This is a genomic window from Pseudomonas reactans (genome assembly GCF_013387025.1).
GTDB classification, from domain to species: Bacteria; Pseudomonadota; Gammaproteobacteria; order Pseudomonadales; family Pseudomonadaceae; genus Aquipseudomonas; species Aquipseudomonas reactans.
This window is the reverse complement of record NZ_JACAQP010000001.1, coordinates 1-114705: the sequence shown is the minus strand read 5'-3', so window position 1 is coordinate 114705 and position 114705 is coordinate 1. Positions and strand designations below refer to the sequence as shown.

Annotated in this window: 102 protein-coding genes and 5 pseudogenes (1 of these 107 only partly in view); 55 read left to right on the top strand and 52 right to left on the bottom strand. The window is 60.6% G+C overall.

The genetic code is table 11. The features are described 5' to 3' along the window. The 4 genes from HX793_RS00525 to HX793_RS00510 form a co-directional block, all read right to left on the bottom strand. A protein-coding gene (locus tag HX793_RS00525; RefSeq protein ID WP_177095417.1) for a serine hydrolase domain-containing protein crosses the window boundary here: on the bottom strand, positions 1 to 128 show its beginning. It extends 1030 nt beyond the left edge of the window; the window shows 128 of its 1158 coding nt (coding positions 1-128); its start codon is at positions 126 to 128; its stop codon lies beyond the left edge, outside the window. A gap of 110 nt (positions 129 to 238) precedes the next feature. Continuing rightward, positions 239 to 685 carry a GNAT family N-acetyltransferase gene (locus HX793_RS00520; RefSeq protein WP_177061228.1) on the bottom strand — a complete coding sequence of 149 codons (447 nt, stop codon included), beginning with the start codon at positions 683 to 685 and terminating at the stop codon, positions 239 to 241. Positions 686 to 695: 10 nt separating this feature from the next. After that, positions 696 to 1064 carry a BrnA antitoxin family protein gene (locus tag HX793_RS00515; protein ID WP_016978378.1) on the bottom strand — a complete coding sequence of 123 codons (369 nt, stop codon included), beginning with the start codon at positions 1062 to 1064 and terminating at the stop codon, positions 696 to 698. Between the two features lie 3 nt (positions 1065 to 1067). Then, positions 1068 to 1349: a BrnT family toxin gene (locus HX793_RS00510; protein WP_177061230.1), complete on the bottom strand. Its 282-nt coding sequence runs from the start codon at positions 1347 to 1349 to the stop codon at positions 1068 to 1070. 352 nt (positions 1350 to 1701) lie between these two features. On the opposite strand from HX793_RS00510, the gene gabP reads away from it, so the two are divergent. Beyond that, complete coding sequence (gene gabP / locus HX793_RS00505) at positions 1702 to 3111, top strand: GABA permease (protein WP_177095416.1); 1410 nt, start codon at positions 1702 to 1704, stop codon at positions 3109 to 3111. After that, on the top strand, positions 3108 to 4184 hold the full coding sequence (gene gbdR / locus HX793_RS00500) for a choline metabolism transcriptional regulator GbdR (protein WP_016978374.1): 1077 nt from the start codon (positions 3108 to 3110) through the stop codon (positions 4182 to 4184). The genes gabP and gbdR overlap by 4 nt, the downstream gene beginning before the upstream one ends. Positions 4185 to 4186: 2 nt before the next feature. Here gbdR and HX793_RS00495 read toward each other — a convergent pair whose 3' ends face one another. The 11 genes from HX793_RS00495 to HX793_RS00445 form a co-directional block, all read right to left on the bottom strand. Beyond that, on the bottom strand, positions 4187 to 5530 hold the full coding sequence (locus tag HX793_RS00495; protein ID WP_177095414.1) for a c-type cytochrome: 1344 nt from the start codon (positions 5528 to 5530) through the stop codon (positions 4187 to 4189). 16 nt (positions 5531 to 5546) lie between these two features. Then, positions 5547 to 7766: a xanthine dehydrogenase family protein molybdopterin-binding subunit gene (locus HX793_RS00490; RefSeq protein ID WP_177095412.1), complete on the bottom strand. Its 2220-nt coding sequence runs from the start codon at positions 7764 to 7766 to the stop codon at positions 5547 to 5549. Further along, positions 7766 to 8221, bottom strand: coding sequence for a (2Fe-2S)-binding protein (locus HX793_RS00485; protein ID WP_033903091.1), 456 nt, complete (start codon positions 8219 to 8221; stop codon positions 7766 to 7768). The genes HX793_RS00490 and HX793_RS00485 overlap by 1 nt, the downstream gene beginning before the upstream one ends. Before the next feature lie 331 nt (positions 8222 to 8552). Continuing rightward, positions 8553 to 8849, bottom strand: coding sequence for a DUF6124 family protein (locus HX793_RS00480; RefSeq protein ID WP_016978361.1), 297 nt, complete (start codon positions 8847 to 8849; stop codon positions 8553 to 8555). A 338-nt stretch (positions 8850 to 9187) separates the two neighbouring features. Continuing rightward, a complete protein-coding gene (locus HX793_RS00475; RefSeq protein ID WP_177095410.1) occupies positions 9188 to 9943 on the bottom strand; it encodes an ABC transporter ATP-binding protein in 756 nt (251 codons plus the stop codon). Beyond that, positions 9937 to 10965: a FecCD family ABC transporter permease gene (locus HX793_RS00470; protein ID WP_016978358.1), complete on the bottom strand. Its 1029-nt coding sequence runs from the start codon at positions 10963 to 10965 to the stop codon at positions 9937 to 9939. The genes HX793_RS00475 and HX793_RS00470 overlap by 7 nt, the downstream gene beginning before the upstream one ends. Then, positions 10962 to 12095, bottom strand: a complete 1134-nt coding sequence (locus HX793_RS00465; protein ID WP_177095438.1) for an ABC transporter substrate-binding protein — start codon at positions 12093 to 12095, stop codon at positions 10962 to 10964. The genes HX793_RS00470 and HX793_RS00465 overlap by 4 nt, the downstream gene beginning before the upstream one ends. 20 nt (positions 12096 to 12115) lie before the next feature. Continuing rightward, positions 12116 to 14470, bottom strand: coding sequence for a TonB-dependent receptor (locus HX793_RS00460; RefSeq protein ID WP_177050610.1), 2355 nt, complete (start codon positions 14468 to 14470; stop codon positions 12116 to 12118). Between the two features lie 102 nt (positions 14471 to 14572). After that, positions 14573 to 15541 carry a FecR domain-containing protein gene (locus HX793_RS00455; RefSeq protein WP_177050608.1) on the bottom strand — a complete coding sequence of 323 codons (969 nt, stop codon included), beginning with the start codon at positions 15539 to 15541 and terminating at the stop codon, positions 14573 to 14575. Continuing rightward, positions 15542 to 16057 carry a sigma-70 family RNA polymerase sigma factor gene (locus HX793_RS00450; protein WP_016978354.1) on the bottom strand — a complete coding sequence of 172 codons (516 nt, stop codon included), beginning with the start codon at positions 16055 to 16057 and terminating at the stop codon, positions 15542 to 15544. It lies immediately after the preceding gene. A gap of 36 nt (positions 16058 to 16093) precedes the next feature. Continuing rightward, positions 16094 to 17266 (bottom strand): MFS transporter, encoded by a 1173-nt coding sequence (locus tag HX793_RS00445; protein WP_177050606.1) that lies wholly within the window; start codon positions 17264 to 17266, stop codon positions 16094 to 16096. Between the two features lie 104 nt (positions 17267 to 17370). Between HX793_RS00445 and HX793_RS00440 the strand changes: the two genes are divergently transcribed. Then, positions 17371 to 19536 (top strand): TonB-dependent receptor, encoded by a 2166-nt coding sequence (locus HX793_RS00440; RefSeq protein ID WP_177050604.1) that lies wholly within the window; start codon positions 17371 to 17373, stop codon positions 19534 to 19536. Positions 19537 to 19540: 4 nt separating this feature from the next. Here HX793_RS00440 and HX793_RS00435 read toward each other — a convergent pair whose 3' ends face one another. Next, entirely contained in the window at positions 19541 to 21223 is a 1683-nt protein-coding gene (locus tag HX793_RS00435) for an AMP-binding protein (protein ID WP_177095408.1), read from the bottom strand. A 261-nt stretch (positions 21224 to 21484) separates the two neighbouring features. Here HX793_RS00435 and HX793_RS00430 point away from each other — a divergent pair. The 3 genes and pseudogenes from HX793_RS00430 to HX793_RS00420 all read left to right on the top strand — a co-directional run. Continuing rightward, a pseudogene (locus HX793_RS00430) lies at positions 21485 to 21805 on the top strand (transporter substrate-binding domain-containing protein); the annotation flags it as partial. Between the two features lie 215 nt (positions 21806 to 22020). Further along, positions 22021 to 23313, top strand: coding sequence for a tyrosine-type recombinase/integrase (locus HX793_RS00425; protein WP_177095406.1), 1293 nt, complete (start codon positions 22021 to 22023; stop codon positions 23311 to 23313). A gap of 51 nt (positions 23314 to 23364) precedes the next feature. After that, entirely contained in the window at positions 23365 to 24324 is a 960-nt protein-coding gene (locus HX793_RS00420) for a hypothetical protein (protein ID WP_256354443.1), read from the top strand. A 92-nt stretch (positions 24325 to 24416) separates the two neighbouring features. On the opposite strand, the gene HX793_RS00415 is transcribed toward HX793_RS00420, so the two are convergent. Further along, positions 24417 to 24650: a DNA-binding protein gene (locus HX793_RS00415; protein WP_177095404.1), complete on the bottom strand. Its 234-nt coding sequence runs from the start codon at positions 24648 to 24650 to the stop codon at positions 24417 to 24419. 661 nt (positions 24651 to 25311) lie between these two features. Here HX793_RS00415 and HX793_RS00410 point away from each other — a divergent pair. Next, complete coding sequence (locus tag HX793_RS00410; RefSeq protein ID WP_177095402.1) at positions 25312 to 28002, top strand: DNA-directed RNA polymerase; 2691 nt, start codon at positions 25312 to 25314, stop codon at positions 28000 to 28002. Between the two features lie 60 nt (positions 28003 to 28062). Here HX793_RS00410 and HX793_RS00405 read toward each other — a convergent pair whose 3' ends face one another. Further along, a complete protein-coding gene (locus HX793_RS00405; protein WP_177095400.1) occupies positions 28063 to 29385 on the bottom strand; it encodes a HEPN domain-containing protein in 1323 nt (440 codons plus the stop codon). 274 nt (positions 29386 to 29659) lie between these two features. Here HX793_RS00405 and HX793_RS00400 point away from each other — a divergent pair, with 274 nt between their 5' ends. From HX793_RS00400 to HX793_RS00365, 9 genes and pseudogenes are all read left to right on the top strand, one after another. Beyond that, entirely contained in the window at positions 29660 to 30430 is a 771-nt protein-coding gene (locus HX793_RS00400; protein WP_177095398.1) for a BRO-N domain-containing protein, read from the top strand. 84 nt (positions 30431 to 30514) lie between these two features. Next, positions 30515 to 31033: an HNH endonuclease gene (locus HX793_RS00395; RefSeq protein WP_177095397.1), complete on the top strand. Its 519-nt coding sequence runs from the start codon at positions 30515 to 30517 to the stop codon at positions 31031 to 31033. Between the two features lie 133 nt (positions 31034 to 31166). Continuing rightward, positions 31167 to 31490, top strand: coding sequence for a hypothetical protein (locus tag HX793_RS00390; RefSeq protein ID WP_177095395.1), 324 nt, complete (start codon positions 31167 to 31169; stop codon positions 31488 to 31490). Between the two features lie 96 nt (positions 31491 to 31586). After that, entirely contained in the window at positions 31587 to 32198 is a 612-nt protein-coding gene (locus HX793_RS00385) for a virion core protein, T7 gp14 family (protein WP_177095393.1), read from the top strand. After that, positions 32198 to 34420, top strand: coding sequence for a hypothetical protein (locus tag HX793_RS00380; RefSeq protein WP_177095391.1), 2223 nt, complete (start codon positions 32198 to 32200; stop codon positions 34418 to 34420). The genes HX793_RS00385 and HX793_RS00380 overlap by 1 nt, the downstream gene beginning before the upstream one ends. Before the next feature lie 46 nt (positions 34421 to 34466). After that, positions 34467 to 38369, top strand: coding sequence for a transglycosylase SLT domain-containing protein (locus HX793_RS00375; RefSeq protein WP_177095389.1), 3903 nt, complete (start codon positions 34467 to 34469; stop codon positions 38367 to 38369). Further along, on the top strand, positions 38345 to 38758 hold the full coding sequence (locus HX793_RS31605) for a gp19.5 family protein (RefSeq protein WP_368855620.1): 414 nt from the start codon (positions 38345 to 38347) through the stop codon (positions 38756 to 38758). The genes HX793_RS00375 and HX793_RS31605 overlap by 25 nt, the downstream gene beginning before the upstream one ends. 85 nt (positions 38759 to 38843) lie before the next feature. After that, positions 38844 to 40067, top strand: coding sequence for a lysozyme inhibitor LprI family protein (locus tag HX793_RS00370; protein ID WP_177095386.1), 1224 nt, complete (start codon positions 38844 to 38846; stop codon positions 40065 to 40067). 244 nt (positions 40068 to 40311) lie between these two features. After that, a pseudogene (locus HX793_RS00365) lies at positions 40312 to 40779 on the top strand (transporter substrate-binding domain-containing protein); the annotation flags it as partial. A gap of 150 nt (positions 40780 to 40929) precedes the next feature. On the opposite strand, the gene HX793_RS00360 reads toward HX793_RS00365, so the two are convergent. From HX793_RS00360 to HX793_RS00340, 5 genes are all read right to left on the bottom strand, one after another. Further along, complete coding sequence (locus HX793_RS00360; protein WP_016978348.1) at positions 40930 to 41556, bottom strand: helix-turn-helix transcriptional regulator; 627 nt, start codon at positions 41554 to 41556, stop codon at positions 40930 to 40932. Beyond that, entirely contained in the window at positions 41556 to 42689 is a 1134-nt protein-coding gene (locus HX793_RS00355; protein ID WP_016978347.1) for an NAD(P)/FAD-dependent oxidoreductase, read from the bottom strand. Before HX793_RS00355 ends, HX793_RS00360 begins: the two co-directional genes overlap by 1 nt. Beyond that, entirely contained in the window at positions 42686 to 43630 is a 945-nt protein-coding gene (locus tag HX793_RS00350) for an ornithine cyclodeaminase family protein (RefSeq protein WP_177050596.1), read from the bottom strand. Before HX793_RS00350 ends, HX793_RS00355 begins: the two co-directional genes overlap by 4 nt. 84 nt (positions 43631 to 43714) lie before the next feature. After that, positions 43715 to 43978 (bottom strand): hypothetical protein, encoded by a 264-nt coding sequence (locus tag HX793_RS00345; protein ID WP_100215714.1) that lies wholly within the window; start codon positions 43976 to 43978, stop codon positions 43715 to 43717. Between the two features lie 127 nt (positions 43979 to 44105). Continuing rightward, positions 44106 to 45047 (bottom strand): LysR family transcriptional regulator, encoded by a 942-nt coding sequence (locus HX793_RS00340; protein ID WP_177050594.1) that lies wholly within the window; start codon positions 45045 to 45047, stop codon positions 44106 to 44108. A 109-nt stretch (positions 45048 to 45156) separates the two neighbouring features. Here HX793_RS00340 and HX793_RS00335 point away from each other — a divergent pair, with 109 nt between their 5' ends. Together HX793_RS00335 and HX793_RS00330 are read left to right on the top strand one after the other, a co-directional pair. Beyond that, positions 45157 to 46656 carry a CoA-acylating methylmalonate-semialdehyde dehydrogenase gene (locus HX793_RS00335; protein ID WP_025999885.1) on the top strand — a complete coding sequence of 500 codons (1500 nt, stop codon included), beginning with the start codon at positions 45157 to 45159 and terminating at the stop codon, positions 46654 to 46656. A gap of 344 nt (positions 46657 to 47000) precedes the next feature. Continuing rightward, positions 47001 to 47333, top strand: coding sequence for a hypothetical protein (locus tag HX793_RS00330; RefSeq protein WP_256348258.1), 333 nt, complete (start codon positions 47001 to 47003; stop codon positions 47331 to 47333). A gap of 44 nt (positions 47334 to 47377) precedes the next feature. On the opposite strand, the gene HX793_RS00325 is transcribed toward HX793_RS00330, so the two are convergent. The 4 genes from HX793_RS00325 to xylA all read right to left on the bottom strand — a co-directional run bounded on the left by HX793_RS00325 (position 47378) and on the right by xylA (position 52657). Continuing rightward, entirely contained in the window at positions 47378 to 48514 is a 1137-nt protein-coding gene (locus HX793_RS00325) for a sugar ABC transporter permease (RefSeq protein ID WP_177050588.1), read from the bottom strand. Continuing rightward, positions 48515 to 50062 carry a D-xylose ABC transporter ATP-binding protein gene (gene xylG, locus HX793_RS00320; RefSeq protein ID WP_177095381.1) on the bottom strand — a complete coding sequence of 516 codons (1548 nt, stop codon included), beginning with the start codon at positions 50060 to 50062 and terminating at the stop codon, positions 48515 to 48517. It abuts the gene before it with no gap. A 129-nt stretch (positions 50063 to 50191) separates the two neighbouring features. Continuing rightward, positions 50192 to 51190 (bottom strand): D-xylose ABC transporter substrate-binding protein, encoded by a 999-nt coding sequence (gene xylF, locus HX793_RS00315; RefSeq protein ID WP_177095379.1) that lies wholly within the window; start codon positions 51188 to 51190, stop codon positions 50192 to 50194. Positions 51191 to 51340: 150 nt separating this feature from the next. Continuing rightward, positions 51341 to 52657, bottom strand: coding sequence for a xylose isomerase (gene xylA, locus HX793_RS00310; RefSeq protein WP_177095377.1), 1317 nt, complete (start codon positions 52655 to 52657; stop codon positions 51341 to 51343). A gap of 138 nt (positions 52658 to 52795) precedes the next feature. Here xylA and HX793_RS00305 point away from each other — a divergent pair, with 138 nt between their 5' ends. Beyond that, positions 52796 to 53971, top strand: coding sequence for a XylR family transcriptional regulator (locus HX793_RS00305; RefSeq protein ID WP_177061279.1), 1176 nt, complete (start codon positions 52796 to 52798; stop codon positions 53969 to 53971). On the opposite strand, the gene HX793_RS00300 is transcribed toward HX793_RS00305, so the two are convergent. From HX793_RS00300 to HX793_RS00285, 5 genes and pseudogenes are all read right to left on the bottom strand, one after another. Further along, a complete protein-coding gene (locus HX793_RS00300; protein WP_177095375.1) occupies positions 53968 to 55233 on the bottom strand; it encodes a carbohydrate porin in 1266 nt (421 codons plus the stop codon). The genes HX793_RS00305 and HX793_RS00300 overlap by 4 nt on opposite strands. 56 nt (positions 55234 to 55289) lie before the next feature. Beyond that, positions 55290 to 57698 carry a glucose/quinate/shikimate family membrane-bound PQQ-dependent dehydrogenase gene (locus HX793_RS00295; RefSeq protein WP_177050581.1) on the bottom strand — a complete coding sequence of 803 codons (2409 nt, stop codon included), beginning with the start codon at positions 57696 to 57698 and terminating at the stop codon, positions 55290 to 55292. A gap of 263 nt (positions 57699 to 57961) precedes the next feature. After that, positions 57962 to 58498, bottom strand: a pseudogene (locus HX793_RS31895) (methyl-accepting chemotaxis protein); the annotation flags it as partial. 327 nt (positions 58499 to 58825) lie between these two features. Then, positions 58826 to 59905 (bottom strand): annotated as a pseudogene (locus HX793_RS31890) (cache domain-containing protein); the annotation flags it as partial. Between the two features lie 146 nt (positions 59906 to 60051). Further along, positions 60052 to 60942: a bestrophin family protein gene (locus tag HX793_RS00285; protein WP_016978827.1), complete on the bottom strand. Its 891-nt coding sequence runs from the start codon at positions 60940 to 60942 to the stop codon at positions 60052 to 60054. Positions 60943 to 61104: 162 nt separating this feature from the next. On the opposite strand from HX793_RS00285, the gene HX793_RS00280 reads away from it, so the two are divergent. Beyond that, the gene (locus HX793_RS00280; protein ID WP_095017623.1) at positions 61105 to 61368 is read left to right on the top strand and encodes a hypothetical protein; all 264 of its coding nucleotides are present in this window, start codon (positions 61105 to 61107) and stop codon (positions 61366 to 61368) included. Continuing rightward, a pseudogene (locus HX793_RS00275) lies at positions 61365 to 62121 on the top strand (Fic/DOC family protein). Before HX793_RS00280 ends, HX793_RS00275 begins: the two are co-directional and overlap by 4 nt. 43 nt (positions 62122 to 62164) lie before the next feature. Here the strand turns inward: HX793_RS00275 and HX793_RS00270 are convergent. Beyond that, positions 62165 to 62464, bottom strand: coding sequence for an ArsR/SmtB family transcription factor (locus HX793_RS00270; RefSeq protein WP_095017622.1), 300 nt, complete (start codon positions 62462 to 62464; stop codon positions 62165 to 62167). 90 nt (positions 62465 to 62554) lie between these two features. On the opposite strand from HX793_RS00270, the gene HX793_RS00265 reads away from it, so the two are divergent. Continuing rightward, entirely contained in the window at positions 62555 to 63646 is a 1092-nt protein-coding gene (locus tag HX793_RS00265) for an NADH:flavin oxidoreductase/NADH oxidase (protein WP_177050578.1), read from the top strand. Between the two features lie 322 nt (positions 63647 to 63968). Here the strand turns inward: HX793_RS00265 and HX793_RS00260 are convergent, their stop codons facing one another. Beyond that, positions 63969 to 64691 (bottom strand): FadR/GntR family transcriptional regulator, encoded by a 723-nt coding sequence (locus HX793_RS00260; RefSeq protein WP_010211221.1) that lies wholly within the window; start codon positions 64689 to 64691, stop codon positions 63969 to 63971. 48 nt (positions 64692 to 64739) lie between these two features. Beyond that, on the bottom strand, positions 64740 to 66476 hold the full coding sequence (locus HX793_RS00255) for an IlvD/Edd family dehydratase (protein ID WP_033903150.1): 1737 nt from the start codon (positions 66474 to 66476) through the stop codon (positions 64740 to 64742). A 192-nt stretch (positions 66477 to 66668) separates the two neighbouring features. Between HX793_RS00255 and HX793_RS00250 the strand changes: the two genes are divergently transcribed. The 7 genes from HX793_RS00250 to araH all read left to right on the top strand — a co-directional run bounded on the left by HX793_RS00250 (position 66669) and on the right by araH (position 75122). Continuing rightward, entirely contained in the window at positions 66669 to 67991 is a 1323-nt protein-coding gene (locus tag HX793_RS00250) for an MFS transporter (protein WP_177095370.1), read from the top strand. Positions 67992 to 68006: 15 nt separating this feature from the next. Further along, a complete protein-coding gene (araD1, locus tag HX793_RS00245) occupies positions 68007 to 68996 on the top strand; it encodes an AraD1 family protein (protein WP_177095368.1) in 990 nt (329 codons plus the stop codon). 10 nt (positions 68997 to 69006) lie between these two features. Further along, positions 69007 to 70587, top strand: coding sequence for an aldehyde dehydrogenase (NADP(+)) (locus HX793_RS00240; RefSeq protein WP_177060839.1), 1581 nt, complete (start codon positions 69007 to 69009; stop codon positions 70585 to 70587). A 36-nt stretch (positions 70588 to 70623) separates the two neighbouring features. After that, positions 70624 to 71487 (top strand): SMP-30/gluconolactonase/LRE family protein, encoded by an 864-nt coding sequence (locus HX793_RS00235; RefSeq protein WP_177095367.1) that lies wholly within the window; start codon positions 70624 to 70626, stop codon positions 71485 to 71487. 153 nt (positions 71488 to 71640) lie between these two features. Beyond that, on the top strand, positions 71641 to 72645 hold the full coding sequence (locus tag HX793_RS00230) for a substrate-binding domain-containing protein (RefSeq protein ID WP_016976497.1): 1005 nt from the start codon (positions 71641 to 71643) through the stop codon (positions 72643 to 72645). Beyond that, positions 72642 to 74144, top strand: a complete 1503-nt coding sequence (araG, locus tag HX793_RS00225; RefSeq protein WP_177095365.1) for an L-arabinose ABC transporter ATP-binding protein AraG — start codon at positions 72642 to 72644, stop codon at positions 74142 to 74144. The genes HX793_RS00230 and araG overlap by 4 nt, the downstream gene beginning before the upstream one ends. Before the next feature lie 9 nt (positions 74145 to 74153). After that, positions 74154 to 75122, top strand: coding sequence for an L-arabinose ABC transporter permease AraH (gene araH / locus HX793_RS00220; RefSeq protein WP_177095363.1), 969 nt, complete (start codon positions 74154 to 74156; stop codon positions 75120 to 75122). A 116-nt stretch (positions 75123 to 75238) separates the two neighbouring features. Here araH and HX793_RS00215 read toward each other — a convergent pair whose 3' ends face one another. Beyond that, a complete protein-coding gene (locus HX793_RS00215) occupies positions 75239 to 76387 on the bottom strand; it encodes an aldose epimerase family protein (RefSeq protein ID WP_177095361.1) in 1149 nt (382 codons plus the stop codon). Positions 76388 to 76524: 137 nt separating this feature from the next. Between HX793_RS00215 and HX793_RS00210 the strand changes: the two genes are divergently transcribed. After that, positions 76525 to 77292: an SDR family NAD(P)-dependent oxidoreductase gene (locus HX793_RS00210; RefSeq protein ID WP_177095359.1), complete on the top strand. Its 768-nt coding sequence runs from the start codon at positions 76525 to 76527 to the stop codon at positions 77290 to 77292. A 6-nt stretch (positions 77293 to 77298) separates the two neighbouring features. Here HX793_RS00210 and HX793_RS00205 read toward each other — a convergent pair whose 3' ends face one another. From HX793_RS00205 to HX793_RS00195, 3 genes are read right to left on the bottom strand one after another with little or no spacing between them, the layout of a single operon-like run. Further along, a complete protein-coding gene (locus tag HX793_RS00205) occupies positions 77299 to 77895 on the bottom strand; it encodes a glutathione S-transferase (protein ID WP_016980149.1) in 597 nt (198 codons plus the stop codon). A 30-nt stretch (positions 77896 to 77925) separates the two neighbouring features. Continuing rightward, entirely contained in the window at positions 77926 to 78459 is a 534-nt protein-coding gene (mug, locus tag HX793_RS00200; protein ID WP_177095358.1) for a G/U mismatch-specific DNA glycosylase, read from the bottom strand. Next, positions 78456 to 79322 (bottom strand): LysR substrate-binding domain-containing protein, encoded by an 867-nt coding sequence (locus HX793_RS00195; RefSeq protein WP_177095357.1) that lies wholly within the window; start codon positions 79320 to 79322, stop codon positions 78456 to 78458. Before HX793_RS00195 ends, mug begins: the two co-directional genes overlap by 4 nt. 134 nt (positions 79323 to 79456) lie before the next feature. Between HX793_RS00195 and HX793_RS00190 the strand changes: the two genes are divergently transcribed. From HX793_RS00190 to yghU, 5 genes are read left to right on the top strand one after another with little or no spacing between them, the layout of a single operon-like run. Further along, positions 79457 to 80506, top strand: coding sequence for an agmatine deiminase family protein (locus tag HX793_RS00190; RefSeq protein ID WP_177095354.1), 1050 nt, complete (start codon positions 79457 to 79459; stop codon positions 80504 to 80506). Beyond that, a complete protein-coding gene (aguB, locus tag HX793_RS00185; RefSeq protein ID WP_177095352.1) occupies positions 80503 to 81384 on the top strand; it encodes an N-carbamoylputrescine amidase in 882 nt (293 codons plus the stop codon). The genes HX793_RS00190 and aguB overlap by 4 nt, the downstream gene beginning before the upstream one ends. Further along, positions 81381 to 82463, top strand: coding sequence for an extracellular solute-binding protein (locus HX793_RS00180; protein ID WP_177095350.1), 1083 nt, complete (start codon positions 81381 to 81383; stop codon positions 82461 to 82463). The genes aguB and HX793_RS00180 overlap by 4 nt, the downstream gene beginning before the upstream one ends. A gap of 7 nt (positions 82464 to 82470) precedes the next feature. Further along, positions 82471 to 83571 carry an agmatine deiminase family protein gene (locus tag HX793_RS00175; RefSeq protein ID WP_177095348.1) on the top strand — a complete coding sequence of 367 codons (1101 nt, stop codon included), beginning with the start codon at positions 82471 to 82473 and terminating at the stop codon, positions 83569 to 83571. A 33-nt stretch (positions 83572 to 83604) separates the two neighbouring features. Continuing rightward, complete coding sequence (gene yghU, locus HX793_RS00170; RefSeq protein ID WP_177050541.1) at positions 83605 to 84438, top strand: glutathione-dependent disulfide-bond oxidoreductase; 834 nt, start codon at positions 83605 to 83607, stop codon at positions 84436 to 84438. Between the two features lie 113 nt (positions 84439 to 84551). Here the strand turns inward: yghU and HX793_RS00165 are convergent, their stop codons facing one another. From HX793_RS00165 to HX793_RS00155, 3 genes are read right to left on the bottom strand one after another with little or no spacing between them, the layout of a single operon-like run. Then, complete coding sequence (locus HX793_RS00165; RefSeq protein WP_177060860.1) at positions 84552 to 85478, bottom strand: sugar ABC transporter substrate-binding protein; 927 nt, start codon at positions 85476 to 85478, stop codon at positions 84552 to 84554. A 19-nt stretch (positions 85479 to 85497) separates the two neighbouring features. Then, positions 85498 to 86277: a TIM barrel protein gene (locus HX793_RS00160; RefSeq protein WP_177095346.1), complete on the bottom strand. Its 780-nt coding sequence runs from the start codon at positions 86275 to 86277 to the stop codon at positions 85498 to 85500. Beyond that, positions 86274 to 87278 carry a Gfo/Idh/MocA family oxidoreductase gene (locus HX793_RS00155; RefSeq protein WP_177095344.1) on the bottom strand — a complete coding sequence of 335 codons (1005 nt, stop codon included), beginning with the start codon at positions 87276 to 87278 and terminating at the stop codon, positions 86274 to 86276. Before HX793_RS00155 ends, HX793_RS00160 begins: the two co-directional genes overlap by 4 nt. 184 nt (positions 87279 to 87462) lie before the next feature. Between HX793_RS00155 and HX793_RS00150 the strand changes: the two genes are divergently transcribed. Further along, the gene (locus HX793_RS00150; RefSeq protein WP_177050538.1) at positions 87463 to 89424 is read left to right on the top strand and encodes a sigma-54 interaction domain-containing protein; all 1962 of its coding nucleotides are present in this window, start codon (positions 87463 to 87465) and stop codon (positions 89422 to 89424) included. Between the two features lie 183 nt (positions 89425 to 89607). Here the strand turns inward: HX793_RS00150 and HX793_RS00145 are convergent, their stop codons facing one another. Further along, the gene (locus tag HX793_RS00145; RefSeq protein WP_177060867.1) at positions 89608 to 90657 is read right to left on the bottom strand and encodes a LacI family DNA-binding transcriptional regulator; all 1050 of its coding nucleotides are present in this window, start codon (positions 90655 to 90657) and stop codon (positions 89608 to 89610) included. Positions 90658 to 90820: 163 nt separating this feature from the next. On the opposite strand from HX793_RS00145, the gene HX793_RS00140 reads away from it, so the two are divergent. From HX793_RS00140 to HX793_RS00120, 5 genes are read left to right on the top strand one after another with little or no spacing between them, the layout of a single operon-like run. Then, entirely contained in the window at positions 90821 to 91915 is a 1095-nt protein-coding gene (locus HX793_RS00140) for a fatty acid desaturase family protein (protein ID WP_177095342.1), read from the top strand. Between the two features lie 28 nt (positions 91916 to 91943). Further along, positions 91944 to 92264 carry a MocE family 2Fe-2S type ferredoxin gene (locus HX793_RS00135; protein ID WP_177050535.1) on the top strand — a complete coding sequence of 107 codons (321 nt, stop codon included), beginning with the start codon at positions 91944 to 91946 and terminating at the stop codon, positions 92262 to 92264. Positions 92265 to 92266: 2 nt separating this feature from the next. Continuing rightward, complete coding sequence (locus HX793_RS00130; RefSeq protein WP_177095340.1) at positions 92267 to 93466, top strand: NAD(P)/FAD-dependent oxidoreductase; 1200 nt, start codon at positions 92267 to 92269, stop codon at positions 93464 to 93466. A gap of 1 nt (position 93467) precedes the next feature. After that, entirely contained in the window at positions 93468 to 94286 is an 819-nt protein-coding gene (locus HX793_RS00125) for a sugar phosphate isomerase/epimerase family protein (RefSeq protein WP_177095338.1), read from the top strand. A gap of 50 nt (positions 94287 to 94336) precedes the next feature. Further along, complete coding sequence (locus HX793_RS00120; protein ID WP_177095336.1) at positions 94337 to 95293, top strand: Dyp-type peroxidase; 957 nt, start codon at positions 94337 to 94339, stop codon at positions 95291 to 95293. Between the two features lie 90 nt (positions 95294 to 95383). Here the strand turns inward: HX793_RS00120 and HX793_RS00115 are convergent, their stop codons facing one another. Then, positions 95384 to 96253 carry an undecaprenyl-diphosphate phosphatase gene (locus HX793_RS00115; RefSeq protein WP_177050520.1) on the bottom strand — a complete coding sequence of 290 codons (870 nt, stop codon included), beginning with the start codon at positions 96251 to 96253 and terminating at the stop codon, positions 95384 to 95386. 179 nt (positions 96254 to 96432) lie between these two features. On the opposite strand from HX793_RS00115, the gene HX793_RS00110 reads away from it, so the two are divergent. Beyond that, complete coding sequence (locus HX793_RS00110; protein ID WP_016980128.1) at positions 96433 to 96939, top strand: GNAT family N-acetyltransferase; 507 nt, start codon at positions 96433 to 96435, stop codon at positions 96937 to 96939. Here HX793_RS00110 and HX793_RS00105 read toward each other — a convergent pair. Beyond that, the gene (locus HX793_RS00105) at positions 96917 to 97861 is read right to left on the bottom strand and encodes a GlxA family transcriptional regulator (protein WP_016980127.1); all 945 of its coding nucleotides are present in this window, start codon (positions 97859 to 97861) and stop codon (positions 96917 to 96919) included. The two genes, HX793_RS00110 and HX793_RS00105, sit on opposite strands and share 23 nt — an antisense overlap. A gap of 160 nt (positions 97862 to 98021) precedes the next feature. On the opposite strand from HX793_RS00105, the gene HX793_RS00100 reads away from it, so the two are divergent. The 3 genes from HX793_RS00100 (at position 98022) to HX793_RS00090 (ending at position 100529) form a co-directional block, all read left to right on the top strand. Then, positions 98022 to 98651 (top strand): TetR/AcrR family transcriptional regulator, encoded by a 630-nt coding sequence (locus tag HX793_RS00100; RefSeq protein WP_177095334.1) that lies wholly within the window; start codon positions 98022 to 98024, stop codon positions 98649 to 98651. Further along, positions 98648 to 99325: a type 1 glutamine amidotransferase domain-containing protein gene (locus tag HX793_RS00095; protein ID WP_177095333.1), complete on the top strand. Its 678-nt coding sequence runs from the start codon at positions 98648 to 98650 to the stop codon at positions 99323 to 99325. Before HX793_RS00100 ends, HX793_RS00095 begins: the two co-directional genes overlap by 4 nt. A 79-nt stretch (positions 99326 to 99404) precedes the next feature. Beyond that, on the top strand, positions 99405 to 100529 hold the full coding sequence (locus HX793_RS00090; protein WP_177095331.1) for an alkene reductase: 1125 nt from the start codon (positions 99405 to 99407) through the stop codon (positions 100527 to 100529). Here the strand turns inward: HX793_RS00090 and HX793_RS00085 are convergent, their stop codons facing one another. Then, the gene (locus HX793_RS00085) at positions 100530 to 101516 is read right to left on the bottom strand and encodes an NAD(P)H-quinone oxidoreductase (protein ID WP_177050506.1); all 987 of its coding nucleotides are present in this window, start codon (positions 101514 to 101516) and stop codon (positions 100530 to 100532) included. Between the two features lie 111 nt (positions 101517 to 101627). Continuing rightward, on the bottom strand, positions 101628 to 102446 hold the full coding sequence (locus tag HX793_RS00080; protein WP_095016658.1) for an alpha/beta fold hydrolase: 819 nt from the start codon (positions 102444 to 102446) through the stop codon (positions 101628 to 101630). Positions 102447 to 102593: 147 nt separating this feature from the next. Here HX793_RS00080 and HX793_RS00075 point away from each other — a divergent pair, with 147 nt between their 5' ends. Beyond that, positions 102594 to 103664, top strand: a complete 1071-nt coding sequence (locus HX793_RS00075) for an NAD(P)-dependent alcohol dehydrogenase (RefSeq protein ID WP_177050504.1) — start codon at positions 102594 to 102596, stop codon at positions 103662 to 103664. A gap of 125 nt (positions 103665 to 103789) precedes the next feature. On the opposite strand, the gene mntP is transcribed toward HX793_RS00075, so the two are convergent. After that, positions 103790 to 104353, bottom strand: coding sequence for a manganese efflux pump MntP (gene mntP, locus HX793_RS00070; protein WP_177050502.1), 564 nt, complete (start codon positions 104351 to 104353; stop codon positions 103790 to 103792). Between the two features lie 221 nt (positions 104354 to 104574). Next, the gene (locus tag HX793_RS00065) at positions 104575 to 104886 is read right to left on the bottom strand and encodes a hypothetical protein (RefSeq protein WP_016980119.1); all 312 of its coding nucleotides are present in this window, start codon (positions 104884 to 104886) and stop codon (positions 104575 to 104577) included. Positions 104887 to 105087: 201 nt separating this feature from the next. Here HX793_RS00065 and HX793_RS00060 point away from each other — a divergent pair, with 201 nt between their 5' ends. From HX793_RS00060 to HX793_RS00050, 3 genes are read left to right on the top strand one after another with little or no spacing between them, the layout of a single operon-like run. Continuing rightward, positions 105088 to 105747 (top strand): TonB family protein, encoded by a 660-nt coding sequence (locus HX793_RS00060; RefSeq protein WP_016980118.1) that lies wholly within the window; start codon positions 105088 to 105090, stop codon positions 105745 to 105747. Further along, a complete protein-coding gene (locus HX793_RS00055) occupies positions 105744 to 106289 on the top strand; it encodes an RNA polymerase sigma factor (RefSeq protein ID WP_016980117.1) in 546 nt (181 codons plus the stop codon). The genes HX793_RS00060 and HX793_RS00055 overlap by 4 nt, the downstream gene beginning before the upstream one ends. A gap of 37 nt (positions 106290 to 106326) precedes the next feature. After that, entirely contained in the window at positions 106327 to 107253 is a 927-nt protein-coding gene (locus HX793_RS00050) for a FecR family protein (RefSeq protein WP_177050498.1), read from the top strand. Here HX793_RS00050 and HX793_RS00045 read toward each other — a convergent pair. Further along, entirely contained in the window at positions 107250 to 107870 is a 621-nt protein-coding gene (locus HX793_RS00045; protein ID WP_177095329.1) for a type II secretion system protein GspJ, read from the bottom strand. The two genes, HX793_RS00050 and HX793_RS00045, sit on opposite strands and share 4 nt — an antisense overlap. Continuing rightward, positions 107867 to 108319, bottom strand: coding sequence for a type II secretion system minor pseudopilin GspH (gene gspH, locus HX793_RS00040; protein WP_016980114.1), 453 nt, complete (start codon positions 108317 to 108319; stop codon positions 107867 to 107869). Before gspH ends, HX793_RS00045 begins: the two co-directional genes overlap by 4 nt. Positions 108320 to 108412: 93 nt before the next feature. On the opposite strand from gspH, the gene HX793_RS00035 reads away from it, so the two are divergent. Beyond that, the gene (locus HX793_RS00035; protein WP_177050492.1) at positions 108413 to 108844 is read left to right on the top strand and encodes a type II secretion system protein N; all 432 of its coding nucleotides are present in this window, start codon (positions 108413 to 108415) and stop codon (positions 108842 to 108844) included. Here HX793_RS00035 and gspI read toward each other — a convergent pair. After that, a complete protein-coding gene (gene gspI / locus HX793_RS00030; RefSeq protein ID WP_177050491.1) occupies positions 108831 to 109196 on the bottom strand; it encodes a type II secretion system minor pseudopilin GspI in 366 nt (121 codons plus the stop codon). The two genes, HX793_RS00035 and gspI, sit on opposite strands and share 14 nt — an antisense overlap. A 148-nt stretch (positions 109197 to 109344) precedes the next feature. Here gspI and gspG point away from each other — a divergent pair, with 148 nt between their 5' ends. Genes gspG through gspD form a run of 5 tightly spaced genes read left to right on the top strand, consistent with a single transcriptional unit; the run spans position 109345 to position 114502 of the window. Beyond that, positions 109345 to 109794: a type II secretion system major pseudopilin GspG gene (gene gspG / locus HX793_RS00025; protein WP_177095327.1), complete on the top strand. Its 450-nt coding sequence runs from the start codon at positions 109345 to 109347 to the stop codon at positions 109792 to 109794. Positions 109795 to 109802: 8 nt separating this feature from the next. Continuing rightward, complete coding sequence (gene gspK / locus HX793_RS00020; RefSeq protein WP_177060881.1) at positions 109803 to 110672, top strand: type II secretion system minor pseudopilin GspK; 870 nt, start codon at positions 109803 to 109805, stop codon at positions 110670 to 110672. Beyond that, positions 110669 to 111727 carry a type II secretion system protein GspL gene (gene gspL / locus HX793_RS00015; protein ID WP_177060883.1) on the top strand — a complete coding sequence of 353 codons (1059 nt, stop codon included), beginning with the start codon at positions 110669 to 110671 and terminating at the stop codon, positions 111725 to 111727. Before gspK ends, gspL begins: the two co-directional genes overlap by 4 nt. Next, positions 111720 to 112232, top strand: a complete 513-nt coding sequence (locus tag HX793_RS00010) for a type II secretion system protein M (protein WP_177050488.1) — start codon at positions 111720 to 111722, stop codon at positions 112230 to 112232. The genes gspL and HX793_RS00010 overlap by 8 nt, the downstream gene beginning before the upstream one ends. After that, positions 112229 to 114502 carry a type II secretion system secretin GspD gene (gene gspD / locus HX793_RS00005; protein WP_177095325.1) on the top strand — a complete coding sequence of 758 codons (2274 nt, stop codon included), beginning with the start codon at positions 112229 to 112231 and terminating at the stop codon, positions 114500 to 114502. The genes HX793_RS00010 and gspD overlap by 4 nt, the downstream gene beginning before the upstream one ends. Positions 114503 to 114705: the final 203 nt, after the last annotated feature.

Here is a 114705-nt window from a genome sequence, read left to right as displayed (position 1 = left end):
AACTGCTGGCGGGTCATTTGCGAGGTGACATAACGGTCGATGGCCGAGAGCTGTTCGGCCGTGAGCGGCGTTGCAATCGCCAGGGGCGCCGACATCAACAGGAGGCTGGTCGCAAGAGTTCGGAGCATGGAGACCTCTAAAACGTTGTCGATGTTTTGGGAGGCGCCAGTGTGCACAAGGGGGGTGGAGTTTTACGGGAGGTTCGATGGAGGGGGCGTGGAGCCGATGGGGAACGCAATCACAGGGAGTGGACGAATTTCACATACACCTGCTCAGGGTCGTGGTCGTCCAGGTTGTCAATCTGCCCGCTCGGCACGAATCCAGCCTTTGCAAACAACGCCTGGGCTGCGGTGTTTGACGCATTGGTCGAAGCAAACAGCTTGGGCGTCTTGCATGCCGCCTGCGCCGCTGCCAGCAACCGCAGCGCCACACCTTGACGCTGATGCGCCGGCGACACGACGACCAGCGCCACAAAGCCATGATCGAAAAAGTCATGGGTCAGCACCAGGTAACCGGCGCATCGGCCGGCGATGTCGACGGCAACCAGACATTGTTGGCGAACCACTGCGTCATGGATGAACACGCGGCGATGGGTGTGGGCGGTTGCGTAGGCGTCCAGTTGGATCAGGGCACGCACGTCGTCGGGTGTGGCTTGGCGGATAATGTTTATCGAGCATGTAGGCACAGGAATACCTTCACTGATTGGGTTTGGCTTTTGATTTGGTCAGTTTGGGTGTGCCAAGCACTCGATTCAACTCGCCAGCGAGCGCTATCAACTGCTGCTCCAGTGCTTCGACCTCGCCAGGCCCAATGCCATCGTTAATTATTTGTAGGGTTTTGGTCTTTTTCGTCGATGTAGGCGTGAGGTTATGCGTGCCTTGGGGGAGCAGCGCCTGGCGCAACAGATTATTGATCACTGTTTGATAGCCCGTACCGGCATTTTCCGCACGCTCGCGGGCGGCTTCAATTACTGCATCATCTAACATGATCGTGATGCGGGTCTTGCCCTTGGTACTGGCAACCGCGCCGCGTTTGCCGGTACTGAAATTGTATTCGTCTTGCATGGTTCAAGCCTCCACATACTGGTGTCTTTCATTTTTGGATGCGAGCCTGGCACTGATAATGCGCACAAAGTTTGGGTCACGGTAGGTGTAGACCACTACTAAGACCCTTCCTTTTGTACCAGTACCCATGATTACCCATCGCTCCTCGTTGTGATCATTGTCTTGAATGGTCAGAGCCGCTTCGTCGTAGAACACCGATTCCGCGTCGGCAAGGCTGACGCCTTTGTGCTTCTGCTGATTTGCAATGCTTTTTGCCTTGTCATATTGAATCCTGAAAGTTTTCATTATGCATACTTTATATGTATATAAAAGCGATTGGCGAAAGTGACAGTAAGGGCGGAGGTTTAACTCATAAGGGTTCTTATTTGGATGCACAGTGCCCTCATCTATCCGTGAGGGTTCGATTGTGCTGAGGCTTCGCAGGTATGTCCGTGCGTAACCGGTGATCTGTTAAGTAGCCAGGTTCTGATTCCGCCGTCAGATGAGGTCCCATGTCGATATCAGACCAATCCCCGCCGCTCCCAGGCTATTTTTGATGAACTCAGGCCGCGTAAGGTGACCCATCATTAGGAAATGATGATCGCCTGACTCTTCAGTCAGTACACCTTGACGTCGATCACCGAGAACAACAAAAACAATGAATAGCCTGAATTCCAACGATACCAACGGCCAGTTGGCGCAAGGCTTCAAGCCGCGTCATGTGACCATGCTTTCCATTGCGGGCATTATCGGGGCGGGGTTGTTTGTCGGTTCCGGGCATGCGATTGCGGCGGCGGGGCCGGCGGTGCTGCTGGCTTATCTGTTCTCCGGCACGCTGGTGGTGCTGGTGATGCGCATGCTCGGGGAGATGGCGGTGGCCAACCCCGATACCGGGTCTTTCTCGACCTATGCCGACCAGGCCATCGGGCGCTGGGCCGGGTTTACCATCGGTTGGCTGTACTGGTGGTTCTGGGTGCTGGTGATCCCCATCGAGGCCCTGGCCGCCGGGCATATCCTCAGCCAATGGTTCCCACAGATCGACGCTTGGCTGTTTGCCTTGTTGTCGATCTTTTTGTTGGTGGTCACCAATTTGTTCAGCGTGTCCAAGTACGGCGAGTTCGAGTTCTGGTTCGCCATGGCCAAGGTGATCGCGATCATTGGGTTTATCGGCTTGGGCTTTGCGGTGCTGATGGGCTGGATTCCCGAGCGCGAGGTCAGTGGGTTGAGCCGCTTGATGGAAGAACACGGCGGTTTCGCGCCCAACGGGCTGTCGGCGGTAGTCGGTGCTTTCATCACCATCATGTTCAGTTTTATCGGCACTGAGGCGGTCACCATCGCGGCGGCCGAGTCCAGCAACCCGGCGCAGAACATCGCCCGGGCCACGCGCTCGGTGATGTGGCGCATCGGGGTGTTCTACCTGTTGTCGATCTTCGTGGTGATTTCCGTGGTGCCGTGGAACGACCCGTTGCTCGCCTCGGTAGGCTCTTATCAGCGCGCCCTGGAGCTGATGAACATTCCGCACGCCAAGCTGCTGGTTGACGTAGTGGTGTTGATCGCCGTGGCCAGTTGCATGAATTCCTCCATCTACATCGCCTCGCGCATGCTGTTTTCCCTGGGCAAGCGCGGGGATGCTCCCACGTTGATGAAAAAGACCTCGGCGGCGAGCGTGCCGAGGGCGGCGGTGATTGCCAGCACCATTCTGGGCGCAGGCGTGACCCTGTTCAGTTACTTCGCGCCGGCCGGGTTGTTCCAGTTCCTGCTGGCCAGTTCGGGCGCCATCGCCTTGCTGGTTTACCTGGTGATTGCCGTGTCGCAGTTGCGCATGCGCAAGATCCTGCGACAGCGCAACGTCACGCTCACCTTCCAGATGTGGCTGTTTCCCTGGCTGACCTGGCTGGTCATCGCGTTCATCTGTGCCGCATTGACGGTGATGCTGGTCACGCCTGAACACCGTTTTGAAGTGTCATCCACCATCGGCCTGGCCCTGATGATTTCCCTGGTCGGCTTGCTCACCGCGCGGCAGCCCGAACGTTCACAAAAAACCGTGGCCGCAGCCTCACCGCCATGAGTGGCCGCCCCGTAAGCAGCATCGTGTTCCTGCTGCTGGACCAGTTCACCTTGATGTCACTGGCCTCGGCGGTCGAGCCCCTGCGCATGGCCAACCAGCTCTCGGGCCAGGAACTCTACAAGTGGCACACCGCGAGCCCGGACGGCAATCCCGTGTGGGCCAGTGACGGCGTGCCCATCACGCCGGACGGTTCGATACTCAGCGTGCCGTCCGCCGACATTGTGATTGTCTGCGGCGGCATCGGCATCCAGGGCACCGTGACCGGTGAGCTGGTCAAGTGGCTGCGCAGCCAGGCGCGTTACGCCAAGCGACTGGGCGGTATCTGTACCGGTAGCTTTGTGTTGGCGCGGGCCGGTTTGCTGGATGGCTATGAATGCAGCGTGCACTGGGAATGGTTGGCGGCCATGCAGGAGGCGTTTCCACGGGTGACCGTCAGTTCCAGCCTGTTCAGCCTCGACCGCGACCGTCTCACCAGCTCGGGCGGCACGGCGCCCCTGGACATGATGCTGCACCTGATCGGCCGTGATCACGGGCATGAGCTGTCGGCGGCCATCTCCGATATGTTTGTGTACGAGCGCATCCGCAACGAGCAGGACCACCAGCGCGTGCCCCTCAAGCACATGCTCGGCACCCAGCAGCCCAAGCTGCAGGAAATCGTCGCGTTGATGGAGGCCAACCTGGAGGAACCGATCAACCTGGATGAGCTGGCGGCGTATGTCGCGTTGTCCCGCCGTCAGCTTGAGCGCATGTTCCAGAAGTACCTGCACTGTTCGCCGTCGCGCTACTACCTGCGGCTGCGGCTGATCCGGGCGCGGCAGTTGCTCAAGCAGACGCCCATTTCCATCGTGGAGCTGGCTGTGCTTTGCGGCTTTGTGTCCACGCCGCACTTCTCCAAGTGCTACCGCGAATACTTCGGTGTGCCGCCCAGCGACGAGCGCTCCGTCACCGACAGCGAGCGCTCCATCGTGCTCAAGCCGGTGATGCATGCGTTGCCTACGCCCGCGCCCATGAACGTGTTGGAGCAGGCGCGGGGCGAGGCAACGTTTGCCAGCGTGAAAAACCTGAAGCCCTGACCTCAGCGCATGTGCAGGATGATCGGGCTGCTGCTCGCCGGGTCGGTATGCCCGCGCAACTTGCCCACTGCTTTGGCGTCAACCGCGCCACCGTTGTTGCCCCAGGTGCCGCGCACGTAGCTGAGTACCTCGGCGATTTCCGCGTCGGACAATTGCTCACGAAACGCTGGCATGCGGTATGCATCCGGCACGCCGGCCGCGACTACGCGTTGCGAGCCGTTGAGGGTGATGTTGATCGCCGACGCGCTTTCTTTCGCCAATGCTGACGTGGCGCCGGCCAGGGGCGGCATCCACTCGGGCTGGCCCTTGCCGTCCAGACCATGGCAAGAGGCGCAGCGGGTGGCGTAGGTGTGGGCGCCGGGGGCGTCTTGAACCGCCGCCACCGCCTGATACTGCCAGGGTGCGCCGTCGCGCTGCGGGTCGCCAGGCAATGACTTGAGGTAGCGGGCGATGGCCGCCAGGTCGTCGTCCTGCATGAACTGCGTGGAATTGTTGAAAGCCTCGGTCATCGAACCGTAGACCACCGCATGGGCGTTGCGCCCGGTCTTGAGGAACTGCACGATCTGCGGCTCCGTCCAGCGGCCCAGCCCAGTGTTGGGGTCCTGGCGCAGGCTCGGCGCATACCAGCCGTCGAGCAAGGCGCCGGCGAGGAACGGCGCGCCGGATTCATCCAGGGCTTTTTCATTGAAGGCCAGGCCACGCGGCGTGTGGCAACTGCCGCAGTGGCCGGGGCCTTGGACGATGTAAGCGCCACGGTTCCACAGTGCGTCCTGGTTGGGCTTGGCTGCATAAGTCGCGGTGGGCGCGAACACGCCGTTCCACAGGGCGATGGGCCAGCGCATATTCAGCGGCCACGGAATATCACTGGGGATATTCGGTTGGTTGGCCGGTTGTATGCCCTGCATGAAAAACGCGTACAGCGCTTTGATGTCGTCATCGCTGAGTTTCACGTAGGACGGGTAGGGCATGGCCGGGTACAGCCGACGGCCGCCCGGTGCTACGCCATGGCGCACTGCACGGTCGAAATCGGCCAGGCTGTAAGTGCCGATGCCGGTCTGCTTGTCCGGTGTGATGTTGGTGGCGTGGATCGCCCCCAGCGGCGTAGCCATTTCCAGGCCCCCGGCAAACGGCGCCTTGCCCGCCAGGCTGTGGCAGGCCACGCAATCGCTGAGGCGGGCGACATACTCGCCACGGCTGACCAGGGCGGGGTCGAAGGTGGCTTTCGCCTGTTCCTGTTCGAACGGCGTAGCCGGTTCACGGGTGACGTACCAGGCCAGCAGGCCTGCGGCGACCAGGCAGGGCAGCGCCAGCCAGCCTGCGGTTCTTGCGAATCGACGGTTGTTCATGGGCATTTCCTGAAGGTCAGCTGAAAGTGTGTCGGCTCAAAGGCAGGCTGCGCACGCGCTGGCCGGTCAACTGCGCCACCGCATTGGCCACGGCCGGAGCCACGGCAGGCAACGGCGGCTCGCCGATACCGCCCATTTTTTCGCCACTCTCGACTATCCGTACATGCACCCGTGCCATCTGCGCGGGCGCCAGGATCGGATACAGGTCGTAGTTGCGCGCCCGTGGCTTGCCGTCCACGTACACCGCTTCTTCCAGCAAGGTCTGGGACAAGCCCAACGCCACGGCGCCATTGACCTGTGCCTCGACAATCGCCGGGTTGACGATGCTGCCGGGGTCGATGGCCTGCCAGATATCGTGCACCCTGACCTTGCCGTTCTCGATGGACACCTCAGCGATCGCCGCCGTGTGGGAACCGAATGGCGAGGCCATGGCCACGCCGCGAGCGCGTCGAGTGCCGTCCTCGGCGGTGAAGGGGCCGCGCTTCCAGCCACCGGACAGTTCACCCGCCGCTGTCAGCAAGGTGGTCAGCCGTGGGTTGTCGCGCAGCAGATGCAGGCGCAGCTCATAGGGATCATGCCCGCCCTTGTCCGCCAGCTCATCAAGGAACGACTCGTAGAAAAAATCGTTAAGCGAATTGCCCACCGAGCGCCAGTAACCGAGCAAGGGCGCGCCTTTGACGTAGATCTGCGCGATGCGTTTGTTGGGGATGGCGTAGGACTTGCCCGACAACCCTTCAACCGCCGTAGGGTCGATTTTATCGCCCTGTTTGCCGGCGAGGGCTTCGGTCGGGCCTTCGGTCGCACTGACGGCTTCAATGGCGACCGGCAGGCCTTTGTCATCCAGCGCGGCGCGGAACTTGACCACTGCCACCGGGCGCAGCACATCGCGCAAGAACTCTTCTTCACGACTCCAGATCAGCTTGACCGGACGGCCCACCGCCTTGGCCAATGCAATGGCCTGCGGATAAGGGTTGGCCGAGTCATACAGGAAGTGCCGGCCGAAAAATCCACCGAGTAACGGCGAGTGCAGGTTGATTTGCGCAGGGTCGAGGCCGGTGCGCTTGGCGATGTCGGCGCGGAACATGTCCGGGGCCTGGTTGGGCAGCCAGATGTCCAGCGTGCCATCCGGGTTGAAGCGCGCCAACGCAGAAGGCGGCTCCAGTTGGCCGTGGTTGAGGTATTGGTTGTGATACGTCGCTTCGAGCTGGGTCTTGCCACCTTTCAGCGCGGCGGCGACGTCACCTTCGTTCTCGTCGTCACGGGCCGGGCCTTGCTGGGCCGCGAGGAACTCGAAGTGCTTGTCGCTGGAGAAGTCCGCCGGCATGACGCGCAACGTCGAGTCGGCGGCGGCTTCCTGCCAGTCGACCTGGATCGCTTCTACCGCACGCTTGGCGTGCCACCAACGTTCAGCCACCACCGCCACCGCGCCGGGCAGCACGTGCACCGAATGCACACCTTTCATGCCTTCGACCTGAGGCTGGTTGCGCAGGCTGCCGACGGTCATGCCCAGGCGTGGCGCGTGCTGGACGGCGGCGTGAAGCATGCCGTCGACTTTCAGGTCGATGCTGTAGAGCGCCTTGCCGGTGGATTTGTCGTAGGCGTCCAGGCGTTTGACCGGCTTGCCGATCCAGCGGAATTGGCTCGGGTCGCGCAGGGTGATGCTGGCTGGATCGGGCACGGGCATGTCGAGGGCGCTGCTGGCCAGCTCGCCATACCCCAATGAACGACCGGACGCTGCGTGCACCACGCGACCAGGCTGGGTGGTCAGTTCGCCCACCGGCACGCCCAATTGTTTAGCGCCAGCTTGCAGCAACATCGCGCGGGCCAGGGCACCAAGGCGGCGCATGGTCGGGTAGCTCATGCGCACCGACATGCTGCCGCCGGTAATGCGCAGGCCGTTTTCCATCACCACATAGGCTTCGCCGGGCGGGGCGGCTTCGACGATAAAGGTGGCGGGATCGGCATCCAACTCTTCGCCGACGATCTGCGCCATGGCGGTGTGGGTGCCTTGTCCGCCTTCCATGAACGGGCTGAGCAGGCGCACCGTACCGTCCGGGCGAATCTCCAGGAACGCCGGCACCTGGGTGCCGCGTTCAGCGGTGGTGGCGGCTTGCACCCGGCCCGAGCCCAGGGGCAGGCCAAAACCAATCACCAGTGCGCCCACCGCCGTACTCGCCAGAAAACGGCGACGCGACAGGTTGACCGGTGCATCAAGCAGTTCGTCGAGGATACTCATCAAGCGCCCTCCTGCTTGGCCAGGGCGTCGACCGCCGCGTGGATGGCGTTATAGGTGCCGCAGCGGCACAGGTTGATCATCGCCGCGTCGATCTGCGCCTTGCTCGGCGCGGGGGTGTGCTTGAGCAGCGCAGTGGCCGCCATCACCTGCCCGGACTGGCAATACCCGCATTGCGCCACCTGATGCTCGACCCAGGTCGCGACCACACGCTTGCCCACTTCATCGGTTTCAATCGCCTCGATGGTGGTGATCTCACGCCCGACCAAGGCGGCCACCGGCGTGACGCAGGAGCGCACCACATTGCCGTCCACCAGCACCGAACAGGCGCCGCACTGGGCCAGGCCGCAGCCGTACTTGGTGCCGGTCAGGCCCAGGTCATCGCGGATCACCCACAACAAGGGCGTGTCTGCGTCGGCATCGACCTGATAGGCCTTTTGGTTGATTCGTAATTCCATGGCTCACCTGCTGATCAACGGTAGGTGCGGCCTTTTTAGTGATGAACGCAGTGGCCGCTTATTGTCGAACTCTAGACCAGAGTGCAAGGGGGCAGATACCCGGTGGTCGACAAATCGGAGGATCGGGCAAGGATTCAACAGGATCGGGTGAAAGCGCTGTAGACAAGGCTATACGGCGGTTTTGCATCAGGCGGAGCTTGCTCCCGTTGGACTGCGCAGCAGTCCCATTTTTGGGGCCGCTTCGCGACCCAACGGGAGCAAGTTCCCTCGCCACAGGTAAAGTGTTCGCCTTTAACTGACTGGCATTAGGGCTGGCCCGCTCCCATCTGTTTTAGTTGTGTTTCAGGCATTCGATAGAGCGGTCCACCGTGGTCTTGGCGATTTCCAGCAGATGCCACACCGCCAGGATCTTCGCCCGCTCAGGGCTTGCCAATTGCTCACCACAATCGAGTGCGGTGGCCGACGCGCTGTCGAGCAGGCTGGCGGTGTAGAGCAGGGCGTCTTCGAAGCTGAGGTCTTCGTTGACCGAGTGGAAACCTTGGGTGGGCAGGTAATGGTCGATGGCGCGGTTGAAGGCGGCGCGGTCTTTTGCGGGGTCGATGGGGGGATCGGGTAGGACTTTATTCATGGTGTAGTTCCTCGTGTAAATAGGAGCCAACACCTGTCGCGACTAAACGATGGGTGGCGGCTGTACGCAGGTTAGTCGACCGGCCACAAGGAAATCCGGCGCACCCGAAGGTGCCCTGCGCACAGCCACCATAAAACTACATGTGACCGTGCGCCTTGTGTCATTCCGGGCGACTAAACCCGATCACTGAATAGGCAGTGACGGACCGCAGACTAGCCACCGATTCCAGCAGGCACAAGGCGGCAGGGATTGTCTAGGAAACGTCCTGCAATTAAAAGCGATGCGCCTTGCTGGCCCTTTACAAACCATGACAAAACGCCACCCTACGGACTCAAGCCTTACACAATATCGTCGATCAAAATATGCGGCTGCCCGCGACTGCACCGCTCGATCCGCGCCTCGACCTTGTACACCTCGCGCAGCATTGCCTCATTGATCACCTCATGGCTCGGCCCGCTGCCCTGGGCGGTGCCGTCGGCGATCACCAGCACCTGGTCGGCAAAACGCAGCGCCTGGTTCAGGTCGTGCAGGGCGATGAACACAATCACCTCCCGTTTGCGTGCCAGGGCCTGCATGAAGTTCAGCACCTGCACCTGGCGATGCATGTCGAGGGCGCTGGTGGGTTCGTCCATCAGCAACACGTCGGGTTCGCGCACCAAGGTCTGGGCGATGGACACCAGTTGTTGCTGGCCTCCGCTGAGTTCACCGAGGTTGCGAAAGGACAGCTCGGTGATGCCCAGGGCGGTGAGGATTTCATCGACCAACTTCAGCTCGTCATCATGCACCGTCCAGCCGGGTGCTAGCTGCTTGCGTGCCAGCAAGACGGATTCATACACCGTCAAGCGGGCGCTAGCGTTCAGGCCCTGGGGCATGTAGCTGATGCCTTGGAGGCCTTTTGCCGAATCCTGCAGGATCACCTGGCCCGGTCCGTCGATCAGCCCGGCCATGCGCTTGAACAAGGTGGATTTGCCGGCCGCGTTGGGCCCGACCACCGCCACCACTTGGCCGCCGACAAAACGGGCGGTGGTCACGCCGCGGATGATGCTGCGTTGCCCGTAGGTGGCGCCGAGGTCCTGCAACTGAATGCTTACCATGGGTTTTTCTTCCCGCTCAGGATCAGGGAGATAAAGAACGGCACGCCGATCAGTGAGGTGACCACACCAATCGGGAAAATCGCACCAGGGATCAGGGTTTTGCTGACCACCGAACTGGCCGACAGAATCAACGCGCCGGTGAGCAGTGAAGCGGGCAGGAAGAAGCGTTGGTCTTCGCCAATCAGCATGCGGGCGATGTGCGGACCGACCAAGCCGATAAAGCCGATGGTGCCGACAAACGCCACCGGGAACGAGGCGAGCAGGCTGACCATGATCAGCGTCTGGAAGCGCAGGCTGCGCACGTTGATGCCGAAACTGGCGGCCTTGTCGTCGCCCAGGCGCAGGGCGGTCAGGGCCCAGGCGCGTTTGGCGAAGATCGGCAGGGTGATCAGGATCACCAGGCAGATCACGCCAAGCTTGGGCCAGGTGGCCTTGGTCAGGCTGCCCATGGTCCAGAACACCACGGCCGCCACGGCTTGCTCGGTGGCGAAAAACTGCACCAGCGCCAACAGCGCATTGAAGGTGAAGACCAGGGCAATGCCGAGCAGCACGATGGTTTCGGCGGTGACGCCACGGCGCAGGCTCAGGAAGTGGATCAGCAGTGCGCACAGCATCGCCATGATGAACGCGTTGACCGGCACCATGTACTGCGCCGCCAACGGAAACAGTGCCACGCCGAACGCCAGTCCCATGGCCGCGCCAAAGCTGGCGGCGGCGGAAAGCCCGAGGGTGAACGGGCTGGCCAGCGGGTTGTTGAGGATCGTCTGCATCTGCGCCCCGGCCAGGGATAACGCCGCGCCGACCGCCACCGCCATCAGCGCGACCGGCAGGCGGATATCCCACATCACCACACGCACCTGGGGCGCCGCGCTGTCCGGCGACAACAGCGCGCCGAGCACTTCACTGAGGCTGTAGCGCGCCGGGCCGAGGGCCAGATCCAGTAACACACTGCACAGTAACAGCAGGGTCAGGATGACCAGGATCAGGCGTTTGCGCAGCACCAATTGACGGTAGGCAGTCATGGCTTGAGGCTCACGAAGTAGCCAGGCGCGTAGGGCACCGGCAGGAATCGTTCATGCAACTCGCGAAATGCGGCTTGCGGGTCGAGGTCGGCAAACAGCGTCGGATGAAACCATTTGGCCAATTGCTGGATCGCCACGAACTGATACGGGCTGTTGTAGAACTGATGCCAGATCGCGTGGAAGGCCTGGGTCTGCTGGGCCTTGATCCCGGCGTAGGCCGGGCGTTGGGTGTACCACGCCAGCTTGTGCCGGGCTTGGTCCATGTCTGCGCCAGGGCCGACGCCCACCCAATGGCCGCCCGGCGCGAAAGCCTCCCAGTTGGCGCTGGTGACGACCACCTGGTCCGGGTTGGCCACGATCACCTGCTCGGGATTCAGTTGGCCAAAGGTGCTGGGGATGATGCCTTTGGCAACGTTGTTGCCCCCGGCCATCTCGACAAAAAGCCCGAAGTTCTCATCGCCGAAACTCAGGCAACAATCGTCGGTGTAGCCGCCGATGCGCTCGATGAACACGGCGGGGCGCTTGGGTTGCTGCGCGGCAATCACCTCGGTCACGCGGCGGATCTGCTGGTTGCGGAACGCGATAAACGCCTCGGCCCGGTCTTCCTTGCCGAACAACTGGCCGAACAGGCGCATGGTCGGCTCGGTGTTAGTCATGGGCTGGTTGCGAAAATCCACGTACACCACCGGAATGCCCAGGGCGTCGAGCTTCTCGATGTAGCGCGCGTCCTCGGTGGCGTGTTGCGCCTCGATATTGAGGATGATCACGTCGGGCCGCTGGGAAATCGCTTGTTCGATGTCGAAGGTGCCGTCTTCAAAACCGCCGAAGGTGGGGATGTTGGCGATTTCGGGGAATTGACGCAGGTAGGCGTTGTAGGTGTCCGGGTCGGACTGGATCAGGTCCTTGCGCCAGCCGACGATGCGCTCGATGGGGTTTTGCGTATCCAGCGCGGCCACCAGGTACAGCTGGCGGCCTTCACCCAGAATCACCCGCTGCACCGGCAGGTTGACCTTGACCTGGCGCCCGAGCAAATCAGTGACGGTGGTGGGCGCCGCCAGCGCAGGCATGCCCAGCAACCCGGTGAACAACAGTGCCGCCAGAACGTGGCCGCATCGAACAATCGAACGCATCATGTGAGCCCTTGCAGGTATCAGAAGTCGACCGTGGCCGACAGGAGGAGGGTGCGTGGCGAACCCTGGGAAAACGCGCCATAGGAGGCCACGCCGGACCAATATTCGCGGTCGAACAGGTTCTGCACGGTGGCGCGGAAGGTGGTCGGACGCTCGACGATGCGCGTGCTGTAGCGCGCGCCGACATCGAAGCGAGTCCAGGCGTCCAGCTGTTGGGTGTTGGCCTGGTTGACGTACTGGCTGGCGGTATAGATCGCGCCGCTGGTCAACGTCAGCCCTTCGACCCACGGGGTGTCCCATTCGGCCCAGAGGTTGGCTTGCACTTCGGGCACGCCCACCGGGGTGTTGCCCTGGTTGGCGGCGATGCTGGTTTTGGTGAGCTGTGCATCCAGCAGAGTCACGCCGCCAAGCAGGCGCGTGCCTGGGGCGACTTCGCCAAACAGGCTCAGTTCCAGGCCGCGATTGCGTTGTTCGCCTTGCACCGAGAAGCGTCCCAGGGCCAGTTCACCCGTGGGTTTCTGGATCTGGAACAGCGCCAGCGTCGACATGAAGGTGCCGTAATCGAGCTTCACCCCGACTTCATGCTGCCTGGAAACATAGGGCGCGAAGATCTCCCCGGCGTTGGCCGCATTGGACGGCGCCACATCGCCCTTGCTCAGGCCTTCGAGGTAGTTGTAGTAGAACGCCACATGCTCCCAGGGTTTGACCACCGCGCCGAACAGCGGCGTGGTCTTGCTCGCGTCGTAGGCCGTGGTCACCGCGCCGGCGGCGTTGTAGTTGTGGGACTGGATGTTCTGTTTGCGCAAGCCCACCGTGACCTGCACGCGCTGGTCGAGTATCGACAGGGTGTCGGCAATGGCCACGCCGGATAACTCGGTGGCGGAGACTTTCGGCGCGTCCGGCTTGGCGATGGAGGGTTTGGGGCGCTCGACCGGGTGGTAGATATTCGACAGCACCGGCGCGCCGGAGATAATCCCCCGCGACAGCTCATCGCGATAGCGGGTGACTTGCAGGGTACTGCTGTGGCTGATCGGCCCCGTGTCGAAGCGCAGGCGCGCACCGGCATCCACCGTGTAACGCTGCACTTCGAAGCGGTAGTAACCGGGGATCGATGAAGTGTCGCCGGCCGTGTTGACAATGCTTGGGGTCTGGTCGGACAGGCGCGCCACTGCCGATTTGCCGCCACCGGCATGGGCGAACACCGTCAGGTTGTCAGTGAGGTCGTACTCGCCGCTGAGCAGGGCGGATTTGTCCCGGGTGCGCGACCAGCCCCAGTCCTGGCTGACGTTGGTACGGCCATTGGCGGCATCGGGAATCTTTACGCCGGAGGCGATCAGGAAGGGGCGGGAGGCGGCGTCGAAGGTTTCTTCCTGGGAAATCAGATCCAGGCTGGTCCGCAGGTGCTCGCCTTGATAATCCAGGGACAGCGCACCGATGCCGACGTCACGGGATTGCTTGTCGATCACCGTGTCGCCTTGTTGCACGCCGCCGTTGAGCCGCATACCGAAGCGGCGTTCTTCGCCAAAACGCCGGCTGATATCGATCCGGTTACCGACGTGGGCATCCTGGGCATAGCTGGCGGTGTAGCGGGTCAGGTCTTCCTCCAGCGAGCGCTTGGGCACCACGTTGATCACTCCGCCCACCGCGCTGTTGGGCGACATGCCGTAGAGCAGCGCGCCGGGGCCTTTCACCACTTCGATACGTTCGGCGTATTCGGTGAACACCCGGTAGTTGGAGGCCACGCCGTACACGCCATCGAACGCCAACTCGCCGAGGTTGCCTTCGCCCACCGGAAACCCACGGATGAAAAACGAGTCGACAATGCCGCCGGTCTGCCCGGTGGAGCGCACCGAGGAATCGCGCTCCAGCAGGTCTCCGACGGTGGTGGCTTGCTGGTCCTTGATCAACGAGGCGGTGTAGGTGCTGACGCTGAACGGTGCGTCCATCACATCCGTATTACCGAGCATGCCCAGTCGCCCACCGACGGCCACCTGGCCGCCCGAATACACCGGTGGCAGGCTGTCGGCGCGTTGCTCGACGCCACTGACCGTGGTGTCCGAGAGGGTGACTTGGCGCTGCACCAGCGTGTAGGTGCCGTCGCTGCGCAACACCATGTCCAGGCCACTGCCGGCCAACAGGCGGGTGACGGCTTCCTGGGTTGAGTAAGTACCGGACAGCCCAGGGCTGGTCAGGCCTTCGGTGAGGGCCGGGACAAACGACAGGGCGATGCCCGCGTCCACGGCAAAGCTGGACAGCGTGGCGCCGAGCGGGCCTGGCGCGATCTGGTAGGCACGGACCGCGACCGCATCCAACTGCGCGGCCATGGCGGCGCTGGCCAGGGCCAGGCTGAGCAGCGCGCTGCGAATCACAAGCATCAAAGGGAGCCCTGTGGACGAGAGGAAAAGGGGTGTTCCTGTGTGTGCCAGTCGAGATCGGAAAAAGTATCACCCGAGCGGTGTTTTATTTTTCGCGCCCGCTCAGGCGGGCGACAGGGTGACCCAATAGCCGTTCAAGTGGTCGCTGACGAGCACCGGGTAGGTCTGCACCAGCATGTTCAAGGTGCGCTGGGTATCGCTGATGGGGAAGGCGCCGGAAATGCGCAGGTCGGCAATCGCCGGGTCATAGCGCACGAAGCCCCGGCGATAGCGGGTCAGCTCGGCGACGAAATCCGCCAGGCGCATCTTGTCGGCCATCAGCATGCCTTGGGCCCAGGCGCCGACATTGCGGTCGGTGGGGGTGAGTGAGCCAAAGGTCTGTGCGGAAAAGTCTGTGCGTTGCCCGGCGTTGACCACCAACGGCGCGACCTGGCGGTTGTCGGCCAGCATCACTTTGACGGCGCCTTCGAGCACGGCCAGGTGGGTGCGCGTGTTCCATTCGCGCACGGTAAAACGCGTGCCCAGGGCTTGCATGCGGCCCTGGCCGGTACTGACCAGGAACGGGCGGGACGCATCCTGGGCGGTCTGCACCAGGATTTCACCTTCGCGCAAGTGTACGAGGCGTTGCTGGCTGTCGAACAGCACGTCGATGGCGGAGTCGGTATTGAGGGTGATGCGCGAGCCGTCGGCCAGGACCCATTCGCGCCGCTCGCCCACGCGGGTGCGGTAGTCGGCGGTCCACTGCTGGGTGTGCGCCAGTTTCCAACTGCCCCAGCCGACCGGCATCACCGCCAGCAGCAGGGCCAGCTTGCCCAAGGCTGCACGGCGTTCCGGGTGGCTTGGCCGATCCAGTGCCGACATGGCCAGGGCCGGCGGCAGGCCGCCCAACTTGCTTTGCAGCAACTGCGCACGGGCCCAGGCGCGATCACGCTCGGGGCTGCTGACTTTCCAGCGCTCCCATTCTGCGCGTTCGTGGTCGCTGAGGCCGCCTTCGCTCAAGCGCATCAGCCACTCGGCAGCTTCTTCGAGGACTTCGGGGGCTAACGGGGGTTGCTTGCGCAGGCTGAGCACTTATTCCACCAGCATCAGGCACTGCACAAAAGCCTGTTTCATGTAGCGTTTGACGGTGATCAGCGACACGCCCAGTTGCTCGGCGATGTCCTGGTATTTGAGGCCGTTGAGCTGCGACAGCAGGAAGGCACGCTTGACCAGTGGCGGCAGGGCGTCGAGCATCGCATCGATCTCATGCAGGGTCTCCAGCACCACGAAATGCGCTTCCGGCGAAGGCACTTCATGGGGCGGCACGCTGGCGAGCGCCTCCAGGTAAGCGCGTTCCAACGCCTTGCGCTGATACCAGTTGACCAGGATGCCCTTGGCCACACAGCTCAGGTACGCCCGCGGTTGGTCAATCACCGTGACCTGGGACGCGAGGATGCGCGTGAAGGTGTCCTGGGCCAGGTCGGCCGCATCCATGGCGTTGCCGAGTTTGCGCTTGAGCGTGGCGTACAGCCAACCGTGATGGCCGCTGTACAGAGCCTCGATCACGCGCAGGTGCTGCTGGTTATCGGCGGTAAGGATTTCGCTCATGGCGCGGATCCGTGCAATTGAGAAGTATTCCCAATGCTAAGGGACAACCCTGCGGTAACGCAACGCGAGAATCGCAACCCAGGCCACCGCGTACGCCAGGCACACGAACAGGTAGGTATGCGCCAGGTCATACACCTGGCTGAGCAACCCGCCGAGGCAGATGCCGGCAATCGAGGCGAACTGCGCGGTGCCTTGGGCGATCCCCAGCACATGCCCCTGACGGGAGCTATCGACGGTCTTGGAGATCAGCGCCGTCAGCACCGGGGTGGTCGCGCCCAACAGCACGCCCCAGATGAAGTAGGTGCACACAAACACTACCGGTTCGCGGGTGACGCCGGCCAGGCCGGTGAGGACGATACAGCCGAGCACCACGTAACCGATGCGCCGCAGCGTGTCGGCTTGCGTACGCCCCTCGAAGTGCCGCGACCAGGCCGTGGCCGACAGGATAAACCCCAGCGCCAACAAGCCGTAGCACAGGCCGACCACCGCGTTGCTCACGTTGAAGGTGGCGCTCACATACAGCGAGAACGAGGTTTGCGGCAGCATCCGCGCGAGCAGCAGAATGCCCATCACACTCAGCAGCGGTAACAGTGCGGACCCTTGCCACACACCGTTCTTGGCAGCAGACGCGGTTTTTATGACCGGCGCAACATCCGGCAGGGTCACCGCCGCCACCAGCGTGCACACCGCGCAGAGTGCGGCGGCGCTGAGGTTGATCCAGAAGAACGTGGCATGGTCGAGGATCAAGCCGCCCACCACCGCCCCCAGCAATGAGCCGACATTGGTGGAAATCTGCAAGAGCGCAAACAAACGCGCGCGCCGCGAAGGCGCCTCGATGCTCACCCCATACGCCTGCGCCGGGGCGATATACCCGGCGCAGGCGCCCTGCAGGAAGCGCAGGACCAGGATCGTCCAAAGGTCGCTGAACAGCGCCAGCCCCAATTGGGTCAGGGTCAGCCCGACCAGCGCACGGATCATCATCCATTTGTGGCCGTAGCGATCACCGATACGGCCCCAGAACGCGCTGGTCAGCAAAATGCCAAGCATCGGCCCCACGTACACCGCGATGCTGGCGAAGCTGAACAGCGTGTCGGAATCGGTCAGCCCGCGCAGGTGCAAGGGCCAGAATGGGCCGCTCATTTCCATGGCACCCATCGACACAAGTTGGATCGTGAACAGCAGGTAAATCAGGACACGGGTGGTTGGCATGAATCGGTCTCGGTAAAAAAACGCGCGGGACGCTGATACTTTTTCCCGCGTCGGCTGGCATCAGGAGTAATGCTCATTTCTCACGATGAAAGGACCCTGATGCCATGCCCGTTGCCAGCCGGTTAACCCTCGCTGTCCGTACTGCCCTGATACTTGCTGCCGCCAGCACCAACACCTGGGCTGCCACCCAGGCGTCGACCGACGACAGCGCGCAAAGCCTGACCCTTGACGCGACGAACGTCAACGCCGTTTACCACGGCCCCACCGACTTGCCGGAGGTGCTCGCCGGCGGCCAGGTCGCCCGTGGCGCGCGTTTGGGCATGCTGGGCAACAAGGACGTGATGGACACGCCGTTCAGCGTCACCAGCTACACCGCCAAGACCCTGGCCGACCTGCAAACGGTGACCGTGGCCGATGCGTTGGAGCGGGATCCTTCGGTGCGCTCAACCGGCCAGACTGGCGGTATCGTCGACTCGTTTTTCATCCGGGGCTTCGCCATCGGCGAGGGCAACCTGGGCGAGTTGGCCTACGACGGCGTGTACGGCGTGGCACCCAACTACCGGGCGTTTACCGAGTACGCTGAGCGCGTCGAAGTGCTCAAGGGACCGGGCGCGTTGATGTACGGGATTTCACCGAACAGCGGCGTCGGCGGGGTGATCAACATCGTGCCCAAACGCCCGCTGGACCAGGATCTGACACGCTTCACCGGCAGCTACGCTTCGGACACACAAGTGGGCGGTCACCTGGATATCAGCCGACGTTTCGGTGACGAAAACCAGTTTGGCGTGCGCTTCAACGGCAGCCTGCAGGGCGGCGATACCGCCGTGGACAACCAGAACCGCGACGTCGGCATCGGCGCGATTGCCCTGGATTATCGCGGTGAGCGCCTGCGCCTGAACCTCGACTACATCCGCCAGAAGGAAAGCTGGGAGGGCGCCTCGCGGCCCTTCACCATTGCGCCAGGAGTAGAAGTGCCGTCCGCGCCGAATGGCCGCACCAGCCTCCCGCAGAAATGGGGTTGGTCCGACACCAAGGAGCAATCTGCGTTGCTCGGCGGTGAATACGACCTCAACGACAACCTGACCGTATTCGCCCATGCCGGTGGCGGCAAGTCGGATGTGAAGCGCATGTCCGACCAGGTGCCGCGCATCCTCAACGCGGCCGGCGATACCAGCAATATTCCGGGGTACTACAAATTCAACGTCGACCGCTCGACCGCCGACGTGGGCCTGCGCGGGCTGTTCGCCACGGGGCCAGTGACCCATACCACCACATTGATGGCGACCCGTTACCAAGATGAACTCTCACGGGGTATCACCAACGGCACGGAGATCCGCTCCAATATCTACCACCCGGTGGACACACCCAAGCAATCGATCAACACGCCGAAGGTGCTGCGCATCTCCGAATCGGAACTGTCCGGCGTAGCGCTGACCGACACCTTGGGGATTCTGGATGACCGTATCCAACTGACGTTGGGCGTGCGCCGCCAGGACATCGAGTCGCGCAACTACAGCGCCACCGGTGTGGTCAGCTCGCGCTACAAAGACAACGCCACCACGCCGTTGGTGGGGGTGGTGGTCAAGCCCTGGGAGGATGTGTCGCTCTACTACAACTATGTTGAAGGCCTAAGCAAAGGTGATATCGCCCCCGGTACCGCGGCCAATGCCGGCGAGACGTTTGCACCTTACGAGTCCAAGCAGCACGAACTTGGCGTGAAGTACGAACACGGCACCTTCATGACCACCGTGGCGCTGTTCCAGATCGAAAAGCCCAGCGGCGAACTGGGTGCCAACGGCGTGTATTCAGTACAGGCCGAACAGCGTAACCGTGGCCTCGAATTGAGCATGTTCGGCGAAGTGGCGCCCGGCACTCGCTTGATGGGCGGCGTGACCTTCCTCGATGGCGAGCTGACCCGGTCCGCGACCGCCGCCAACCGTGGTAACAAACCGGTGGGCGTGCCGGATATCCAGGCTAACCTCTGGGCCGAGTGGGACACGCCGTGGCTGGAAGGCTTTACCCTCACCGGCGGTGCGATCTACACCGACAGCCAGTACGTCAACCAGGCCAACACCCAGGAACTGGATTCGTGGACGCGCATCGATGCCGGCGCGCGTTATGCGACCAAGATCGAAGGCCGGCCAACCACCTTCCGCGCGACCGTGCAGAACGTGTTTGACCGTGAGTACTGGTCGGGCGTGGCCTCGTATGGCGCGTTTTCGCCGGGCTATCCGCGCACCTTGCAGCTGTCGGCCACGGTGGACTTCTGACCGGTCAGGCAAAATCCTCTTCGAAATACTCCTGTTCACCCCGCGTGTCGCTTTGGCGCCGCACCACCTCCATCTGCCGCAGCTCCACGCGGCGGATTTTCCCGGAGATGGTCTTGGGCAGTTCGCTGACAAACTCGATGCGTCGCACCCGCTTGTAAGGGGCGAGATTTTCGCGGGCGAAGGTGAGGATGTGCCGGGCCAGTTCCTGGCTGCCCGGTGCGTCGTGGGCCAGGATCAGGAATGCCTTGGGCACCGCCAGGCGCAACGGGTCGGGGCTCGGCACCACGGCCACTTCCATGACCGCCGGGTGTTCGATCAAGGCGCTTTCCAGTTCGAATGGGCTGATGCGGTAGTCGGAGGCCTTGAATACATCGTCGGCGCGACCGACGAAGGTGATGTAGCCGTCGGCGTCGATCTGCGCGGTGTCGCCGGTGCGGTAGTAGCCGTCACGCATGACCTCGGCGGTTTTTTCCGGGCTGTCTTCATAGCAGAGCATCAGGCCGAGCGGACGCACGTCGAGGGGCAGGGCGACTTCGCCTTCGTTGCCGGGAATGCCGTCCGGGTCAAGCAGCGCAACCTGATAACCCGGCAACGGGCGACCCATCGAACCGGGCTTGAGCAACTGGCCGGGGGTGTTGCCGACCAGCGCGGTGGTTTCCGATTGGCCGAAGCCATCACGCAACGGCAGGCCCCAGGCATGCTGGATCTGTTCGATGATTTCCGGGTTCAGCGGCTCGCCGGCGCCGACCAATTCGCGCAGGTTCAGGCGCGATTTGTAGCTGGCGAGGTCTTCCTGGATCAGCATGCGCCATACGGTGGGCGGGGCGCACAGGCTGGTCACGCCGTAGCGTTCCAAGGCACTGAGCAGGGCCGGCGCGCTGAAGCGCGCGATGTTATGGATAAAAATGCACGCGCCGGCATTCCACGGGGCGAACAGGCAACTCCAGGCATGTTTGGCCCAGCCCGGTGACGAGATATTCAGGTGCAGGTCGCCCGGTTGCAGGCCGATCCAGTACATGGTCGACAGGTGCCCGACGGGGTAGCTCTGGTGGCTGTGCAGCACCATCTTTGGCTTGGACGTGGTGCCGGAGGTGAAGTACAGCAACATCGGGTCGGTGGCCAGGGTGCGGCCTTCGGCCTCGAACTGCTCGGGGTGTTCAAACGCGGCGTTGTGCGCGACCCAGCCGGCAGGCGCAGACCCCACGCAGACGCGGCTGCAACCGTCCGCCAGCCCGGCGAACTTGTGCACATGCGCCTCACCCACCACCAGGTGACGAACCTGCCCGCGCTCGATGCGGTCGCGCAGGTCATCGGGGTTCAGCAACGCTGTGGCGGGGATAACCACGGCGCCGAGCTTGAACGCGGCGAGCATGGTGTCCCACAACGCCACGTCATTGCCGAGCATCAGCAGCACGCGATCACCCCGACGCACCCCAAGGGCGCGCAGGTGGTTGGCCACCTGATTGGAGCGCGAAGCCAGTTGCTGGAAGCTGTAGCGTTGCTCGCTGCCGTCTTCCTCGACGATCCACAGCGCATCCGCCGAGTTGCCCTCGGCCATCGTGTCGAAATAGTCCAGGGCCCAGTTGAATTCGCCCAGTTGCGGCCAGCGGAAATCCCGTACGGCGGTGGCGTAGTCGGTGCGGTGAGCGAGCAGAAAATCCCGAGCGGCCAGGAAGGGCTGTGTCATGGTGGCTGTCCTTAATTATTGTTGTGGGACTTTCCCCCGGCTGAACCGAGAGGCTGGACCGAGTATAGGCACGCAGAAATCAGAGCAGAACGCTCAAAAACACCGGTGCGTTGTGCAAAAAAGTCATGGGTGTTGCACCGTCATGCAGCGTGATTGACGATTAAGACGTAAAAGTCCAATATGGAATTATAAGTACAAATAACTGGCTTCATCTCTTTCTTCAGGCTTGCCAAACCAACAACAACTTGCGAGAACACCCCCATGAAGAAGCGCTCCCTCATTACCGCACTGGCCTTGGGCTTGCTTGCATCCAGTCATTTGATGGCTGCCGAGAAAACCCTGCGCATCGGCATCGAGGCGGCTTACCCGCCATTCGCGTCCAAGACGCAAGAGGGCAAGATCGTCGGCTTCGACTACGACATCGGCAACGCGTTATGCGCGCAGATGAAGGTCAAGTGTGTGTGGGTAGAAGGTGAGTTTGACGGTCTGATTCCTTCCCTCAAGGTGAAGAAAATCGACATGGCCCTGTCGTCCATGACCATCAACGAAGACCGCAAGAAGTCAGTGGATTTCACCCACAAGTAACCTACGATGCCGCCCAACACCAGTAAACATAAGGGTTGTGGGCTATGTCTCTCAGGGACGAACAGGCATCAAGTCAGAAACGTGTCATAAAAACACCACTCGCCAATCCCTGGCACTACAGGCGTAAGGGGACATATTATCTGCGCATACGCCCAGCAGGCTCTACGAAGAGCTGTAGCGTGTCTCTACGATCTACTGACAAGGCAACTGCAATGTTTGCTTCAACTGAGCTTCAGGACGCCATACGTAACTTTCAATTGGATGACCCTGAAGCGTCCTGGCCGGACATCGCTGAGTACATTCAGGACATGGCTGCAAGACTGCTCAAGGAGCGTGTAGAGCCTTACGACTTACGGGGTCGTTACGACATGGCGCAACATGACGCCGATAAGCTCACTCACATTGCAGCTACGCACCCGTTGGACCCAGTTAACACCAAGACCTTACAGGCTTCCTTACAGCTCTACAGAGCCCTACAGAGCCGCCTGCACGGTGATCCTGTTGCCCTCTCCAAGTTGGCTCAAGGTGATTTTAGTGACATCTTTGGGGCTACTGACGTGCCACAATATGCCAGTCTGTCCCTATCTGTACAGGCTCCCGAAAGTACTCAAGCTGTGGCCTTCCAGACCCTTGCAGATGCCTACTTAGCCGAACACACGCCGAACATTAAGCCCAACACCATTAAGAACCTCAAAGGGGTCTTCAAGAACCTCGCAGCAGCGTTCACAGAGGCCGGTGTAGTCGATGTGTCGCAGCACACAAGGGCTGACTTGGTGAAGGTTAAGAATCATCTGAGCGAGACCCGTGTAGTCAGTACGGTAAACATACATCTCACAGGTCTCTCTACGGTCCTCACCTGGGCGGTAGATAACGGTCTGATTAGGGTTAACTACTCAAGTCGCTTGAAGACCACCAAGGGCGCCGAGAGCGCACGTAAAGGCTTCAGCTTGGGCCAAGTGGAGACGGTGTTGCGTATAGCAGCTGAACACTCTGAGAGGGCCTTGTGGGCCTGTGCGCTGGCAGCTATTACAGGGGCTCGACTGCAAGAGGTTCTGCACCTGCGCAAAGGTGACATCAAGAATCTGAAAGACCCTCAGCGTTTGGCTATGAGTATCAATGAGGCTGACGCCGGAAAGTCCGTAAAGAACAAAAGGTCCATCCGCACAATTCCTCTCGTAGATACCTGCAAGTGGTTCGACAGAGAGGCCTTTGTGGTTTTCGTTGATGCGATGGCTTCAGATGATGAGCGACTGTTTCCTATGCGCTCGTACCCGTTGGTACTGGGGGACATCATCAGGAACGCTGTAGGGGATGATAAGACCCTTGTGTTCCACTCATTCCGTCACACCATCTCGGGCCTCTTACAGACCAACGAGGTAGTAGGGCAGACATCGGCGGCTATCCTGGGGCACACCACGGGCTTGATCACGTTTGAGACCTACGGCACCAACATGGCACAACAGACGCTTAGAGATGCCTTAGAGAAGGTTCTACCGGTGCGTTAGTTCTCGCTGGCGAGTAATCAATATTAGAACTTTCATATGAAGGAGTGGTGATTGGCTGAGCTTGAAACCGTTCTGGCTGTCCCGTATTACTATGAACGTAAAGGTGTGTGCTATCTGCGCCTGCGGGTATTGGGTTCCAAATCCGACTGCCTCACTATTTCTCTCCGTACCTCAAATGCTGTTCTCGCAACGAGCATCGCCAGGGATATCTTGAAACGGCTGTCTGAGTTCCACTTCAGGAATCGCGGGGTTTCTTGGCAACAGCTTAGGGCCCAGGCAGTGAGTATTTCACGGCGGCGCCTGTCTCTGATCCAAGGCGATGCATCTACGTCGGCATATGGTTTCGTTCACGGCAACGCTTATCTCAAAAATAAAGAATTGCCGAGGGGGCCTCGAAAGGACTTTTACATCACGCCTTGTGGGATAGCTGAGTCCGGCTGTGCGATTCAGATGCCTGACTTCGGACGCCCAGAAAAGGGGTTCGGTAATCCGCGCGGTGTGTGGAGAGTTAACCTCACTGTCCCTGCTGATGATGCGCGGCCCCTGGTCGAAGAGATTTTTCAGGCGCATGAAGCCAACTTCAGGAGCCTCCTCGCGGACAACTTAAAGAACCCGCCCGTGGTCCCGGTCGGCAAGAAGCCTTTGTTGCCATTCGCAGGAGACATGCCCTTTGTAGTTAACGTTGATGGTTCCGTGACCTTCAAAATCAGACGGTATGCCTCATACATCGACAGGCATACGCAGGAAATAATATCACTTCCCCTGGAGGTGGTTGACTCGAAGGGCAGGCATATCACTAAGGTTCCTTCCATCAATAGCGGTGCGATGTTAAAGGTAAGGTTCTCTATTTTTCCGTATGGCTGGACGGTTGTGGCGGGTGCGTCCGTCCTCTTGCATCTCGACAGTGTCATGCTCATCAAGTTGGCTGAGTTTGACGCCGGGGGATTAGATGACGTTTGGGCCAATGAAGTCGTTGACGGGGGATATGAAACTGAGGAAAGAGCGCTGTGATGATAGCCAGTTCTCTTTCTTTCTGAGTTACGGGAAGGTTTGAATTGCAGCGTTCGAACCTCCTTCCCCGCCTAACTCTCTGAGAGTAGCCCTTAGATACCAATAGGGTTTTCAAAAGGGCCTTTCGGCTTGCCATCCTCCCCAGTTAGCAACCACCAACGATACGATGGAAACACGCGCCCCAAAATTTCTATCTCTTCCAGCCCCATTCTTGCCCGACCGCGCTTCACATTCTGCCAGCGTACATACGGCACATCCCCAGCGCCCGCAAGGTCGCTCAATTGCGCTCGGCCCAGTAGCAGTGCGGCGCGCTCAGCAATATCCATAAATTCCCTTCAGAAAGCAGTTGGTTTGTGTAAATAGTACATGTACTCTGTACATATTGCGATTGAAAAAGCTTTCATTACGCATGCTATCACAGCCTCGGAGATCCCACGTAAAGGCTGCTCGCTCCCCATCTGAAGGACGCTTAGTCATGACACACCAAACAACCACCCCCTTTCTTACGACTTTAGAAATGGGCGCCGATGAAGCAAACGGCCTATCAGTCCCTGTGTGCGGGGGAGCTTCGGAATTCAAGCGCTCACGTGAAGGGAATTACGAGCGCTTTTGTGCGATGAAAATATCTAATGGATTGAATGCCCGAGTCAGAGACTTGATCTTCGTAGGACACAGCGAGCGACTTGGGCGAATCTACAAATACAACGTATCCTCCCATTATCCAAGTAAATCGCACCACATAGGTCACATATCTATCACTGACAGTGGTTCGGTGGCAATAGTGGAGGGCTGGTAATGTCTTTGCACTGCGCTGACATTTAAAACACCCACTGTAAGCGGGTAACTCAAATTTTCTTATCTATGAGCCTTTAACTTAGAGACTTCTTTAAGTCCCCTCTAAGGACCCTTTACGCCCTCAATTTAGTAAATCTTCTAACTAACCCTTCCTAACTTATTGGAGGCCCAAGTGGCCTCTAAGGGATTCTTGTGTCCGCAGAAAGCCAAATCAAACTAACTAAGCACGACTTCAGTGAAATTAGCGACAAATCATCTTGGGCCTTTGAGACCCTTTCTGATATGTACGGTCCTGACCTTGCAGCTATCCAATTGCAACTTGAGCATGAGGCTCATACGCTCGGTGAAGAGCGCTTTAAGAAGACCCTTGAACGTTCTGTAGAGCGTGGGGAATTCGCTGATAACGCGACCGCTAAGCCTGTGCTTTCGGCTCTTGTGCCAATGATGGCTAAGGCCTTCGATAGCTGGATTGAAAATCAAGTAACTAAAGTTCGTCGTAAACATGTCAGCTTGCAGTATTTCCAAAAGGTTAACTCGGAGAATATCGCGGCTATCACCGTAAAGACGGTGTTAAACATTATTGCCAAGAAGGGTCCGCAGACTATCCAGTCAATAGGCGTTTCCCTGGGCCAAGCCCTGGAAGAGGAAGCGCGCTTCGGGCGCATTCGGGAACAGGAGGCCGAACACTTCAATAAACGCATCCGTCCAGCACTGGGTAAGCGCAACGGGCACACCTACAAGGTGAAGTTCCTTGAGCGTGTAGAAGCCCACATGCAAGACGCCAACGAGCTTACCTCTACGTGGGAATCATGGGATGCCCTGGACAACGACCTGACCTTCCACATCGGTATCCGTATGTTGGAAATACTCGTGGAGTCCACTCAGTTAGTCGAAGTGAAGCGGGAGCATGCAGGGAATTCAAAGTTAGACGGCCAGTACGTCCACCTAACCCCAGCGTGGGCAGAGAAGCTATGCAACCGTGCATTTTCGCTTGCTGAGATTACGCCCCGCTATCAACCAATGATCGTACCGCCCCGAGAGTGGACCGGGATGATTGGTGGCGGTTACTGGGCGAAGGGCCGTAAGCCTGTACCGTTGATTCGGGTTCGCTCGAAGAAGGGCCTACAGCGCTACAGAGACGTTTCGATGCCCGAGGTCTACAAGGCCGTGAACATCGCCCAGGCGTCCGCTTGGAAGGTGAACGCAAAGGTTCTCGAAGTCGCCAAAGAGGTGATGACCTGGAAACATGTCCCTATCGACAAGTTTCCTACTGCTGACAAAGAGGCCTTGCCGGTCAAGCCCGCGAACATCGACGAAGACCCCGAGGTCCTTAAGGCCTGGAAGAAAGCCGCGTCCACGGTTTACCGCAAAGACCGAGCCCGAGTGAGCCGCCGTTTGTCCTATGAGTTCATCGTAGAACAGGCCGAAAAGTTCGCTGAGTACGAGGCCATTTACTTCCCGTACAACCTCGACTGGCGGGGCCGTGTTTACGCCATTCCATCGTTCAATCCTCAGGGCAACGATCTTACCAAGGGCCTCTTAATGGCGTCCATTGCGGAGCCTGTAGGGAAAGACGGTATTGAATGGCTGAAGATTCACGGGGCCAACTGTGCAGGGGTCGATAAGGTCGACTTTAGCCAGCGCAAGCAATGGGTAGAGGACAACCAAGAGCTGATCCTTGAGATTGCACGGGACCCATTGAGCCAATCCGAGTGGACCAAGATGGACAGCCCTTTCTGCTTCCTGGCGTTCTGCTTTGAGTGGGCCGGTGTGGTTGAACACGGGGAGCTGTGGGAGTCGGCGCTACCTATCGCATTCGATGGGTCCTGTTCGGGTATTCAGCACTTCTCAGCGATGCTCAGAGACGAGCGGGGCGGGCGTGCAGTCAACCTTCTGCCATCTGATGAGGTGCAGGACATTTACCGCCTTGTGGCTGAGGAAGTCATTGAGGCCGTTAAGCGCCACCTTAAAGAGGGCTCTGACGACACAACCGAAATCATCACCAACGAGAAGACCGGTGAGATTACCGAACGTCGCATCTTGGGCACTCGCTCTATGGCCGCTGGCTGGATGGGTTACGGGATCAGCCGAAAGGTGACTAAGCGTTCCGTAATGACCCTGGCCTACGGCTCAAAGGCCTTCGGGTTCACCGATCAGGTACGTGAAGACATCCTCCAGCCCGCTTTGGATTCTGGTGATGGTGAACAGTGGTTCCCTGATGCACAGCAATGTGCCCGGTACATGGCGAACCTCATTTGGGACTCTGTGAGCCTGGTAGTCGTGAAGGCCGTTGAGGCCATGTTGTGGCTTCAGCAGGCGGCAAAGCTCCTGGCTACCGAAGTGACCGCGACCAAGCGGACCAAGAAGAACCCGGAACCGGAAGTCTTGAAGCCGTGCATGCCTGTGTACTGGGTGACGCCTGACGGGTTCCCTGTGTGGCAGGAATACATGAAGCCTATTCAGCGCCGTGTGGACCTGATGTTCCTGGGCACGGTTCGCCTACAGGCCACCATCAACGTTCGGGACTCCAACAGCATCGACGGAGCCAAACAGGAATCGGGAATCTCTCCGAACTTCGTACACAGTCAGGATGGGTCTCACCTTCGCAAGACAGTCGTTAAGGCTTCTGAGTGCTACGGCGTGGAGTTCTTCGCGCTGATTCATGACAGCTTCGGGACCATCCCCGCGAAGGCCGGTGAGATGTTCAAGGCCGTCCGCGAAACGATGGTTGAGACGTACACAGAGAACGATGTCTTGGAAGACTTCCGTGAACAGTTCATGGACCAGCTCCATACAAGCCAGCTTGAGAAAATGCCACCGATTCCCGAGAAGGGGACCTTGGACATCACGAAGATTCTTGAGAGCCAGTTTGCTTTCGCGTAAAGCAGTCTCCATTAAGTGTAAATAGAGATGTACCTTACGCTCTTCGTCGCTGATTAAATATCAGAAGGCCGTATAGCTATTGTTCTCATTAATGAAGCCGCTGTATATTTCAAAGTTAATAGAGAACTCAGGCAAGTTCTGCTTTATTATCTTCGTGACGTTTTCGTTGAAGTGTTCGGATCCATCGCCGCGTATTATGCATACCAGGTGAATGCCAAGGCGATCATTATGAGGGATTTTGCTCATAATGCTTTCTATACGAGTTAATGTTCTAAGGACGGTAATAAATGCAGTCGTCACAGGGACTGATTTGACTACAACGCTGACTGTCTCCCCGTCTTTAGTTGCGAAGAAATCAAAGCTTTGATCCCTGTTTGTATCCAAGGTTTGTGTGATTTCATAACCATTGTTTACATAGTATTCTGATACGGCTTTTTCCGCTAAGTACCCCATCATCATCGTAGGGGCGTCTTTACGATAAGAGTGCTTTATTAGTTCTCGATCTTCTTCGTTTATATCGATCTCTCCGAGTTTTTCAGTGGCTTTTCTAATTATCTCTTTTATGCTCGTGGCAAGGCCATTAATTTTTTCGAACTCTGCCTTTTTAACGCTTCGGTTATGCGCTACTTTGTTTCTCAGCTTGTAAAGTATCTCCCACTTTGCTTCAAGGCCGTGACCTTTATCCTCAACCAGAGCTGAGAAATATTTTTCCCAGTTAGAACGAGGGATATACTTGAGTATTCTTTCTTTATCTTCTTCGTCAAACTTTGTTTTCAATAGCGTCCTGTCAAGTTCGTCGAGTGAAATGTCTCGTTTCTTTTCGAATAATACTTGGCTTAGGTGAATGAAGTCTAATTTGTGTAAGTCGTTAAGGTATGGGTCGTTCTCTTCAAATTTCTCGATTTTTTTTGATAGTTCTGAGTTTATAGCGTCGCGAGACCAGTGCATGCCAACTGTGATAAGCATAAATTTGGCGATTAGGCGCCGCATTAAGTTTTCAACTTCGTTGATTATGGGGTATGCTTTTTCTGCATATATCCTCCCAACGCCATCCCAGAGCATGTTAACCACGGTTGAGCCGGGTGATATGCGTTCGGCTATTGTTTTTAATCTGTCCGACAGTTCGGAGAACTCGTCTATGTGGTTTTGTTCGTCGCATTCAATAATTAAGAGGAAATATCTTTCGTTGTTGGATTTTACTTTGTCCGTTTCTATACGGAACTTGGCTGATACTTGGTCCCTCCCTTTAGGGGTTCTCCTAAAGGTTATCGTGTTTCCGGTGATTGATACTAAAGAATCAATTTTAAGGAAGTCTACAAAAGCTTTTTTGCTATTGCAAAATGATTCGTCGTCCGGCACAAGTATAAGAAATTCGGTTTTCAAAGTACTTCCTTTCGCTAACGCATTTCCTGGCGGGTTTCGTGTTAATCTATTTAAGCGCTTTCAAGTTGTTAGTTCTTGAGTCGCTCAATATTACATTCTGAGCTTATGATAGCAGATGCTGGGTGGCTGTTGGCTATCATCAATGGAGTTGACCTGAGCTGCGCGGCCATAACCAAATCAGGTTGCCCGTGCGACTGGCTTGAAAAACCGAGTGCATCCATTGGCGCCTTCCATGGAACCGAGGTGGGACAGCGCCTGAAAATCGAGGCATTGGATGCCCTACAACATTCTTATAGGGATGGCCGCGCCCTTCCACGCACAACTTGGCTATTCGATGTGCCACATGGCCATTATGCAATTCGAAAAGCGCAACTTTATGGGGATCGAACTGGACGTACTGACCGGACACCCCGACCACGATTTGTTGTTCGTGGCGACGCAGATAGCCCGTGCGGCTGGCTTGAAGCATCCCGGCGCAGTAATTCAAAACTTTCAGCGGAGCAGCGAAGGTTTTAGGTCCCAGGTGAAGGATGTCGGGTCCATAGAGAAATCCTCTATAGACGGGCACATGGTCAAAGCTAATTCATGGCTTTTCAGCGAATCCCGTGTGTACGCAATGCTCCTTCGCGGCCATGCGCCAGCCTCAGAGCCGTTCCGTAAGTGGGTCTCTGAGGAAGTCCTACCGACCATCCGTAAGACCGGTAAGTACAGCGCTGAGGACTCCACGAACCCCATTGCCCAAGGCGTCATGGATGAACTGAAGACCCTCAGAGGCGAAGTCGGGGAGCTGAAGAACCTCATTGAAATCCTGATGGCTCGCCCAGCTATCACCAGCGCTGAAAGCAATCCAAACCCTGTAAGCACATACCTATGCCCTGAAGTCCACACCGAGTTCGTATGGCGCCACTTCGACCGCAAGCTACTGATCAAACTGTGTGATCTGAAAAACCTCAGCGTTCCTGTAGCGGACAAGCTGAAGCCCGCCGTCATGGTGAAGCTGGAAGTAGCCCTGCTGGATCTTTGGAACGCTACTACCCGTATGTAGTGCCTGTGGGCGTAGTAACCCACTACATATAGACCCTCACTATAAGGCTATGACATCCCGTCAAGACACCAGTGAGGAGACCTTATGAACCACACGGCGACACAACAACATTTACCGATGCCTGAACTAAGCAAGCTTCGTGAAAACTTCGTGATTGACCCTGAGAGCCTTTCGGGCCTTTCGAGACTGAAGGCATCGCGGGGACGAAACGGACGACCTGGGCCAGTCCTCAGTACGGACAGGGAAGGTTACTACCGGCTGAAGTTCAAAAACGTCCACTACCGAACCCACCGAGTTGTCTATTTCATGCACACGGGTAAGGACCCCGGTCCGCTCATCGTGGATCATGTGGACGGCGACATTACGAACAACAACGTTTGCAACCTACGCTGTTGCACTAATACCGAAAACCTACAGAACGCACGAAAGCGGGGAAAGGGCGACCTTCCCAAGGGTATTAGCAGATTACCGAATGGCATGTATCAAACTCAGGTGACGATTGATGGGATTGTCCAGCGGGCTGTCCTTGCGTCCCTGCATGCCGCGAGGCGCTATCTCGATCAATTACGTAAGCGTTTTCACGGCGAGTTTGCCCGGAACTGACCTCGACATTACTTCGTTTGCTGCGACAACAGGCCTCAAGAGAAATCGTGAGGCTCCCGTACGTTTTCAGTACGAAGCACAAAACTCCTCACTATAAGGAAGACACTCTCACACATTACCTTGGAGAACCTTTATGAACGCGAATACCGTTACAACGCTCAACATGTCTGCGCTAACCAATCGCCCACGACGCTTCATTCACCGTGACTTAGTGACCCTTCTTGACAAGCTCGTAGATGCGGGTCTTGTCGGTAAGGAAGCCGGTGATATGGGACTGTTACGCTGGTTCAATAGAAAAGCCAACTGTTTGTCTTACTGGGTAGCTGGCGAGTACCACTATGTTGACGCACGCAACCGCAAGCAGACTGCGTTGTATTTATCTAAGGACTTCTTGCTGATCGTGATCGGTCGTATTGATTGTGACGTTGCACGTAGACTTTATGTGTCAATGGTCTAAAGCCATCACAGGTGAATTTGTCAAATGGAGGGGCTTTTATATGGGGATAACAATCGACCTGAATTGCTACAAAGCAGGCTCGCGGGGAAATAGCTAATGTGCGAGCCCGTCAGCATTGGTATGGCCGTTGTTGCTGTCGCAGGGTCTGCAATGAGTGCATCTGAATCCGCCAAAGCTAAAGGCCAGATGACAGACAGCGAACGAAAGCAACAAAACGAAATCGTGAAGCAAGCCAACTTCGCGGAGAACGATCAGAAACTCGCAATAGTAGATAAGCACGATGAGGCCCGCCGTCAGCTCACAGAAGTGAACCTACAGGCCATTCGAAACCAGGGAATTATCAACGCGGCCATTGGTGAGTCTGGAATGACTGGCAATTCTATGGACCGCCTCAAAAATTCTGTTGGCAACGATGCGTCGGCTCAAAAGATGAATGTTCTCGAAAACTATGAGCGGGACTATCAGGCCATCTTTGCGAATCGCGTGGGCAGCTCTGAGAATGCTAAGGCCGCTGTGCGGGGTCTGGGCGGTAACAATCGCAAAGTGAACAACATCGCCAACGCCCTGAATATCGTTTCGGCTGGTGGCAGTGCCTATGTAGGGTCTGGCGGTAAGTTCGGGACAGGTAGTAAGACTCCCGCACCAACGCAGTTAACGCCTCCTACTACTAATAACAGCGCGAGCGTCAACAATGGAGGGACCCGCTAATGCCTATGAATCAAATTGCACAAGCACTCAACCAATCATCTCAGTCTACTTCGGGTCGCCAAGCCTTCCGTGCTGGGTCCGGGGCGGGTTATCAAGCTGCACGAATAGCGAAACCTGACGGCCCTGATTATGCGCTCGCCGATTCCTTGAGGAATTTCGTAAAGGCTGGTGGTGATGTCTACGATGCATACGATGCGGCTCAGCAGAACCAAGGGAAGGAGCGGGCTAACGAGATTATCCGCAAGATGGCTCCTGAGGATCGTAAGGCCGCACGGGAGCAAGGCGTATTGCTATATCAGGACGATCCTTACGCCATGCGCCAGCTTAATGAGCTTACCGGCAGAAATGCGGCCATCGAGTTGGATCAGGAAGTCCATGGGATGGTGACGCGGGGTGAACTCAAGACCCGTGAGGAACTGGATGAATACCGGGCGACCCGATTACAGGAGGGCGCCCAGTCCTTTGCGAGTATGAGCGGGATTGATCCTGCCGATGGTGATTATCAGCGTGGTTTCAACGACAGCATCACGCAACGCAACGCCGCTGTAGTCGATCAATTCGGACGCCGTAAGTCTGAAGAGTTTCAGGTCAATGCGGTCATCCAGTCGCGTAGTGATCTCGGGTCGCTTCTATCTGATCCAACTTTCTTGCGTACCCCCGAGGCCGCTACGGTCATGGCCGGGTACATCAACAATGGTATGCAAACCGGGATCATTCCTACGACCGCATCAGCTGTGGAGCTTCTTAAAGGCGCCCTTCAGGACGCGACAGCTCGTGACGGTGGGGTCGCACTCTTGGGCAATATCGGAGGCCAACAAGTAAACATCGGAGGCCAAATGGCCTACATCACTGACGTGGTTGGTGCAGATGCCATGGAGAACTTCAAGGCCAAAGCGGCGCACTACGAGCAGTCCACAAAGGCCGACCGAGCCGAGCAGTTCCACGGGAAGCTCTCGGGGATCATGGCGGGTACTGACACCGTTGGGGCTCTTTCAGCTCTCGATAAGCTTCGCGCTCAGACTGTCGGGGCAACCCCTACGGATGTGATGACCCCGGAACGTCAGGCCATCATGAACAGCCGTGAACAGTTGCTACAGCGGCAGCGCGCCGAGACCGCAAGGTATCAAGTTGAGTCTGTGAAGCTCGAGCAGAAACAGAACCGCCTGTCCGTGCTTGATGGTGCGTGGAGCAGGAAGCTCAACGGGGAGATGGTCTCTGTTGATTCGAAGCTACTGCCCACCAATGAGTTGACCGGGAATTTCACACCTGAGGACGAGGCGAACTACGCGAACCTCAAGATGAATCAGATTGCGTCCTGGGATCTTCCTGAAAACCAGAAGACGAACTTGATGCTTCAGTACGTCAAGGCTGACCGTAAGGACGGCCCCTTCAGAAAGATCATGGGTGAGTTTGTAGATGGTGCCAGTGCTGAGTGGGAGGGTGCTGTAGTCAGCGGCGCCACCCAGCAGAACTATCCGAAGCTCGACCGTCTGCGAGAACTCTCAAAGGCTGACCCTGTATCGGTCGCCATGCTCTACCCGGAGAAAGCTGACCTCGTGGCGAAGCTCAACGCAATGGATCGTTACGGGATCGACATGTCTGTAGCGGTGGGGGCTGAAAAGGCCCAGAACAAGCTGACCCGTGAGGAGCGTAATCAGCAAGCAAAGGACTTCACGGCGATGATTCGGAAGTCTGGTTCAGCAGCACAATACATGCCCGCCGAGATGAACGAGATGGCCCGTACGATCTACGAGGCCCATGTAGCGCTTACGGGGAATCTCTCGGCTGCTCAATCGGCCGTGGAATCTTTCGTTGAAACCAACACCGCTCAGTTCAAAACCTCGGGGGAACCTATGGGGGCGATCTTCAAGACTGAAATCCTAATGGACCCCAACGATGTCACCTCGTGGAAAGCAGGGCAGACAGCCGTCCAGGCAAAACTTGATGCCTTCTCACAGGCCCATCCTGAAGCAACCACGGGTGGCGCGTTCGTGGTCTCCCGAAACGGTCAGCTCTACATCCAAACACTCAACGGTCGAGTGGAGCCTTTGCACATGCAGGACATTCGTGATGAGAACGCTCGCAAGGTCGCTCAGGAACGTAAAGACGCCAAGCTGCGCGAACAGGCCGACATCAAGCGCTCGCAAGAAGGCTGGGAGAAGGACCCGATGTTAGTCGAGCGGCAAATCCGCGAATACAAACAAACAAAACAGAAACCTTAGTGAGGCCTTCGAGCCTCCTAACCTATTTCTTTAAAGGAGGCCAAACATGACCGACCCACGTAAAGACGAATACGCCGCTATCAAAGCTACAGGCACCCAATATGACAACCTGATTCGCGCTGCTGCTGAGTCCGAAGGTGTCCGTTACGACTTGCTGCATAAGCAGATTTACAACGAGTCCTCATTCAAGTCAGATGCAAAGTCCTCTACGGGGCCGCTGGGTCTCGCACAGTTCACCGAGGCGACCGGGCGGGCTTACGGTTTGATGTCCCCAGAGGATCGTTTAGACCCCTTGAAGGCCGTCCCCGCGATGGCCCGTCACATGCGGGACCTCATTGATAAATACGATGGTGATGAGCTGACAGCAGCCCTTGCGTATAACCAGGGTGAAGGCCCCCTTGGGGCTCCACAGGTTTCAGCTATGCGTGCGGGTGACTTCTCGAAGCTTTCCGCTGAAGGCCGTGGCTACATGGCAAAGCTGGCTGACGTTGCTGTGAGTAAAGACTTGGACGCCTTCAAGAGCCTTACAGGTTCCTCTATGCCCCAGCAGGGCGCGCTGGGCCTTATAGGTCAGCCAGTCGAGAAGGGCGCAACCGTGGAGGAACTTGCCGCCGCTCAGGGAAAGCCAATATCCGGTGATGTTGAGACCGGTGCATGGGACGACACAGGGAAAGCCTCTAAGGCTGCCTTGGCTACATCCGTAATTGGCACTGCGTACCGTGGTTACGCTGAAGAAGGCGCCGACCTCGGGACGGTTGTCTCAATGATGCGCCCTGTTAACCGGATGCAGCACAACCCGATGACTGACGAGGACTTTGAGACCCTTGACGGTCTTGGAGTCCAACCCGAGTATTACCGCCAGTTCGCATCTGCTGAGCGTAGTGAGTGGGCCAAGATCCTCCCTACCGTATTGGACTCTCAAGAGTATCAACAGCACTTCGATTCTGCTGGATGGGCCGCACAGGTAACAGGTGGACTTGTCGGCGCTGCCGGGGACCCTACGAGCTATGTCCCAATGGCTGGCCTGACAGGCTCCGTTGTCGCTCGTGGGGTGAAGGGCGCTGCCTACGGGACGGCTACAGCAGTCGCAGGGGACCATCTACGGTCTCGTGTGGTTGGCGGTGAGTCCCACTTAGCAGCATCAGCGGCAGGTGGGGCAATCCTTGGGGGCGCTCTTTCAGGCGTCTTCGGCAAAAACATCTCGGTCACTCGGGGTAATGACGCCGCTGAGCATTTGGCTGACCCGTTCACCGGCTCTACGATCCGAGCCGAGGCGCGAGTACGTGCAGCTCAAGAGGGCGCGCCTGACCCAACCTTAATGCCGCACACTGAGGGCGAGCCCACTGCAAACGTGAATGGTGTTGACCTTCAGCCTGTTCCTTTTGAGCCCGGTGCTGTGCGTCTTCCTAATGGCACGATTCTCAGCGGTTCTAATCCTCTCAACCCGGTCACTGTTGCCCGCATGGAACAGTTTGAGCGAGCTGCTGTAGGGGTTCGTATGGGCGGTTTTACAGAGATTGGTCATACGTTGAATCGTAGTGAGTCCCCAGAAGTCCGTGACATTGCCGGTCAATTGTTTCGGCCCCCTACAGGCACCGTTTCCGGTTCCAATGGACGCTTCGCAGCTACTGCAAGTGACATCATTGAGCGTGAAAAAGGTCAGGACAATATGAGCTATCAATCCCTGACTGAGCTTGGAGATGCCGCTATGGGCTCTAAGTGGTACTCAGCGTTGCCGGGCTCACGTACTGAGGCTCAGCAGGTGCTTGACCGCCGAGCTGTTGAGGCTCTTGAAGATGCAACGGGGGCTGCACGGGCGTCATTGCGAGCTGAGGAGCGGGCCTACATGGACGCTATTGGGGCGCATACAGAGCGTAAGCATGACAGCCTGACCAACCCGGCGAAGTACGGTAATAGCAACGCTGTTTCCTTGCTGGACTCCACACGCCATCAGGGGCATTACTTTCCGAACGTCTACGACCGTGGGGCGCGTGTGCTGTGGTCGGAACGTCTGGGCGGAACAGATGCACTGCAAGATGCCGTCCGGGAAAGCATGTTGCGTAGTTACGCGGGGCGGCCTGCTACCCGTGCCCGTGTGGATGCTCACATTACCGACTTGCTGAATGCTGAAGGTGTCCCAGTGACCCCACAGGCAATCGCTCAGCGGGTCCGTGAGTATGCGAGTGCAAAGTCCTACGGGATCACACAGGACAACTCTCTGACTACGCAGGCTTTTGACATCACACAGGGGCAGTTTGGGGGCAATATTGCCGACAACAACTTCCTGAAGGGGCGTCACCTCTTCGACTCTGACGTTCCGGTGTCAACACCACACGGGGACTTCTCGGTGAACGACCTGCGGGACTTCTCTGTAGGGCGTATCCTTCAAGCGTACGATCGGCGTGTTAACGGTGACGTCGCGGTCATGGGCTCAACTGGCCGTACTGTCGGTGATCTTGAAGCCCAGATTGCGGCGCTACCTGATGCCATCAAACCTGATGAACGTGCGGCTTTTGGTCAGGCGCTTAAAGTCCTCACAGGGCAGGCACGCCGCGATACCCCTGAAAGTGCCTTGTCGACTGTTGGGCGGGCACTCAATGACACTGCTTTCACGCTCAAGTCCTTCTTCATGCCCTTTCAGAACTTCACTGAGATGGCGGGGCTTGTCTCGCGTGGCTACGTTCACATGCTTGGTCACAACATCCCGGCCTACAAGGACTTGATCGCAGGGAAGTACAACATGACAGGGGAGGGGCTTAACGAGCTTCATTCAGGTCTCTTTGGGCGTGAGCTTGACGGCTCCATCGTACCTGCCCGCATGGACATCATTGAGCGTCTGCGTCAGCAGGGTTCTAATGAAGCTGTGGCCCAAGCTGTGGGCTCTCTGAAGTGGGCTACAGGTGCAATGTCTCGGCGTTCTCCTGCGGGTTACATGCTCCCTGAGACCACCAACCACCTAATTGATGCTGGCCGTAAAGGCATCCTTGGGGACATTGTTCGGCACACCCTCGCAGGCGGCAAGAATCCATTCGATACCATGCTGGTCTCGGAGTCCTCTTTGCTTCGTTCTGCGAGCATCACACTGGCTCAGTGGGACGGGATCAAGGACCTCATCAGCAGATCCATGGTACGTAATGCTGAAGGTAGGTATTCGGTTCTGAATATGACTGCTTTCCAGGCAGACCCACGCTCAATGCACCTCTGGCGCCTTGCTGACCGCATGGCTGACGAAGTTGTGATTCGTCCACATAAGGTCTCCAACCTCGACACCAAGGCCTACGGCGTGGGCGTAAAGATGCTCATGCAATTCAAGAGCTTCCTTGTGAAGTCCCTGAACGAGCGTTTGATGCGTGGACTGACAGAGGCACAGATGAATGGCCGTGTGATGGACCAGACCCTCACAGCGGCTCTGTCGGCTCTTGCTGGCGGTAGTTTCTATGCGTCTACGGCGTACTTGAAGGCTCAGATGATGCCGACTCACGACCGTAAGCAATACCTGAAAGACGCCCTTGATCCCAACATGATCGCCTACGCGGCGCTGACTCGCGGGTCATACCTCGGGACACCTTTCGGTCTGGCGAACATCGCGGCTGCTCCCTTGGGGTTCGATCAGGCGGCAATGGTGAGAACTTCGATTCTTCCCGAAGCTGCCCGTAAAAAGGACCCGAGGGAAAAGGCGTGGCTGTATGGCCTGAGTGACTTCGATAAGCCCGGTGAGGTTTTGACGGGTGCATTGAAGCAAATCCCAGTAGCCGGAATGGGAAGCAGTGTCGCCCAGGTGGGTTACAACCTTTCAAAACTTGCAGGGACCACCAACAGTCCCGACATGGCCCAGCAGTACCGTACAGGTATCTTCAATGGGTTCCGTGGCTTGGTTCCCAATGACCCTGTTAGCCAGCGGGCAGTTGTTGAGATGTTTGAGCGATGGGGAATCGACACCACGAAGTAATCCGCCAGCGGTATCTTGAGGGGCCTTCGGGTCCCTTTATTTTCAGTTTGGTGCTGCCCTACAGGCCACGTACGGCAAGGGCTTCAAAACTCCTCACTATAACCATAGGGGACTGTAGGTTACTTATCTTAAAGGCTTCTCTAAGACCTCCTGTGCGGGTGGTGGTTACACCATCTACCACCTTCTCTATTACCAGTTCAAAGGAGGGCTTAGTGATGACTACGCGGTGGAAGACCTGTGTTGCTGTAATCCACACTCTGGCTACCCATCGTGTCACCTACCAATTTCTTGCTCTACTCCTTGTCAGTCTTGGAGTTGTTCAAGGCGGCCCACTGGTCGAACGCTTTGGGGATGTCGTCTGTGTTCTACTTGGTGGCTGTGACGGGTGACTTTCTGGGACGCCGAGACTGTGCCAAACCAAGGCAATAAGGTAGCCTCGTCGCACAAACCTCCCAAGGAAGGCAGAGCCAAACCATGGCCTCCCCCAGTGATATTTCAATTCCTATTATCAACGCGGCTCTTCAAGAACCGTTATTTACGGCTCTGTTGATGCCTATTGGTTATGGAGTGTTCCGGCTTATTGAGTACGTTTGGCGCCGTAGAGTAGAAGGCAAGCCTGAAAGTGAAAAGCTGGATCAATATCACAAACTGGTCGACTTGCAGGAAAAGCTAAACAAGACAGGCAAGACCATGGCTGACCTTGATGCTCTTCGAGCCCATGCGTTAGGACACGTGGCGGATAGCGCAATCAGTCAGGCGCAGACCTACACAATAGTGGCCCAAAAACTTGTCTCGGATTTTGAAGCCGTAGGTAATGCGCGCGGGGATGTTTTTGATAGAGAGAGCCGGGAGCTATCTCAGACTGAAATGAATGTGCTGTCCGGTCAAAAAGCGGCCCAGGCGGATGATGAGCTTTCAGCAATTGTCGGGGCTAAGCTGAGAGGAATGGACGAGCAAATGCGTCAAGCATTGCTTCACTCACAAGCTGCGTGGGAAACCTTTCGCGATATGGAAGCGTCACGAGAATCTCAACGCTGGGAAGGTGGCTCCGCGCGCGCGCTGATGGTTAATATGAGATACGAAGCTCTGACGCGCGAGCGAATAGCAGTGTTCTCCTCTGAGGAGGAGGGACTTGAGCAAGCGGATATTGTCGTTGGTTACCCTAAAACGCCAAGCAACCTCTTTAGCACGATTGAACGCTATGTGCCTTATGAAAGGGTCATTGATTGGCTTGGTCCTCCAAACTACAAGTTCGGTGACAGCTGCCAATATCGCTACGAAGAAACGCAGGTAGAAATATCGTTTAACAGTGATAACGCTGTTAAAGAGGTGGTCGTGGCACTCGTGCACGGTCAAGTCTATGCAGGCGTTTCTCCTGCCTATGCAGTGTCTATACCGCTGGGTGTTCTGACGTTACAGGATGTGCTTGATATAGATGAATACTCGACAATCCAATACTCGTTCAGCGCGCGCACTGAAGAGGTGTACGTTCGAGGGCGTATGGGGCCACCTGGGGCGTGGACGGAATATTGTTTTGGAGCGCTGAAAGTTTTTAGCGGAGCAGGATCACTTCAAGAAACGGTTTTTGAATGGGACTCACAGGCTGAGAAGCTGATCACTGACCCGAAGGATATTCTGATCAATTGGATGGCGTTCGGCTCTGAAAATGGCGCCCCATTCAGTTGGTTCATCAAATGATTTGATGGGCTCTTTGAGAATCTGACAGAAAAATCTGAATGACCACCTCAACGCTCTTACGCCGCCAGTTCCCCCCCGTGGCCCCTCTCGCGCCTGAGCCTTAACGCATGGGTGCGCATGGGGTCCTTAACGCGGGCCTGCACGCCTCTGTAAGTTGGCCTTTTGGTGTCAGAGCTGTGTCATAAATAGGGCTGTCGAGGGCCTGCAACGCCCAATCTACACGGGTTAGCTAAATAGATTGCACTTCACCCACAAGTACTACTTCACCTCATCGCGTTTGGTGATGAAGGAAGGTGCCGTGGTGGATGACCAATACGCCAGCCTCAAGGGCAAGACCATCGGCGTGCAGCGCGCCACCACCACCGACCGGTATGCTACCGAGGTGTTCGAACCCAAGGGCATCAACGTCAAGCGCTACAGCAATAACGAAGAGATCTACATGGACCTGGCGGCCGGTCGCCTGGACGCGATTTTTGCCGACACCATTCCCCTGAATGATTTTTTGCAAATGCCACGCGGCAAGGGCTACGCGTTTGTCGGCCCGGAACTCAAGGACCCGAAATACGTGGGTGAGGGTGCAGGGATTGCGGTGCGCAAGGGCAACACCGAATTGGTGGGCGAGTTGAATGCCGCGATCGATGGCATTCGCGCCAGTGGTGAGTATCAGAAGATTTCGCAGCAGTACTTCAAGTCTGATATCTACGGCGATTGATTCGGGTGAGCAGGCAAGCCTAGGCACTGTAAATCAATTGTGGGAGCTGGCTTGCCTGCGATGGCATCGACGGGGTCGGCCTGATACACCGAGGTGCCTGCATCGCAGGCAAGCCAGCTCCCACACAAGCCAGGTCCCACATGGGGTTGCTCAGCCCTTCAATTCTTTCAAATGCTTGTAGACCGTCGCCCGCCCCATGCCCAGCACATTGGCCACATAGTTCGACGCGCTCTTGCCCTTGAACGCCCCTTCGGCATGCAGCGCCAGCACCAGCTCGCGCTTGTGGTCACGGGTCAGCAGGTTCAGGCTCAACTGGCGCTCGCGCATCCACGCGTGCAGGAAGGTATTGATGCGCTCCTGCCAGTCATCGCGAAACAGCGAGTCCGGTTGCGGGATCAGCTTGCTCGGAGACAGGAACAGGTCCAGCGCCGCCTTGGCGTTTTCGAACAATGAAATATTCAGGTTGATGCACAGCACCGCCAGGCGACGACCTTTGTGGTCATGCAGCACGGTGCTCAGGCTACGGATTTTCTGACCGTCCCAGTTGAGCTTTTCGTACGGGCCGATGTTTACCTCGCTGACGTCAGCGTCGAGCATGTCCTCCAGCGCCGAGTCATCGCCGATGCTGCGCTTGGACAGGTTGTTGGCGATGTAATCGACTTTTTGCGAGCGCAGGTCGTGCAGCACTGCTTCGGCGTGGGGGAAGAACAGCGTGGCGATGGCATCGGCCATCGCACGGAAGTTCTGCATGACCTTGTCTTGTTCAGCGGTGTTCATCAATGGGGCTCCAGGCGGGCAGGGGAGAGCATACCAGCGTCGAGGCCGAACCGCGTCAGTGCCTCCGGCAGCGGTGCACCACGCACCAAGGCCGCGCTGGCCTGGCCCATGGCCGGTGAGGTCTGGATGCCGTAGCCTCCCTGTGCCGCGACCCAAAACAGGCCCGGTATCATCGGGTCGAAACCCGAGAGCAGATCACCGTCGTGCACAAAACTGCGCAGGCCGGCCCAGGTACGGGTCGGGCGGCGGATGGTCAAGGTGGTGGCTTCTTCGATCTGGTAGATGCCCATGGCAATGTCCAGCTCTTCAGGCTGGATATCCTGAGGTTCGACCGGGTCGGCGTTGGCCGGTGAGCCGAGGAACATGCCGGCGTCGGGTTTCATGTAGAAGGATTCGTCCAGTGCCACCAGCATTGGCCAGTGGTGGCTGTCGACGCCTTCGGGGCCGGCGAAGATGAACGCCGAGCGCCGCTTGGGCTGCAAGCCGATGGATGCGGCGCCGGCGAGCCCGCCGATGTGGTCGGCCCAAGCGCCAGCGGCGTTGATGATGACGGGGGCGGTGCAGGTTGAATCCTGGGTTTGCACGTGCCAGATGCCGTCGGTGTCGCGGCTCAAGCCGAGCACATGACTGTCGGTGCGCACTTCACCGCCGTTGCGGCGGATGCCACGCAGGTAGCCTTGGTGCAGGGCGTCGGTGTCGATGTCGCTGGCGGTGGGGTCATACAGCGCACCGTGGACTTTTTCGCGGCGCAGGATCGGCAACTTCCCACAGGCTTCATCGGCGCTGAGTAATTCCACCTGCGACACGGTGGCTTTGGCGCTCAGGTACTGGGCGTTCAACTCGGCGGCATCGCCAATGAAATCCACGGTCATTTCGCCCCGCGGCGTCAGCAGCGGGTGTTCACAGAAACCGGTGGGCGGGTTGTCGAAAAAATCTCGGCTGGCCAGGGTCAACGCCCGCACCTGCGGGGTGCCATAGGCGGCGGTATACAGTGCGGCTGAGCGCCCGGTGGAGTGATAGGCCGGGTGGTTTTCGCGCTCCAGCACCAACACCTTGCCGTGCTGCGACAACCAAAAACCCGTGGACGCGCCGGCAATGCCGCCGCCGATGATGATGAAGTCTGCGTGGCTCATAACTGTCTCCAGAGGGCATTGGCCAGGGCGATGTCTTCCAGGCCCAGGCCGATGGAGCGGAAGAATACATGGCGATCGTAGGTCGGGCGCTGCACCTGTTCGCTGAGCAACTGAGGCAGGTCGCCGACGACGGCGCGCGCGTCCCAACCGTGCTGTTCGGCGGCGATCAACATCTCACCGGCCGAGCCAGGGGTGGTGCGGCGATAGTCGCAGAATACCTGCATCGTATTGAGGCTGTGTGGCGGCACCTCATGGGCGCGTGGGGCGTTGGTGCTGATCGAGGTGATCAGTGCCGGTTTGCTCAAGTGCGACGGATCGAGTACCGGCCCGGCCGATGACGTGCACAGCAGAATCACATCGGCGTCTTCCACTGCCGCCTCGCGACTGCTGGCGATGATTACACGTGAATCCAGGCTTTTGAGCTGCGCGATGGCCTCGGCGGATGCATTGGCCAGGCTGGGCGAATACATGTTGATGCTCTGCCAATCCCTGAAGCCTTTCACATACTGCAGATGCGCTTGGGCCACCTTGCCACTGCCGATGATCGCCAGGCGTCGCGCGGATAACGGCGCCAATGCGTCCACTGCCAGGGCCGTGGTTGCGGCCGTGCGTGCCGTGGTCAGTTCGGCTGCATCGCATAGCAACAGGGGCTGGCCGGTCTGCATCGACATCAGCAAGGTCCAGGCCGTCACCAGCGGGCCTTGTTCACGCACGATGTAGGGCGAAGTCTTGACCCCGTACACCCCATCCTCGGCCAGCACGCCCAGGTAGTTGATAAAGTCGCCCGCCGCTTGCGGGAACTCCACCAGCTGCTGCGCCGGCTGTACCGCTTGCCCGGTCGCCAGGTCACGGAACAGTTTGCGCAGGATCTGCGGTACATCAATTCGACCGAGCAACTCGCGGGCTTGGGCCTGATGGATCACATGAGGTGTGCTGGACATCGGTGTCTCCGCAGATAAACTAATTTGTCCATTATGGACTTTTAGTTCTGCCGAGCAATATCCCGCGAGAAAAAAGCTGGTGCCTCACTTGCCCAGGTTCTGATTCATCAGATTGCCCAGCACCGGTTCCCGGCTGGCTGCTTGCCACTCATGGAAATTCTGGCAGCCCTGCACATTTGCCTCGGCAAGGTTGCTGCGCGGGTCGCAGATCATCGACCAGCGCTGCTGCAATGACGGGTACTTGATGAAGTCAGCCCGCGTCGGCGGTTGGCAGCCGAGCAAGGCAATGGCGGACATCACCGCTGCGGTGGTTTGAAAGGCGGTGGAGGGGACGATGTTCCAGTTCATGATGATCAACACTTCCCGCAGGGGAGCCCTTGAGCTGCAACGGCCTGGAGTGTTGTGGCCGCAAGAGCATTCTACGGGCCAATTGGTTCCTCAAAAAGATCCATTTCTTTCTGATTTAATCAGGCCATTAGTGGGTTTTGTATTGAAAACCGCCGGACAATTTCCCCTTCAAGTAACTGACCAGCTCACTCACCGCCTTCGGCACATGCGGCGAGTACGGTCGGATCAAATAGATCTCATCGGCAAACGCCCCCTTGAGCGTCCAGCCCTTGAGCACCTGCACCAACTTGCCGCTGGAAAGCGCGGCATAGGCGCTGAAATCTGGCAGCAGGGCGATGCCCAGGTGGTTGAGCGCCGAGTCACGCAAGGCTTCGCTGTTGTTGGTGGCGAAGCTGCCGGCGATGGGCACGGTGAGGCGTTCGACGTGTTTAGTGCCGCGTTCGAAGGTCCAGGCAGGCTGGTCGGTGCCGCGTGGATAGAACAGACAGTTGTGGGCGGACAGCTCACCGGGTTCGCGCGGTTCGCCGTGGCGTTGCAGGTAATCCTGGGTGGCGACCAGCACCGAGCCGGTGTCGCACAGTTTCCAGGCCACATGGGTTTCCGGCACCTGGAAACCGTGGCGCACGGCCAAGTCGTAGCCCTCGGCCGCCAGTGAACTCAGGGCATCCGAGACGTCCAATTGGATACGCACCTGCGGGTACTGCTGCAAAAATTCCGACAGATGCGGCACCAGTTGCTGACGAGCAAACGCGACAGGCGCTGTCAGCCGCACCAGACCGCGAATCTCCCCGACTGAATCACGCACTGACGAGAAGCTGCGGGCGATCTGTTCATAAGCGCTGCGCACTTCGCGGGTCAACGACAGTCCTGCATCGGTCAACCGGACACTGCGCGTGGTGCGTGTCACCAGCCGCGTGCCGGTGGCCTTTTCCAGGTCGGAAATACGCTGGCTTACGGCGGACTTGCTCACGCCCAGACGCGCGGCAGCAGCGGTGTAGGTGCCTTGTTCCTCCAACACCGACAGCCAGTGGATGTGAGTCCAAAGCCCTTCGATTTCAGCCTTTTCCATGTTGGTATTGTTCGCATTTATGGACAATAAGTTCTGGATTCTGCTCTGGTTTGGAACAAAGCGAAAGCCTATCGTGATCGCCAACGCTACCCACCTGGGATCTACTGCCATGACAACGACAATCGAGCACTACATCAACGACCAACGCGTGTCCCGCGATGATCGTTATCAGGATGTTTTTAACCCGGCCACCGGCGAAAAGACCGGACGCGTCGCCCTGGCCAGCCGCCAGACCGTGTCCGAAGCCGTCGCCGCCGCCCAGGCCGCGTTTGCCGGTTGGGCCGATACCCCGCCGATCCGCCGCGCCCGCGTGCTGTTCGAATACCTGCACCTGTTGCGTGAACGCAAGGACGACCTGGCGCGTATCATCGTCGCTGAACACGGCAAGGTCTTCACCGACGCCCAGGGCGAAGTCGACCGAGGCATCGATATTCTCGAATTTGCCTGTGGCATCCCCAACCTGCTCAAGGGCGAGCATTCCGACCAGGTTTCCCGTGGCATGGACAACTGGACGATGCGCCAGCCCCTGGGCGTAGTGGCCGGCGTCACGCCGTTCAACTTCCCGGTGATGGTGCCGATGTGGATGTACCCGATCGCCATCGCAGCGGGTAACACCTTCATCCTCAAGCCAAGCCCGACCGACCCAAGCGCCTCGCTGTTCATGGCCGAACTGCTGCGTGAAGCCGGCTTGCCAAAAGGTGTATTCAACGTGGTTCAAGGCGATAAGGAGTCAGTGGACGCGCTGATCGAACACCCGGACGTCAAGGCCCTGAGTTTCGTTGGCTCGACCCCAATCGCCCAATACATCTACGAAACCGGTGCCCGTAACGGCAAGCGCGTGCAAGGCCTGGGCGGCGCGAAAAACCACATGGTGGTGATGCCTGACGCCGACATCGAAAAAACTGTCGATGCCCTGATGGGCGCCGCCTACGGCAGTGCCGGCGAGCGCTGCATGGCCATCTCCGTAGCGGTGCTGGTAGGCGATGTGGGCGACAAAGTCATCGCCGCCCTGACCGAACGCGCCAAGCAACTGCGCATCACCGACGGTCGTGATTTGAAAGCCGAGATGGGTCCGATCGTGTCCCGCGCGGCACTGGAACGCATCAGTGGCTACATTGAACAAGGCGTGCAAGCCGGCGCGCAGTTGCTGCTGGATGGGCGTGACTACGTGCCCACTGAAGCGGGCCTGGAAAATGGATTCTGGCTGGGCGCGACGCTGTTCGACCATGTGACCCAGGAAATGAGCATCTACCGCGAAGAAATCTTTGGTCCGGTGCTGGCCTGCGTGCGTGTGAATGACTTTGCCGAGGCGATCAAGCTGGTCAACGATCATGAGTTCGGCAACGGCGTGAGCTGCTTCACCCGTGACGGCAACATCGCCCGTGAATTTGCGCGGCGGATTGAGGTGGGCATGGTGGGCATCAACGTGCCAATCCCGGTGCCGATGGCCTGGCATGGCTTCGGTGGCTGGAAGAAGAGCCTGTTTGGCGACATGCACGCGTATGGCACCGAAGGCGTGCGCTTCTACACCAAGCAGAAGTCGATCATGCAGCGCTGGTCGGAGAGCATCGAGCAAGGCGCCGAATTCGCCATGCCGGTTTCCAAATAACTCACGCCAGTACGCGGTCAACTGTGGGAGCGGGCTTGCCCGCGATAGCGGAGTGTCAGTCAACCTTTTTGGTTCTGATACACCGCAATCGCAGGCAAGCCAGCTCCCACATTGGCGTCAGGAACGGGCACAAGTCTTGACTTCGCTTGCTCTACTCAGAGGAACTTGGCACGCTCACCCAGCGAGCGAACACAGTCAAGGCAATCACTAGGGAAATGCTACGTTGAGCTGAGTAAGATTCGGAGCACTGCTGGCCTTGCCGGGGGCGCTGCTGTCAATCCTGAGCGTATAAATGACTTTCCAGGCAGGGAATGGATCCCTGCCCCGCTCCATTGGAGAACGCTTTGAAAACAATCATGGGTGTCGCCTTGTTGGCCACGTTGCTGGCGGGCTGTGCGCCGTCTCACTCGGCATGGACGGGCGTCAGGAACGCGTTTGTCGGCACACGCTTCGATGCCCACCTCTATGACGATTGCAGCCGTGGCTGTGGCGATTCCTATTGGTCCCCGGTCAACAAGAAAAAGGTCTATGACCAGGTAGTGAAGGAGGGCGACAGCCAGCGCTACTTCGTGACCTGGATCCGCGACTGTCGATATTCCGTGCTCGTCTCGGGTGAGGGCATTATCCAGTCGTGGCGCTATGAGAATGAAGACCGTAGCAGCTGTTACATTTTTTAGTCGGCTGTCTTCATCGTCACCACGCCGCCTGCCAGTGCAGGCAGTCAGCGTCTGCCCGTGCGCGTACTCACATCCACCCACACCGCCAGCACCAGGATGCTGCCTTTCACAATCATCTGCCAGTAGCTGTCCACATCCAGCATCGACATCCCATTGTCCAGACTGGTGATCACCAACGCCCCGAGCAACGCGCCATACACCGTGCCCGAACCGCCGCGCATGGAGGTGCCGCCGATAAAACACGCAGCAATCGCATCCAGCTCACCCATGCTCCCCGCCGACGGCGAGCCGGCCGCCAGACGAGCCGTGTTGACCAAACCGGCGAGTGCACACATCACGCCCATGATGCCGAAGATCCACAACTTCACCGCCTGTACGTTGATGCCGGATAGACGCGTGGCTTCCATGTTGCTGCCCACCGCATACACGCGACGGCCAAATACGGTCTGGCTGGTGACGTAGCTGAACACGCCCAATAACACCAACAGCAGCAAGACGGGGACGGGAATCCCATCATAGCTGTTGAGGGTCGTGACGAACCCGGCCAGTACGGCGCCGATCACCGCCACGCGCACCAGGTCACGCACCAGGGAATGCGCCGCCAAGCCATGCAGCGCGCGGTTGCGCCGCTGTTTCCAGGTCAAAAACAACGTCAACGCAAACAACAAAAAACCGAGCCCAATACCCACCGAATGCGGCAGATACCCCTGGCCCACATACACCAGCGACGGTGAAACCGGCGCAATGGTGGTGCCGCCGGTAATCCCCAGCAGAATCCCGCGAAACGCCAGCATCCCACCCAAGCCGACAATGAATGACGGGATGCGCAGATAGGCCGTCATGTACCCATTGGCCAACCCGATCATCAACCCGCACAACGCCACCAGACTCAAGTTAGCGAGCAATGGAATGTGATAAACCACATCCAGGATCGCCGCCAACCCACCCAGCAAGCCAAGCAAGGACCCCACCGACAGATCAATCTCGCCGCTGATAATCACCAGCACCATGCCGCATGCCAGAATCCCGGTGATCGACATCTGCCGCAGCAGGTTGGACAGGTTGCGCGGTGTAAGGAAACCACCCTCGGTCTGCCAGCTGAAAAACACCCAGATCACCGCCACTGCGATGACCAGGGCGAGCATTTTGTAGCGGGTGAAAAGGTGTTTGACCTGATTCATCTACGCGGTCTTCCGATCATTATTGTTGTGTTGGCTAAGCGCGGCGGCGAGCACCTGTTCCTGGGTGAGCCCCTTGTTGACGAAGTCACCGCGCAACTGGCCGTCGCCGATCACCAGCACGCGGTCGGAGACGCCGAGCACTTCGGCCAGCTCCGAGGAGACCATGATGATCGCCACGCCTTCGGCGGCCAGGGCGCCCATCAGCTTGTAGATCTCGTATTTGGCGCCGACGTCTACGCCCCGTGTGGGTTCGTCGAGGATCAGCACCTTGGGCTTGGCCATCAGCATTTTCGCCAGCACGGCTTTTTGCTGATTGCCGCCGGAGAGGCTGGTGATCGGCAAAAACGGGCTGGCGGTCTTGAGGTGCATGCGCGCGATCTGCTGGTCGATGCTGCCCAGTTCGGCCTCGGCATCGATGCGGCTCAGGTGGGCGTAAGTGTCGAGCACCGCCAGGGTGATGTTCTGGCCCACGCCGAGGTCGGGGATGATGCCCTGGCGCTTGCGATCCTCGGGCACCATGCACAGCCCGGCGCGGATCGACTTGAGCGGCGTGCGCGTGTCGATCACCTGGCCGTCCAGCCACACTTCGCAGCTGTAGCGGCCGGGGTAGGCGCCGAACAGCGCCGACACCAGTTCCGTTCGCCCGGCGCCGACCAGCCCGGCAATGCCGAGGATTTCCCCGCGCTTGAGCACAAAGGACACATCGTCCACGCGCTTGCGCTTGGGGTTGTCGACGTCATGGCAGGTGACGTTGCGCGCCTCGAAAATCACTTCGCCCACCGCGTGGGGCTCGGTGGGATAGAGGTTGCTCATCTCGCGGCCGACCATCTGGGTGATGATCTTTGCGATGTCCATGTCGGCCATGGCCGTGGTCGCGATGTGCTTGCCATCGCGGATCACTGCGATGGTGTCGCACACTGCCGCCACTTCATCGAGCTTGTGGGAGATGTACACGCAGGCCACGCCCTTGGCCTTGAGGCCACGGATGATGTCCAGCAGTACCTCGATTTCCGAGCGGGTCAGGGCCGAGGAGGGCTCGTCGAGAATCAGCAGCCGCGCCTGCTTGTTCAGGGCCTTGGCGATTTCCACCAGTTGCTGGTAGCCGCCGCCGTACTGCGACACCGGCAGTGCCACGTTCATGTCCGGCACCTTGAGTTCACGCATCAGCGCTTCGGCGCGGTGGAACATGGCCGGGTAGTTCATGCGCCCGCCCGGCAACGTCAGTTCATGGCCCATGAAGATGTTTTCGGCCACCGACAGGTCGGGCACCAGGGTCAGTTCCTGGTGGATGATCACGATACCGGCGGCCTCGGTTTCGCTGATGGAGTGGGCCTTGAGAGGCTGACCGTCCCAGAGGATTTCGCCCTCCCAGGTGCCGTGGGGATAGACCGCCGACAGCACCTTCATCAAGGTGGACTTGCCCGCACCGTTCTCGCCGCACAGGCCCACGCATTCCCCCGGCCGCACCTGGAGGTCGATGCCGTTGAGGGCGTTGACACCGCCAAAGGTTTTGACGATGCCATTCATTTGCAGCAGGTAGTCGGACATGACCATGGCTCACACAAAGGGCTGACGACGTTACTGTAGGAGCGAGCTTGCTCGCGAAAACCGTCAAGTCACCGCGTGTATTCAGGCTTCCGGCGTTTTCGTTGACGGTCTTCGCTGGCAAGCCAGCTCCTACAGGCCAATCTGCTCTTTGGTGTAGAACCCGTCCTTTTCCAACAGATCGATATTGGCCTTGGTCAACGGTGTCGGCGTGAGCAGAATGGTGTCGACCTTTTTGCTGCCGTTGTCGTATTGCGAGCTGTAGGTGGGTTTCTCATTGCGCGCCAGTTGCACCGAGAGCTTGGCAGCTTCCGAAGCGATCAGCTTGAGCGGCTTGTACACGGTCATGGTCTGGGTGCCGTCGATCACGCGCTTGATTGCGGCCAGGTCGGCGTCCTGCCCGGAGATCGGCACCTTGCCCGCCAGTTTCTGCGCGGCCAGGGCCTGTATCGCGCCGCCGGCAGTGGCGTCGTTGGAGGCGACGATGGCATCGATCTTGTTGTTGTTCCGGGTCAGGGCGTTTTCGACGATGCTCAGGGCTTCGGTGGGGTTCCACTCCTTGACCCACTGCTGGCCTACGATCTTGATATCGCCTTTGTCGATGGCCGGTTGCAACACCTTCATCTGGCCTTCGCGCAGTACCTTGGCGTTGTTGTCGGTGGGCGCGCCGCCGAGCAGAAAATAGTTGCCCTTGGGCGCCGCTTGCAACACACCGCTGGCCTGCATTTCGCCGACTTTTTCGTTATCGAAGGAGATGTAGGCGTCGATGTCCGCGTTGAGAATCAGGCGGTCATAGGACACCACCTTGATCCCGGCCTTCTTGGCTTCGGCGACGGCGTTGGTGAGCACGGTAGCGTTGAACGGCACGATGACGATCACGTCCACGCCACGGGAGATCAGGTTTTCGATTTGGGAAATCTGCTTCTGCTCGTTGGCATCGGCCGACTGCACGAAGACCTTGGCGTCGAGTTTTTCTGCGGCGGCGACGAAGTAGTCGCGGTCGCGGGACCAGCGTTCCAGGCGCAGGTCGTCGATGGAGAAGCCGATTTTCGGGTGGGCTGAGTCGGCCATGACGGGCAGGGCGAGCAGGGCCAGGGCAGTGGCGAGCAGGGTACGTGTGAATGACTTCATGGTGGTGCGTCCTTTTATTGTTGTTGGAAAGACACAGCGTGATTGTAGGAGCGAGCTTGCTCGCGAGAAGCGCATAGGCGACACGGGCTACCTGATGGTGCTGCGTTATCGTTGACGTTCTTCGCGAGCAAGCTCGCTCCTACAGGGTGTTTACGTGTAAATGAACCGGTTGACGATGCCTTCCAGCATCTCCTGCCGACCACTCACCGCCTGCGGGTTCAACTCATGGACAAACGCATGCTCAGCCAGTGATTCCAGGCTGAACTCACCGGCCAGCACGGCCTGGCCCAAGGGTTGCTGCCAGCCGGCGTAGCGCTGGTCCTTGAACTGCTGCAACCGGTCGTTCTCGACCATCGCCGCCGCGCGTTCCAGTGCCAGGGCCAGCACATCCATGGCCGCCACATGCCCGTGGAACAAGTCCACATCGTCCAGGCTCTGGCGACGCACCTTGGAGTCGAAGTTATAGCCGCCATTCTTAAACCCGCCAGCCTTGAGGATTTCATAGGTGGCCAGGGTCATCTCTTCGACGCTGTTAGGGAACTGGTCGGTATCCCAGCCGTTCTGCGGGTCGCCCCGGTTGGCGTCGATACTGCCGAAGATCCCCAGGGACACGGCAGTGGCAATCTCATGATGAAAGCTGTGCCCGGCCAGGGTCGCGTGGTTGGCCTCGATGTTTACCTTGATCTCATGTTCCAGGCCGTATTCATGCAGGAAGCCAAACACGGTGGCGCTGTCGTAATCGTATTGGTGCTTGGTCGGTTCCTGGGGCTTGGGCTCGATCAGCAGGTCGCCCTTGAAGCCGATCTTATACTTGTGTTCCACCACCATGCGCATGAAGCGCCCGAGCTGTTCGCGCTCGCGCTTGAGGTCGGTGTTGAGCAGGGTTTCATAACCTTCGCGGCCACCCCACAGCACATAGTTGGCGCCCTTGAGCCGCAGGGTCGCATTCATCGCGCTGAAAACTTGGGCCGCGGCGTAGGCGAACACCTCCGGGTCCGGGTTGCTGGCGGCACCGGCGGCAAAGCGCGGGTTGCTGAAGCAGTTCGCGGTGCCCCACAGCAACTTGATCCCGGTCTGTTCTTGATGGCGCTCCAGGTGATCGACCATCTGCGCAAAGTGGTGGCGGTATTCCTTGAGCGAGTTGCCTTCGGGGGCGACGTCCGTGTCGTGAAAGCTGTAGTAGTCGATGCCCAGCTTGGAGAAAAATTCGAAGGCGGCGTCTGCCTTGCCGATAGCCAATTCCATCGGGTCGCCGCTGCGCTGCCACGGCCGCTTGAAGGTGCCCACCCCGAACATATCCGCCCCCGGCCACACGAAGGTGTGCCAATAACAGGCCGCCATGCGCAAGTGTTCGCGCATGGGTTTGCCGAGGATGAGCTTGTTGGCATCGTAATGGCGAAAGGCGAGGGGAGCATCGCTGTTGGGGCCTTCGAAGCGAACCTTCTCGACACCGGGGAAGTACGGCATGGCGTTTTCCTTATTGTTCTTGGCGGTGGCTCGATACTAGCAACGGCGTGCGGCCTGCCGATTACGAAAATCACCAAGAGGCGGTGCGATTTTGCGTGGCAGGGGCTAGGCTGTTTTGACCGGCCCAGGACAACAACAATGAAAACCTTACCGCCCGTGCACCGCATTGCCTTGCTGTTCAACGGCAGCAAAATCTACGACCGAGGCATCATCGCCGGCATCGGCAACTACCTGAGCAGCACTCGCGCGTCCTGGGACTTGTTCCTGGAAGAAGACTTTCTGTGCCGTCTTAAAGGCATCGAGCGCTGGCAGGGCGACGGTATCATTGCCGACTTCGACGACCCGCTGATCGGCGAGGCGCTGGCCGCAAGCAAGGTACCGGTGGTAGCGGTCGGTGGTTCCTACGAGGATGTGCGCGCCTATCCCAAAGGCATTCCCTACGTGGCCACGGACAACTATGCGTTGATCAAGTTGGCCTACGAGCATTTGATCGAGGCCGGCCTGACCCGGTTTGCCTGTTTCAGCCTGCCCGAAGCCCAGGCCAATCGCTGGGCCCAGGAGCGCGAAAAAGCCTTTCGCCGCCTGCTGCAACGGGACGGTTTGCAGGTCGAGGTCTATCGTGGGTTGGGCACCAGTGCGCCGCTGTGGGACAGCGCCGTCGAACAGCAAATCGCCTGGCTGCACAGCCTGCCAAAACCCATCGGCATCATCGCCGTCACCGACGCCCGCGCGCGGCAGTTGCTGCAAGCGTGTCTCACGGCAGGGATTGCCGTGCCGGAGGAGGTGGCGCTGATCGGCATCGACAATGATCCGCTGACCCGAACCCTCACACGGGTGCCGTTGAGTTCGGTGATCCAGGGTACCGAAACCATGGGCCGTACCGCCGCCGCGTTGCTGCATCAGATGTTGCACGGCAAGCCTTGTAAGGCGGAGCAGATCCTGGTGCCGCCGGAGGCAATCAATGTGCAAGCGTCCAGCCTGCATCAGCCCTTGGGCAATCCGTATGTGATGCAGGCGCTGTTGTTTATCCGGCAGTACGCGTGCCAGGGTATCAAGACGGCTCAGGTGGCGGGGTATGTGGGGATATCGCGTTCATCCCTGGAGTCACATTTTCGCAAGGAGCGCGGGTGCAGCGTGCATGACGAGATCCTGCGCTTCAAACTCGCCGCGGCCGCCAAGGGCCTGCAGAACCAGGCCCTGGCGATTGCCGATATTGCGCAAAGCTGCGGCTTCAAGTCCGCGCAGTACCTGCACACGGTGTTCCGCCGCGAGTTTGGATGTACGCCACGCGAGTATCAGCAGAGTGAGGCCTAGAACACGGCCTTGACTTGCAAGCCCAGCACCAGCGCGTTGTCGATGTTCTCGCCTGAGAACGCCCCCGGCTCGATGATGTATTGCACATCCGGGCGCAGGGTCAGCCAGGGCGTGGCCTGGTAGCCGTAGCTGAGTTCGATCAGCTGTTCTGCATTGTTCAGGTTGGGATAGTCGTTACCGGCGTTGAACGCGGCCAATTCCTGCACCTCGCGGCTGCGCGGGTTGGGCACGGCGCGACCATAACCCAGGGCCAGGGTGTCACGCGGCCGGCCTTCGAACGGTTTGTACAGCACCACGCCCGCGCCATACCACTTGCTGAACGGCGAGGCCGCTTCACTGGCGGCGGAGTATTGGCCGAAGGCGTGCAGCAAGCGGCCAGCGGAGGAGTCGGAAGCCCAAACGGCCTGGTCGATCAGCAGGTAGTGACCGCCGCGACCACTGACCTCCTTGCTGCTGCCGATGCGTTTCACGTCGGAGCTGTCGTAGTAATAGCCCAGCTTGTATTCACCCGGCAGGCTGCCGGCGTGTTTGTACACCAGCTCGATCGGCACCACGGTGCCGGTGGTGTGTTTGGGGCTCAGTTTCCAGGCGCGGCTGGAATTGCCGTTGCTCTGCGGGTCGACGTTGAACGCGGCGACGCGCAGTTGCCAGTGGGGGGCGAAGTCGTATTTCACCCGCGCGCCCAGGCGCGCATTCGGGTAGTTGGTCCAGCCGCTGCCGCCAGACATGTTCAGCGGGTGCCCGCAGAAACCGGCGTTCATGAAGTTGCACAGAATGCCGCTGTCCAAGCCGCCGAGGTCATTGCCCATCGCCATGTAGCCAAGCTTGACGTTGAGGGCCGGCGTGAACAGCGTGCGCTCGTAGCTCAACTCGGTCAGGCGCGTGTAGAGGCCGCCGTAGTTTTCCTGGATTGGCAGGCGGTTGCCCACCAAATCCTCGGAAGCGCTGTTGCCGCGACGGTCGTTGATAGTGACCTGAATGCGATCACCATTGTTGAAACCGTAGAGCTTGCCCAGGTCGAACTGCACACCGAGCTTGAGATTCTGCGAGTAGCGCGCTGAGCGATGCTGGCCGCCGTGGGCGTTGTAGGCGGTTTCGCCGCTGTAGTCGCCGGTAAAGCGGATGCCTTGCGCGTCGAGTTCACGGCGCAGGCCGCCCCAGTCGCCGGTCAGGCTGGTGTCATCGGCTTGCACAGGCAGTGCGGCACCCAGGGCCAGGCCCAGCAACAGGCGCCCAAGGGGAATAGGAGAAGTGGGGGTCATGCGGGTTCTTCCAGGCAGAAGGCGCGGCGCCGGGGGAGGCGCCGCGCGAACAGGGGTTATGGCAGGGCGTAGGCGATCACGTAGTCGCCACGGTCGGTGGACTGGCGTGCGCCGCCGGCGGTGATGACGATGTATTGCTTGCCGGTTTTCGGCGACACGTAAGTCATCGGGCCACCTTGGCTGCCCACGGGCAGGCGGGCTTTCCAGACTTCATCACCGTTGCCGCTGTTGAAGGCGCGCAGGTAGAAATCCTGGGTGCCGGCGATAAAGATCAGGCCGCCCTGGGTCGACAGGGTGCCGCCGAGGGTTGGCAGGCCGATCTTGATCGGCAGGTGCATGCGAATGCCCAGCGGACCGGTGTCTTCCACGGTGCCGACCGGCACTTGCCAGGCGACCTGTTGCGTCTTCATGTCGATCGCGGTCAGGGTGCCGAACGGCGGCGCCTGGCACGGAATGCCGGCCACCGACAGGAAGCGGTTTTTGTTCACCGCATACGGCGTGCCCTTGAGCGGCACGGCGCCCATGCCGGTGTTCAGCGCTTCGCCACCGGACGCGGCCTGGGCCTTGTTCTGCGACGGCACCATCTGGATCCACAGGCCCAAGCGCATGTCATTGACGAAGATGAAACCGTGGACCGGGTCGGTGGAAATGCTGCCCCAGTTCATGCCACCCAGGGAGCCTGGGAAGCTCAGGGATTTATCGGTGCCCGGCGCGGTGTACAGACCGTCGTAGCGCATGCCCTTGAAGTCGATGCGGCACAGCAATTGGTCAAACGGCGTGGCGCCCCACATGTCCGATTCAGTCAGGGTTTGCGCGCCGATCTGCGGCATGCCCACTGATTTTGGCTGGGTCGGCGAGTAGGGTTCGTTAGGGATGTTGGCGGCCTTGACCGGTACTTCTTTAACGTCCGTCAGTGGTTTGCCGGTGGCGCGGTCGAGCACGTAGATCTGCCCGGCCTTGGTGCCGATCACGACCGCAGGCACGGCTTTGTCGCTGCCCGGTGGCGTGAAGTCGATCAGGCTTGGCTGCATCGGCAGGTCGAAGTCCCACAGGTCGTTGTGGACGGTCTGGTATACCCACTTCTCTGCGCCGGTGGAGGCGTCCAGCGCCAGCACCGAAGCGCCGTATTTGTGGTTGAGCTGGGTGCGTTCCACGCCGTAGATGTCGGTGGACGAGCTGCCCATCGGCAGGAAGACCGTGTTCATCAGCGGGTCGTAGGACATTGGCGCCCAGCTGTTCGGCGTGCTGCGCACGTAGGTGCTGCCGTCGGCCGGGGCTTTTTTGTCTTCCGGGTTGCCCGGGTCGAAAGCCCAGCGCATCTGGCCGGTGATCACGTCAAAGCCACGGATCACGCCGCCGGGCATGTCGGTTTGCACGTTGTCGGCCACGCGGCCACCTACCACTACGGTGGTGCCGGCGATCAGTGGCGCGGAAGACAGCTGGTAGTAGCTGTCCGGGACGTTACCCAGGCCGGCTTTCAAGTCCACCTGGCCGTGGGTGCCGAAGTCTTCGCAGAATTTGCCGGTGTCGGCATCCACGGCGATCAGGCGCGCGTCGATGGTGTTGGTCAGCAGACGACGCTGGCATTGCGCGCCGGCTGGAACGCTGGCGGCAATGATCGGTGAGCTGTTGGGTTGGGTGGGTTGGGCAATCGGCGCGGTGGCGTCGAAATAGGCCATGCCACGGCAACGCTGCCACACCGCCGATTTGGCGTTGACCTCGTTCTTCCACAGCTCTTTGCCGGTGTCGGCGTCCAGGGCGATCAGGTTGTTGTGGGGTGTGCAGATGAACACCTTGTTGCCGATCTGCAGGGGCGTCAGCTGGTCTTCGGCACCGTTGCCGTCGCTGATCGCGACGTCGCCGGTGTGATAGGTCCAGGCCACTTTGAGCTTATTGACCGTCTCACGGTTGATCTGGTCCAGCGCGGCGAAGCGGCTGCCACCTTCGGTGTTGCCGTAATGCGCCCAGTCTTTCTGCGCGTCGGCCGCAGCCACCGGGGTGATGCCAGGGCCGGCACCGGTAGGCGCCACACTCGGGTGGGCGACGAACATATTGCCGGCCGCGACTGCGACGCCCAACGCCAGTACGCCAGCCACCGCATAGGCGCCACGTGCAGGCCGGTTGACGAGCAACGGGTACACCAGCGCCACCACCATGCCGATGGCCGCGAACATGAACACGCGGGAGAACAATGGCCAGAACACCAGGCCCACATCCGCCACGGCCCAAATGGCCGTGCCGATCAGAAAGGCGGCGAACAACCAGGCACCGGCTGGCTTGCGCCCGGCGATCAACAGGCCGGCAATCGTCATGACTGCGCCGCCGATCAGGAAGTACCAGGAACCTCCCAGACTGACCAGTTTGACGCCGCCAATGGCCAGCGCGAGGCCGAGCAGGGCGATGATCACGCCCAGGCCCAGCAGTAAGAATCTAGAGGCGCCAGCGGCGCGCGATGCTCGTTTCATGTCGAAAGGACTCGAATGTGAGAGGGCAAAGACGCGATTTTAGCAAGATAAGTAACTGGTTAGTACATTAGAGTCCTGCAATAGACTATTACAGGTGCTGCGATGATGGCATGTGGTGGAATGTCGCTCAGGGTTCCAATGATCCTGTAGGAGCCAGCTTGCTCGCGAAGAACGCATGAACAACACGTTTATCCAGACATAACGCGTAATCGTTGATGTTCTTCGCGAGCAAGCTAGCTCCTACACAGTGTTGGGGGGCGAGCCTAGAACTTGAACCGCCCCACCAACCCCTTGAGCTGACCCGAAATATCCGTCAACCGACCTGATCCGGTCTGCGCCGAGTGGGCGAAGCCTTCGACCAGTTGCGCGTCGGCATGGATTTGCGCGATGTGGCGGTTGATCTCCTCGGCCACCTGGTGCTGCTCCTCGGCGGCGGTGGCGATCTGGGTGTTCTGATCGCGGATCGAGTCCACCGAGCCGCGGATCTTGTCGAAGCTGTCGCGGGCCTGCTGGATACGTTCCACGCTGGTGTGGGACACCAGGAGACTGCCTTGCATCTGCTGCGTCACTTCCTGGGTGCGACGAGCGAGGTTGCCGAGCAGGCTGTCGATCTCGCCGGTGGAGTCTGCGGTACGGCGGGCGAGGGCACGGACTTCGTCGGCGACCACGGCGAAACCTCGGCCTTGGTCCCCGGCGCGCGCCGCCTCGATCGCCGCGTTCAGCGCCAGCAGGTTGGTCTGTTCGGCAATCGAACGGATGGTGTCGAGGATGGTGTTGATGTTCTTGCTGTCCTGTTCCAGCAACTGCATGGTCTGGGTCGACTTCTGCAGGTCTTCGCTCAGCTTGAGCACGCTGCCGGTGGCTTCACCGATGTGGTGCTGGCCGTCGTGCACGTCGCGGTAGCCCTCGTCGGCACTGGTGGCGGCGGCGCTGCAAGAACGGGCGACTTCGTTGGCGGTGGCGACCATTTCGTTGAACGCGGTGCTTACCAGCTCCACGGCTTCGCGTTGTCGGCCGGCGGCCTGGTTCATGTTGTTGGCGACTTGGCTGGTGTCGGCGGCGGCGGTCTGCAGGTCCGACGAGGCGTTGCCGATACGCTGCACCAACTGGGCGATCATGCTCAGGAACTGGTTGAACCAGCCGGCCAGGCTGGCGGTTTCGTCCTTGCCTTGTACCTTGAGCTGACGGGTCAGGTCGCCTTCACCTTCGGCGATCTCTTGCAGGCCGTCGGCCACGCCGCGAATCGGCCGTACGATGACGCTGGCAAAGCTGGCGCCGACCACCGCGAACACCAACGCCAATACGGCGGCAATGGCCGCGATCAACCAGGTCAGGCGGGTAGCGCCGGCCATCACTTCATCGCGCTTGATCAGGCCGATAAAACGCCAGCCCAGGTCTTTGGAACTGACCATGTTGGCCATGTAGGCCACGCCATCGATCTCGATCTGGGTCACGCCGTCGCCGCGCTTGGCCAGTTCGGCGTAGTTCGGGCCCAGGTCGGCCAGGGGCTTGAAGTTGTGCTTGGCATCGCTGGGGTCCACCAGCACGTTGCCGTTGCCTTCCACCAGCATCAGGTAGCCGCTGTCACCGAGCTTGATGTTGCGCACCAGTTCGGTGAGCTGCTTGAGCGACACATCCAGGCCGACCACGCCGAGGATATTGCCGGTGGCATCCGCGACGGTATGCACGGTGCCGATCAGCGTCACATCGTCCGGTGCCCAGTAATAGGCACCCGTGCGCACGGTTTGACCTGGCGCGGCGATGGCCGCTTGGTACCAGGGACGTACGCGCGGATCGTAGTTGTTGAGTTTGGTGTCGTCGGGCCAACTGGCGTAGCCGCCGTCTTTCAAGCCCAGGGACAGGTAGGCGGTGCTCGGATGGCTCTTGGCGAACTGGTCGAAAATCTCCAGCAGTGCTTTATTGGTGGGGGTGAGGGGGATTTGTGCGGCGTCGGCGCCCGCGTAGCTCTTGAGGTCCTTGGCCGCGACAACGCGCGGGTCCTTGGCCACATAGTCGACGTTCTGGCTGATGCCGTCGAAGAACTGGTTCATGCCATTGTCGATCTGGCGGATCTCACGGCCGCTGCTGTCGAGGAAATTGGCCTGGGCCCCCTCGCGCAGATTCAGCACAACCAGTACCGCGACCAAAATAACCGGGACGCACGCGATGGCGGCAAACGCCCAGGTCAGCTTTTGCTTGATATTCATGACTTCACCCGCGGGTATTTATAATTTTTGGCAAGGAGAAAACAGTGGCGTCGAGCGTCGCATGTGTTGTTTTGAGGGAGATGTGGCCCATGCGTACTCCCTGTGTATCGACTGCGGGAGCACGCACTTGAGGGCCAAAGGAAGGTTTAACCGATGCGCTCGCCACCCAGCGCATCACGCTGCATCGACTGCAGGTTTTTCTCGATGGTTTCGCAGATGGTTTCCATCTGGATCTGGTGTTCGCTGGAGTTGAACGGGCTTTGCAGGTCGGTGCCGATGCGTTCGATGGCCAGCAGCATGAAACCCACCACCGTCGAGGCCAGCGGGGTGAACCAACCCAGTGATTCCACCAGGCCCACCGGTACGATCAGGCAGAACAGCGAGATAAACAGGCGCGGAAAATACACGTAGGGGTAGGGCAGGGGCGTGTTGGCAATTCGTTCCATGCCGCCCTGGGCGTTGGACAAGTCCACCAGGGTCGACTCCAGCCGCGCCAGGCGGATGCTGTCCAGATGACCGGCTTTGTATTCTTTGGCGAGCAGTGCGGCCGACCCGGTGAGGATGTCATTGGCGAAGTTGTTGGTCGCGCCATTGCGCGCGAACTCTTCGCTGGGAATGAACGCGCGGACTTCTTCAGGGCATGGCTGGCCCTTGAGATGGGCGGCCAGGCAGTTCACGTACGCCACATGGCGGCGCAACAGGGTGGCCTTGACCGGGTTCACTTCGCCGTCCGGGTCGTCCAGCAAGGTCAACACCTGGCGCGCAAAGCTGCGCGAGTTATTGACCATCGCGCCCCACAGCGTGCGGGCTTCCCACCACCGATTGTAGGCGCTGCTGTTACGGAAACTGATCAGCACCACCAGCGCCGAACCCAGCAGGGTCAGGGGCATCAGCGGCAAATTGATCTTGGCGGTGAGAAACAGCATGAAGTCCACGGTGACGGCGACGTCCCACAGCAACAGCCAGAACAGCGCCCAGCCCACGTAGCCCATGGTCTTGATGATCAGGCGGTACTTTTTGAGGATGGCAGCTTTCAAACGAAGACCTCGCGGCGAGCGGTAAGCAACAGTGCTTAAGCTCGGACGTGGGTTCGGGGGAAAGGTTCGATGAGTGCCTGAAACGTTTAAGCTGGCATTGCTTCGGTTGAGATGGGGGGCAGGCGTCATGCTATGCTTTGGAAGCTAATTGAGGGATATCAGATGACTGAAACAGCCGATGTCAGTATCGCCAGCCAAGTACGCAAGATGGCTAAAGCCCACCATGTCACCGCAGAGCGAGACGGCATAAGCCGTATGGCCGCTGCGATTACTGGTCTGGCGGGTGATGTGGTCGAGTTGGATGGTGTAGAGCAGTTGTTGGTCAATCTCAAGAGGAGGGGCGTTCTGAGCAAATCGGAAACCCTGGCGCTTCAGGGCAGTTACCTTCAGGAGAAGCGGCTTGCCAAGAAGATGCGCAGCGCATGATGTTTGATCCCTTCGGCGATTTTGAAACCGCTGGGTATCTTCGTAATACATTACAGCTTAAAGATCCTGTCGAAGTAAAAGAGTCCGAACACCTATCGTTTGAACTGAGCATGGAGGACGCGCTCGGATACTTGGCCAAGAAAAAACCGATCGATTACTTATCTGTACTTATAAGTGCACGAGATTTTGTTTTCTGGGTTTTATCCTTGGGCGGGGAAAGACCGAACGGAACTTGTGCCACACCTCGCCGTTTTCAAAGGCTCTCAAGATGATCCTCACCATACTCCGTTCGAACATCCGATTTCTATAAGACTGTCCGTAGACTATGCACTTGAGCTGGCTTCGAATAAAAAACGTTTTAGAGATCGTCCTGGTGATGTAATGGGGCAGTTGGCATTTGCGCATCCTTTCCTTGATGGCAATGGGCGGACGATTCTGCTTGTGTTCATGGAGCTTTGTTATCGAGCAAAGTTCGCTATTGAGTGGTCAAGAACCAATAAGGATGATTACCTTCGGGCCCTCAGTGCGGAAATCAGAGAGCCATTCAAAGGGCATTTGAGTGATTACCTGAAACCCTTCGTTAGAGATATTGGCCATCGCGATGAGTGGCCAGCGATGATTGGCGGGATCAAGGGATTGGATGGGCTTGATAAGGACGGTATTACTTATGAAAGCCTGGATAACCCTGCGGTTCAGCAGATTTATAAAACCTACAGATCGCAATCGCTCGATGTGCCGCCCTCTGAAAAGTAGGATCGCAAATATCCAAAGGATCAAGCCGCGCGTGATCCGGCTTTCACCGCTGCGCAAGAATACTCTGCAGTAAACCGGGAAAGCGGCCTTCCAGATCCTCCGCACGCAATGCATTCAGATGAGTGGTGCCCACACTGCGGGTCTGCACCAGCCCGGCATCGCGCAACACGCGAAAATGATGGGACATGCTCGACTTCGGCCGGCCGCCGTCCAGCTCACCGCAGGTGGCTTCGGGCACGCCCGCCAGGCAGCGCACGATTTCCAGGCGCACCGGATCACTCAGGGCATACAGCAGGCGCTCGAGAGTCAGGTCTTGAAGAGGAGGGTGTTTGAAGGCTCGCATGAAACGAATCATAACAGGGGGCTATCGTTGAATACCATAGTTCGATTACCATCGAACTATCGAATCAACCACCCACTGGCTGGAGTCAACATGTCCGCATTGTTCGAACCGTTCACACTCAAAGACGTCACCCTGCGCAATCGCATCGCGATTCCACCGATGTGTCAGTACATGGCCGAGGATGGCATCGTCAACGATTGGCACCTGGTGCACTTGGCCAGCATGGCCCGTGGCGGGGCAGGCCTGGTGGTGGTGGAAGCCACCGCCGTCGCACCGGAAGGGCGTATCACTCCAGGCTGCGCCGGGCTCTGGAGCGATGCCCACGCCGAGGCCTTCGTGCCGATGGTGCAGGCCATCAAGGCTGCCGGTTCGGTGCCGGGCATCCAGATTGGCCATGCCGGCCGCAAGGCCAGCGCCAACCGCCCGTGGGAAGGTGACGACCATATGGCCGCGTCCGATGCGCGCCGCTGGGAAACTATTGCACCATCGGCCATCGCTTTCGGCGCCAACCTGCCGCAAGTGCCGCGTGCCATGACCCTGGACGACATCGCCCGTGTACGCCAGGACTTCGTCGACGCCGCCCGCCGCGCGCGTGACGCCGGTTTCGAGTGGATCGAGCTGCACTTCGCCCACGGCTACCTGGGCCAGAGCTTCTTCTCCGAGCACTCCAACCAACGCACCGACGCCTACGGCGGCAGCTTCGACAACCGCAGCCGATTCCTCCTGGAAACCCTGGCCGCCGTGCGTGAAGTCTGGCCGGAAAACCTGCCGCTCACCGCGCGTTTCGGCGTGATCGAATACGACGGTCGTGACGAGCAGACCCTCACCGAATCCATCGAACTGGCCCGTCGTTTCAAGGCCGGTGGCCTGGACCTGCTGAGCGTCAGCGTCGGCTTCACTATCCCAGAGACCAATATCCCATGGGGCCCGGCATTCATGGGGCCGATCGCTGAGCGCGTGCGTCGTGAAGCCGGTATTCCGGTGACATCGGCCTGGGGCTTTGGCACGCCGCAACTGGCGGAAGGCGCCTTGCAATCCGGGCATTTGGACTTGGTTTCGGTGGGGCGTGCGCACTTGGCTGACCCGCATTGGGCGTACTTTGCAGCGAAGGAGCTGGGCGTCGAGAAGTCGTCGTGGACCTTGCCTGCACCTTATGCGCACTGGTTGGAACGTTATCGCTGAGGCGGTCATGGCGTGACAGAGGCCACTCGTGAGAGTGGCTTTTTTTTGCGCTGTGTTACTACAAGGTCAACGACAAAGTCCGGCTCAACCTGGATGTGAAGAACCTGTTCAATCGCGACTTTGAAGAGGGCGCCAGGCGCACCACGCACAATGCAGGTGGGCATCGCCTACACCCTCTGACCTTCACAGCAACCCACTGTAGGAGCGAGCTTGCTCGCGAAGAACGTCAACGATGACGCGGCACCTCTGGTTGACTGCGTTGCTTTCAAGTTTTTCGCGAGCAAGCTCGCTCCTACAAAAAGACCAACCGTTGTGGGCTCTGTTAAAGCGGCGTCAACACATTCATCACCGTATCCAGCGCCACCCGCGTGTCATCCAGTTGCACCAGCGACGCATGCCGCGCGCCCAGGGCATCGCGGTTTTGAATGGCAGTAAGGATCGCCTTGTGCCGGGGCAGGCTCAGGCCCTGGATATCCGGGCGGCGGTTGGTGATGTTGATCGACTCGCGCAACGGCAGCGACAGCATGTTGCACATGTAGGCCAGCAGGTCGTTGCGGGTGGCGTCGGCAATCGCGCGGTGGAAGTCCAGGTCGGCCTGCAGCAGCTGTTCGTGGGTCTGCGCGGTTTCCATGCCCAGGTAGGCTTGCTCGATGGTGGCGATGTCTTCGTCGGTGGCGGTGGTCGCGGCCATGGCGGCGATTTCCGGTTCGAGGATGCGCCGCACGCCGGCCAAGGTGTTGAAGAACTCGCTGTGGGGCGTGGACTGCATCAACCAGGACAGCACGTCCGGGTCGAGCAGGTGCCATTTCAAGCGCGGCCGCACCACTGCGCCCACCCGTGGCTTGGAATACACCAGGCCCTTGGCGCTGAGCACGCGCGTAGCTTCACGCAATACCGAGCGGCTGACCTTGTACTCTTCGCAGAGCGTGGCCTCCATGGGCAAGCGTTCTTCGGGCTTGAAGCGACCGGAAACGATGTGCATGCCCAAATCCTGAACGATCTGGGCATGCTGGCTCTTGCGCGGCTTGGACGGCTGGTGATCCATGTCTACAGGGCGGCTCTGGCTTGAATTCGCCGCATCATAGCATCCCAATTAGTGGGAATGCCGTGGGACTTCAGCTCCACGGCAACCCACCAGGAAGTCAAAGTCGCAGCCTTGGTCGGCCTGCAGCACGTGGTCGATGTACAACTGGCGATAGCCGCCGACGATCAGCTTCTCAGGTGGCGCCAGGTCGGCCATGCGGGCCGCCAGCTCTGCGTCGGGGATGTCGAGGTGCAGGCGGCCGTTGGCGCAGTCCAGTTCAATCCAGTCACCTTCCTTCACCGTGGCCAGCGGCCCACCGGCCGCAGCTTCCGGTGCCACGTGCAATACCACGGTGCCGTACGCCGTGCCACTCATGCGCGCGTCGGAAATCCGCACCATATCCGTTACGCCCTGGGCCAGCAGCTTGGCGGGCAAGCCCATGTTGCCGACTTCGGCCATGCCTGGGTAACCCTTGGGCCCGCAGTTTTTCATGACCAGGATCGAGTTGGCGTCCACGTCCAGCTCCGGGTCGTTGATGCGCGCCTTGTACATGTCGAAGTTCTCGAACACCACGGCGCGGCCTCGGTGCTGCATCAGTTCAGGGCTGGCGGCGGACGGCTTGAGGACTGCACCGAGCGGCGCCAGGTTGCCGCGCAGCACACAGATTCCGCCGTCGGCGCGGATCGGGTTGTCGAGGGTGCGGATCACCTCGTCCTGGCCATAGATCGGCGAGTCCTGGGTGTTTTCACCCAGGGATTTACCGTTGACGGTCAGTGCGTTCGGATGGGGGATCAGGTTGGCTTCACCGAGGCGGCGGAGTACGGCAGGCAGGCCGCCGGCGTAGTAGAACTCTTCCATGAGGAAGCGCCCCGACGGCTGCAGATCGACGATGGTCGGCATGCCACGGCCCATGCGGGTCCAATCGTCCAGATCGAGTTCGACGCCGATGCGTCCGGCGATGGCCTTCAAGTGGATCACTGCGTTGGTCGAACCGCCGATGGCCGCATTCACGCGGATCGCGTTTTCAAACGCCTCTTTGGTGAGGATCTTCGACAGCTTCAAATCTTCGCGCACCATCTCCACCGCGCGCATACCCGACATATGCGCCAGCACATAACGTCGTGCATCCACCGCCGGAATCGCCGCGTTGTGGGGCAGGGAAGTGCCCAGTGCCTCGGCCATGCAGGCCATGGTCGACGCAGTGCCCATGGTGTTGCAGGTGCCCGCCGAGCGCGACATGCCGCCTTCGGCCGCCAGGAAATCATCCAGGGTAATGGTGCCAGCTTTCACCTGTTCGCTGAGCTGCCACACCACCGTGCCCGAGCCGATGTCCTGGCCCTTGTGCTTGCCGTTGAGCATCGGCCCGCCGGTGACCACGATGGCCGGCACGTCGCAACTGGCAGCGCCCATCAGCAGGGCCGGGGTGGTTTTGTCGCAGCCGGTCAGCAATACCACGCCGTCAATCGGGTTGCCACGAATCGCTTCTTCTACGTCCATGCTCGCCAGGTTGCGCGTGAGCATGGCGGTGGGGCGCAGGTTCGATTCGCCATTGGAGAACACCGGGAATTCAACCGGGAAGCCACCGGCCTCGATCACGCCGCGTTTGACGTGCTCGGCGATCTGGCGGAAATGCGCGTTGCACGGGGTCAGCTCCGACCAGGTATTGCAAATGCCGATGATCGGTTTGCCATGGAACTGATGGTCGGCAATGCCCTGGTTCTTCATCCAGCTGCGGTACATAAAGCCGTTCTTGTCGGCAGTACCAAACCACTGGGCGGAGCGTAGGCCGGGCTTTTTATCAGACATGATCGATTCTCTTATTGTATGACTATATGTTCTATGCGTGCTTAAACATAAGCGCAAAAACGCTGCTTTGGAAGAGTTGTTTTGCAAATAGTCATACTATATAGTCGGCTTCAACTGAGGTATGGCCCTGGCGGATTTTCGCGAGAGGCGTCCCCCGAGCTTCTATAAAAACAACAATCGGAGATCGACCCCATGAGCCAGGAACTGCGGCTTATTCGGCGCATCACGCTGAAACTGATTCCCTTCCTGATCCTGCTGTATCTGATCGCCTACGTGGACCGTTCCGCCGTGGGTTTCGCCAAGTTGCACATGGGCGCCGACGTCGGCATTGGCGACGCTGCCTACGGCTTGGGCGCAGGGTTGTTCTTCATTGGCTACTTCCTCTTCGAAATCCCCAGCAACCTGATGCTTGATCGCTTTGGCGCGCGGCGCTGGTTTGCGCGGATCATGATCACCTGGGGCACCATCACCATCGGCATGGCATTTGTGCAGGGGCCGCACAGCTTTTATGTGATGCGCTTTTTGCTCGGCGCGGCGGAGGCGGGGTTCTTTCCGGGCGTTCTGTACTACATCACCCAATGGTTCCCGGTGCGCCATCGCGGCAAGATTCTCGGGCTGTTTATCCTGTCCCAACCTATCGCAATGATGATCACCGGCCCGGTGTCCGGCGGTTTGCTGGGCATGGATGGCATTCTTGGCCTGCATGGCTGGCAGTGGCTGTTCATCGTCATCGGCACGCCGGCGATCCTGCTGACCTGGCCGGTGCTGCGCTACTTGCCGGACGGCCCCAAGCAGGTCAACTGGATGAGCGAGGATGAAAAAGCCTGGCTGACGGGCGAACTTGCCAAAGACCTGCAAGCCTACGGCCAGACCCGCCACGGCAACCCGCTGCATGCCTTGAAAGACAAACGCGTGTTGCTGCTGGCGCTGTTCTACCTGCCGGTAACCCTGAGCATCTACGGCCTGGGCCTGTGGCTACCGACCCTGATCAAGCAATTCGGCGGCAGCGACCTCACCACCGGTTTCATCTCTGCCGTGCCGTACATCTTCGGCATCATCGGCCTGCTAATCATTCCGCGCAGTTCCGACCGTTTGAATGACCGCTACGGCCATCTCGCCGTGCTTTACGTGCTGGGCGCCATCGGCCTGTTCTGCAGCGCCTGGCCCAGCGTGCCGGTGCTGCAAATGGCCGCGCTGTGCCTGGCGGCGTTCGCGATGTTTTCCTGCACGGCGGTGTTCTGGACTTTACCGGGACGGTTCTTTGCCGGTGCCAGTGCGGCGGCAGGCATCGCGTTGATCAACTCGGTGGGCAACCTCGGCGGCTATATCGGCCCGTTCGTGATCGGTGCGCTCAAGGAATACACCGGCAACCTGGCTTCGGGCTTGTACTTTTTGTCCGCAGTGATGGTGTTTGGCTTGCTGCTGACGGGCGTGGTCTATCGCCTGCTGGAGCGCCGCCACGTGCTGCCTGTCGACCAATTCGCCGCCAGTGCCCGTGGCGCTACACGTACTTGATTCAGGAGAAATGACATGCGTTTGGTTCAGTTCGAGTTGCGTAACGGTGATCGCCGCGTTGGCGTGGTAGAAGGCAGCAAAGTGCGTGAGGTCAACAGCGCCCGCACGGTGCGCGAGCTGGCCCTGGCTGCGATAGAAGTCGGTGTCGGCCTGGCGCAACAGGTGGACAGCCTGGGCCTGGGCGACAGCTACGACTATGCCACCTTGCTGGCCGACCTGAGAGTCCTGCCGCCGCTGGACCACCCGGACCCGGCCCACATGCTGATCAGCGGCACCGGCCTGACCCACCTGGGCAGCGCCTCGGCGCGGGACAAGATGCATCAGGCCGGGGATGACACCGCGCTGACCGACACCATGCGCATCTTCAAATGGGGCGTGGAGGGCGGCAAGCCAGAGTCCGGCCAAGCGGGCGTACAACCGGAGTGGTTCTACAAGGGCGACGGCAGCATTGTGGTGCGCCCCGGCGCTGCCTTCCCGTCGCCTCCCTTCGCGGAAGATGCCGGTGAAGAACCGGAAATCGGCGGCCTCTATGTCATCGGCCCGGACAGCAAGCCCTATCGCGTTGGTTTCGCGGTGGGCAACGAGTTCTCCGACCACGTCATGGAGCGCAAGAACTACCTGTACCTGGCCCATTCCAAGTTGCGCAGTTGCAGCTATGGCCCCGAGTTGCGCGTGGGCGAGCTGCCGCAGCACCTGGCGGGCACCAGCCGCATTCTGCGCGACGGCGAGGTGATCTGGCAGAACGAATTCCTCAGCGGCGAGGCGAATATGTGCCACAGCCTGGAAAACCTCGAATACCACCACTTCAAGTACCGCCAGTTCCTCACGCCGGGCGATGTGCACGTCCACTTCTTCGGCACCGCCACGCTGTCATTCGCTGACGGTATCCGCACCCAGCCGGGCGATGTGTTCGAGATCAGCCAGGCCGAGTTCGGCGCGCCGCTGGTCAACCGTGTCGGCAGCAGCGAAGCAGCGTTCGCCCCCGGCAACGTCATCACCCTTTAAGGAGAAAACCATGACCTCGTTCCTCGGCCACAACTACATCGGTGGCCAGCGCAGCGCCAACGGCAGCGTCACCTTGCAAAGCGTCGACGCCACCTCCGGCGAAGCCTTGCCGCAGGTGTTCTACCAGGCCACGCCGCAGGAAGTCGATGCCGCCGCCAAGGCTGCCGCGCAAGCTTATCCTGCGTACCGCGCGTTGAGTGCGGCACGCCGCGCGCAGTTCCTGGATGCAGTGGCAGATGAGCTGGACGCGCTGGGGGATGAGTTTGTCGAGCTGGTCTGTCGCGAAACCGCCTTGCCCGCCGCGCGCATCAAGGGCGAACGCGGGCGTACCAGTGGCCAGATGCGTCTGTTCGCCACCGTGTTGCGTCGTGGTGATTTCTACGGTGCACGCATCGACAAAGCGCTGCCTGATCGCCAGCCGATGCCGCGCCCGGATTTGCGTCAATACCGCATCGGCCTGGGGCCGGTGGCCGTGTTTGGTGCAAGCAACTTCCCGCTGGCGTTTTCTACTGCGGGCGGCGACACCGCCGCCGCGCTGGCGGCAGGCTGCCCGGTGGTGTTCAAAGCCCACAGCGGGCATATGGCGACGGCCGAGCGGGTTGCCGATGCAATCATCCGCGCGGCCGAGACCACCGAGATGCCCGCCGGTGTGTTCAATATGATCTTCGGTGGCGGCGTCGGTGAGGCGCTGGTCAAGCACCCAGCGATCCAGGCGGTGGGCTTTACCGGTTCGCTCAAGGGTGGCCGTGCGTTGTGCGACATGGCGGCAGCACGCCCGCAGCCGATTCCGGTGTTTGCCGAAATGTCGAGCATCAACCCGGTGATCGTGCTGCCTCAGGCATTAACTGCACGGGCCGAAAGCATGGCACGCGACCTGACTGCCTCGGTAGTCCAAGGCTGCGGCCAGTTCTGTACCAACCCCGGCCTGGTGATTGGCCTCGCCTCGCCTGAATTCACTGCGTTCACCCAACAAGTCGCGCAATTGATCGGCGACCAACCGGCACTGACCATGCTCAACGCCGGCACCCTGGGCAGCTATGGCAAGGGCCTGGAAAAACTCCTGGCACATCCGGGCATCCAGCACCTGGCGGGCCGCCAACAGGCCGGCAACCAAGCGCAACCGCAGTTGTTCAAGGCTGATGCAAGCCTGTTGATCGACGGCGATGAAGTGCTGCAGGAAGAAGTCTTCGGTCCTACCACGGTGTTTGTCGAGGTCACCGACCAGGCCCAACTCAGCGCCGCCTTGCGCGGCCTGCATGGCCAACTCACGGCGACGATCATTGGCGAGCCGGCTGACCTGCAACAGTTCGCCGAACTCACGCCGCTGCTGGAACAGAAGGTCGGCCGCATCCTGCTCAACGGTTACCCGACCGGCGTGGAGGTCTGCGATTCGATGGTGCACGGGGGGCCGTACCCGGCGACGTCGGATGCCCGTGGAACCTCGGTCGGCACCTTGGCCATCGACCGTTTCCTGCGCCCCGTGTGCTTCCAGAATTACCCTGATAGCCTGCTGCCCGACGCGTTGAAAAACGCCAACCCGTTGCGTATCCAGCGGCTGGTGGATGGCACGCCATCTCGCGACCCGCTGTAACGCGCACCTGAGAACAACAACAATCCAGGAGGCATCATGTCGTGTATCGCCGTTACCCCGCACCGTGCGCAGTTGGGCGAGGGGCCGTTCTGGGACGCGCCGACCCAGGCGCTGTACTGGGTGAATATCGCCGGTAAACAGGCGCTGCGCCTGATGGGTGGGCAGTTGCAGGTGTGGCAATTGCCCGAGCATGTCTCGGCGTTCATCCCGTGTGAAAGCGGCGATGCCTTGGTGACCTTGAGCAGCGGCGTGTATCGCCTCGACCTTGCCACCGAAGCCCTGACCCTGCTGTGCGTCGCGGACCCGCAACCGGGCAACCGTGGCAATGAAGCGCGCTGCGATGCCCAAGGCCGTCTATGGCTAGGCACCATGCAGAACAACATCGGCGAGCAGGGCGAAGACCTGCCCATCACCCGACGCTCCGGCGGCCTGTTTCGTATCGATGCTGATGCGCAGGTCACGCCGTTGCTCAGTGGCTTGGGCATTCCGAATACCTTGCTGTGGAGCGACGACGGCCGCCATGTGCACTTTGGCGACAGCCTGGACGGCACGCTGTATCGCCATTCGATCCAGCCAAGCGGCGAACTCGACCCCGCCCACGTATGGTTCGGCCCCCATGAGCGCGGCGGGCCGGACGGTTCGGCGATGGACGCAGAAGGTTACATTTGGAATGCCCGTTGGGACGGCAGTTGCCTGCTGCGGATAGCCCCAGATGGCCAGGTGGATCGCACCATCGAATTGCCCATCAGCCGACCTACCAGTTGCGTATTTGGCGGGCCCAACCTCACCACGCTGTATATCACCAGTGCTGCCAGCCCCTTGGATCATCCGTTGGACGGTGCCGTGTTGGCGATGGAGGTGGATGTACCCGGAAAATCTTGTACTCGTTTCGCCGGATAACCCTTGTAGGAGCGAGCTTGCTCGCGAAAAACGCCAACGATAACGCGGGCATCCGGGATGAACGCGGCGCTCTCAGGCTTCTCGCGAGCAAGCTCGCTCCTACAGGAAGCGTTTTTTACGTTTGTCTAAAAACAACAACAAGGAGTCACCCGTATGAATCGTCGTCGTGGTTTGCGTTCCCTGTGCTGCGCCGCTGTGGCGGTCTCGGCCATGAGCTTGAGCGGGCTGTTGCTGGCCGCTGAAGAAGTGAAGATCGGTTTCCTGGTCAAGCAGGCCGAGGAGCCGTGGTTCCAGACCGAGTGGGCCTTTGCCGAGAAAGCCGGCAAGGAACATGGCTTCACCGTGATCAAGATCGCCGTGCCCGACGGTGAGAAAACCCTCTCGGCCATCGACAGCCTGGCCGCCAACGGCGCCAAGGGCTTTGTGATCTGCCCGCCGGACGTGTCCCTCGGCCCGGCCATCGTCGCCAAAGCCAAGGCCAACGGCTTGAAAGTCATCGCGGTGGATGACCGCTTCGTCGACGCCAAAGGCAACTTCATGGAAGACGTGCCGTACCTGGGCATGGCCGCCTTTGAAGTGGGTCAGAAGCAGGGCGCCGCCATGGCCGCTGAAGCGAAAAAACGCGGCTGGGACTGGAAGGACACCTATGCGGTGATCAATACCTTCAACGAGCTCGACACCGGTAAGAAGCGCACCGATGGCTCGGTCAAATCGCTGGAAGAAGCCGGCATTCCCAAGGATCACATCTTGTTCACGGCGGCCAAGACCCTGGATGTCCCAGGCTCCATGGACGCGACGAACTCGGCCCTGGTGAAACTGCCCAGCGGCGCGAAAAACCTGATCATCGGCGGCATGAACGACAACACCGTGCTCGGCGGCGTACGCGCGACTGAAAGCGCCGGCTTCAAGGCGGCCAACGTGATCGGCATCGGCATCAATGGCACCGACGCCATCGGCGAATTGAAAAAGCCGAGCAGCGGCTTCTTCGGCTCGATGCTGCCAAGCCCGCACATCGAGGGCTACAACACCGCGCTGATGATGTACGAGTGGGTCACAAAGGGCACCGAGCCGCCGAAGTACACGGCCATGGACGAAGTGACCCTGATCACCCGTGAAAACTTCCAGGCCGAGCTGACCAAGATCGGGCTGTGGCAATGACCGCTGCCGCCTTGCGATTTGACGGCATCGGCAAAACCTTTCCCGGGGTCAAGGCGCTGGATGGCATCAGCTTCAGCGCCCACCCTGGGCAGGTGCACGCGTTGATGGGCGAGAACGGCGCGGGCAAGTCGACGCTGCTGAAGATCCTCGGCGGCGCCTACATTCCCAACAGCGGCACGCTGCAGATCGGCGAGCAGGTCATGGCCTTCAAGAACGCCGCTGACAGCATTGCCAGCGGCGTGGCGGTGATCCATCAGGAACTGCACCTGGTGCCGGAAATGAGCGTGGCCGAGAACCTGTTTCTCGGGCATTTGCCGTCGCGCTTTGGTGTGGTCAACCGGGGGCTGCTGCGAGAGCAGGCCCTTGCTTGCCTGAAGGGCCTGGCGGATGAAATCGATCCTGCCGAGAAGCTCGGGCGTCTTTCCCTGGGCCAGCGCCAACTGGTGGAAATCGCCAAGGCGCTGTCCCGTGGTGCCCATGTGATTGCGTTTGATGAGCCCACCAGCAGCTTGTCGGCGCGCGAGATCGACCGCTTGATGGCGATCATCGCGCGCCTGCGCGATGAGGGCAAAGTGGTGCTCTACGTGTCGCACCGCATGGAGGAAGTGTTCCGCATCTGCAATGCAGTGACCGTGTTCAAGGACGGCCGCTACGTGCGCACCTTCGAGGACATGAGCACGCTGACCCATGACCAATTGGTGACGTGCATGGTCGGCCGCGATATCCAGGACATCTACGACTACCGCCCGCGTGAGCACGGCGAGGTGGCGCTCAAGGTCGACGGCCTGTTGGGGCCTGGCCTGCGTGAGCCGATCAGTTTCAACGTGCGCAAGGGCGAGATTCTTGGGCTGTTCGGGCTGGTCGGGGCGGGGCGCACGGAGCTGTTCCGCCTGCTCAGCGGCCTGGAGCGGGCCAGCGCCGGGCAACTGCAACTCTGCGGCGAGCCGCTGCATCTGCAGTCACCACGGGATGCTATCGCCGCCGGCGTGCTGTTGTGCCCGGAAGACCGCAAGAAGGAGGGCATCATTGCGCTGTCCAGCGTCGCCGAGAACATCAATATCAGCGCGCGGGGCGCCCATTCCAGGTTTGGGTGGCTGCTGCGCAACAGTTGGGAGAAGGGCAACGCCGACCAGCAGATCAAGGCGATGAAGGTCAAGACGCCCAACGCCGAACAGAAAATCATGTACCTCTCCGGCGGGAACCAGCAAAAAGCCATTCTCGGCCGCTGGCTGTCGATGCCGATGAAAGTGTTGCTGTTGGACGAGCCCACCCGTGGCATCGATATCGGCGCCAAGGCCGAGATCTACAAGATCATCCATAACCTCGCTGCTCAGGGCATTGCGGTGATCGTGGTGTCCAGCGACCTCATGGAAGTGATGGGCATCAGCGACCGCATCCTGGTGCTGTGCGAAGGCGCGCTGCGCGGCGAACAAACCCGCGAGCACGCAACTGAATCCAACCTGCTGCAACTGGCCTTGCCGCGCAGCCTGGCGAACTGAGAGACAATTATGACCCCTCAACACAACGTGCTGCCCACCTCGCGCAAGCCCTTGGACCTGCGCGCATTGCTGGACAACTGGGCGATGCTGCTGGCTGCCGTGAGCATCTTTTTGCTGTGCGCCTTGCTGATCGACAACTTCCTTTCACCGTTGAACATGCGCGGGCTGGGCCTGGCGATTTCCACCGTGGGCATCGCCGCCTGCACCATGCTGTTTTGCCTGGCGTCGGGGCACTTCGACCTGTCGGTGGGCTCGGTCATCGCCTGCGCCGGCGTGGTGGCGGCGATTGTGATGCGCGACACCGACAGCGTCATGCTCGGCATTGGCGCCGCGTTGCTGATGGGCCTGATGGTGGGGCTGATCAACGGCATCGTGATCGCCAAGCTGCGGGTCAATGCGCTGATTACCACGCTGGCGACCATGCAGATCGTGCGTGGCCTGGCGTACATCTTTGCCAACGGCAAGGCGGTGGGCGTGTCCCAGGATCAGTTTTTTGTCTTCGGTAACGGGCAGTTGTTTGGCGTGCCGGTGCCAATCCTGATCACCATTTTGTGCTTCCTGTTCTTCGGCTGGCTGCTCAACTACACCACCTACGGGCGCAATACCATGGCCATTGGCGGCAACCCGGAAGCGGCGTTGCTGGCGGGCGTGAATGTGGACCGCACCAAGATCCTGATCTTTGCCGTGCACGGGGTGATCGGGGCGTTGGCTGGGGTGATCTTGGCGTCGCGTATGACCTCCGGCCAGCCGATGATTGGCCAGGGCTTTGAGCTGACGGTGATTTCGGCGTGCGTGCTGGGTGGGGTGTCGTTGAGTGGCGGGGTAGGGATGATCCGCCATGTGATCGCCGGGGTGCTGATTTTGGCGATCATCGAGAATGCGATGAACCTGAAGAACATCGACACGTTTTATCAGTACGTGATCCGGGGCTCGATCCTGCTCCTGGCCGTGGTCATCGATCGCATGAAACAACGCTGAACCCTTGCCATGTGAAGATCCAAATGTGGGAGCTGGCTTGCCTGCGATAGCGGTGGGTCAGTCCAGGATTTATCGGCTGGCTCACCGCTATCGCAGGCAAGCCAGCTCCCACAGGTTTAATCGGTGGAGAATTTGAAGACGGTGTTCTGGGTGTAGGTCTGCCCTGGGTTCAGGCGGGTCGAGGCAAAGTTAGGCTGATTAGGCGCATCCGGAAAATGCTGGGTCTCCAACGTAAACCCGCTCCAGTGCTGATAGGTCTTCCCAGCCTTGCCCTTCACCGACCCGTCCAGGAAGTTGCTGGTATAAAACTGCACCCCAGGCTCCGTGGTGAACAACTGCAAGCGCCGCCCCGACTCAGGATCATGCACCTCGGCCGCAAGCTGTTTCACATCACCTTTGTTATCCAGCGCCCAGTTGAAGTCAAACCCACCCTGTTTCGGCTCGGCAAACTTGAGCTGCGGGTGATCGTCCTTGATGTGCTGGCCGATCGGCGTGGGTTTCAGGAAGTCCATCGGCGTGTCCTTGACAGGTGCCAGTTCGCCGGTAGGGATCAAGGTGGCATTCACCGGCGTGTAATGGCTGGCGTGCAAGGTTGCGATTTGCTTGAGAATGTCGCCATTGCCCGCGCCCGCCAGGTTGAAGTAGCTGTGGTTGGTGAGGTTGAGCACCGTGGGTTTGTCGGTGGTGGCCTTGTAGTCGATGTGCAGTTCATTGTTGTCGTTGAGGCGGTAGGTGACTTCGGTCTTCAGGTTGCCGGGGAAGCCCATTTCACCGTCCTTGGACAGGTAGGTGAGGGTCACGCCCACCGAGTCCTTGGCCTTGACGGGCGTGGCTTTCCATACGTGTTTGTCGAAGCCCTGGGCGCCGCCGTGCAGCGAATTGGGGCCGTCGTTGAGCGGCACCTGGTAGCGTTTGCCGTCGAGCTCAAAGGCGCCGCCGGCCAGGCGATTGCCGAAGCGCCCGATGGTCGCGCCGAAGAATGCAGTGCCGCTTTGATAGCCCTGCACGTCGTCGAAGCCCAGCACCACGTCCTCGACCTTGCCGTGTTTGTCCGGCACCTTGAGCGACTGCAGCACGCCGCCATAGGTGATCACCGTGGCTTGCATGCCGTGGCTGTTGCGCAGGATGTACTGTTCGACGGCGGTGCCGTCGTTGGTTTTACCGAAGGGTTTGTGTTCGCTGGTGAGGCCTGCGGCCTGGGTGCCGCCGCTGGCGATCAGCATGGACATCGCCAGGCCCGACAGCAGGTATCGAGGGTGCTTCATGATCGAACTTCCTTTTGTTGTTTTGAGTGGAATAGTTCTACTAATGTGCGATATTTTGTCGATAGAGCAGCGAATTTATAGCCTTTAACGCCATTTTTGCAAAATAAAATAAGACTAATTAAGCGAGGCAAGCTTTCATGACGACCCAGCACGCTGTTTACCCCGACCTCGAAGGCAAGACGGTCCTGATCTCTGGAGGCGCCTCGGGCATTGGCGAATTCATGGTGCGCGCCTTCGCCGCCCAGGGTGCCAAGGTCGGCTTTGTCGACCGCGCGCAAAGCCAGGGCGAACGCCTGGCAGCGTTGCTGAGTTCGCGCGGGCACACGGTGGAATTCGTGAACTGCGACATCACCGACGAGATCGCCTACAAGGCCGCCATCACACGCTTCGAACACTCCCTGGGACCGATCACGGTGCTGGTGAACAACGCCGCCAATGACGTGCGTCACAGCTTGGACGAAGTCGACTCGGAAATGTTCGACCGGCTGATCTCCGTCAACCTCAAGCACGCCTTTTTTGCCGCCAAGGCCGTGGTGCCGATGATGAAAAGCGCGGGCGGCGGGGCGATCATCAACCTAGGCTCCGTCGGCTGGATGATGGCGTCCGCCGGCTACCCGGTGTACGCCGCCAGCAAAGCCGCCGCCCACGGCATGACCCGCGCCCTGGCCCGGGAGCTGGGGCCGAGCCAGATCCGCGTGAATACGCTGGTGCCGGGTTGGGTGATGACGGAAAAACAACTGGCGATGTGGGTCGACGATGCGGCCAAGGAATTGATCAGTCGCAGCCAGTGCCTGCCGGGCAGCGTGCTGCCGGAACACATCGCGAATATGGCGTTGTTTCTTGCCTCCGATGCCTCGGCGATGTGTTCGGCGCAGAACTTTATTGTGGATGGCGGTTGGGTGTAGGTCCGCTTACTCGATCGGGTATTTCTTGAAGGCAGGATGCTGTTCCAGCCGCTCGGCGTGGCGTCTCAGGTTGGGAAACGCATCCGCCTTGACCACCGACGCCACAGTGAATTGGCTGAACGACCAGGCCACCGCCGCTGTAATCGACGCCTGGGTCAGCACCTCACTGTCAGGCAGTTGTTTTTCCAGCAGCGAATAAGCAGCGAGCAACTGCCCGCTGACCCGGTCAAGCCACGGCGCATGCTGCTTTTCAGCCGGGCGCAAGTTGTGCTCGTAGACAATCTGCACGCTTTTTTCGCAAGCTGCCAAGGCCAGGCCAAGGATGTGCAGGTCCCGGGCGCGTGCGGCGGGTTGCTGCGCGAGCAGCTTTTTGTTCGCCGGGGCCAGGGTTTCCAGGTAGTCCAGGATCAGGCTGGAGTCCATCAGCACCGTGCCATCGTCCAGCACCAGGGTCGGAGCCTTCACGACCGGGTTGATCTGGGCGAACGCGTCGAAGCTGCGGAATACCGACAGCGGTTCATGCACAAAATCCACCCCGTACAGGTCCAGGGAAATCGCCACGCGTCTTACGTAAGGCGAGTCCAGCATGCCGATCAGTTTCATGAAGCCTCCATTGCTTACCACGTGATGGGCTCAAGAGAGTAAGGGCTCAGGATCGGCCTGCGCAATGGCCCGCCGTAATTGCTGATAGGCGACCACCAGTTGTTCCAGGTTGAACGCCAGGTTGCGTCCACTGGGATTAGGCAACACCCACACCGAAGCACCGCCGAGCCGCTGCGGTTGCAACCCCCAGCCAATCTTGCGCTGGCCCGACAACGCGCTGTAACCGGCCTTGCCGAGAAAGGCCACGAAGCGTGGCTGATAGCGTCGGATCTTCTGTTCAAACGCCGCGGCGGCATCCGTGAACTCATGCCGGGCCAACTCGCCGGCGCTGGCTGTAGGCCGTTCCACGACCGTGGTCAGGCCGCAGCCATAGTGCGCCAGTGTGGGGCCGTCCTCGGGACGTAGCTCATGGGGCGTGAAACCGGCCAGGTGCAAGGTGCGCCAGAAACGGTTGCTGCGATTGGCGAAGTGCAGGCCCAGGGCGGCGGAGCCTTTGCCGGGGTTGATGCCGCAGAACACCACATTCAGGTGATCGGCCAGGATGTCTTCGAGGCGGTCGTTCATGTCGGCTCTACCTGCAAGTGGCTCAGCAACCACGCCGTGAAACTGCGCGCCAGCGGGTCGTGCTCGCTGTCGCGATGAGTCAGCAGCGCCCAGCTCGGCCCGCGAATCGTCGCGTCGACCAGCGGCGTAAGCAACCCGTCTTCTTGCGCCTGGCGGCTCAGTAACTGGCTGACCAAGCCAATTCCCAGGCCGGTACACACGGCGTCGAGCAACAGGCCGGGGTCGGAGAAATTCAGGCCCTGGTCCTGCTGCCCCACATCAATCCCGGCCTCCACCGCCCAATGGCTCCAGTCCATTTCCCGTTCGCCGTGCAGGGTGGTGCGTTGTGCCAGGGGCAGCTTCAACAGCCGTGGGTGGCAGGCGGGAAACAGCCGGTCGGCGTGCAGCACCTTGAAGCTGCATTCGGCCTGGGAGCTGATGTCGTCGCGCACGGCCAGGTCGATGGTCTGGCTGGCCATGTCGGGCACTTCGTTGGTGCTGAAGATCCACAGGTCGACTTCCGGGTGTTGCCGGCGGAAATCCGCGAGCCGTGGCAACAGCCAGTGCCGGGCAAAGGTCGGCGTGGTGTTGAGCACCAGTTGATTGGGCTTGCGGTATTGCCCCAGGCGCCGCAAGCCCACCGCCAGTTGCTGCAGCAACGCCTGGGTGGTGCTGAGGAAGTCATGCCCCGCGTCGGTCAGGGCCACGCTGCGGCCGCTGCGAAAAAACAGCGGCTGTTCCAGGTACGCCTCCAGGCTGCGGATCTGCTGGCTGATCGCCGATTGGGTCAGGTGCAGTTCTTCGGCGGCCTTGTGGAAACTGCCCAGTCGCGCCGCAGCTTCAAAGCCGCGCAGGGTGCCGAGGGGCGGCCAGTGGTTGAGCATGCTGATAAGTTCCTCTAATCAGTTTTCTACAAAATCCATCGTTTGTCCGGCTTTGCAAGCCGCCATAGCATGTGTGCCAAGACTCCGTGGGCAGTTTTCACTGAACACAATGACTTAACTGAAGGGTACTTGTCATGCAGCAGAATGCAATGCAAAGCAATGGTTGGTGGATGCCTGCGGAGTGGGCCCGGCATGCGGCGACGTGGATGGTCTGGCCGCACAATCGGGCCTTGTGGGAAACCACGTGGGGCGTGACCCTGGCGCACGTGCAGCAGGATTTTGCGCGGGTAGCCAATGCGATCGCACGCTTCGAGCCGGTGAAAATGCTGGTTGATCCGTCTGCCGTGGCGGGCGCCAAGGCGCTGTGCGGGCCGGGCATCGAGCTGATCGAACAGGCCGTCAACGACAGCTGGTGCCGCGATTCCGGCCCGACCTTTGTCTGCCATCCGCAGCTGGGCACGGCCGGTGTGAGCTGGCGCTTCAATGCCTGGGGCGGCAAGTCGGCCCATGATCTGGACGAAAGCCTGGCACGTCGGGTGCTCAATCACCTGGGGCTGGAATGTTTCGGCACGCCCCTGAGCAATGAAGGCGGCGCGATCCATGTGGACGGCGAGGGCACGCTGATCACCACCGAATCGGTGCTGCTCAACCCCAACCGCAACCCCGGCGTGAGCAAGGCCGAGATGGAAGCCATCTTCACGCGCCTGCTGGGTATCAAGAAGACCATTTGGTTGCCCGGCGACCCGGACTACGTCACGGGCGACATGACTGACGGCCATGTTGATGGCGTCTGCGCATTTGCCCGCCCTGGGGTGTTGCTGGTCGATGCGACTCACGATCAACGTTCTGTTTACGCCGAAGTCGTACGGGAAAACCGCCGCGCCCTGGAGCTTTCCACCGACGCCCAAGGCCGCCGTTTCGAGCTGATCGAGCTGTATGAAGCCACGGATGCGGTCGACACCGACGCCGAGGTGTTCTGCGCCTCCTACACCAACTTCTACATTGCCAACGGCGCAATCATCATGCCGGCCTATGGCATTGCGGCGGATCAGATCGCGGCCGAAGTCCTGGCCCGGGCATTCCCCGGTCGCGAGATCGTACCGGTGCAGATCAACCATCTGGCCCATGGCGGCGGCGGCGTGCACTGCATTACCCAGCAACAGCCAGCCTGGGTGAAGCCATGAGTAATCTGACGATTGCCACCACCCAAATGCCCTGCACCTGGGACCTGCCTGGCAACCTCGACCGTGCTGAGCAGCTGGTGCGAGACGCGGCGAAGCAGGGCGCCCAGGTGATCCTGTTGCAGGAGCTGTTCGCCACGCCGTATTTCTGCATCGAGCAGCACCATAAGCACTTGGCGCTGGCCGAGGAATATCAACACAGCACTGTGCTCAACCGCTTCGCCGCACTGGCCAAGGAGTTGGGCGTGGTATTGCCGCTGAGTTGGTTCGAAAAGGCCGGCAACGCATTCTTCAATTCCCTCAGCGTGGCGGATGCCGACGGGCGCTTGCTCGGCGTGTACCGCAAGACCCATATCCCGAATGCCATCGGCTATCAGGAGAAGGAATATTTCAGCCCCGGCGACACAGGTTTTCGCGTCTGGGAGACGGCCTTCGGGCGCTTGGGCGTGGGCATCTGCTGGGACCAGTGGTTCCCGGAGACCGCGCGCTGCCTGGCGTTGCAAGGTGCCGAAGTGCTGCTGTTCCCCACCGCCATCGGCTCGGAACCCGGCTGTGCCACGCTCGACTCACGGGACCATTGGCAGATGACCATGCGTGGTCACGCGGCGGCGAACCTGTTGCCGGTGGTGGCGGCCAATCGCGTCGGACGTGAAGTGGCGACCACCGACCCGAGTCTGCAAATGGACTTCTACGGCTCATCGTTCATCTGCGACCACAAGGGCAAGCTGCTGGCCGAAGCGGATCGCGACGCCACTGGCGTGCTGCTGCGCAGCCTCGACCTGTCCGCCATGCGCGAAGACCGCCTGACCTGGGGCATCTATCGCGACCGTCGCCCGGAGATGTACAGCGGCCTGCTGACCCTGGATGGGCGTCCATCATGAAGCGGCTATTGATTTGTGCGCTGATCATGACGAGTGTCTACGCCTCGGCAGAGGACAAAACCCTCAAGCTCTACAACTGGGCTGACTATTTCGCCGCCGACACCCTGTCCAAATTCACCGCCGAGACCGGTATCCGGGTGATCTACGACGTGATGGATGGCAGTGAAACCCTGGAAGCCAAGTTGATGGCCGGCGGCAGCGGCTACGACCTGATCTTCCCCGGCGATACTGTGGCCGAACGCCTGATGCGCGCCGGCAGCCTGCAAGCACTGGACTCCGCCAAGCTCGACGCCATGAGCGACATCGAGCCGGGCCTGCAGAAACTGCGCACCCATTACGTCAACTCGAACAAAGCCACGGTGCCCTATACCTGGGGCACCATCGGCCTGACCTACAACACCCAGCAGATCCAGCAACGCATGCCGAATGCGCCGGTCAACAGCCTCGACCTGCTGTTCAAGCCGGAGAACGCGGCCAAATTCGCCGATTGCGGCATCTCGCTGATCGACTCTCCGGACGAAGTCCTAGCCGTGGTGCTCAACTACCTGGGCCGCGACCCGCGCAGCGCCAAGCGTGAAGACTTGGCGGCGGCCAGTGAACTGCTGCTCAAGGTGCGGCCGTACATCCGCAAGTTCCAGTCGCAACCAGTGACCGACCTGGTCAATGGCAACCTGTGCCTGTCCCTCGGCTACAGCGGCGACATGACCCAGGCCCAACGCGCCGCCGATGCCGCCGGCAAAGCGGTGACCTTCGGCTATCACATCCCCCGTGAAGGCACCACGGTGTGGATGGACACCATGGCCATCCCGGTCGACGCCCAACACCCGGAATACGCCTACGCTTTCATCAACTTCGTGATGCGCCCGCAAAACATGGCGGCCATCACCAACCTCACCGGCTACCCCACCGCGAATGCCAAGGCGCGGCCGGACGTGGAGGCGAGTATGCGCGATAACCCGGACATCTACCCCGACGCGGCCACCTTCGAACGGTTGATTGCCGGCAAGGACATCTCCCAGGCCGATATGCGCGCACGGATGCGTGTATGGACTAAATTCAAGACAGCTACTGTGAAGTGAGTATTTCATGCCAACCCGTCGCACCTTCATCAAACAAGCCAGTGTGGTCTGCGCCATGACCTTGATCGCCCCGCACCTGCGCGCCGTCGCGAGCGGTCGCTTCTACATGCCCGACGAGGGCGAAAAACACCGCCAGGCCTTTATTGCCTTTGGTGCCCAGGACGCCATCTGGGAAGACTTCACCGCCGATGTACAAGCCGCCCTCGGCCGTATCGCCAGGGCGATTGCGGATTACGAGCCGGTCACCGTGTTCTGCCGTGAAGACGAACGCCATCTTGCTGAAAAACACTGTGGCACCCGCAACATCACCTTCGTGGAAACCGCGCTGGATGACATCTGGATGCGTGACACCGGCGCCAATTTCGTCATCGACGGCAGCGGCGGCTTGGGCGCGGTGGACTTCAACTTCAATGGCTGGGGCAACAAACAGCAGCACGACGATGATGCGCTACTGGCGGCCCAGATCGCCGAGGAAACCGGCGCCCGGCCTATCCGCAGCGAACTGGTGGGCGAGGGCGGCGGGATTGAGGTTGACGGCCTGGGCACCGGCATCATGACCGAAAGCAGCTGGATCAACCGCAATCGCAACCCGGACTGGAGCAAGGCCGAGGTCGAGGCCGAACTCAAGGAACGCCTGGGCCTGCGCAAGATCATCTGGCTGCCGGGCATCAAGGGCAAAGACATCACCGATGCCCATGTCGATTTCTACGCGCGTTTCGTCGCGCCTGGCGTGGTGCTGGCCAACCTCGATACCGACCCTGAATCCTATGATCACAAGGTCACCCTGGCGCACCTGGAAATCCTCAAAAAGGCTACTGATGCTGACGGCCGGCCTTTACAGGTGCACACGGTGTCGCCGCCGCTCAACCCGCGTAAAAGCAAGTTCAGCAAGGGCAATCCGGATTTCGCGGCGGGCTACATCAATTACTTCGTGATAAACGGTGCGGTGATCGCCCCGGAGTTCGGCGACCCGGTGGCGGACCGCAAGGCGCTGGACCTGCTGGCCCGGCTCTACCCGGACCGTAAGGTGGTCGCACTGAATATCGATGCGATTGCAGCGGGGGGCGGTGGCATTCACTGTGTGACGAGTCATCAACCTTTGGTTTAGTCTGGGATCGCAAACGCCTCTGGAGCCGTCAGCATGACCGATTATGTACCCCCGAACGTGTGGACCTGGGACACCGAAAATGGCGGCACCTTCGCCAGCATCAATCGCCCGATTGCCGGTGCGACCCATGACAAGGAACTGCCGGTAGGCAAGCACCCGCTGCAGCTGTATTCCCTGGCCACGCCTAATGGCCAGAAAGTCACGATCCTGCTGGAGGAGTTGCTGGCGCTGGGTCATAGCGGTGCGGAATATGACGCCTGGCTGATCAAGATCGGCGACGGCGACCAGTTCGGCAGCGGCTTTGTAGGGGTGAACCCCAACTCGAAGATCCCGGCTCTGCTGGACCGCAGCGGCGCCACGCCGATTCGGGTGTTCGAGTCGGGCGCGATCCTGCAGTACCTGGCCGAGAAGTTCGGCGCGTTCTTCCCCACCGAGCCTGCGGCCCGTGCCGAATGCCTGTCGTGGCTGTTCTGGCAGATGGGCAGCGCGCCGTACCTGGGCGGTGGCTTCGGGCATTTTTATGCCTATGCGCCGAGCAAGATGGAGTACGCGATCAACCGCTTCGCCATGGAAACCAAACGTCAGCTAGACGTACTCGACCAGCGCCTGGCGGTGAGCGAATACATTGCGGGTGATGAATACACCATCGCCGACATCGCGATCTGGCCGTGGTATGGCGGGTTGGTCAAAGGCCGTTTGTATGGCGCGGCGCAGTTTTTGTCGGTGCATGAGTACAAACACGTGTTGCGCTGGGCAGACGCCATCGAAGCGCGGCCAGCGGTGCAGCGCGGGCGGCGGGTGAATCGGGTGTCCGGTGAGCCTCATGAGCAATTGGCCGAGCGGCATGACGCCAGCGACTTGGACTAAAAAGGTGGGAGCTGGCTTGCCTGCGATAGCGGTCTGACAGGCAATGTGTCGCTGGCTGGCCCACCGCTATCGCAGGCAAGCCAGCTCCCACATTGGGAACGTTGTGTGTCTGTCTACTTGTAGCGCTGCTCAAACACCGCCACCTGCTCCGGCTTGATCAGTTCAAACGGCACCCACACCTCCGGCTCAATCGCCTCGCCCTTGATCATTAGCACCGCCGCCTGCACTGCCTGGGTTGCCTGGGCTTTCGGGTCCTGGAACACCGACGCCGTCAGCAACCCCCGCTTGATCGCCGCCAGCCCATCGGGCAAGCCATCGATACCCACAATCGCCACGTCACCCTTGGTTTTTCCCGCCTGCTGCAAAGCCATGGCCGCGCCAATCGCCATTTCATCGTTATTGGCCACGATGGCATCGAACTGCGTGCCCGCCAGCAGCCAGTTGCTGGTCAGGTCCATGCCCTTGCTGCGTTGCCATTCGGCGCTTTGCTGCTCGACCACCTTGATTCCGGGAAAGTCCTTGAGCACCTGTTTGGCGCCCTCGGTGCGGTCATGGGTGGCGTTCTGTGCAAGGTCGCCCATGATGATCGCCACATTGCCCTTGCCGCCGAGTTTTTCCGCCAAGTAGCGCATCTGCAATTGCCCGGCCTCGATGTCGTTGGAAGCCACGGTGACCACGCCCTTGGGCAAGGTGCGCTCGTCCGGATGGCGGTTGACGTATACCAGCGGCGTCTTGGCCGCCACGGCGGCGCGGGTCATGTTGGCGGTGGCGGCGGTGTCCACCGGCAGCACGATCACCGCGTCGACCTTCTGGTTGAGAAAGCCCTCGACCTGATTAAGCTGGCGAACCACGTCGCCCTGGGCGTCTTCGAACTGGATCTGCACATCCTGCTGCTGGGCGGCCGCTTCCAGGCCGGTGCGCACGTAGGTCATGAAGTTGTCGTCGACCCGGGCAATGCTCACGCCGATGCGATAAGCCGCGAAGGTCCATTGGCTGAACAGCAGCAACAAGGTGGCAGCAAACAACGAATAGCGATTCATAAGGGTGATCCTTTTATTGTTATAGGGTGAACGCCTGGCGGAAACGCGCCAGGGCCAACTCGCTGTCGCCGCTGGCCCAGCCTTCCAGGCCGACCACGCCGCTGTAGCCCATGGCGTGCAAGGCCCTGGCAATGGCCGGATAGTGGATTTCACCGGTGCCGGGCTCCTTGCGTCCCGGCACGTCGGCCACCTGGATTTCACCGATAGCGCTGCCCGCGCGCTGGATCAGTTCGATCAGGTTTCCTTCGCCGATCTGCGCGTGGTACAGGTCCAAATTCATCTTCAGGTACGGGCTGCCCACGGCCTCGATCAGCGCCAGGGTATCGTCGGCGCGGGCGAAGGGCGTGCCGGGGTGGTCAACTTCTGTGTTGAGGTTTTCCAGCAGGAACACCCGGCCGGCGTCTTCCCCCAAGCGGGCGATTTTTTCCAGGGTCTTGCAGGCACTCAGCCACATGCGGCCGGTGGTCTGGCTCACGGGCTGCACGGGCAGGCCGCCGTCACCCAGGCCGGTGCCGTGCAGGTTGAGGCTGGGGCAATTCAATTGCTCGGCCACCCCTAAGGATTCGCGGGCGCTGTCGAGCAGTTGGCGGATGCCGTCGGGGTCGGTGAGGGTGCCGCTGATGTAGCCGGTCATGGAGGTGAAGTCGGCACCAGTAGCGGCCAGTGCGGCGATGTCCTTGTTTGTCCAGTTCCAGATTTCGGCACTGAAGCCCAGCGCATGAATACGCTTCACGCGTTCGATGAAGGGCAGGTCGAGAAACACCATCTCCGCGCTGACGGCCAGCTTGATGGGGCTCATACGGCCACCGCCTTGCCGGTTTCGAACGACTCGATGCAGGCGCGGGCAATCGCCAATGCCGCGCGCGCGTCTTCACCGCTGGCCAGGGGTTTGGCGCCGCTGCGCAGGCAGTCGACGAAGTGGTTGAGCTCGGCGATATAGGCGTCGCGCAACAGGTCGGTGTCCAGCCGCTGGGTGTCGGCCTGGATGCCCTGGGCCAGGTAGCGCACCAGGTCGCAATCGTTGAGGCTGCCCATGCTCAGCATGCCGGCGCTGCCGAACACTTCGCCGCGCACGTCGTAGCCATACACAGCCTGGAAGTTGGCCTCGGCGGTGGCAATGGCGCCGTTGTTGAAGCGGATCGCGACCACGGCAGTGTCGAGGAAGCCTTTGCTTTTGTATTCGGGCGCGATCAATGCGTCGGCCATCACGTAGACCTGCACCGCCTCGGCGCCAGGGTTGAGGTAGCGCAGGGTGTCGAAGTCGTGGATCAGGGTTTCCAGGAAGATCACCCATTGCGGCGACTTGGCCGGGTTGTTCAGTGCCGGGTCGCGGGTCAGCGAGCGCAGCAGCTGCGGGGTGCCGATGCGGCCGGCGGCGACGTCGAGGTGCGCGGTGCGAAAGCTTTTGGCGAAGCGCCGGTTGAACCCGACTTGCAGCGGCACTCGCGCATCGGCCGCGGCAGCGATGGCGCGGTCGGCTTCATCGAGGGTGATGGCCATGGGTTTTTCGCAGAAGATGCCCTTGCCGGCGCGGGCGGCGCTGATCACCAGCTCTGCGTGGCTGCGGGCGGGGGCGGCGATCAGCACGCCGTCGATGTCCGGGTCGTCGAGCAACTGCTGCGGGTCGGTGTAGACCTTGCTCACGCCTAGTTCAGCGGCGAGGCGGGCGGCCTGGCCTGGCGTCGGGTCCGCAATCGCTGCCAGGCTGGCGCCGGGGATATGCCGCGCGGCGGTCAGGCCGTGGAAGCTGCCCATGCGGCCGGCACCGATCAAGCCCAGGCGGATGTTCTGTGTACTCATGAAATAACCCCTTGTTGTTATTGGCCGCAGGACGATCCTGATGGCAAAGGGGTCAGAGCAAGGCGTGTGCCATTTTTTAACGTGTTGATAAATAACGATTAATAATTATGTATAAACAAAAAGTGTTCATTTTGATGACATGCCTATACTGACATGTCAAAAACATGAACATGGATACCGCCCAATGAGCATGGCGTTCAGCGTGCAAGACCTCGACTACCTCACGGCCCTGGGGCCTGCCGCGCTGAATGATGGCCCGGTCGCTGCACTGGAACAGGCCTGGCGCGACTGCCTGGCCGGCCAGGTCGAACGCCCGACGCACGTGCGCCAAGTGATCTGGGATTCTTGGCGGCGCAGCGTCCAGGCCGGTATCGACCCGGCCGACAACGCGTACCGCTTCGTCGCCGCCGACACGCTGGCGGCCACCCAGGCCGCACACCGGGTGCTGATCGAGGCCGCCGCGCAGGTCATGCATGGCTTGCTGGCCTACAACCCGCGCGGTCATATCAACCTCACCGATGCCGACGGCACCACTCTGTATTTCTGTGGGCTGGACATCACCCCCGTGGGCAGTCGCCTGCTGGAATCGGTGCAAGGCACCAACTGCACCGGCTTGGCGCTGGCCGAGGATCACCTGGTGTACGTGCTGGCCGAGGAGAACTTCGGCATCGGCCTGCGCCAGCGCCGCATGCATTGCGCCGCCGCGCCGATCAAGAATGCCCAGGGCCAGACCGTGGCCATGCTGACGCTGACCGCCGAGCCCGGCTGGTTTCACTTCCATACCCTCGGCACGGTGCAGGCCGCGGCCGACGCGGTATCGCGGCAGATGGCCCTGCAAGGGCTGCTGGAAGAACAGCAGACGGTCCTCGAAGTGCTCAACGAAGGCCTGGTGGTGCTGGACGAGCGCGGCTGCATCAAGGCGCTCAACCGCTATGCCCGGCAGCTGTTTGGCGTCGGGCTGGAGCTGATCGGGCGGCCTTTCCAGCAACTGGGCCGTAGCGAACTGAACGACGTCCTTGGCGAACCCGTGCGCGACCTCGACTGCACCTTCCACCTGCACAACCGCAGCCAACTCGCCTGCCTGGTCTCGGTGTGCCCGCTGGAGCAGGGCGGGGTGATCGTGTCACTGCGCGAGAACCGCCGCATCCGCGAAATCACCCGGCGACTCATCGGCACCCAGGCCAGCTACACCTTCGACACCATCCAGGGCAGTTCGCGGGCGATCCAGGACGCGCTGCATTTGGGGCGCATCGCCAGCCGCAGTGATTCCACCACCCTGATCCTTGGCGAAAGCGGCACCGGCAAGGAGCTGTTCGCCCAGGCCATCCACAATGGCAGCGAGCGCTGCAACGGCCCGTTTGTGGCGGTCAACTGCGGCGCGATTCCACGGGACCTGGTGCAAAGCGAGCTGTTCGGCCACGTCGAAGGCGCGTTCACTGGTGCCAGCCGTGGCGGCTCTGCGGGCAAGTTCGAACTGGCGGATGGCGGCACCATCTTTCTCGATGAGATTGGCGACATGTCCTTCGATGCCCAGGTCAGCCTGCTGCGGGTGTTGCAGGAGGGTGAAATCACCCGCGTGGGCGCGAAAAGCTCGCGGCAAGTCAACGTGCGTATCATCGCCGCCACCCACCGCAACCTCAGCCAGGCGGTCGCGGAAGGCGCGTTTCGCGAAGACCTCTACTACCGCCTCAACGTGCTGAACCTGACCGTGCCGCCGCTGCGCATGCGCCGTGAAGACATTGCGCTGCTGGCGCGGCACTTTCTCGCCCGCTGCGCGCGCTCGTTGCGTAAATCGGTGCAGGGCTTTTCGCCGGAGGCGATGGCGCTGCTGTCAGCCTATGGCTGGCCGGGCAATGTGCGCGAGCTGGAGAACAGCATCGAACGGGCGACCAACCTGGCGATGGGAGCGCTGATCGAACCGGTGGATCTGCCTTTGGAAAGCCGCCAACGCACCCCGCTGCGCGCCCACGAAGCGCCGCCTGCCCAGGACCTGAGCAGCCACGAAATGCACGCCATCGTCGCCGCGCTCAACAGCACCGGAGGTAACATCCGTCTGGCTGCGCGGCAGCTCAACGTGTCGCGGGGTGGGCTGTACAACAAGATGAGTCGGTTTGGCTTGAATGCCGGGGATTTCCGTCGCAACTGAGAGTCAAGAACCCCCTTCGGCGAGCAGGCTTGTTGTGGCGAGCGGGCTTGCCCCGCGTTGGGCTGCGAAGCGGCCCCAATAAGATCACCGCATTTGTTCAGATAAACTGAGGCGCCTGGTTTTAGGGCCGCTTCGCGCCCCAACGCGGGGCAAGCCCGCTCGCCACAAAAGAAGGCGGCACGTTCAGATGCCCCTATTTTCGGACGTCACAATCTGCGGCGGCACATACACCCGCTGTCGCACAGGATCGAACCCCTCTGCACTCTGCAACTCCACCATCAACCGCACCAACGCCGTCGCTGTCTGCCCCGGCTGCGAATCCATCACCACGTCGATCAACCCCTGGCCCAGCGCCTGACGTGACAGCGCGGTCGACTCCTGCAGGATGCAACACAACGCCGGCCGCTTGGGCAACTGCGCCAAGGCGCTGATGATGCCGTCGCCACCGCCGCCCACCACGCATAATCCGCGCAGGTCGCTGTGGCGGCTGATCAGGTCGAGGGTGGCTTCTTCGGTGATGTCGCAGTTGTCCAGGTTGATCAGCGGTTCCAACGGTTTGAGCCCCGGCGCGTGCTCGGCCAGGTAGCTGTGCAGGCCTTCGACCCGTGCCTGGTGGCCGAGGAAACGGTGGCCGCCGAGCAGGATGCCCACGCTGCCTTTGCGAGCGCCGCAGGTGCGGGCGAGCAGCCAGCCCATGGTGCGGCCGACCACATGGTTGTCCTGGCCGACGTAGGGTTCTTCGGCCTGTTCGTGGATATCCGAGAGCAGGGCCACCACGGGCACACCGGCTTCGCGGATTTGCTTGAGGCAGGCGTTGATCAGCGGATGGGCAAAGCTGACCACCGCGAGGCCATCGCATTGCACGGCCAGTTGTTCGATCTGCGCGACGATGGCGGCGGGCGTGCGATCGACGATGTACTCGAACTGGCAGGTCAGGTTGGCACCGGCATGTTGCTCGGCGGCGGCGCTGATAGCTTGCGCCAGGCTGGTATAGAACGCCTGGGCGGTGGCCAGCAACAGGATGCCGAAACGATAGGTTGGCCGGCGTTCGCGAATGCGCTGGCCGATCAACCGCGCCGCGAAATACCCCACGGCTTCGGCCGCCTGGAACACCTGCTCGGCGGTCTCGGGATTGACCGGCGCACGTGCGTTCAACACGCGGTCGACGGTGGCCACGCTGAGCCCCGCCTGGGCGGCGACGGTGGCGATGGTTGGGCGTTTATTGTTGTTCATGACAGGCCCCTTTGAGCGTCTTGATAGAAAACTATCAAGCCCCGCTGGGCCTGGATGATAGCTTGATAGGGAATGGATTCAAGGCCTTGAGGGTGATTTAGGCGTTCTCTATCGTGGGTTTCACACAGCACCTGAAACCACCCGCTTGCGGAGAACAATAACAATGCCTGAACACACCGCTCACACCGCCCGGCGCGATTACAGCCTCACCGGCCCCGAAGCCGCACGCGCGGCTGAAAAGGGCCTGGTCTCGGCCAGTTGGTACCAGTCGCCCATCTCGCGCAAACGCATGAAAGAACTGATGCAGCGCCGCGACGGCCCGGCCTTGCTCGACACCGCCATCTGGCTGATCGCGCTGTTGGCCACCGGTTTCGGCGGCTACTGGTTCTGGGGCACCTGGGCCTGTGTGCCGTTCTTCCTCGTCTACGGCGTGCTGTACGGCACTGCGTCCAACCCACGTTGGCACGAAACCGGCCATGGCACGGCGTTCAAGACGCGGTGGATGAACGACGGGCTGTATCAGGTCGCCAGCTTCATGTGCATCTTCGAACCCCACGTGTGGCGCTGGAGCCATGCCCGTCACCACACCGACACCATCGTGGTCGGCCGCGACCCGGAGATCGTCGAGCCGCGTCCGCCAAGCTTTTTGATGATGTTCTTGAGCCTGTTCAACCTGCCCCTGGCCTGGAAAACCTTCAGCGGTGTGGCGCGGCATGCCATTGGCAAGATGAGCGCCCAGGAAGCCGACTTCATCCCCGAATCCGAATGGCCCAAGGTGTTTCGCGCGGCACGGATCTGGGTCGGTATTTATGCGGTGGTGATTGGCACCGCGTTGTACCTGCACAGCTGGCTGCCGCTGATGCTGATTGGTCTGCCGAGCCTCTACGGTGCCTGGCTCGGCTATATCTTCGGCCTAACCCAGCACGTCGGCCTGGCCGAAGACGTGCTGGACCACCGCAGCAACTGCCGCACCATCTACATGAACCGCGTGCTGCGCTTTATCTACATGGACATGAACTACCACCTCGAACACCACATGTACCCGATGGTGCCGTACCACGCCCTTGCGCAACTGCACGAAGAGATCCGCAGCGACTGCCCGCCGCCGTACGCCAACCTGTTCGAGGCGTACAAGGAAATCCTGCCGACGATCTGGAGGCAGCGCAGCGATCCGACCTACTTCATCCAGCGTCCGATCCACACTAAAGCCGAACCGGCCGCCCATGCCCCGGTGCATGCAGAAATGGCTGCTGGCTGAATTCCCCCCTAGAACAAGAGAAAACACCATGAACGATCAATGGATCGACGTCTGCGCCGTGGGCGACATTGACGAAGAAGACGTGCTGCGCTTCGACCACGGCCCGCACACCTACGCGCTGTACCGCTCGGCCGAGAATGAATTCTTCGCCACCGCCGGCCTGTGCACCCACGAGAAAATCCACCTGGCCGACGGCCTGGTGATGGACCACGTGATCGAATGCCCCAAGCACAACGGGCGCTTCGATTATCGTACGGGCAAGGCCCTCGGCGCGCCGGTGTGCGTCAACCTCAAGACCTACCCGGTGCGGGTCGAAGCGGGGCGGGTGTTGCTCGCGGTCACGGCCTGATGATGAACGCTCCGTTGATTATCGTCGGGGCCGGTCATGCCGGTGGCCGGGCGGCGCTGACCTTGCGCGAAGAAGGTTATACCGGGCGCTTGATTCTGATAGGCGATGAAGCGCACTTGCCCTATGAGCGGCCGCCGTTGTCCAAAGGCCTGTTGCAAGGCACGGCGGAGCTGGCCGGCTACAGCTTGTGCAACAGTGCGCGACTGGCTGAGTTGGGCATCGAGCACATTGCGGGTAACCCGGTGACTCAGCTAGAGCCGCAACAACATCGCCTGCAACTTGCCGACGGCCACTGGTTGCCTTACGCCGGTCTGCTGTTGGCCACCGGCGGCCGGGCGCGGCGTTTGCCCCAGGCGCAGGCCAATGTGCTTTACCTGCGCACTCACGATGAGGCGCTTGCGTTGCGCAGCGCTTTACGACCCGGCACGCGGCTGGTGGTGGTGGGCGGTGGTTTTATCGGCCTGGAAGTGGCAGCGACCGCACGTGGCCTGGGCTGTGAAGTGACGGTGCTGGAAGCCGGGCCACGCTTGGCGGGGCGTGTACTGCCAGCGGTTATCTCCCAGGCGCTGCTGGATCTGCATCGCGAGCACGGTGTGGAGGTGCGTTTGAATGTGGCACTGGAGTCAATCCAGGCCGATGCCGTGCTGTTGGTGGACGGGCAACGCTTGCCCTGCGACCTCGTCGTGGTCGGCATCGGTATGCAACCCAACATCGAACTGGCGGCGGCAGCAGGACTGGAGGTGGGGCAGGGCATTCGTGTCGATGCGTGCCTGCGCACCAGCGCGCCGAACATCTATGCCGCCGGAGATGTGTGTGAGTTTCGCCTTGACGGTCTCTATCAGCGCCAGGAAACCTGGCGCAATGCCGAAGCCCAGGGCCGGCATGCCGCGCTGAACCTGCTGGGGCGTGAAGTGCCGTTCGAGGCGCTGCCCGGTTTCTGGTCCGATCAGTACGACTGGGGCTTGCAGACCGTGGGCGTAATCACACCGACAGTGGTCAACCGCCCATTACCGAGCGGTGGCCTGTTGCTGTTCTACCTCGATGGCGATCAGCACTTGCAAGGCGCCTGTGGTTGGGCGCGGGGCAACAGTGTGGCCAAGGACATCAAGCTCTGCGAGCGCCTGATCAGCGCGCGGATTGCGCTCGATACCGCCAGCCTGGCCAACCCCGAGCTGTCCCTCAAACTCTTGCTGCGAGGCTGATATGCGCCAATTCCTGGTGTTCCAATCCCTGTGGGCGATGCAGACCGAACCTGGCGCCCTTGACGCCCAACTCGACCGCATCCAAGCCGCCGGTTTTGACGGCATTACCGATCATTACTGGCAGCCTGCAGACGTCGCGCGTTTGCACGCGGCGGCTAGCTCAAGAGGCTTGCAGATCGAGGGCCAGTTGTTTCCGCAATCGGTGGATGACCTGGCCGCCGCACTGGACGCGATCAGCCGCTATGGCTGCCACCACCTCACCCTGCAAGCCGACGTACGCCCGCGCACCCAAGCCGAGGCGGCCCGGTTGGTCGAAGGCTGGCAACGCCTGGCCGAGCAGGTGGATTTTCCGGTGTTGCTGGAAACCCACCGTTATCGCCTCACCAACGACCTGCTGTTCACGCTTGACCTGCTGGCGCAAATGCCGGATTTAAAGCTGCTGGCCGACCTGTCCCACTACGTGGTCGGGCGTGAACTGCCCGAACCTGGCGCGCCTGAAGACGACGACCACATCCGCACGATTTTGCGCCACAGCTGGGGGTTCCACGGCCGTGTCGCCAGCAGCGAGCAGGTGCAAGTCTCCCTGGATTTCCCCCAACACCAAGCCTGGGTACAGCGTTTTACCCAGTGGTGGCGCTACGGGATCGAAGACTGGCTGGCCCGGCCCGACACGCCGCAGAGCCTGTCTTTCACCTGTGAACTGGGCCCGCCGCCCTATGCGATTACCGACGCGGACGGCCGCGAAATCAGTGATCGCTGGGCCGAAGCGCTGAAGATGCAGGCGCTGATTCGCGACGTGTGGGAGAGCTGTCAGGCATGATCTGCTAATCTGCGCGGGTTCAATCTCGCCCTTTAGCCTGGACTTTCACCATGACGCCATCCTCCGTTCAGCCGCCCCTTGAGCCGCAGTCCGTCTGCCATCCCATCACCAGCAGCGCGATTTTCATGGTTGCCACGGTCGCCCCCGGCAGTGAAGACACGGTGCGTGGCTGGTGCGCGGACATCGCCGGCTTGGTGCGTTCGGTGGGCAAGCGCGTGCCGGCGGGCAATCTGACCTGCGTCTGCGGGTTTGGCTCGCACGCGTGGGACCGGCTGTTCGGCGCACCGCGCCCGGCGGCGCTGCATCCGTTTCGTGAATTCGGCGTAGAAGGGCGCAAAGCCGTGTCGACACCGGGGGATATCCTGCTGCATATCCGCGCCGAACAGATGGACCTGTGTTTCGAACTGGCCACCCATGTGATGGCGGCCCTGGGCGACAGCGTCAAGGTGGTGGATGAGGTCCAGGGTTTCCGCTATTTCGACATGCGCAGCATCATCGGTTTTGTCGACGGCACCGAGAACCCGGTGGGGCGCAAGGCCGAAGGGTTCACCATTGTCGGTGATGAGGACAGCGAATTTCGCGGCGGCAGCTACGTGCTGGTGCAGAAGTACCTGCACAACATGACGGCCTGGAACGGCCTGACGGTGGAGGCCCAGGAGAAGGTGATCGGGCGGACCAAGCTGTCGGATATCGAATTGGACGAAGAGGCCAAACCGAGCAATTCCCACAGTGCGCTGACAGTCATCACCGACAAGAACGGCGATGAAGTGAAGATCCTGCGCGACAACATGCCTTTCGGCCGCCCCGGTGCCGGTGAGTTCGGCACCTACTTTATCGGCTATGCACGTTCGCCGGAGCCTCTGGAATTGATGCTGGAAAACATGTTCGTCGGCCGTCCGGTCGGCAACTATGACCGCCTGCTGGATTTCAGCACGGCGGTCACCGGCGGCCTGTTTTTCGTGCCTTCGGCCGATCTGTTGGAAGAACTGGCCGAGCGCAAACTGTAGGAGCGAGCTTGCTCGCGAAGGTCGTCAACGATAACGCGGGCTTGCGGGTTTGCTGCGGCGCCTGTGCGTTCTTCGCGAGCAAGCTCGCTCCTACAGTAAGCCGGTGCTGACGGCTACGATCAGGAACACCCCCAGCAACGCGCGATAGATCACGAACGGCCAGGTGGAAAACCGCTCCAGGAACTTCATCAGGCCCCAGATCGCAAAAAACGCCGAGAGGCTCGCGACCACCAGGCCGAACAGCAAATGCGGCCAGGCATGGGCGGGCATGTCGGCGTGCAGCAGCACCCACAGTTCCTTCAAACCGGCGAGGGCGATGGCGGGCAAGCCGAGCAGGAAGGAGAACCGTGCGGCTTCCTCACGCTTGAAGTTGAGGAACAGCGCGGCGGTCAACGTAGAACCGGAACGCGAAACCCCTGGAATCAGCGCACCAATCTGCGCAACGCCCACGATCAACGCATCCCGCAGGCGCATCTCGCTCACCTCGCGGGTGTGGCGTGCGCGCACTTCGGCCACCGCCAGCAGCACGGCCATGACCACGCAGGAAATGCCGATCACCATCAACCCGCGCAACGGCGAGTTGCAGGCGTTCAGGGTCGAAGACAGCGCCAGGCCGGCGATGCCGATGGGGAGGGTCGCCAGCACAATCGCCACCGCCAGCTTGAACCAGCGATCGTTGTAGTCACCCCGGCGCACCGCACCGATGCTGCCGGTGGTCACTTGGCGCACATCCCGCCAGAAGTAACTGACCACTGCAGCCAGCGCCGCCAACTGCATGGCCGCCGAGAATGCCGAGCCGGGGTCCTGCCAGCCGAGCAGGGCGGGGACTACGCGCATATGGGCGGTGGATGACACCGGCAGCAGCTCGGTAATGCCCTGGATCACGCCCAGGATGAAGATCTGCAGGTAGTCCAGGGAGGCAAAACCCACGTCCAGGCCGGCGGTACAGGCGTTTGTCAAAATACGTGTCCTTGAAAGAGAGCGGCAATTTCGCGGAGTTTATTCGAAATGTTTCAAGGTTTTGGTAGAGGCAATACCTATTTGCAATCGGTTCAGCAAGTAGAAAGGTTGGCCGCTCTCTTGGCCTGCCCACCGGTTTTGTGAACAATGGCGCCCTGTGTTTTTTCACCGAGAATCTCATGCCCGAAGTCACCGTCGAATTGATCCAGACCGGCCCGGAGCACGCCGAGCTGATCCGCAATCTTTACCAGTACTACGCCTATGAATCCTCTGACTGGGAACAGGAAGATGTGGAGGCCGATGGCCGTTTCTACATTCATGACGAGCACCTGGTCCGTTACTGGCAGGACCCGCAATGGAGCGCCAACCTGCTGTTGGTGGACGGCTATATCGCGGGCTTCCTGTTGATCGAAGGCAGCGAACTGCCGGGCATCGATGCCCTGGAGCTGGCCGACTTGTTCGTCCTCAAGCGTTACCGCCGCAAAGGCATCGGCCGCGCCATCGCCAGCCAGGTGTTGTGCAGTGGCGAGGCTGATTGGCTGGTGCGCTTCTATGATCAGGATGAAGTGTCTCAAGCGTTCTGGCGCACGGTGCTGGATAACCTGCCGCGTCCGGTACAGACGATTGAGCTGGAGGATGACCCGCAGCTGGTGAGTTACCTGATTACGCGGGCGGCGCTGCATTAAACGCCTGCTGCATCACCTGCGGCGGCTGCCCGAACGCCCTTAAGAACGCTTGGCGCATGCGCTCGCGATCACCAAACCCGGTTTCGCGGGCGACCACCTCGACCGGGTGGCGACTGGTTTCCATCATCGCTCGTGCCGCCTCTACCCGCAGCGACTCGATGGCCTTGGCCGGCGTTTGCCCGGTCTCTTCCCGGAATACCCGACTGAACTGGCGCGGGCTGAGGCGGGCAACATCGGCCAGGGCGTCTACCGACAAGTCGTGGGTCAGGTTCTCGCGGGCATAGGCCAGGGCCAGTTGCACGCGGTCCGACTTGGGGTCCAGCTCCAACAACGCCGACAACTGCGACTGTTCACTGCCCCGGCGTTGGGCGATCACCAGTTTGCGCGCAATGCGCCGGGCGAGGTCGCTGCCCAGGTCGTTTTCCACCATCGCCAGTGCCAGGTCCACCCCGGCACTCATGCCGGCGCCGGTCCACACCTGGCCGTCCACCACGAACAGCTTGTCTTCTTCCAAATGAATGTGCGGATAGCGCTTGCGAAAGGCCGGCGCGTGAATCCAGTGGGTGGTGGTGCGCTTGCCTTCCAGCAAGCCTGCTTCGGCCAGCACGAAGATGCCCATGCACAACGAGGCGACGCGCCGCGACTGGGCGGAGGCGGCCTTGACCAGTTCCAGCAGGTTGGCCTCCGGCAGGCGGAACTCCAGGTAACCGCTGACGATCAGCGTGTCGTAGCCCTCCGGCCGGATCGGCGTGGTGTTCACTGAGAAGCCCTGGGATGTCATCACCGCGCCGCCGCTCTCCGACACCAGGTGAAACTCATAAGCCGGTTCGCCACGCAGCAGGTTCGCGCACTCGAACACCGAACCCAGGCTGAGGCTCAGGGACTGGAAGTTCGGGTAAACCATCAGCGCAACGCTGTGCATCGCATGTCTCCGGGAGGGTGGGAGCAGGGATTGTCGGCGGCTGCCGGGAAAACGGCAACCGACTTTGGCGGATGTCCGAAATCCTTGCGGATCTGACATTGTGCGAGTTTGCCCAGGCTCCTAACATTCCCTCAACGCACTAGACGACTGGTCTAATCCGATGAGCAGCGAAACTAAAACAGTACGCCAGAGCATTCTTGACACGGCGCAATTGATTGTTGGCCGCAAAGGTTTTTCTGCGGTGGGCCTGAACGAAATACTGCAAACCGCCGAAGTACCCAAAGGTTCTTTTTATCACTACTTCACCTCAAAAGATGCGTTCGGCGTTGTATTGCTCGACCACTACTTCGACAACTATGTGCACGGCATGCAGCAACTGTTCGACCTGCCGGGTTTAACCCAGCACGCCAAGTTGATGGCTTATTGGCAATGCTGGATCGACAACCAGACCGGCTGCACCGACGCGGGAAAATGCCTTGCCGTCAAACTCGGTGCGGAGGTGTCTGACCTTTCAGAGCCGATGCGCCTGGCCCTGCAACGCGGCACCACACGCACCATCGGGTTGCTCGCCAAGGCCTTGCAGCAGGGCGTCGAAGACGGCTCGGTAGTGATTACGCAACACCCGGACAGCCTGGCCCAGCGCCTGTATGCGTTGTGGTTGGGCATCAGCGTCATGAGCAAGATCACCCGTACTACGGCGCCTTTTGATGAGGCCTTGGGGTTGACCCGGCAGTTGTTGGGTCAGCCGGAAGAAACTGACATTCACACCTATCGAGGCACTGGAAAATGAAAGTATTAATGGTACTGACCTCTCACGACCAGCTTGGCGATACCGGGCGCAAGACCGGCTTCTGGCTCGAAGAGTTTGCCGCACCCTATTACGCGTTCAAGGACGCCGGCGCCGAGATCGTCCTGGCTTCACCGGCCGGCGGCCAGCCGCCATTGGACCCGGTCAGCGATCAGCCGGACTTCCAGACCGAGCAGACCCACCGTTTCGCCGCCGACCCGGCAGCGCAGCAGGCCCTGGCGACCACGCTGAAACTGGACTCGGTCAACGCCGACGATTTCGACACTGTGTTCTACCCAGGCGGCCACGGCCCGCTGTGGGACCTGGCCGAATCGCCGGTGTCGATCGCGCTGATCGAGTCATTCGAGCGTGCTGGCAAGCCCATCGGCTTTGTTTGCCACGCACCGGGCGCGCTGCGTCACGTCAAGGCGGTGAATGGTGAACCGTTGGTCAAGGGGCGTCGCGTCACTGGGTTCTCCAACTCGGAAGAGGCGGCGGTGGAGCTGACCGATGTGGTGCCGTTTCTGGTGGAAGATGAATTCAAGAAGCTGGGCGGCCTTTATGAGAAAGGCGCTGACTGGCAGTCCTTTGTCATTACCGATGGCTTGTTGGTTACTGGGCAAAATCCTGGCAGTTCCAGTGATGTCGCTAAAGCCCTGCTGAAACTCACCGCTTAATTAATTAGACCGCTTGGTTCATTGGCGACTTTTATAAGTCGCCAATGCTTTAGCGCGTCCAGAATTTGGAAATCCTTAAATGACTGACAATGTTTTAAGTACCCCAGTAAAACTGGGTCACCATACGCTGAACAACCGTATTGTCTTGCCGCCGTTGACGCGCCAGCGCAGCGCCCAACCGGGTGATATCGCCACCGACTTGATGGCCGAGTATTACTGCCAGCGGGCCAGTGCCGGTTTCATGGTCAGCGAAGGCACGCAAATCGAGCCGCGTGGCCAAGGCTATGCCTGGACACCGGGCATATACACCCCCGCGCAGATCGATGGCTGGCGCAAGGTCACCGACGCGGTGCATGCCGAGTGCGGGGTGATCTTTGCCCAGTTGTGGCATGTGGGTCGGGTGTCCCATAACGCTTTGCAGCCTGAAGGGGCGGCGCCGGTTGCACCGTCGGCCCTCCAGGCTCTGCAAGCCAAGGCCTTTATCGAAACCGCGCCGGGCGAGGGTGAGTTGAAACAACCGCCGGTGCCACGTGCGTTGACTACGCAAGAGGTTAAGGACTTGGTTGGGCATTATGCCCAGGCGGCACGCAATGCGCTGGATGCGGGGTTTGATGGGGTGGAAATCCATTCGGCCAATGGCTACCTGGTAAACCAGTTCATCTCGGTCCATGCCAATCAACGTGACGATGAGTACGGTGGTTCGTTGGAAAATCGCCTGCGCTTTCTGCGTGAAATTGTTGAGGCGGTGAGCGCGGTGGTCGGGCCGGAACGCCTGGGCGTGCGCTTCTCGCCGTTGTTCAGCGGCACCGATCAAGACCGTGTGTACATCGGCCTGGTGGAAGACGATCCGCACCACACTTACATCGAAGCCATCAACGTGCTGGAAGCATCGGGCATCGCCTACGTCTCCATCGCCGAAGCTGACTGGGACAACGCACCCGACCTGCCTGAATCGTTTCGCCGTGCCGTGCGCGAGACGTTCAGCGGACGGATCATCTACGCCGGCCGCTACACCGCTGAACGCGGTGCGCGGTGGGTAGAGGCGGGGCTGGCGGATTTGATCGCGTTCGGGCGGCCGTTCATTGCCAACCCGGATCTGCCGCAGCGGCTGTTCAACGGGTGGCCGTTGAATCCGCTGCGGGTGGAAGGGATGTACGGTGGTGGTGCAGAGGGCTATATCGATTACCCGGTTTACGCCGAGTAATCAGGCAACCCGCAACACAATCTTGCCAATATGATCCCCACCTTCCATGCGCGCATGCGCCTGATCGGCTTGGGTGTAATCGAACACCTGGTCGATCATCGGCAGGCAGCGCCCGGCTGACAGCACTGGCCATACGTGCTCACGCAGTTGGTCGGCGATTGCGGCTTTTTCATCCTTGGTCCGTGCGCGCAGCAGCGAACCGGTGACGATTGCGCGTTTGCCGAGGATGGTCAGCAAGTCCACCTCATTGGCCTTGGCACCGCCGAGGAACCCCAGCATCACCAGGCGACCGTCCATCGCCAGCGCCTTGAGGTTGTTGTTGAGGTAGGAGGCTCCCATGATGTCGAGGATCACATTCACGCCTTGATCACCGATCACCTGGGCGAAATCCTGCTCTCGATAGTTGATTGCTTCTGCGCCCAGGGCACGAATGGCCGCACATTTTTCTTCGCTGCCGGCGGTGGCAAACGCCTGGATGCCGAACTCGCGGCACAGCATCAGCGCGGTGGTGCCGATACCACTGGTGCCGCCATGGATCAGCACCCGCTGGCCCTTGTGGGCGCCGCCGATGCCGAACAGGTTGGCCCACACGGTAAAGAAGGTTTCCGGGATGGCCGCCGCTTGAATCCAGTCCATGCCTTCGGGAACCGGCAACGCCTGGCTGGCGGGCACTGCGCAGTATTGGGCGTAACCACCGCCATTGGTGAGGGCGCAAACTTTGTCACCGACGGCGTACTCGGTCACGCCATCGCCCAGGGCCACCACTTCACCGGCCACTTCCAGGCCGGGGATTGGGCTCATGCCGGGTTTCATCGGGTACTTGCCGGCGCGCTGCAAGGCATCCGGGCGGTTGACGCCGGCGGCGTGCACGTGGATCAGGATTTCACCGGCTGCCGGGGAGGGCAATGGCACCTGGCGCGGCTTGAGCACCTCGGGGCCGCCAGGGGTGGTGATTTCAATCAGGGTCATGTCGGTAGGCAGGGGCATTTTGCGGGTCCTGTTGCGGTGAGCGTATGAAGTGGGACCACCTTACCTGGCTGTTGATTCAATCGGAACCCCGCCCTACCAGCGCATACGCGCCAGTAGGGGGAGGACGTTTCAGCGGTTCAGAAATGCCAGCAAGTCTTCGTTCAACTGCTGGGTATGGGTGGCGGCAAACCCGTGCGGCGCGTCCTTGTACACCTTCAACTCGGCACCTTTGATCAGCTCGGCCGCGACTTTACCGGTGGTCTCGAACGGCACGATCTGGTCGCCATCGCCATGGATCACCAGGGTCGGTACGTCGATCTTGGCCATGTCCGGGCGGAAGTCGGTTTCGGAGAACGCGGTGACGCAGTCCACAGTCGCCTTGAGGGACGCCTGCAAGGCGATCTGCAACGTCTGGGTCTGTACGCCTGCGGAGACAACCTGACCCTTGTTGAGGCCATAGAATGGCGTGTTGAAATCGCTGATGAATTGCGCGCGGTCCTTCAGCAACTCTGCCTTGAAACCGGCGAACACGTCGAGGGGTACACCCTGCGGGTAATCGGCTTGCTGGCCGAAAATCGGTGTCACCGCGCCGAGCAATACCAGGCCGGCCACGCGCGCGCTGCCATGGCGTGCGATGTAGCGCGCCACGTCGCCGCCACCCATGGAGAAGCCCACCAGGGTCACGTCCTTGAGGTCCAGGTGCTCGATCAACTGGGCGATATCGTCGGCGAAGGTGTCGTAGTCGTTGCCGGTCCACGGCTGGTCCGACCGGCCAAAACCACGGCGGTCGAATGCGATGGTCCGAAAGCCGCGGCTGCTCAGGTATTCCATCTGGTATTCCCACATATCGGCATCCAGCGGCCAGCCATGGCTGAATAACACGGGCTTACCGCTGCCCCAGTCCTTGAAATAGATCTGGGTGCCGTCTTTGGCAACGAATGTGCTCATGGAAAACTCCTGGGAGGGTGGGAAGAGAATGCTAGCTCACTATTGCGCTAAACCGGACGAAGGGCTTGTACGCCTGTGCTCGGTTGAACGGTTGAACGTCTATGCTGGTCGATTGACTTCCAACGTCAGATCACACAGGTGAACGAAATGGCCAAGACTTACAGCTACGCCGCCCAGAACGCCAAGGACTCCCTCAAGCCTTACACCTTCGAGCGTCGCGCGCCGGGGGCGGATGATGTGCAGATCGACATTCTCTATTGCGGGGTCTGTCACTCCGACTTGCACACCGTGCGCAACGAATGGAACAACACCCTTTATCCTTCCGTGCCCGGCCATGAAATTGTCGGTCGCGTGACGGCAGTGGGGGGCAACGTCAAGACGTTCAAGGTCGGTGACCTGGCCGGCGTCGGCTGCATGGTCGACAGTTGCCAGCACTGCGCGTCCTGCGCCGAAGGCGAAGAGCAATATTGCGAGAACGGCTTTACCGGCACCTACAACGGCCCGGTATTCGGCGGTGAGAACACCTTCGGCGGCTATTCCGACAGCATCGTGGTCAAGGAGAAGTTCGTGCTGCGCATTTCCCACGACGCGTCCAACCTGGCCGCCGTGGCGCCGTTGCTGTGCGCGGGCATTACCACCTATTCGCCGTTGCATCACTGGAAGGTCGGCCCCGGCAAGAAGGTCGGCGTGGTGGGCCTGGGCGGCCTGGGCCACATGGCGGTGAAGATCGCCCATGCCATGGGCGCCCATGTAACGCTGTTCACCACCTCACCCAACAAGCGTGAAGACGGTTTGCGCCTGGGCGCCGATCAAGTGGTGGTATCCAAGAATGCTGACGAGATGGCCAAGGTCGCCAACAGCCTGGACTTCATCCTCAACACCGTTGCTGCACCGCACAACCTCGATGCGTTCCTCAACCTGCTCAAGCGTGACGGCACCATGACCCTGGTCGGCGCGCCCGACAGCCCGCACCCGTCGCCGACGGTGTTCAACCTGATCTTCAAGCGCCGCAGCCTGGCCGGCTCGCTGATTGGCGGCATCCAGGAAACCCAGGACATGCTGGATTTCTGTGCCAGGCACGGGATTGTCTCGGACATCGAAATGATCGATATCCAGGGCATTAACGAGGCGTATGAGCGGATGCTCAAGGGCGATGTGAAGTACCGGTTTGTGATCGATATGGATAGCCTGAAAAAGGAAAGCCACGCCGCTGCGTGACGTTTGCTTGTCCGTAGGAGCGAGCTTGCTCGCGAAGAACGTCAACGGTAACGCGGCTATCCAGGATAAACGCGGTGCCCTTGAGTTTTTCGCGAGCAAGCTCGCTCCTACAGGTGGGGCAGGGTTCAGGCCGAAAGGTGTTCGTACAGAATCGTCGCACCCACCAGCATCAACACCACGCCCCCAACCATTTCAGCACGCTTGCCCACCACCGTGCCCAGCACCCGGCCAAGCATCATGCCGAGGGTCACCATGGTCATGGTCGCCAGGCCAATGGCCGCCGCCGCGACCAGGATATTTACATCGACAAACGCCAGGCCCACACCCACTGCCAGTGCATCGATGCTGGTAGCAAAAGCCGTCACGGCAAGGATCATGAAGGAATGCTGGGTCGGCTTGCCGGCCTCTTCGTCATCGGCCTTCAACCCGTTCCAGATCATGTGCAACCCCAGCCCGACCAGCAGGGTGAAGGCGATCCAGTGGTCCCAGTTTTCCACCCAGCGGGTGGCAGCGTGGCCGATAGCCCAGCCGATCATCGGCGTGATGGCTTCGATCACACCAAAGATCAGGCCTGCGCGCAGGGCTTCGGTAAGGCGCGGTTTGTGCAGGCTGGAGCCTTTGCCGATGGCCGCCGCAAAAGCGTCGGTAGACATGGCCAAGGCCAGGAGGATCAGGGAAATGGGGTTCACGGTAAGGCTTCCAGTCGGGCTATGGGACACAACGACACCGCCACGCGCCCGACTTCAGGCATGGGGTGTCGCTGGTCTCACCAACCGAAAAGACGGTGTTCGCACCACGGCAGGTTGCCGAATATGTTGATACGAACGCTTCCAACAGGGTCAGAAGCCGGTTACTCCCCAACGAGGAGGGCGATTTTAGGTGGGCGGATATGAAAATTCTGTCAAAGCCTTCAAGGCCGCTGTGGCTTCACCGACGTGCCAAAGGTATTGCCCATGCGCACGCTGGTCGCCGCCGGGGTGGATAAACCCACCGCGTTCGGCGGCCGTTTTTCCACGGGGATGTTCTGGGCTTCGCGGTTTTTCTTCGCCGCCTTGGTCGCATTCGTATCGTTGCCCATCTGCTGGCTGAGGCAGCCGTAGTCGGGTGCCTTGTAGCCATCCACGCTGACTTCGGCGCACGTGCCGGCAGCGCTTTCGGCGTGGGCGAGCACGGGCATGGCAGCGCACAGCAACAGGCTGGCGAGGGTCGGTAACAGCTTCATCGGGCCTCCTGGCAGGCCCTGAGGAGTGGGCCGGTAAGGGTTGAAAGTGTAGTGCAGCGGGCTTCTCGTCACCGTGATGTTTTTTTTGCTATCACCGTAACATCAGGTTCATAAACTGGCCTCAGGATGACGGTTTTCTAGGGCGCGTCGGCCGTGCAGCGATGCAGAGCAGGGGGTGAACAGGGGGGCTGGAGGCGCGTCATGTGCGCCCTGGTCTTGCTGTTGCTGCTGGCCGGCGGTCGTACGGCGCAGGCAGAGTCACTGCTGCTATCGTTGAACCTGCCGGCGCAAGACCTGGAACATGCACTGCAAGCCTACAGCCGCGCCACCGGGATGGCGGTGCTGGTGGACCGCGAGTTGACGCGGGGCCGGCGCTCCATCGGGGTACGCGGGCGCTTTACGGCGCAAGAAGCACTGGCGATGTTGCTGACAGGGAGTGGCCTGATGGCACGTTATGCACGCAGCGATGCGTTTACCTTGCAGACCCCGCAAGTCAGCCAGCTACCGCCCACAAAGGGGGCGGCGGCACGCAGCGCCGCGCGGATCAACAACAGCTACGCGACGGCATTGCAGCAAGCCATCGAGACCAGCCTGTGCCGCTCGCCGCTGACCCGGCCCGGCAGTTTTCGGGCATTGGTGCAGGTTTGGGTCAACCCAAACGGGGTGATTGAACACAGTCGGCTGGTCAGCTCCACCGGCGATGAACAACGCGATGAAGCACTGGTACGCAGCCTGAGTGCAGCCCGGGTCCAACGCCCGGCGCCGAGTTCACTGCGCCAACCGGTGACTTTACTTCTGATGCCTGACACAGCAGGAACACGCATGGAATGCACAGCAGCGAAAGGAACCTGGGGCGGATGAAAAATACCGGGCACAGTACGATGGTCAGCTTGTTCCTGGCCTCCTACGAAGACTTCAAGGTGCGTTTGCGCAAGCGCCTGGGCTCGGAAGACCTGGCCAACGACGTGCTGCACGAAACCTACCTGCGGGTCGACCGCATGGACGTGCCGCCCAACCTGCAACAACCCAACGCCTACCTCTACCGCATGGCCTTGAACATCGCCGCCGACCGCCGCCAGGCCGATGCGCGCCTGCTCACCGGCAGCGAAGTGGAAGAACTGCTGCAAAGCGCCGACGAAGCCCAGGACCCGTCGCGGGTGGTGGGCGGCCAGAAAGAAATCCAGTCGCTGGTCAAGGCGCTTTACGAACTGCCGGCACGCCGCCGTAAAATCCTCATCGCCGCCCGCTTGGAAGAGGCGCCGCACCTGGAGATTTCCCAGCGTTTCGGCATCTCCACGCGCATGGTCGAGAAGGAAATCAAGGCCGCCCTGGGCCACTGTGCCAAGCGCCTCGAAAGAAAAGTGATTCAGCGGTTCGGTCCCGGGGCCGGAAAACCGTCTTAGTGTCGAGTCCCTGATAAATCCGTGAGTACGTGCGCGCTTGAATATTTTCAGCTTCCCCAACGCCCGGTCATCCGCCGCCAGCCCCCTGCACGATGAAGCCCGCGACTGGCTGCTCCTGCTGACCTCGGGCCGCGCCACCGTGGCCGATGCCAAGGCGCTCAAGGCCTGGTGCGCGCAAAGCCCTGAACATGCCCAGGCATTCGAGCAGGCCAAGGTGCTGTGGCAAAACCTCACACCGGCCCTCGACCAGGTGGCGCAACCGCGCAGCTTTGGTCGACGGGCGTTCCTGGGCGGCGCGATTGCCGCTTCGGCCGCGGTGGTGATGGTGCGCGTCGGTGTGCCGGGTGGCTTTGCCGGGCTTACCGCGGACTATCACACTGAAGTCGGTGAGCAGCGCCAGGTGCTGTTAAGCGAGGGGATCAGCTTGGAGCTCAACACCCAGACCCGCATCAGCCGGGTGGGGCAGGGCATTGAATTACTTGAAGGCGAAGTCGAAGTGATCGCCCACGTTGCCCAACCGCTCAAGGTCCAGGCCGGCGAGGGTTGGGTGAGCGCGGCGCAGGCGCGGTTCAATGTGCGCCATACCGATCACACCGTGTGTGTCACCTGTATCGAAGGGTCGCTGTCGGTGGACGCTGCCGGCAACAGCATGAGCCTGGGCAGTGGCCGGCAATTGACCTACAGCACTGCCGGTTTCAGTGATGTGACGACAGTCGACACCCAGGCCGTCGTGGCCTGGCGTGAACAGGTGCTGGTGTTCAACAACGCCACATTGGCGACGGTGGTGGATGAGATCAACCGGTATCGGCCTGGGATGCTTGTGCTGCTTAACAAGCAACTGGGACAGCGCCGGGTGCAGGCACGTTTCAGTCTGCAGCAGCTGGCGGGCGTGGCATTGTTGATTCGCGATGCATACGGGGCGAAGTGCACGGAGTTGCCGGGTGGGGTGGTGTTGTTGAGTTAATTCATCGACCCCAACGGCCCCACCACCTGCCGATATTTTTCCACGCCCTGAGGCGTCTGCCGTACCAAACTGATTTCCAGTCCCAGCGGATCCTCCCGACGATTTCCGCTCAATTGTCGCCATCCCTTGTCTGCGTCCCACACTCGCACCTGCAAGTCACTCACACCGGTTAACACCACCACCCCATCCTTGGCCGCCGGCAGCGGGTATCGGTCCCGCGTCGGGGCGGCGGCGCGGTACAACGAGTCGCCCTTGAGCCACCAGCGCACGCGTTGCAGCCCATCCCCGGCCATCGGGGCGCTGCGGATCACGTCCAGCCTGAAGCCCTTGCTGTCGGAGCTGCGTACGGTCACGGCGGCCAGCCCTTCGGTTTTGGGCGCCTCGTCTTGCGCCACATAGGTGGCGACCAGCTCAACACTGGCGCGCAAGCTGATGTCGCGCTGCATCTGGTTCAGCGCCCGCAGCAGCACCTCCGTCTGCTCACTGCTCGCCTGCAAATGCTGATCAGCGCGCGTCACGCTGTCCAGCCCGCGCCAGGCAATCAGGCTGACCACCGCCATGAGCATGATCGCCACCATCACTTCGATCAGGGTGAAGCCTTGCTGGGAGGTGTTCATGGTTGACTCACTACGCGCATCAAGCCGGCGGCGTCGCGTTGCAGGCTGAGGCTGTGTTGCCCGTCGGACAGCACCACCCGCAGCGGTGGGTTGATCCATTCGGCATTGAGCACCAGGGTTTGCCGGGGTTCGATGTTGATCTGCATGGGCGTGCTTTCCCAGAGGCGCGGCCGCAGTTGGGTGTCGCCCTGGAAGGACTCCACGCTCGTCCCGTCATCGCTACGGCGGTTGAAGCGAAAGCCCTTGGCATCCGCACGCCAAGTGATAGGGCGGCCGTCGGCGTGGGCTTCGGCCTGGGCGATTTGCAGCAACTGGCTCAGGCGCTCGGCATCCTTGCGCAGCAGGTGCAGCGGGTCGGGTTTGATCGTGAGGCTGATGGCGGCGCTGGCGATGCCGATGATCACCAGCACCACCATCAGCTCGATCAGGGTGAAACCTTGCTGTTTCATCGCGGGCTTCCTGGAGAACTGGGGAGTCTGTGAAATAAAAGCGTGCGAATTGATCTGTAGGCTGGAGCGACGGACAAACAGGAGGTCCTCCCCATGGCATTTGCCCCTCGTTTCACCCTGGCCCACGGCGTGCAGGCGCTGGGTGTACTGGCTGCGCTGGCGGGCGTGGCGGTATGGACGCCGCTGCTGCTGACCACGGCAGAATCCCACACGCCCCAAGCCACGCCCCAGGCACTCGCGGCGCGCAGCGATAACCCGGCGCTGCAATGGTTTTCCAATGCGCCGACGGCGCTGCAGGTGAAGGTTACGGGGGTGCTGGCGGGCGCCCGTGGTGCGGTGGCGATCCTCAGTCTCAACGACGGCCCGCCGCGCAGCTTTCTATTGGGCGAACGGCTCAGCCCCGGCGTGCGATTGACGGCCATCGAAGGCGATGGAGTCGAGATCGAGCGCGGTGGCGAGAAGCTGCGCGTCAACCTCGACAAGTTGCCGGAAGGGCCTGCGCTGCCGCTGCTCACTCGGCCATGACCTGAGTGTCCAGGCGCGCCAGGGGGGGCGCTTCGCGGCTGGCGTCGAGCACCTGCAGGTTGACCTGAAACAGGCGGCCATCGGCACTGATGGTCTGCTCGCAACGCAATTTCAGGCGGCCTTGATCACACTCGAAGGTCTTCTTGCCGCTGCGCAAGTGGCCCTCCAGGCGCAGTTCCGCGAGGCGGCTCTGCGCTGCCAGCAACGCAATGGATTTGTCCCGCAGCAAGCCGTTGCTCTGGGTCATCAACCCGGCCACGCGCACGGCGGCGGCCATGGCCACGGCGATGATCGCCAGGGCCACCAGCACCTCGATCAGGGTAAAACCTTGCTCCTTGCGACGGCCGTACATGGCGCTCTCAAAGCCGGGAAACAGGTCCGCAGACTAGCGCCGGCAGTTGACCGATTGGCGACCGAAACTCCCGAGGATTTTCAATACGACTGACATGTGTTCTTGCAACACTGCGGCTCGAATTGCACTCAAGCCAAGGAATGTCGAGATGGATATCGCGCGCCTAACGTCCCCATTGCCAGGCCCTCGCGGGCAGCGTGGCTTCACCTTGATCGAGATCATGGTGGTGGTGGTCATCCTCGGGATCCTGGCCGCCATGGTGGTGCCCAAGGTGCTGGACCGGCCGGACCAGGCACGGGCCACAGCGGCCAAGCAGGACATTGGTGGGTTGATGCAGGCGCTGAAACTCTATCGCCTCGACAACGGTTCCTACCCCAGCATGAACCAGGGATTGAAAGTGCTGGTGGAGCGCCCGGCGGACGCGAAGAACAGCAACTGGCGCGCCTATCTGGAACGGTTGCCCAACGACCCATGGGGCAACCCTTATCACTACCTCAACCCAGGCGCCAACGGTGAAGTGGATGTGTTCTCCCTCGGTGCCGACGGCCAGCCGGATGGCGAGGGTGTGAATGCCGATATCGGCTCCTGGCAGCTGTAAGGCCCAGCATGAAACGGTATTCGCCCCCAGCGGCGAAGCAGCGCGGCATGGCGATTATCAGCGCCTTGCTGATCGCCGCGGTGGTCGCGGTATTGGCCGGCGCCATGCTCACGCGCCAGACCGTGTTCACCCGTGGTCTGGAAGCCGAGCAATTGCGCATCCAGGGCCAATGGCTGTTGCAGGGTGGTCTTGAGCGCAGCCGACAGATGCTCTGGGATGCACGTCAGAAGGACGTGCTGACGCGCCTCGATCAACCCTGGGCCCGCGTTCAACGCGGCGTCTTTGAGGGGCGGATCGAGGACGAGCAAGGCAAGTTCAACTTGCGCAATCTGGTCAATCGCCAGCAGGTGGATGCTGATCAATTGCAGAGCTTCGAACGGCTGTGCCGACTGATCGGTGTCGATCCGGCGGTGAGCCGGCGCATCAGCCAGCGGGTGATTGCTTCTTATGAACCGCCCGCCAAATACCCGATGCTGCGCAGTCTGGATGACCTGAGCGGCATCGAAGGGCTCGACCCCGTCGTGCTGCAGCGCATGCACGCCTATATCAGCGTGTTGCCCGGCCAGACCTGGGTCAACGGCAACACCGCCAGTGCCGAAGTGCTCAGCGCGGTGGTGCCGCAGCTCAGTCTGTCCCAGGCCCATGGGTTGGTGGCCGAGCGCGACAGCGGGCAGTGGTTCATCAACCGAGGGGATTTCGTCAACCGCCTGCGTTTGCCCCAAGTGGCCGTGGACTCGGTGCACGTGGGCATTACCAGTGAATGGTTCCGCGTGCAGGGCCAGGCCCGGCGGGAGCAGCGGCGGGTGACGCTTGATGCTTTGCTGCATCGTCCCGAAGACCGTCAGCCACGCGTGATCTGGTCGCGGGTGGGCGTATGAAACGCCTGCGCATTGGCTTGCCGCCGCTGGATCAATTGACCGCCGAAAGCCAGGTCACGTTTGCCTGGCTGGAACGTGGCGTGGTGGTTGAAGAGGGTTATTCGAGCCTGGCGCAACTGGCCAAGTCCCGCCAGGCTGTGGAGTGTTTCCTGCACCCGCGCGACAGCCTGCTCACCAGCCTGGAGTTGCCACCATTGCCTGCTGCGAAAACGGCTGCGGCGGTGGCCTGTGCGGCGCAGGCGCTTATCCTCGGCCCGGTGGAGCAGATGCAGGTGGTCCACGGCCCGCGCGAAAGTGATGGGCGTGTGCAAGTCGCTTGGGTACCCAAGGCCGGGCTGGAGCGGATTGCCCAGTTGCCATTCAAGCTGCGCGGCCTGTACCCGGCACCCTTTGCCTTGCCGGTGGGCGCTGCGGCGTTGGATCACGGCTATCTGTTGACACGTGACAGCCTGCAACAAGGTGCCGTGCACCCGCTCGGCTTGCAGACGCTGGATATACCACTGGTTGAAGCGGCGCAGCGTTGGAGTGGCGCGGTACCCACGTGGGGCTTGCACGGCCGTCTGCGTCAACCTTCGACTGTTGGATGGGGCAGGGCGCTCGCGTGTGTCGCGCTCGCCACCGCCATCTGGACCCTGGGCCTCAACCTGTATGCCGCGCGCCAGGTCGAGGAAGGCCAGCGCTTCAAAGCATTGATGAGCCAGCAGGTGCGCCAGGCGTTTCCCGAGTTGCCGGTGGTGCTCAACCCCTTGCAGCAAGCCCGTCAGCAATTGGCCGCACGCCAGAGCGGTGCCGCTGCTGATCCCGGCCAACGCTTCATCAGCCTGCTGCAATTGGCGGGTAGCAACCTGCCGTTTATGGTCGGCAGCGTCGACAACCTGAGCTTTGAGCAGGGGCGTCTGCATGTGGCATTGCTCGCCGACAGTCGTAACCCGGCCGCCGAGGGTGAGTGGCAGGCGGCGTTGGCCCAGGCCGGGTTTACCGCCAGCCGCGATGAGCATGCCTGGACGATTGCCCCGGCCCAGGCCGCAGAAAAGCCAGGAGCCGGCGATGAATAAAGTGCAGCGACTGCGCAGCCAGGCCCAGGTGTTCTGGAGCGGCCTGGCCTTGCGTGAAAAACGCCTGTTAGGCGGTGCCGGGCTGGTGCTGGCAAGTCTGCTGACCTGGCTGGTGCTGGTGCAGCCCGCGCTGAAGAAGATCGATTACTGGCAGGCCGAAACCCCCAAGCTGCGCGCCCAGGCCGCAGCCTTGCAGGTGCTGTTGCAGGATGTCGCCGCGCCCAGGCAAGGCGACGAAAGCACGCTGCGCCAGACCTTGGATGGTGCAGGTCTGCAAGGCCATTACCAGTTGCAGGCGCTGGAGCCCGGCGGCTGGCGCTTGACCTTCGACAACGCGCCGGCCGATGCCGTTGTGGGCTGGTTGCTGGGCACTGCGCGTTCGTTTTCCCTGGAGGTGTCCGAGGCGCGTTTGCAGCGCAGCCTCGACACCGTCGACAACTCGGCCGGCACTGTGTCCGGGACCGTTCGCATGGATCAGGCGCTTGGCGCTAAGGAAGCTTCATGAAGTGGTCAGTTCCCCCGTTTCGTCTGGTCGCGCCGTTGCTGGTGCTGGCCCTGAGTGCGTGCAGCAGCCAGGAGGCTGCCAAGCCGTTGCTGGTGGACAGCGAACTCGGCCAACCGCTTGCCGACACGCGTGGCAGCGGCGAGGGCTTGCAGGATCGCTTGCGCGAACCGGCCCCCAAAGCCCCCGTGCAACACCGGGTGACCAACAGCGCCCGTGGTCACGCCCCGGCGGTGGTCAAGGCACGCAATCCGTTGGGTGACCAGCCAGTCCAGCTCAATTTCGTCGACGCCGACATCCAGGCGGTGGTACGCGCACTGTCCCGCGCCACCGGCCAGCAATTCCTGGTGGACCCGCGTGTGAAGGGCAACCTCACTCTGGTCAGCGAAGGCCAGGTGCCGGCGCATCAGGCCTACGACATGCTGCTGGCGGCGCTGCGCATGCAGGGCTTCAGCGTGGTTGACGTCGGCGGCGTGGCCCAGGTGGTGCCCGAAGCCGATGCCAAATTGCTCGGTGGGCCGATCTACAGCGCCGGCAGCAGCGGCATGCAGACCCGCACCTTCCGTCTGCAATATGAGAACGCCGTAAACCTGATCCCGGTGCTGCGCCCCATCGTGTCGCCGAACAACCCGATCAACGCCTACCCCGGCAACAACAGTATCGTCATCACCGACTACGCGGAAAACCTGGCGCGGGTAGCGCAGATCATCAACGGCATCGACACGCCCAGCGCCATCGACACCGACGTGGTGATGGTGCAGAACGGCATCGCCGTGGACATCGCCGCCATGGTCTCCGAACTGCTGGAAACCCAGGGCGCCGACCAGACCCAGAAGATCAACGTGATCGGCGACCCGCGCTCCAACTCGATCATCATCCGTTCCGGCAGCCCGGAGCGCACTGAGCTGGCGCGCAACCTGATCTACAAGCTCGACAACGCCCAGAGCAACCCGAGCAACATGCACGTGGTGTACCTGCGCAATGCCCAGGCGGGCAAATTGGCCCAGTCGCTGCGTGGGTTGTTGACCGGTGAGAGCGATTCCGGTGTCAGTGATGACGCGCGTGGCAAGCTCAGCGCCATGGGTGGCAATGGCAAAAACACCCAAGGCGCGAGCAATGCGCAAAACAGCAGCGGTACACCCACCGGCAGTGGTGTGCAATCCGGTTACGGTCAATCCACGGGTTCAACCGACAACGCCAGTGGTACCGCCAAAGACCAGGACACCGCGTTCAGCGCCGGGGGTGTGACCATCCAGGCCGACGCCACCACCAACACCTTGCTGATCTCCGCGCCGGACCCGCTGTACCGCAACCTGCGTGAAGTCATCGACATGCTCGACCAGCGCCGCGCCCAGGTGGTGATCGAAAGCCTGATCGTGGAGGTTGGCGAAGACGATGCCACTGAGTTTGGCGTGCAGTGGCAGGCCGGCAATCTGGGTGGCAAGGGCGGGTTTGGCGGCGTCAATTTGGGCGGCAGTGGCGTGAATAGCACACCGACCAGCAAGACCAGCATCGACGTCTTGCCCAAGGGGCTGAATGTAGGGCTGGTCAATGGCACCGTGGATATTCCGGGTATTGGCAAGGTGCTTGATCTCAAGGTGTTGGCGCGTGCGTTGAAGAGCAAGGGTGGCACCAACATTTTGTCCACGCCCAACCTGCTGACCCTGGATAACGAAGCGGCGAGCATTTTTGTGGGGCAGACGATTCCGTTTGTCACCGGCAGTTATGTGACTGGCGGCGGGGGTACCAGCAACAACCCGTTCCAGACGGTGCAGCGTGAGGAGGTGGGGCTGAAGCTGAATGTGCGGCCGCAGATTTCCGAGGGCGGTACGGTGAAGCTGGATATCTACCAGGAGGTCAGTACGGTGGATACGCGTGCTTCGGTGGAGGCAGGGACGGTGACCAACAAGCGCGCGATCGATACCAGTATTTTGCTGGACGACGGGCAGATCATGGTGCTCGGTGGGTTGCTGCAGGATGGGTATAGCCAGAGTAATGATGCGGTGCCTTGGTTGTCGGATATTCCGGGGTTGGGGGCGTTGTTCAGGAATGAAAAGCGCAGTGTGAACAAGACCAATCTGATGGTGTTTTTGCGGCCTTACATTATCCGGGACAGTGGGGCGGGGCGCAGTATTACGTTGAATCGGTATGAGTTTATGCGGCGGGCGCAAGGGGGGTTGCAGCCGGAGCATAGTTGGGCGATGCCGGATGTGCAGGCGCCGCAGTTGCCTTCGGTGGAGAAGGCGATTCCTGTTTCTGGGGGGAGGCCTTGACTGTGTACATATCCGTTGCTGCGGTAACGGCGGCCTATGGTTCCGCTCTTACAGCGGGTCACTTTTGGAAAGGCCCAAAAGTAACCAAAAGGCCTTCGCCCCAACACTCGGCACCTCGCCTAGGCTCGGTGTGCCCGTAATCCGACAGTGATTTGGGGGGCCGCCGCCACGCGCCATCCATGGCGCGGGGCGGCTAAACCGGC

What these genes read in the sequence shown, in the direction of transcription:
- HX793_RS00340 (WP_177050594.1), bottom strand. Translation starts at nt 45,047, where the DNA reads ATGGAAAAGGCTGAAATCGAAGGGCTTTGGACTCACATCCACTGGCTG.
- HX793_RS00120 (WP_177095336.1), top strand. Translation starts at nt 94,337, where the DNA reads ATGACGCCATCCTCCGTTCAGCCGCCCCTTGAGCCGCAGTCCGTCTGC.
- HX793_RS00240 (WP_177060839.1), top strand. Translation starts at nt 69,007, where the DNA reads ATGACCTCGTTCCTCGGCCACAACTACATCGGTGGCCAGCGCAGCGCC.
- HX793_RS00210 (WP_177095359.1), top strand. Translation starts at nt 76,525, where the DNA reads ATGACGACCCAGCACGCTGTTTACCCCGACCTCGAAGGCAAGACGGTC.
- HX793_RS00215 (WP_177095361.1), bottom strand. Translation starts at nt 76,387, where the DNA reads ATGAAGCACCCTCGATACCTGCTGTCGGGCCTGGCGATGTCCATGCTG.
- HX793_RS00280 (WP_095017623.1), top strand. Translation starts at nt 61,105, where the DNA reads ATGACTGAAACAGCCGATGTCAGTATCGCCAGCCAAGTACGCAAGATG.
- gabP (WP_177095416.1), top strand. Translation starts at nt 1,702, where the DNA reads ATGAATAGCCTGAATTCCAACGATACCAACGGCCAGTTGGCGCAAGGC.
- xylF (WP_177095379.1), bottom strand. Translation starts at nt 51,190, where the DNA reads ATGAAGTCATTCACACGTACCCTGCTCGCCACTGCCCTGGCCCTGCTC.
- HX793_RS00470 (WP_016978358.1), bottom strand. Translation starts at nt 10,965, where the DNA reads ATGACTGCCTACCGTCAATTGGTGCTGCGCAAACGCCTGATCCTGGTC.
- araG (WP_177095365.1), top strand. Translation starts at nt 72,642, where the DNA reads ATGACCGCTGCCGCCTTGCGATTTGACGGCATCGGCAAAACCTTTCCC.
- yghU (WP_177050541.1), top strand. Translation starts at nt 83,605, where the DNA reads ATGACCGATTATGTACCCCCGAACGTGTGGACCTGGGACACCGAAAAT.
- HX793_RS00440 (WP_177050604.1), top strand. Translation starts at nt 17,371, where the DNA reads ATGCCCGTTGCCAGCCGGTTAACCCTCGCTGTCCGTACTGCCCTGATA.
- HX793_RS00450 (WP_016978354.1), bottom strand. Translation starts at nt 16,057, where the DNA reads ATGAGCGAAATCCTTACCGCCGATAACCAGCAGCACCTGCGCGTGATC.
- xylA (WP_177095377.1), bottom strand. Translation starts at nt 52,657, where the DNA reads ATGCCGTACTTCCCCGGTGTCGAGAAGGTTCGCTTCGAAGGCCCCAAC.
- HX793_RS00435 (WP_177095408.1), bottom strand. Translation starts at nt 21,223, where the DNA reads ATGACACAGCCCTTCCTGGCCGCTCGGGATTTTCTGCTCGCTCACCGC.
- araH (WP_177095363.1), top strand. Translation starts at nt 74,154, where the DNA reads ATGACCCCTCAACACAACGTGCTGCCCACCTCGCGCAAGCCCTTGGAC.
- HX793_RS00265 (WP_177050578.1), top strand. Translation starts at nt 62,555, where the DNA reads ATGTCCGCATTGTTCGAACCGTTCACACTCAAAGACGTCACCCTGCGC.
- araD1 (WP_177095368.1), top strand. Translation starts at nt 68,007, where the DNA reads ATGCGTTTGGTTCAGTTCGAGTTGCGTAACGGTGATCGCCGCGTTGGC.
- HX793_RS00390 (WP_177095395.1), top strand. Translation starts at nt 31,167, where the DNA reads ATGAACGCGAATACCGTTACAACGCTCAACATGTCTGCGCTAACCAAT.
- HX793_RS00380 (WP_177095391.1), top strand. Translation starts at nt 32,198, where the DNA reads ATGCCTATGAATCAAATTGCACAAGCACTCAACCAATCATCTCAGTCT.
- HX793_RS00480 (WP_016978361.1), bottom strand. Translation starts at nt 8,849, where the DNA reads ATGAATAAAGTCCTACCCGATCCCCCCATCGACCCCGCAAAAGACCGC.
- HX793_RS00305 (WP_177061279.1), top strand. Translation starts at nt 52,796, where the DNA reads ATGAAAACCTTACCGCCCGTGCACCGCATTGCCTTGCTGTTCAACGGC.
- HX793_RS00060 (WP_016980118.1), top strand. Translation starts at nt 105,088, where the DNA reads ATGTGCGCCCTGGTCTTGCTGTTGCTGCTGGCCGGCGGTCGTACGGCG.
- HX793_RS00155 (WP_177095344.1), bottom strand. Translation starts at nt 87,278, where the DNA reads ATGAGTACACAGAACATCCGCCTGGGCTTGATCGGTGCCGGCCGCATG.
- HX793_RS00415 (WP_177095404.1), bottom strand. Translation starts at nt 24,650, where the DNA reads ATGGATATTGCTGAGCGCGCCGCACTGCTACTGGGCCGAGCGCAATTG.
- HX793_RS00125 (WP_177095338.1), top strand. Translation starts at nt 93,468, where the DNA reads ATGCGCCAATTCCTGGTGTTCCAATCCCTGTGGGCGATGCAGACCGAA.
- gspH (WP_016980114.1), bottom strand. Translation starts at nt 108,319, where the DNA reads ATGAAACAGCAAGGTTTCACCCTGATCGAGCTGATGGTGGTGCTGGTG.
- HX793_RS00335 (WP_025999885.1), top strand. Translation starts at nt 45,157, where the DNA reads ATGACAACGACAATCGAGCACTACATCAACGACCAACGCGTGTCCCGC.
- HX793_RS00360 (WP_016978348.1), bottom strand. Translation starts at nt 41,556, where the DNA reads ATGAACACCGCTGAACAAGACAAGGTCATGCAGAACTTCCGTGCGATG.
- HX793_RS00130 (WP_177095340.1), top strand. Translation starts at nt 92,267, where the DNA reads ATGAACGCTCCGTTGATTATCGTCGGGGCCGGTCATGCCGGTGGCCGG.
- HX793_RS00425 (WP_177095406.1), top strand. Translation starts at nt 22,021, where the DNA reads ATGTTTGCTTCAACTGAGCTTCAGGACGCCATACGTAACTTTCAATTG.
- HX793_RS00515 (WP_016978378.1), bottom strand. Translation starts at nt 1,064, where the DNA reads ATGCAAGACGAATACAATTTCAGTACCGGCAAACGCGGCGCGGTTGCC.
- HX793_RS00295 (WP_177050581.1), bottom strand. Translation starts at nt 57,698, where the DNA reads ATGAAACGAGCATCGCGCGCCGCTGGCGCCTCTAGATTCTTACTGCTG.
- HX793_RS00355 (WP_016978347.1), bottom strand. Translation starts at nt 42,689, where the DNA reads ATGAGCCACGCAGACTTCATCATCATCGGCGGCGGCATTGCCGGCGCG.
- HX793_RS00235 (WP_177095367.1), top strand. Translation starts at nt 70,624, where the DNA reads ATGTCGTGTATCGCCGTTACCCCGCACCGTGCGCAGTTGGGCGAGGGG.
- HX793_RS00345 (WP_100215714.1), bottom strand. Translation starts at nt 43,978, where the DNA reads ATGAACTGGAACATCGTCCCCTCCACCGCCTTTCAAACCACCGCAGCG.
- HX793_RS00350 (WP_177050596.1), bottom strand. Translation starts at nt 43,630, where the DNA reads ATGTCCAGCACACCTCATGTGATCCATCAGGCCCAAGCCCGCGAGTTG.
- HX793_RS00465 (WP_177095438.1), bottom strand. Translation starts at nt 12,095, where the DNA reads ATGCGTTCGATTGTTCGATGCGGCCACGTTCTGGCGGCACTGTTGTTC.
- HX793_RS00250 (WP_177095370.1), top strand. Translation starts at nt 66,669, where the DNA reads ATGAGCCAGGAACTGCGGCTTATTCGGCGCATCACGCTGAAACTGATT.
- gbdR (WP_016978374.1), top strand. Translation starts at nt 3,108, where the DNA reads ATGAGTGGCCGCCCCGTAAGCAGCATCGTGTTCCTGCTGCTGGACCAG.
- HX793_RS00090 (WP_177095331.1), top strand. Translation starts at nt 99,405, where the DNA reads ATGACTGACAATGTTTTAAGTACCCCAGTAAAACTGGGTCACCATACG.
- HX793_RS00145 (WP_177060867.1), bottom strand. Translation starts at nt 90,657, where the DNA reads ATGAACAACAATAAACGCCCAACCATCGCCACCGTCGCCGCCCAGGCG.
- HX793_RS00010 (WP_177050488.1), top strand. Translation starts at nt 111,720, where the DNA reads ATGAATAAAGTGCAGCGACTGCGCAGCCAGGCCCAGGTGTTCTGGAGC.
- gspK (WP_177060881.1), top strand. Translation starts at nt 109,803, where the DNA reads ATGAAACGGTATTCGCCCCCAGCGGCGAAGCAGCGCGGCATGGCGATT.
- HX793_RS00160 (WP_177095346.1), bottom strand. Translation starts at nt 86,277, where the DNA reads ATGAGCCCCATCAAGCTGGCCGTCAGCGCGGAGATGGTGTTTCTCGAC.
- HX793_RS00495 (WP_177095414.1), bottom strand. Translation starts at nt 5,530, where the DNA reads ATGAACAACCGTCGATTCGCAAGAACCGCAGGCTGGCTGGCGCTGCCC.
- HX793_RS00190 (WP_177095354.1), top strand. Translation starts at nt 79,457, where the DNA reads ATGCAGCAGAATGCAATGCAAAGCAATGGTTGGTGGATGCCTGCGGAG.
- HX793_RS00255 (WP_033903150.1), bottom strand. Translation starts at nt 66,476, where the DNA reads ATGTCTGATAAAAAGCCCGGCCTACGCTCCGCCCAGTGGTTTGGTACT.
- HX793_RS00045 (WP_177095329.1), bottom strand. Translation starts at nt 107,870, where the DNA reads ATGAACACCTCCCAGCAAGGCTTCACCCTGATCGAAGTGATGGTGGCG.
- HX793_RS00065 (WP_016980119.1), bottom strand. Translation starts at nt 104,886, where the DNA reads ATGAAGCTGTTACCGACCCTCGCCAGCCTGTTGCTGTGCGCTGCCATG.
- HX793_RS00475 (WP_177095410.1), bottom strand. Translation starts at nt 9,943, where the DNA reads ATGGTAAGCATTCAGTTGCAGGACCTCGGCGCCACCTACGGGCAACGC.
- HX793_RS00205 (WP_016980149.1), bottom strand. Translation starts at nt 77,895, where the DNA reads ATGAAACTGATCGGCATGCTGGACTCGCCTTACGTAAGACGCGTGGCG.
- gspL (WP_177060883.1), top strand. Translation starts at nt 110,669, where the DNA reads ATGAAACGCCTGCGCATTGGCTTGCCGCCGCTGGATCAATTGACCGCC.
- HX793_RS00300 (WP_177095375.1), bottom strand. Translation starts at nt 55,233, where the DNA reads ATGACCCCCACTTCTCCTATTCCCCTTGGGCGCCTGTTGCTGGGCCTG.
- HX793_RS00325 (WP_177050588.1), bottom strand. Translation starts at nt 48,514, where the DNA reads ATGAATCAGGTCAAACACCTTTTCACCCGCTACAAAATGCTCGCCCTG.
- HX793_RS00395 (WP_177095397.1), top strand. Translation starts at nt 30,515, where the DNA reads ATGAACCACACGGCGACACAACAACATTTACCGATGCCTGAACTAAGC.
- HX793_RS00485 (WP_033903091.1), bottom strand. Translation starts at nt 8,221, where the DNA reads ATGGAATTACGAATCAACCAAAAGGCCTATCAGGTCGATGCCGACGCA.
- HX793_RS00100 (WP_177095334.1), top strand. Translation starts at nt 98,022, where the DNA reads ATGAGCAGCGAAACTAAAACAGTACGCCAGAGCATTCTTGACACGGCG.
- HX793_RS00385 (WP_177095393.1), top strand. Translation starts at nt 31,587, where the DNA reads ATGTGCGAGCCCGTCAGCATTGGTATGGCCGTTGTTGCTGTCGCAGGG.
- HX793_RS00175 (WP_177095348.1), top strand. Translation starts at nt 82,471, where the DNA reads ATGCCAACCCGTCGCACCTTCATCAAACAAGCCAGTGTGGTCTGCGCC.
- HX793_RS00375 (WP_177095389.1), top strand. Translation starts at nt 34,467, where the DNA reads ATGACCGACCCACGTAAAGACGAATACGCCGCTATCAAAGCTACAGGC.
- HX793_RS00400 (WP_177095398.1), top strand. Translation starts at nt 29,660, where the DNA reads ATGCCCTACAACATTCTTATAGGGATGGCCGCGCCCTTCCACGCACAA.
- gspG (WP_177095327.1), top strand. Translation starts at nt 109,345, where the DNA reads ATGGATATCGCGCGCCTAACGTCCCCATTGCCAGGCCCTCGCGGGCAG.
- HX793_RS00140 (WP_177095342.1), top strand. Translation starts at nt 90,821, where the DNA reads ATGCCTGAACACACCGCTCACACCGCCCGGCGCGATTACAGCCTCACC.
- gspD (WP_177095325.1), top strand. Translation starts at nt 112,229, where the DNA reads ATGAAGTGGTCAGTTCCCCCGTTTCGTCTGGTCGCGCCGTTGCTGGTG.
- HX793_RS00135 (WP_177050535.1), top strand. Translation starts at nt 91,944, where the DNA reads ATGAACGATCAATGGATCGACGTCTGCGCCGTGGGCGACATTGACGAA.
- HX793_RS00230 (WP_016976497.1), top strand. Translation starts at nt 71,641, where the DNA reads ATGAATCGTCGTCGTGGTTTGCGTTCCCTGTGCTGCGCCGCTGTGGCG.
- HX793_RS00150 (WP_177050538.1), top strand. Translation starts at nt 87,463, where the DNA reads ATGAGCATGGCGTTCAGCGTGCAAGACCTCGACTACCTCACGGCCCTG.
- HX793_RS00490 (WP_177095412.1), bottom strand. Translation starts at nt 7,766, where the DNA reads ATGAGTATCCTCGACGAACTGCTTGATGCACCGGTCAACCTGTCGCGT.
- HX793_RS00165 (WP_177060860.1), bottom strand. Translation starts at nt 85,478, where the DNA reads ATGAATCGCTATTCGTTGTTTGCTGCCACCTTGTTGCTGCTGTTCAGC.
- HX793_RS00095 (WP_177095333.1), top strand. Translation starts at nt 98,648, where the DNA reads ATGAAAGTATTAATGGTACTGACCTCTCACGACCAGCTTGGCGATACC.
- gspI (WP_177050491.1), bottom strand. Translation starts at nt 109,196, where the DNA reads ATGTACGGCCGTCGCAAGGAGCAAGGTTTTACCCTGATCGAGGTGCTG.
- HX793_RS00370 (WP_177095386.1), top strand. Translation starts at nt 38,844, where the DNA reads ATGGCCTCCCCCAGTGATATTTCAATTCCTATTATCAACGCGGCTCTT.
- HX793_RS31605 (WP_368855620.1), top strand. Translation starts at nt 38,345, where the DNA reads ATGGGGAATCGACACCACGAAGTAATCCGCCAGCGGTATCTTGAGGGG.
- HX793_RS00195 (WP_177095357.1), bottom strand. Translation starts at nt 79,322, where the DNA reads ATGCTCAACCACTGGCCGCCCCTCGGCACCCTGCGCGGCTTTGAAGCT.
- HX793_RS00080 (WP_095016658.1), bottom strand. Translation starts at nt 102,446, where the DNA reads ATGAGCACATTCGTTGCCAAAGACGGCACCCAGATCTATTTCAAGGAC.
- HX793_RS00110 (WP_016980128.1), top strand. Translation starts at nt 96,433, where the DNA reads ATGCCCGAAGTCACCGTCGAATTGATCCAGACCGGCCCGGAGCACGCC.
- mug (WP_177095358.1), bottom strand. Translation starts at nt 78,459, where the DNA reads ATGAACGACCGCCTCGAAGACATCCTGGCCGATCACCTGAATGTGGTG.
- HX793_RS00270 (WP_095017622.1), bottom strand. Translation starts at nt 62,464, where the DNA reads ATGCGAGCCTTCAAACACCCTCCTCTTCAAGACCTGACTCTCGAGCGC.
- HX793_RS00105 (WP_016980127.1), bottom strand. Translation starts at nt 97,861, where the DNA reads ATGCACAGCGTTGCGCTGATGGTTTACCCGAACTTCCAGTCCCTGAGC.
- HX793_RS00075 (WP_177050504.1), top strand. Translation starts at nt 102,594, where the DNA reads ATGGCCAAGACTTACAGCTACGCCGCCCAGAACGCCAAGGACTCCCTC.
- HX793_RS00055 (WP_016980117.1), top strand. Translation starts at nt 105,744, where the DNA reads ATGAAAAATACCGGGCACAGTACGATGGTCAGCTTGTTCCTGGCCTCC.
- xylG (WP_177095381.1), bottom strand. Translation starts at nt 50,062, where the DNA reads ATGTCCGACTACCTGCTGCAAATGAATGGCATCGTCAAAACCTTTGGC.
- HX793_RS00510 (WP_177061230.1), bottom strand. Translation starts at nt 1,349, where the DNA reads ATGAAAACTTTCAGGATTCAATATGACAAGGCAAAAAGCATTGCAAAT.
- HX793_RS00260 (WP_010211221.1), bottom strand. Translation starts at nt 64,691, where the DNA reads ATGGATCACCAGCCGTCCAAGCCGCGCAAGAGCCAGCATGCCCAGATC.
- HX793_RS00460 (WP_177050610.1), bottom strand. Translation starts at nt 14,470, where the DNA reads ATGCTTGTGATTCGCAGCGCGCTGCTCAGCCTGGCCCTGGCCAGCGCC.
- HX793_RS00035 (WP_177050492.1), top strand. Translation starts at nt 108,413, where the DNA reads ATGGCATTTGCCCCTCGTTTCACCCTGGCCCACGGCGTGCAGGCGCTG.
- HX793_RS00445 (WP_177050606.1), bottom strand. Translation starts at nt 17,266, where the DNA reads ATGCCAACCACCCGTGTCCTGATTTACCTGCTGTTCACGATCCAACTT.
- aguB (WP_177095352.1), top strand. Translation starts at nt 80,503, where the DNA reads ATGAGTAATCTGACGATTGCCACCACCCAAATGCCCTGCACCTGGGAC.
- HX793_RS00085 (WP_177050506.1), bottom strand. Translation starts at nt 101,516, where the DNA reads ATGCCCCTGCCTACCGACATGACCCTGATTGAAATCACCACCCCTGGC.
- HX793_RS00180 (WP_177095350.1), top strand. Translation starts at nt 81,381, where the DNA reads ATGAAGCGGCTATTGATTTGTGCGCTGATCATGACGAGTGTCTACGCC.